We start from the raw sequence: 113,025 nt of genomic DNA, 5'->3' as shown, positions 1-113,025 counted from the left end.
CAGCTTGAGGCTGTGGAAGCGGTACTCGGGCAGCACGCACCAGGCACCGAGGTTGCAGAACCGGGCCGGCCGGCCGGCCACGGTGCGCTCGGCGTAGAAGGCCAGCAGCACGCCGACCACGGCACCGTCGTCGCCGACCAGCATCATGCCGTGGTTGGGGGCGTCCACCTGCCAGGGCACGTCGACCGCGCGAACCCACGCCTGGACGGGGACTCGACCGTTAAGGTGGGTATGAAGGAACTGTCCTGCCGCCGCCACCCGCGGCCCGGTGATGGGCTCGACCCGGACCGCCATTCAGGTCGTCCGGCCGGGGGCGGGACGACGGTGCCACCCGGCGGGGCGCGGGTCGTCGGCAGAGTGGACGGACCACGGCGGGCCGCCGAACCAGCTCCGGTCTACCACCGCAGACTCCCTCGAACGTCCGACGTACGTGGCCCCCGACCGGCCGTGGCGCGATCCGGCCCGGGCGGCCGCTCCGGCGCGGGGCTGCGGCGACGATACCTCGCGTTCGCGCCGGGGATCCGTCGCTGAGCCGGATATCCGTCAGTCGTCGGCCCTAACCTGCCCGGCCGGCCGGGCGGAGGCCGACGGTCGCGGAACCGGTGCGCACCAACCGGGTCCGGTTGTCGACCGTCCCGTTCTTCCCGCCACCCCACCCGGCGTCGCCGGGACGACGCACCGATGCGCGCCGCGGCCCGAGCCGCGCGCACCTGGACTGTGAGGAGTGGACCATCATGAAGCCCAGACGCGGGTTCCACCGGCACCGGCGACTCGCCGTCGTCGGTGCGCTGGCGGCGCTGCTCGCCGCGTCCGGCGCGCTCGCGGCGAGCTCGTCGGCGGGCAGCCGCCCCACGTCGGCGCAGCCCGGCCCGGCGGTGCGGGCCGGCACCCCGGCGGCCGACGCGCAGTATCGGCGGGCCCACCGGTCGCCCCGCCCGAAGAGGTCCAGGACCCAGCCGCCCGCCGTCGGCTCACCGCGCCCGTCCACGCCCGCCCCGACGGCCACCTCGTCACCCCGCCCCACGCCGTCCGCGGGCGGCGGCCGCGGCTGCGCGTTGCCGGCCTTTCCCACCGCCGCCTGCACGGGAGTGCCGCCCGGCTGGACGCCCACGGTGCGGCACCAGGGCGACCTGGTCGTCACCCGGGCCGGCACGGTGCTCACCGACCACCTGGTCACCGGGAGCATCCTGGTCCGGGCGGAGAACGTGGTCATCCGCCGCACCCGGCTGTACGGCACGGTCGACAACTTCCTCGGCGACCGCGTCCACGGCGGGCTGCTCGTCGAGGACTCCGAGGTGGTGAACCCGCCCGGCGAGGAGTTCTCCACCGACCAGCACTACGCGTTCGGGGTGGCGAACTACACCTGCCGCCGCTGCAAGGTGGTCAACCGGATGGAGGGCTGGCGGATCGGGGCGAAGGACTACCCGGGCGCCGGGCCGGTGACCATCGAGGACTCGTACGCCCGACTCGCCGTGCCGCCGGGCATGTGCCGGTCGGTGGACCCGCACGGCGACGGCATGCAGAGCTACCACGGGCCGAGCGTCGTGCTGCGGCACAACACCATCGACCAGCGGCTGGACGACTGCCCGACCGCGCCGGTCTTCATCCCCGACCAGCGCAACGACGGCGGGACGATCCGCGACAACCTGCTCGCGGGCGGGGGCTACTCGCTGCGGGTGACCGGCGGCTGGTTCCCGGCGATCACCGGTAACAAGATCGTCCACAACTCGTACGGCTACGGTCCGGTCGACGTCGACTGCCGCAAGGTCGGCGACTGGAGCGGCAACGCCACGGTCCGGTACGACTGGGTCGCGGGCCGGGTGCTCAGCGAGGTGACCCCGCTCGACCACTGCCGCTGAACCAGCCGGGAGCGGGCGGCGGGCGTCAGCCCGCCGCCCGCGGCTGTCCGATCGTCCGCAGGTCGCGGACCACGTGCCGCAGCCGGAACCCGAGCACCCCGATGGTGGCCAGCGCGGCCACCCCGGCCACCGCCAGCACCACCAGGTCGACGGCGCCCACCCGGGCCACCAGCAGCGCCACCGCGGCGACCGCGACGGCGCCGACCAGTGGCGGTGCCAACCGCGCCGCGACCGGCAGCGACGGGATCCCCGACCGGCGCAGCGCGAGAAGGTAGAGCGGCAGGATCACCAGCAGGGCGACCGCGAACTGGACCGCCGCGGCGGCCTGGAGCCCGCCGAGGACGCCGGCCGCGTACAGCGCGGGCAGCAGCACCACGAACCAGGCCACCTGGACGGTCAGCACCACCCGGGTGTCGGCGAGGACCACGAAGTAGTCGTAGCAGAGTTCGAAGAGGATGCGCAGCGCCGCCAGCGGCCCCAACCAGAGCAGCACCCCCGCCGCCGGTTGCCAGGCGTCGCCGTACAGGAAGCGGATCAGGGCGTCGGCCGCGGCGGCGAGCAGCAGGCAGGCCGGCAGGGTGACCGAGCCGAGCAGGCCGGCCGCGGAGAGGAACGACCGGCGCAGCGCCGGCGGGTCGTCCTGGAGCCGGGCCAGCGCGGCCGGCACCACCGCCCGCACCGGCTGGGAGAAGACGGTGACCGGCCAGCTGGCGAGCTGGAGCGCCAGCACGTAGTAGCCGAGCGCGGTCGGACCGAGGGTGGCGCCGACCACGACCCGGTCCAGGTTGGTGGTGGCGAACACGACAATGCTGGAGCCGGCGAGCGGCAGGCCGAACCGGAGCAGGGCGCGGGCCTTCGCCGGGTCGAAGCCGAACCGCAGCCCCTGCGGGGCGAAGACGAGGAAGAGCGCCGCCCCGGCGAGCGAGCCGGCGAGTTGCCCGAAGGCAAGGCTCATCGCCCCGTTGCCGGCGAGCGCGAGGCCGATCGACGCCAGCGCGCTGGTCCAGTTGGTCACCAGGTCGGCCACCGTCTTGCGGTCCTGGCGGAAGGCGCGTTGCAGCAGCGCCACCGGCGTCGCCACCAGGCCGCTGACGACGACGCTGAGCCCCAGCACCCGGATGACAGCGGTGGAGCCGGGGTCGCCGAGGGTACGGGCGAGCAGGGGCGCGCCGAGGTAGAGCCCGGCGTAGACGAGCGTGCTGGTGAGCACCGAGAGGGTGGCCACCGTCGGCGCGATCTCCCGGGGTTCGCCGGGCCAGCGCACGATCGCCAGGCTGACCCCCAGCTCGTTGAAGCTGAGCACCGCCAGCAGCACCACCAGGGCCACCGCGAAGGTGCCGAACGCGTCCGGGCCGAGGATCCGGGCCAGCGCGACGCCGATGGCCAGGGTGCTGAGCCGGTTGACGACGGTGCTCGCCAGGCTCCAGCCCAGCGCCCGGGACGCCTTGGCGAACAGGTCGGGGCGCTCGGCCGCCGGCGGGGGGCGCTCCTCGACGCTCACCCGAGCATCCGGCGGATCCGCTGGCGGGCGGCGGCGGGCACCAGGTCGGCGGCGCCCTTGTGCGCGGCCACCCGCAGCCCCTCGCGCAGCCGCGCCGCCGCGCCGGGCCGGTCGCGCAGGGCGCCGGCGTAGACCTCGTGCAGGGTCTGGGTGGCCGCCTTCAGGCTGAACCGGCCCAGCACGAGCTGCCGCCCCCAGTCGCCGCGCTCGACGCGCAGCCGCCGGTCGTCGACCAGCTCGCCGAGCTGCGCCGCCAACGGCGCCGGGTCCAGGTCGCCGTCGCCGAGGCCGTAGAAGCCCCAGCGGAAGAAGTAGTCGATCGTCTCCGGCGCGCAGGTGCGGGAGAAGCCGCGGATGCCGAGCACCACGAGGGGCCGGCCGAAGGCCATCGCCCGCAACGCCGAACCGCCCATCCCGAGGGCGATGTCCGCGGCCGCGTACGCCGGCCGGGGGTCGTCCATCGGGCCGGTCAGCACCACCGCGGGCCGGCCGAGCGCCGCGTTCGCCCGCTCCGCCTCGGCCGCCACGTCGGCGTACGAGGGGCCGCCGCCGGTCACCACCAGCCGGAGGCGGTCGTCGGCGAGCAGCCGCACCGCCCGGATCGCCCGCAGCACGCCCTCGGCTTTCATGTCGGGTTCGAGCCGGGAGACCACGCCGAGCACGATCTCGTCCGGGCCGATGCCGTGGCGCTGCCGGAACGGGTGGCCGTCGACCACCGCCGGATCGTCGACGTCGGTGTTGACCGGCGGCTCGATCAGCGCCGGTGGCGGCCGGAACGCGCCCGCCTCCGCCACCAGTTGCGCGGTGCCGACCACCAGGCCGCCGTAGCGGGGCATCCAGCGCGGCACCCGCATGCCGTACACAGTGGTGACCACCGGCGTGCCGAGCCGCAGGTGCGGGCCGTAGAAGGCGTCGAGGGCCACCGAGTACTCGTACGCGTGCACCAGGTCGGCGCGGAACTCGCGGACCGCCCGGGTCAGCGCGCGGGACAACCCCGGCCGGACCGGCATCGCCCGCCCCAGCCGCTCGGCCCGGTGCCGTACGGCGATCACCGGCAGTCCCGCCCGCCGGGCGAGGTCCGCCACCGGCCCGGGTTCGTCCCGGTAGTTGCCGACGATCGCCACCTGGTGGCCCTGGTTGCGGACGCTGACCGCGAGATCCAGGGCGTTGAGCTGACTGCCCCCGAGCTCCAGATGGTGCAGGCCGACGAGCAGTCGCACCTCTCCCCCACTTCGCGCGTTGCGGCGAGTACCGCCGGCCGGTCGGGTCGGCGGTACGCGCGGGGCGGCGCGGGGACCGCGTGGCCCCGCGCCGCCGACCGTCAGTACGGAGCGAACACCAGGTCGACCCAGTAGTTCGTGGACGACGACGAGGACGGATGCCCGTCCCCGGGACCGTAACGGTAGGTCGCGCCCGAGGCCGGCACGGTCAGCTGCCCGACAGTGCGCGCGCCGGCCAGGCCGCCACCGGTGACCGCGTACCGGCCGACGGTGGTGTGGTAGGAGATCGTGTACTCCTGACCCGCGCTGACCGGCACGACCTCCGGGAAGTACGCGGTCTGCCACCCCGAGGCGGTCTCGTCGGCGAAGGTCACCGTGCTCAGCCGGCTGCCCCCGGCGGACCAGAGCGAGCCGGTGTGGGCGCCGGTGTTGCCCGGTCCCTTGTAGAACCGGACGCCGTAGACCTGCCCGTCCACGGCCGGGACGAACCGCATCCCCACCTCGACGGCGGCGTTGTCGTCCCAGCTCGCGGTCTGCGGGACGTCGGTCGGGGCGAAGATCCCGTACGCCCCGGGCGGCGGCGCGCCGGGCTGCCCCACCGGCGGGACCTCCTCGTCGGTCAGGAAGAGCGGATCCACCCAGTAGTTCGTCGACTCGTAGGACTGGTTCGGGAAGCCGCTCCCGCCGTAGCGGTAGAGGCCGTTGTTGCCGCCCGGCGCCACCAGGGGCCCGACCGTCTTCGTGGTGGCGAAGTAGCCGTTGTCACCCGGGTAGAAGCCGTTGGGCGCGAAGTAGGAGGCGACGTAGGTCGTCCCGGCCACCACGTCGAGCGGGCTGGCGAAGTACGCGGTCCGCCAGCCCACCGTGGTCGCGCTCGGCACGGTGGCGGTCCGCAGCGGGGTGCCCGCGGCCGACCAGAGCGTCACCGGGTGGGTTCCGGTGTTGCCCGGCCCCTGGTAGAAGCGGACGCCGACCACCCGGCCGTCCACCCGCGGCCGGAAGGACACGCCCAGCTCGACCGCGTTGGCGTCGTTGTGCGCCGACGTCGCCGGCACCGCGTCGGGCGGGAAGAGGGTGTGCAGGTCGCTGTCGAGCGCGGTGAAGAACGACCAGGTGGCGCTCCCCGACCGGCCCTGCGCGTCGGCGGCGGTGACGGTGGCGGTGTAGCTGGTCGCCGGGTCCAGCGGCGCCGACGGGGTGAAGGTCACCTTCTTCAGGGCCGCGTCGTAGCCGGTCGTCCCGGCGACCGGGGTGCCGCCCCGGGCCAGGGTGAACGAGACGGTCGCGGGGTCGAGCGCGGTGGAGAAGACGGCCGAGGGCGCGGCGTCGACCGGTACGTCGCCGGAGCCGTCGGTCGGGGTGGTGGCGGTGACCGCCGGCGGCAGGTCGGCGCTGACCGCGAAGGTGACGTCCACGTAGTAGTTGGCCGACCCGAACGTCTCGTTCGGGAAGCCGCCCGAGCCGCCGTAGCGGAACAGGCCGTTGCCGGCGCCGGGGGCCGAGCGCGGCGCGGTGAGCGGACCGCTGGTCCAGTCGCCGGTGAAGACCCAGTCGTCGCCGGCGTAGTTGCCGCTCGGCGCGAAGTACGACGCCACGTAGCCGACCCCGACGGTCACCGGTACGGGGGAGCCGAAGGTGAGGCTCTGCCAGCCGGTGGCCGTCTCGTCGGCGAACGTGCCGCTGGCCATCAGCTGGCCGGAGTCGGTCCACAGCCGACCGAGGTGGGTGCCGGTGTTGCCGGGGCCCTTGTAGAAGCGGACGCCGGTGACGTACCCGTCGGTCCGCGGGGTGAACCGCACCCCCAGCTCCACCGCGCCGCCGTCGGCCACCGCCGGGCGCTTCGGCACCCGCTGGCCGAAGAGCGTGTTCGGGCCGGTGAGCGCGAACTCCCGGGTGGCGGGGGCGCCGATGTTGGCGCTGTCGTCGACGGCCCGGACCCGTACCACCTGGCTGCTCAGGCCCGCGGCGTGGAAGGTGTACGACCAGGCGGCGGTGCCGGTGGCCGGGTGCCAGCTGGCGCCGTCGTCCGTGGAGACCTCCACCCCGGCGACCCGTCCACCGACGTCGCCGGCGGTGCCGGTGAGCGTCACCGGGCTGCCCCGGGCCACCGTGGCTCCCGCGGCGGGCGCGGAGATCGTCACGGTCGGCGCGGTGCCGTCGGTCGACGCGGTGGTGGGCACCAGGCCGGTCATCAGGGTGGCCGGCTGGACGCCCATGTCGGCGAAGAGGTTGACCACGGCCTGCTGCATCCGGCTGTCGGTCGGGGTGGCCTGCCCGTCGTGCGTCTCGTCCAGGCCCCAGCTGTACTGGATGGTGCCGGCCCCGAAGACCAGGGCGCCGCTGGCGGCCCGGTACAGGGTGAGGTGGTGGGTGGTGGTGCCCGGGGCGACCTTGTTGCCGAAGTCCTGCAACACCTGCGGCACCTCGCCGGTGGTGGTGGAGAGCCGGATCAGGCCCGGCGGCCGGAAACCGTTGTCCCGGTCCTCGTCGGACTCGTAGCCCACGGTGTGCGGGGCGAGGGTGGCCGACGTGCCGGCCGGCAGCGCGGTGAGGTTGGTGTGCCGCCAGAGGCGGTACCGGCCCTCCTCCGCCCGCACCGACAGCGCCAGGTCACCGTCGTTGACCATGAACATGGTGCCCATCAGCTCGTTCTCCGGGCGGCCGCCGTTCGCCGGTGGGCTGAACCGGGGGTCCCGCCAGGTGCCGGTCCACTCGCTGGACGGGTCGATCTTCGCGTTGGCCCAGGTCTCCTTGTAGGTGACCAGGGTGCGGTGGGCGGTGTCGCTGCCGTCCTTGCTCGGTTCCCAGCGGGTCTTCCAGTAGACCGAGTTGCCGCTGAAGAAGGCGAGGTGGGTGCCGGCGTCCCGGGCCGCCTCGACGTTGTGCCGCTGGGTGCCCGACCAGTACTCGTCGTGCCCGACGGAGAGGAAGATCTTGTGGTTGCGGATCAGCTGGCCGCGCCGGTCGCTGTCCACGTTCGTGGTGTAGCTGACGTCGTACCCGTTTCGCTCCAGGAAGCGGATCATCGGGTACTCGGCGCCGAAGAGGAAGTCCCGCCGCTCCACGCTGTTGCGGGTGGCGAAGGGGCGGTTGTAACTGACCTTGTACGCGCGCCCGACCGGGCCGCCGCCGGAGTAGAAGTCGGCGCCGCCGTACTTGTTGTAGGCGTGCCAGGTCGCGTCGGAGGTCTGGAAGAAGACGTCGGAGGTGCTGCTGTCCTGCCGGACCACGAAGGTGATGTGGCTGTCCCCGCCGGTGTCGTTACGCCGCAACCGGGCGATGTAGACGCCGGAGACCGCGCTCGACGGCACGGTCCAGGAGGCCGAGACCGCCCAGTTGCCGCAGTCGAAGAGGGCGGTGGTGGCGTCGGTGACGCAGTCGGGCTGGCTCTGCGGCAGCGGCACCGAGGGGTTGACGCCGGTGATCCGGCGGGCCCCGTTGCCGCCGTACCAACCGAGCCGGTAGATGTCGATGGTGTACGCGGTAGCGTTGGTCTTGATCTTGAAGTCGACCCGTTGGCCGGCGTTGACGCTGATGTCCGTCGCGAAGCCCTGGATCGACGGGTCCCCGCTGCCGTCGATGTCCCAGACCGAGGCGGGGGTGCCCGCCTTGCTGTTCTCGCAGACGATCGGGTTGACCACCGGGTCGCACGGATCGGCCTGCGCCGGGCCGGGGGCCGCGAAGGCGCCCGCCACCACGGCCAGCACGACCGCGACCGCACCCGACCGGCGGGTCACCCGTCGTCGCGGTCCGACCACTGTGGACCAGATGGACGCGACGTCGCGGCCGGCACGCCGCTCCTGCTCTCCGTTCACGACGCTGCTCCCTCGGACGTATCCCCACACCGACCGGTGCTCAGCGCCGTCGGCTGCTACCGCCGGTACGCTCGGCCGGCCGCCCGAGGGCCGGCGACCGTTGTCGGCCCGGCTCGCGCGCGCTCAGTCGAGGCACGAGCCTAGCGCCGGGCGGCTCGCCGACACCCCTGCGACATCGGGCAGTTCTCGGCTACGACCGGTCAGGCTTTTCCACCGGCGGCGCGGCTCGAACGGTCATGCGCCCAGGCGACCCGGCCGGTTCGCGCCGCCCGACGGGCACCCCGCTCGGCCAGGAGGGTGATCACGACATAGCAGACGGCGGCCGGCGACAGCCGCGGGGCGCGCAGCACCACATCGGTCAGCCAGGAACTCCTGCGCGAACGGCGGACCCCGGGCAGGCTGTCGCGCAGCGCGGCGTTGCCGGCGCGGACCCGGACGAGCCGACGGATCAGGTCGCCGGTCCGCATCGGCGCCGCCACCCGTACCGTCGCCGCGGTCACCACCCGGCGCTCCCCCTCGGCGAAGAGCGAGTCCAGGAACAGGTCGTCGGCGACCTGGTCGGGAAACCGGCCGAACCGCTCCCGCCCCGGCCGGGACAGCGCGATCACCCCCCGGCCGTACAGGCCGCCGACGACGGCGGGCAGTCGGGAGTGGATGGCGTAGTAGGCGCGTACCGCCGGCGAACGCCCGGCCAGCTCCATCCGGCGGGCCGGCACGGCGGCCAGCGCACCCGTACGCGCCAGCTCACCGACCAGCAGGTCGATGCCGCCGTCGGCGAGCAGCACGTCGGCGTCGAGGTAGACGCGCGGAAAGCCGGTCGCGGCGGCGTCGCCGGCGTTGAGGGCGGCGGCCTTGCCCGGCTCGGCGAGCTCGACGACGGTGACGCCGTGCCGGCGGGCCACCCGAGCCGTGTCGTCGGTGCAGCCGTTCGGCACCACGACCACCTGGGCCGGATCCGCCACGGCGGCGTTGCGCAGCACGCTGGCGAGGCAGCGGTCGAGCACCCCTGCCTCGTTGTGCGCGGCGATGACGATGCTGGTCAATCGAATCCCCGGACGGTCGAGGTGCGGACGATGCGGGCCGGGTGGGTGAGTCGCCACACCGCCCCGCTGAGGCCCACGAAGAGGGCCAGGCTGATGGCGAAGGTCGTGTAGTAGAGCGAGTCGAAGGTCCCGCCGACCACCACGGCGACCACCTGGGCGGAGACGAGAGCCACGCAGAGGTGGCGGTCCTCCTCGCGGGTGGCCCGGCGGAACGCGATCACGGCGAGCACGATGCTGACCACGTGCACCGCGAGCAGCGCGGCCACGCCGACCACCCCGCCGGTCACCAGGGTGTAGAGCCACTGGTTGTCCAGGATGGTGTCGCGCACCGGGTCGGCGAGCAGGGTCCGTGGCCCCCGGCCAAGCCAGGGTCGCTGGTCGAAGAAGTGCCCCACCAGTTCGTAGTCGTTCGTCCGGCCCTCGATGCTCGGGTCGACCCCGACGTTGAGGAACATCGCCTTGAGCGTGCCCAGCACGCCCGGCTTGAGGAACATGATGGCCATCACCGCGCCGGCGCCGAGGAACATGAACGTGTAGCGCAGCCGCCAGGACCAGACGGGCACCATGACCAGCAGGGCGAGCGCGAGCGCCACGATGCCGGTGCGGGAGATCGACATCGGGTTCGCCACGGCCGCGAGCATCGCGCACACCGCGGCCAGCCATCGGTGCCACCGCTTCGGCGCGAACCGGGCCACGTGGATGGCGAACGGCACCATCATCGCCATGACCGCGCTGTACTCGATGTAGTGGACGGTGGTCCCGGCCACCCGGAACTGGCCCTCGTCGCCGCGCTGGCCGAAGCCGGCCAGGCCGCCCTTGACCTCCAGGCCGGGGACCACCAGGTGCGCCGAGACGTCGTACTTGAAGACCGCCTGGGCGATGCCCACGATCGCCATGAAGCCGGCGCACCACACGGCCACCCGCAGCACCCGGTTGAGCCGGTCGAAGTTGCGGATCCCGTCGGCCGCGATCAGCGCGACGCCGAGGAACTCGAACAGTTGCAGCATCGCGAAGTCCTGCGCGTTCGCCTCCTGGGTGGGCAGGCCGCGCAGCAGCCCGGCGAGGTACGACAGGAGGTTGGCGACGAGGTAGACGCAGAGCACCCACCGGATCGGCTGCGGCCCCAGCAGCAGCAGCCTCGGGTTGAGCCGGGCCAGGCACCACCACGCGAAGAGCAGCAACGCCACCAGCAGCGCCGGGCGGCCGGCGTAGGTCAGGTTGGGCACGATGAGCGTGCCCGGCAGCACGTAGAGCAGGACGACGGTGACGCCGAGCAGGATCGAGACGTCCAACCGCGACCGGTGCCGCCGGATGCCGTACGTGCCGTCGGCCAGCAGCGACGGCTCGAGATCGACGGGGTGGTACGCGGTCGCGGTAGCGGTCACGGCCGCTCGGTCCTGCCTCCACGCGGCCAGGTGTTGGAGTGGGAGACCGGGAGCACGACGGTGGCGTCGGCCGATGCCGAGGCCGGGCGGCGCGGGTCGGCGTCGCCGCGCAGCGGCCGCTCGGGGCCGGGGTGGTCGCGCCGGGGCGGCTGCCCGGCCCGGTCACCGCTCGCCGTGCCGGGCTGGTGCGGCGGCACGCGCGGCGCGGCCGCCCCCACCGCGGAGCCGGGCCCCACCCGGGCCGCTGCCCCGACCACCTGGTTGAGCTGACCGTCGAAGGACGCCGACGCCGCGGCGGACGCGGGGTTCGCCGCGGCGGCGGGCCGCCCGGCGCCTTCCCCGACGGCCGCCGGCGGCTCGGTTCCGCCGCCCGCCCGGCGGCGGGCCCGCCGCCGCAGCAGGGCGTCGACGGCGATCGTCACCCCGGCGGTGAGCAGCAGCCCGGCCCCGAGCGCCACCACCATCACCCGCATCAGCTTCGAGTTCTGCACCTCGACCTCGGTGCCGTCGTCGAGCGCCAGGGTCGTGATCAGGTCGCTCTCGGCCACCTGGAGCGAGGCCTGCCGCTCCGCGACCGCCTCCTTGATCAACGTGAGCATCCGCTGGGCGGTGGCCGTCGCCTGCGCCGGTGAACTCCCCACCGCCTCGATCTCGAACAGCGGCACCCGGTCGACCGCGACGGTGACGTTGTCGGAGAGGCCGTCCGCCACCATCTGCTTCAGGACCGACTGTCGGGTCACGTCGATCACCGCGGCGTTGCCCAGCGCCGCGTAGCCCAGGTCGAACCAGGGGTTCTTGATCGGCTTCTGGCGGCCGTCCGGGCCGGTGACGACCGGCGGCGGGATCAGCTGGATGTGCGCCTTCGCGCTGTAGTCCGGCTGCACCGTCTGGCTCGCCACGCCGACCAGGACGAGGGCGGTGAGCAGCAGCGGCAGGGAGATGCGCCAGCGCCGGAAGAGCAGCTTGGTCATGTCCCAGAGGTCCACTGCATCCCCTTGCCGAGGTTCGGGTGAGAAAGGAGCGCGCCGCGGGTGGCGCGCGGCGAGGCCGGACGCGGGCCGACGCGACGGGCCCAGGTCAGTGTCACCGCGCCGGCGACGCCTTGGCAAGAAAGACAACCACAACCGGGCGACAGTTCGATCCGGGGCGAGGGCTGACATTGCCGACTTACTGAGCGCTCAGTCGTCAGGTTGACAGCTGGCTCAGTACCAACGGGGGATGTTCCGGGTTCCCGATTCCACGATCGTGACGGGGCGACCACCGGTCCCCGTAACCGCACCGGCTTGCGGCCACTGTGGACCGTTGCTGCGGCGCCGGCCGCTGGTCGCCGGAGGGAGCGTCCATGGCAGCGGAACAGGCGCGGGCGGGCCGGCAGGCGGGGGCCACGAACACCAGGCGGGAACGACGACCACACGTGGCCATCGCGGTGGTCAACCTGCCGGTGGAGAAGGACCGGCGAGTCATCCGGGAATGCCTCGCCCTGGAGGGCGCCGGCTACCGGGTCACCGTCATCTGCCCCCGGGGCGGGCAGCGGCTGCGTCACCTGCCGGGCAGCCGGGACACCGCGATCCGGTCCTTCCGGCAGCCGTTCGCCGGCGACGGGGTGCTCTCCTTCGCCGCGGAGTTCGCCTGGGCCTTCCTCTGGGTGGCCTGGCACCTCGCCGTGCTGGTCGTCCGGCACCGGGTGGTCGCCGCCCAGGTCTGCAACCCGCCGGACGTGTTCTGGCCACTGGCGCTGGCGATGCGGGCGACCGGCCGGGGCTGGATCTTCGACCACCACGACCTCAGCCCGGAGCTGTACGCCTGCAAGACCGGCGCGCCACGACCCGTCGTCACCCGCCTGCTCACCTGGTTCGAGCGGCTCTCCATGCGGTTCGCCAGCCAGGTGGTCGCCACCAACGAGTCGTACCGGCAGATCGCGCTCACCCGGGGCGGGTGCCCGCCCGGGCGGGTGACGGTCGTCCGCAACGGGCCGGCCGCCGGCGAGATCGCCGCCCCCACCGGCACCGACCCCGCCACCCGGCGGATCGTCTACGTCGGAGTCATCAACGAGCAGGACCACGTGGACCGGGCCGTCCTGGCGGCCGAGCGGCTCGCCGCCCGGCGCGGCCGCGACGGCTGGGAGATGGTCATCGCCGGCGACGGCGAGTGCCTGCCGGAGCTGCGGTCGATGGTCGACGAGCGGGGGCTCGGCGACCTGGTCCGGTTCACCGGCTGGCTCCAGGCTCCGGAGGTCGACGCCCTGCTGCGCGACGCCACGCTGGGCATCCAGCCGGACATCTTCAGCGACATGACGAACCTGTCCACCATGGCCAAGACGGTGGAGTACATGGCCCGGGGCCTGCCGGTGGTCGCGGTCGACCTGCTGGAGACCCGCCGCACCGCCGGCGACGCCGGGCGCTACGTCGCCACCGGCAGCGGCGACGAGTTCGCCGAGGCGCTCGACGAACTGCTCGACGACCCGAGCCGGCTGGCGCGGATGCGGGCGATCGCCCGGGAGCGGTTCACCTCGGTGCTGGCCTGGGAACACCAGGCCGCCGCCTACCTCGACGTCTGGCGCCGGGTGGTGCCGCTGCCGCTGGCCACGGCGGCCACCCAGCCGGCCGACCGGGCGGTGCCGGTCGCCTCGCCGCGCCACTCGTCGTGATCGGCGCGGCGAAGCGGGCCGGGCGGGACCGGCTCCGGCGGCTCGGCCGGGCGCGCGAACTGCGCCGGCGCACTCCCCCGCCGCTGCGGTACGACGCGAGCCACCGCGGACCGGGGCTCGTCTACTACCTCAGCCCCGACGACAACAAGCCCAGCGGCGGCATCCGCAACCTCTACCGGCACGTGGACCTGCTCAACGAGTCGGGGGTGCCGGCCGCCGTGCTGCACTCCGCGCCGGGCTTCCGGGCCGACTGGTTCGCCAACCGGACCCGGGTCGCCGCCGCCGGGGAGGTGACGCTCGGCCCGGACGATCTCCTGGTGGTGCCCGAGTACTTCGGTCCGGGGCTGCGCCGGTTGCCGGCGCCCGCCCGCAAGCTGGTCTTCAACCAGAACGCGTACCACACCTTCGCCGAGGTGCCGTTCGAGGGCACCGCGGCGGGCGCCCCGTACCGGACCTGTCCGGGCGTCGAGGCGCTGCTCACCGTCTCCCGGGACAACGTCGCGCTGCTCCGCCACGCCTTCGCCGACCTCGACGTGCACCTGACCCGGGTGGTGGTCGACGAGCGGGTGTTCCACCCGCCGGCCCGCCCGGCCGGGCGGCGGATCGGCCACATGCCCCGCCGCCGCGCCGCCGAGCAGGAGCAGCTGCTGCACATCCTGCGCGCCCGCGGCGTCCTGGCCGGGTGGGAGCTCGTGCCGATCGACGGGCTGACCGAGGCGCGGACCGCCGAGGCGCTGCGCGGTTGCGCGGTCTTCCTCAGCTTCAGCGAGCGCGAGGGCTTCGGCCTCCCGCCGGCCGAGGCGATGGCGAGCGGCGCCTACGTCGTCGGCTTCACCGGCCTCGGTGGGCGGGACTTCTTCGACCCCCGGTACTGCGCGCCGGTCGCCGAGGGTGACCTGCTGGGCTACGCCGTCGCCGTCGAGCGGGCGCTGCGGCGCTACGAGGCGGAGCCGGCGGCCCTCGTCGCCGCCGGACGGGCGGCCGCCGAGCGGATCCACTCGGAGTACCACCCGGACGGGCTGCGCGCCGATCTCGCCGCCGTCTACCGGACCTACCGCCGCTCCGCGGTGCCCGCCTGAGCCCGCCGAACCGCACGAGGAGCGCACCGCACGTGGCCACCGCCCCGGCAACCGGATCCGGCGACGTCGTCGCCGTCGTCGTCGTCACCCACCACAGCGCCGCCGTCGTACCGGGCCTGCTGGACTCCCTCGGCCCCGGCCTCGCCGGCGTGCGCTGGCACCTGACGGTGGCCGACAACGCCTCGTCGGACGGCACCGTGGACACCGTCCGGCGGCTGATGCCCGCGGCGCGGATCGTGCAGACCGGCCGCAACGCCGGCTACGCGGCCGGCATCAACGCGGCGGTGACGGCGGCGGACCCGTTCACCGCGGTCCTCGTGCTCAACCCGGACGTCCGGCTCGCGCCGGGCTGCGGCCGGATCCTGCTCGACCTGCTGCACCGGGGCGACGACGGCATCGTGGTGCCGCTGGTGACCATGGCCGACGGCCAGCCCGAGCACACCCTGCGCCGCGAGCCCACCGTGCTGCGCGCGCTCGGTGACGCGGTCCTCGGCGCTGAACGGGCCGGCCGCTTCCGGCTGCTCGGCGAGGTGGTCACCGACCCCGCCAGCTACCGGCGGGAGTCGTCGTCGGACTGGGCCGTCGGCTCCGCCATGCTCGTCGGCGGCCGCTGCTGGGCGGCGTGCGCGCCGTGGGACGAATCCTTCTTCCTCTACTCCGAGGAGACGGACTTCGCCCTGCGGGCCCGCGACGCCGGCTTCACCACCCGGCTGGCCCCCGCCGCCCGGGCCACCCACATCGGCGGTGACTCGCGGGCGGCGCCGTGGCTGTGGCGGTTGCTGACGCTGAACAAGGTGCGCCTCTACCGGCGCCGGCACGGGCCGGCGGCCACCGCCGCGTACTGGGCGGCGATCCTGGTGCGGGAGCTCAGCCGGGCCGCGCTGGGCAGCCCGACCAGCCGGGCGGCGGCGGCCGCCCTGCTGCGCCCGGCGTCGCTGCGGGAGGTGCCCGGCCCGCCCGGCGACGAGCGGCGGGTCACGGCCGACACGCCGGCCTGAGGCACCGTCCGGAGGACGGGTCCGCGACGGCCGCCCGGCGGGCGCGTTCTCGGGCGCCGTCCGGCGCGCCCCCTACCGCCAGCGCTTGACCAGCCCGACCGTGCTGGCGCGGGCCCGGCCGAGCAGCCCCTGCCCGAAGACGATGTCGCGCAGGCTCTGGGGGGTGTCCTCGGCCCGGACGCTGTAGCGCGGTTGCAGCCACGCGCCGGCCCGGGCCGGACGCCGGTCGCTGGTGAACACCCGGGTGTAGCCGGCCGCCCTCAACCGGGACAGCACGGCCCGGTCGTACCGGCCGAGGGGGCAGGCGGCCTGGTCGACCGGATCGCCGGTGACCTCGGCGATCCGGTCCCGGGCGGTGTACAACTCCTCGGTCGCCTGCCGCGGGGTGAGACCGCGCCAGGGGCGGTGCCACATGCCGTGGCTACCCACCGGCATGCCGTGCCGCCGCAGTTCCCGGACGCCGTCGGCGTCCACGCTGCCCGGGGCGCCCAGCCGCCCGGCGATGGGGAAGAAAGTGGCGCTCGCCTGCCGTTCGAGCAGCGCCGGCAGCCCCACCTCCAGGTCGGAGGCGTTGCCGTCGTCGAAGCTGAGCCGGGCCGCCGGCCACGAGACGACCTCGTCGAGGATCGCGTGGAACCGGTCGACGGTGACCCAGTAGCGGTCCTCCCCCGGCTCCAGCTCCCGGCGCGGCGTTCCGATCCCGTGGAACAGAATGTTGATCACGCGCTGGTCGGTCATGGCTCTCCTGGGCCGGGCGGACGGGGATCGGGAAGTCATTCAACCGGTGTCGGCGGCCGGGGGCAGTCGGCCGACCGTCCGCATTCGCGCCGCCGCCGGTCGTGCTCAGTACGCGCCGGAGCTGCGCAGGACGGCGCTCAGCGTGCGGACCAGGATGGCCAGGTCCATGGTCAACGACCAGTTCTCCACGTAGGACAGGTCCAGCCGGATGGACTCCTCCCACGACAGGTCGGACCGGCCGGACACCTGCCACAGCCCGGTCAGGCCGGGCTTGACCACCAGGCGCCGGCGCATGTCCGGCGGGTAGTTGGCCACCTCCCGGGGCAGCGGCGGCCGCGGCCCGACCAGCGACATGTCCCCACGGAGCACGTTGACGAGCTGCGGCAGCTCGTCCAGCGACAGCCGGCGCAGCCAGCGCCCCACCGGGGTCACCCGCGGGTCGTCCCGCATCTTGAACAGCTCCCCGTCGGTGTCGTTGCGGTGCAGCAGGTCCGCCAGCCGCTCCTCGGCGTCCAGGTACATGGTCCGGAACTTGTAGATGACGAACAGCCGGCCGTTGCGGCCGACCCGCTCCTGGCGGAAGATCGCCGGACCACCGGCGCCCGGGCTCAGCCGGATCAGCAGCGCGATCGCGAGCAGCAGCGGGGCGGCGGACACCAGCAGCAGCAGCGCCGAGACGCGGTCGGTGACCGCCTTGACGAACCGCGGGCCGCCCTTGAGCCGGGGGTGCTCGACGTGCAGCATCGGCAGCCCGTCGACCGGACGGATGGTGGTGCGGTCCCCGGTCACGTCGACCAGACTGCTGGCCACGATGAGGGCGACCTCGTCGCGTTCCAGTTGCCAGCCGAGCCGGCGCAGCGCGGCCCCGGCCATCTCGGGGCAGGACAGCACCACGACGGTGTCCGCTCCGGTCCGCGTGACGGCGCTCGCCACGTCCGCGAACGTGCCGAGCACCGGCGGCAGCGGGCCGGCGACCGGCCGTGGCGGATCGGTCGCTCCGTACGGCAGGCAGGCGCCGACCACCCCCAGGCCGTGGTACCGCTCGCGGCGCAGCCTCCCGGCCAGCTCGGCGACCGCGACCTCGTGCCCGACCAGGATGACCTGGTGCAGCCGTTCACCGTGTGCCCACGAGCGGTGCAGGCGCTGCCGGACGAGGTACCGCATCGCGACGCCGGCCACGGTGGTCAACGGCATCGCCACCACCACGTAGCCGCGGGCGAGCCGGAAATCGAACGCGAGCGAAACGACGGCCAGCGCGGCAATCAGTGCCAGACCGGACCGGAACACCCGCGCGTACTCGTCATTCCCGACGAATAGATAACGCGTTTCGTACGCTCGGTTGAGGGTCAGGACGAGCATCCAGGCGAATGGCAGCGTAATGGTGAGCCACAGATGGCCGCGGTTGCCCGGCTCGGCCGTTTCCTGGCCGAACCGGAGGAGCATGGCCGCCCCCGCCGAAACCAGTCCCACCGCCAGGTCGACCAGGCACAGGGTGGCGACGTAACGGGACTGCCAGCCGCCGCGGCGCGGCCGGGCCGGACCGGCCGACGTCGGCACCCGGTGGCCCGCAACCGCGGCGGCGTCGACGGCCGGGGCAACCTCCACCGAGTTCACGCAGCCTCCATCGCTCGTCGACCAGCCGTCCGCCGGGCAGCTCTCGTCGGCTGTTGAATAGCAGCGGTACGCGCAATGAAGCGCAGCCAGAAATGGTCGGTCCAGGAAGCGCGGGTGGGTGACCGGCCAATCCGAGGATGGGTGATCCGGCCACCCTTCGCCAGGACAGTTTCGCGTTTCCCGGCACAAAGTCCAGTTACCGACAACCGAAACCGTGCGGATCGTCGTGCGGGGCACCGACCCGGCTGGCGGCAATGGTCCGTCCAGGTGTCGGGGATCACCCGTCGGGGCGCGGCCCCGCCACACTTTCGGGCGGCCGGAAGAGGATGCCGGCACCGGCCGACGGACGTCGGGGCGGGTGCGCTCCGGTGACCCCCGGTCGGCCGGCTGCCGACCTGCGCCGGGACCAACGGCCCGGTGGACGGGACCACCGGCACTGACCTCGGCGCCGCGGGTCCCGGCAGACTGGAGCCGAACGAAGGAGGACGGCATGACCATCGAATCCGGTGCCCCCGTCGTGGTGGGTGTGGACGGTTCCGCCGCCGCCCTGGACGCGGTGCGGGTGGCCGCGCGGGAGGCGGAGTACCGGCAGCGACCGCTGCGGATCGTGCACGCGTTCATCTGGCCGCTGATGAACACCCCGCTGGGACCGGTGGCGGGTGGACCGGCCGACGGCGGGCTGCGCAACCAGGCGGAGCGCTACGTCGCCGAGGCGATGGCCGAGGCCGCCAAGGTCGCCCCGGAGGTACGGGTCACCGGGGCCGTGGTCGACGGCTCGGCCACCCCGGTGCTGCTGGACGAGTCCCGCGACGCCGCCCTGGTGGTGCTCGGCCACCGTGGGCTCGGCGGTTTCGCCGGCCTGCTGATCGGGTCGGTCACCGTGCAGGTCTCCGCCCGAGCGCAGAGCCCGGTGCTGGTGGTCCGGGGCGAGCCCCGGGCCGACGGCCCGGTGGTGGTGGGCGTGGACGGTTCAGACGTTTCCACCGAGGCGGTCGGGTTCGCGTTCGAGGAGGCGTCCCGGCGCGGTGTGCCGCTGGTCGCGGTGCACGCCTGGCTCTACCCGACGCCGGTCGGGCCGGGCGAGATCCTGCCCCTGGTCTACGACGTCGAGGCGTTCGGCGACGAGGAGGAGCGCGTCCTCGCCGAGTCGTTGGCCGGCTGGTCCGAGCGTTACCCGGACGTGCCGGTGCGGCGCCGGCTGGTCCGGGGTTCCCCGGCCCGGGCGCTGGTCGAGGAGTCGAAGACCGCGCAGCTGGTGGTCGTCGGGGCGTACGGCCGGGGCGCCCTGACCGGGCTGCTGCTCGGCTCGGTCAGCCACGCGGTGCTGCACCACGCGCACTCGCCGGTGGCGATCGTGCGGCGCCGGCGTACCGCCGACGGTTCCTGACCCCCGCGCGCCGCGCCGGCCGGTCCCTCCGGCCGGCGCGGTGGCGCGCCCGGGTGGGTCCGGGGAAACCCCGGTGGGCCGCGGGCCGCGCCCGGACAATGACCTGATCGACGACCTGGAGGGCAGATGAACCGACCCGTCGTGGTGGGAGTGGACGGATCCCCGGCGAGCCGGGTGGCGGCGGAGCACGCCGCACACGCGGCGGTGGGCCGGGGCCGGCCGCTGCACCTGGTGCACGGCTACCTGCACCCGCTCGGGTACGGCGTGCCGCTCAACCCGTACGACCTGGGCATCCCGGCGCCGACCGAGGCGGCGCAGAAGATGCTGGCGCAGGCCGCCGCCGACCTGGCCGAGCGCTGGCCGGGGCTGACCGTGGAGATACGCCAGGTCGCCGGCGGGCCCGGGGCCACGCTGGTCGAGGAGTCCAAGCGGGCGGACCTGGTGGTGGTGGGCAGCCGCGGGCACGGGGGTTTCGCCGGACTGCTGCTCGGCTCGGTCGGCGGCCAGGTCGCCGCGCACGCGCACTGCCCGGTGCTGGTCGTCCGGCCGGCGGAGCAGCCGGTGCGGACGACCGGGCCGGTGCTGGTCGGGGTGGACGGTTCGGAGTCAGCGGAGCTGGCCGTCGGCTACGCCGCCGACGAGGCGGCGCGCCGGCGGACCGGGCTGGTGCTGGCGCACGTGGCCCCGGCGGAGGGGGACGCGCAGGGCGAGCCGGCTGGTCTGCTGGCCACCGCCGCCGCGTCGGCGCGCGGCAGCCACCCGGGGGTGGCGGTCGAGGAGCGCGTGCTGCCGGCGGCCGGGCCCGGGCCGGCGCTGGTCGACGCGAGCCGGGAGGCCGCCCTGGTGGTGGTCGGCTCGCGGGGTCGCGGCGGGTTCACCGGGATGCTGCTCGGGTCGGTCAGCCAGGCCCTGGTGCAGCACGCGCACTGCCCGGTGCTGGTCGCCCACCCCTACGGCCACGCCCGCTGACCGGCGGTCCCGGCCGGTGCGCCCCTGACCCGGCGGCGGGCCACGCCGTCCGGGACGGCGTGGCCCGCGGGGTCGGTGGGCGCCGGTCAGCCGTCGGCGCCGCGGAGCAGGTCCTCGAAGCTGGTGGTGAGGGCGAACGGGTCGGCCGGGCCGGTGGACGCCGGCCGCCGGTGGATCTGTTCGGCCAGTTCGCCGGCGGCCCGGTCGATCCGGCGCCGCAGCGCCCCGTCGGCGGTGCCGCCGGACCAGTCCTCCGGCGCGGCGAAGACCGCCGTCGGCACCACCACGGCGTGCAGGTAGGCGAACAGCGGTCGTAGCGCGTGCTCCAGGGCGAGCGAGTGCCGGGCCGTGCCGCCGGTCGCGGCCACCAGCACCGGCCGGTCGCCCAGGGCCTCGGCGTCGACCAGGTCGAAGAACGACTTGAACAGCCCGTTGTACGACGCGTTGAAGATCGGCGTGACGGCGATGATCCCGTCGGCGCCGGTGACCGTGTCCAGCGCCGCCCGCAGCGACTCCGACGGGAAGCCGGTGAGCAGGTGGTTCACCACGTCGTGGGCGTGCTCGCGGAGCTCGATCGGGTGCACCTCGACCACCTCGCCCCGGGTGACCAGCCCGTCGCGGGTGGCCGCGGCGAGCTGGTCGGCGAGGAGCCGGGTGGACGACGGCTGGCTGAGGCCGGCCGAGACGACGGCGAGGGTGCGGCTCATCGGGCGGCCCCGGGCGCCTTGCCCGTCACGTCGTCGACGGCGTGCACGGTGCCGTCCTTGGCGCCGCCGGCCGCGGCGACCAGCGCGGCGTGCGTCGGCGCCTCGGGCACGTGCGCCGGGCGCAGCGAGTCGAACTCCTTGCGCAGCACCGGGACCACCTCCTCACCGAGGATGTCGAGCTGCTCCAGCACGGTCTTCAGCGGCAGGCCGGCGTGGTCGACCAGGAAGAGCTGCCGCTGGTAGTCCCCGACGTAGTCGCGGAAGCCCAGGGTCCGGTCGATGACCTGCTGCGGGCTGCCCACGGTGAGCGGGGTCTGCGCGGTGAACTCCTCCAGCGACGGGCCGTGCCCGTAGACCGGCGCGTTGTCGAAGTACGGCCGGAACTCGCGGACCGCGTCCTGGGAGTTGCGGCGCATGAACACCTGCCCGCCGAGCCCGACGATGGCCTGGTCGGCGGAGCCGTGGCCGTAGTGCTCGAAGCGCTGCCGGTAGAGCCCGACCATCCGCTGGGTGTGCTCCTTGGGCCAGAAGATGTGGTTGGCGAAGAACCCGTCCCCGTAGTACGCGGCCTGCTCGGCGATCTCCGGGCTGCGGATCGAGCCGTGCCAGACGAACGGCGGCACCCCGTCGAGCGGGCGCGGCGTGGCGGTGAACGACTGCAGCGGGGTGCGGAAGCGGCCCTTCCAGTCCACCACGTCCTCGCGCCAGAGCCGGCGCAGCAGGTCGTAGTTCTCGATCGCCAGCGGGATGCCGTTGCGGATGTCCTGCCCGAACCACGGGTAGACCGGGCCGGTGTTGCCCCGGCCCATCATCAGGTCCACCCGGCCGTCGGCCAGGTGCTGGAGCATCGCGTAGTCCTCGGCGATCTTCACCGGGTCGTTGGTGGTGATCAGGGTGGTGGCGGTGGAGAGCAGCAGGCGGGACGTCCGGGCCGCGATGTAGCCCAACATGGTGGTGGGCGACGAGGGCACGAACGGCGGGTTGTGGTGCTCGCCGGTGGCGAAGACGTCGAGCCCGACCTCCTCGGCCTTGAGCGCGATGGTCACCATCGCCTTGATCCGCTCATGCTCGGTCGGCTCGCGACCGTTGGTCGGGTCGACCGTGACGTCGCCGACGGTGAAGACTCCGAACTGCATGACCAGCTCCTCGCGTTGTCCGCCGGGGCCGGCGTGGCGCCCGGACGCACCCCACAACATATTTGACGAGTCAACTATTCCGCCGGCGGCACGGCCGGCGGTGGCGCCCGTCACGCCGAGCGCCGCGTGCATCCGGCGGAACGCCTCGGGGTCCGGCCCGACCCGGGACGCCGCCTGCCACTCGTCGGCGCGCGCCTGGAGCCGCTGCCGTAGCGGCTCGTCGGCCGGCACGCGGTGGCCGGCCGCCCGCCCGTCGAGGAGTTCCAGGGCCGCCCGCACGGCGGCGTCCTGGTGGACACCGGCGTCCTCGGCGACCCGGTGGGCCAGGAACCGCGTGATGGCCGGCAGCTTCGCCACGGTCGGTTCGGCGATCACCGAGCGGACGAACGGGTCGGCCAGCGCCGGGTGGTCCTCGACCCCCTCCGGCACCAGGTCCTCGGGCACCGCGGTGAGGAAGGCCCGGCGGAACTCGCCGGCCGACCGCCCCGGCCGGGCGGGCGCACCCGCGCCGAAGAGCCGGGGCGTACCTGACGGAAGATGTCAGCCTTGCCGGGCAGGATGCTCGCATGAGCGGACACGCCGAGGGCGGCTTCACCCTGGACAGCTGGGACGAGGAACCGTACGACGAGGCCGGGGGAACCACGCTCGCCGCGGCCCGGATCACCAAGTCGTTCACCGGCGACCTGGTCGGCACGAGCGTGACCCGGATCCTGATGTGCCGCCCGCCGGTCGAGTCCTCCGCCGCGTACGTGGGGTTCGAACGGTTCACCGGCACCCTGGCCGGGCGCCGGGGCAGCTTCGTGCTGCACCACACCGCCGGCAGCGACACCGAGACCGGGGCGGGGCTGTCCTGGACGGTGGTGCCCGACTCGGCCACCGAGGAGCTGCGCGGGTTGCGCGGCGGCGGGCAGATCGTGGTCGGGCCGGACGGCGGGCACACCTACCGGCTGGACTACCGGTTCGGCTGACCCCGGCGGCGCCGCCCCGGCGACCAGCGCCGGGGCGCGCCCGGCGGGGTCAGCCGCCGGCGACCGAGGGCAGCACCTGCACCTCGGCGGTCTCGGGCACCGGCGCGTCCAGCCCGCCGAGGTGCCGGCAGTCCTCCCCGTCGACGTAGACGTTGACGTAGCGGCGCAGCTCGCCCCGCTCGTCGCGGATCCGCCGGGCCAGCCGCGGCCAGGAGCCGGCCAGGTCGTCGAGGACGGCCCGCAGGGTGCCCGAGGCCGCGACGGTCAGCCGGCTCTCGCCCCCGGCCTCGCCACGCAGCGGGCCGGGGACCAGCACGGTCACCACGTCACACCGCCGCGGCCCGGACGCAGAGCACGTCGGGCAGGTGCGCGACCACCCGGGACCAGGAGTCGCCCTCGTCGCGGCTGGCGTAGACCTCCCCGGAGCGGGTGCCGAAGTAGACGCCGCCCGGGGTGGCGTCGTCGGCGCACATCGCGTCGCGCAGCACCGCCGGATAGAACGGGCCCTCCGGCAACCCGGCGCTCGCCGGCTGCCAACTGGCGCCCGCGTCGGACGAGCGGAAGACCCGGCACCGCCGGTCGACCGGGAAGCGCTCGCTGTCGGCGGTGAGCGGGAAGGTGAAGACCGAGTCGGGGCGGCCGGGCAGGCTGACGATCGGGAAGCCGAAGTCGCTGGGCAGGCCGTCGGCGATCGACGACCAGGTGCGCCCGTCGTCGTCGGAGCGGTAGACGCCGTGGTGGTTCTGCGCGTAGAGCCGCTCGGGGCTGCCGGCGTCGCGGGCGACCTTGTGCACGCACTGGCCGAACTCGGGCCACTCGTCGGGCAGGAAGTAGGCCCGGATGCCGGTGTTGCCCGGCGCCCAGTTGGCGCCACCGTCGGTCGAGCGGTAGACGCCGCCGGTCGACATCGCCACCAGCAGCCGGTCGGCGTCGGCGGGGTGCGGCAGCACGGTGTGCACCGCCTGGCCGCCGAAGCCCGCGCCCCACTGCTCCCGGTGCGGGTGGTCCCAGAGCGCGCGGACCAGTTGGTAGGTGATCCCACCGTCGTCGGAGCGGAACAGCGCGGACGGCTCGGTGCCGGCCCAGACCACGTCGGGCTGGTCGGCGCCGGCCGGGACGAGCTGCCAGACCCGCCCCAGGGTGGCGCCGGTGTCGGCCGGGAAGGCCACCGGGGCCTCCTCCGGCTCGTGCCAGGAGGCGCCGAGGTCGTCGCTGGTGGCGACGCTCGGGCCGAAGTGCGAGCTGGTGGTGCCGGCCAGCAGCCGGGGCGTGGCCCGCCGGGTGTCGATGGCGACCGCGTAGACCCCGGTCATCGGGAAGTGCGGGCCGCTCACCTCCCAGCTGCGCCGCCCATCCGTGCTGGTGGCGAGGAAGAGCCCCTTCGCCGTTCCGATCGCGAGCAGTGTGGCCATCGCCCCTGTCCTCCGTCTCCTCGGCGAGCGCGTGCGGCGTGATTATGACCACACCCACCGACAGAATCGCCAGAGCGCGCCGGCGACGAGGGCCCCGCGGGTCAGCGGCGGGTGCGCGGCACGTGCCGGCGGTAGGCGCTCACCGTCGGGTCACCGGCGATCCAGAACCGCCAGGGCAGGTCGTGCGCGCCGGTGACGCCGACCCGGGGCCCGGCGGCCACCGCGTCGGCCGGCACCGGGGCGTCGGCCGGGCGCAGCCGGACCGGCCCGTCGCCGAGCAGGTGGGAGCCGTAGGCCGAGCGGTCGATGCCGAGCGCCGCGCAGAGCCGGGCCGGCCCGCGGGCCAGGTCGACGTCGCGGCGTACCGCGGGGCGCCGGGCTCGGGCCACGTCCAGCCCGTCGACCACCTCCCCGGCGCGCAGCAGCACCGCCGCCGCCTCTCCGGCCGGCCCGGTCACCACGTTCATGCACCAGTGCATGCCGTAGGTGAAGTAGACGTAGGCGTGCCCGGCCGGGCCGAACATGACCGCGTTGCGCGGCGTACGCCCCCGGTGGGCGTGCGAGGCGGGATCGCCGGCGGTGCCCGCGTACGCCTCGACCTCGGTGATCCGGACGGTGACCCCGCCAGCGGTCAGCCGGCAGCCGAGCAGCCCGCGGGCGGCCGGCAGCACCGGACCGGCGAGCAGGTCGGCGAGGTCGGCGAGCCCGGCCGGCTCGGCCCGGTCGGCCGGCTCGGCGAGGTCCGCCGGCCGTCGGTCGGAGTGCGCCACCACGGGTCCGACCCTATCCGGCCGTCCCGCCGGCCGCCGGGGACCGCTGCCCGGCCCTCGCCCGCCCCGGCGCTGCCCACCCCACCACGACTTAAATAGTATGTTGAAAACGGGGCGTTGATGTGATGAGGTCGGGACATGACGGAGGACCTCTTCACCGCGCCCGACGCGGGCCGGGCCCGCGCCGAGCGCACCTACGCCGCCCTGCACCGGATCGCCGAGCGGCACGCCGACACCGACGCCCGCCGCCGCCGGCACACCAACCCGTACCTGCCCGACCCGTACGAGGCGATCGCGCTGGTGACCTCGCTGGCGGCCGGCGGCGCCGAGCCGGAGCCCGGCGAGGAGCCGGTCGACGACGGCGACCTCACCGCCGCGCTCACCCTGATCCCCCACCTGCGCGCCGAGGTCGACGCGCTGGAGGCCGGCCTGCTGACCCTGGCCCGCGGGCGCGGCCTGACCTGGCAGGCGATCGCCTACGGCCTCGGCCTGGGCAGCGCCCAGGCGGCGAAGCAGCGCTTCGAACGCCTCGCCGCCCGCACCGCCACCGGCGACTGACCCGATCGTCCGCAGTGCAGCCGGCCGGCGGCGCACCGAGCCCGGCTGGGCGACATACCGGCGCGGCGGCGCGTCCGGCGGGTGCGCTGGCGGTTCGGGGAGACTGGGGCAGACTGTGCCGGGAATCGGTCGGCGGGAGGGGCGATGGAGCGGGCGGAGATGCTGGCGTACTGCCTGGCGAAGCCGGGCGCCTGGCTGGACCAGCCGTGGGAGGGCGACGAGGTGGTGAAGGTGGGCAGCCGGATCTTCGCGTTCCTCGGTTCGCCGGCCAACCCGCCGACGATCGGGGTCAAGTGCGGCCCGAGCCGCGAGGTCGCCGACGAGTGGCTGCACCGGCACCCCGACGACGCCCGGGTGATGCCCTACATCGGCCGGTCCGGCTGGAACACGCTGCGGCTGGACGGCCGGATCGACGACGAGGAGCTGATCGAGGCGGTCGACGCCTCGTACGACGCGGTGGTGGCGAAGCTGCCGAAGCGGGAGCGGCCGACGGCCTGACCGGGCCGGCACCGCGCGGCGCGGGTCGCGAAACCGCTGCCCCGGCGCGCACCGGGGCAGCGGTTCCCTGACGTCGACTCAGCGCGGGACGACGCGCTCGGCGGCCCACTCCCGCCAGCCGGCCAGCCGGTCCGCGGCGGCGGCCAGCTGGTCGGCCACCGGCCCGGGGCCGGTGGAGCCGGGCGTGATCCGGGCCGCGAGCGCGGAGCGGACCGACAGCACGTCCCGCACCGACGGGTCGAGGTGCTCGCTCACCGCTGCCAGGTCGGCGTCGGAGACCTCGTCGAGCGCGCAGTCCCGGGCCACGCAGAGCGCCACCAGCCGGCCGGTGATCTCGTGCGCGTCGCGGAACGGCACGCCCCTGCGCACCAGCCAGTCGGCCACCTCGGTGGCCAACGAGAAGCCCACCGGGGCGGCGGCCACGAGCCGGTCCGCCCGGACCGTCATGGTGGAGATCATCCCGGCGAGCGCGGGCAGCAGCAGTTCGAGGGTGTCGACCGCGTCGAAGGCGGGCTCCTTGTCCTCCTGCATGTCCCGGTCGTAGCTCATCGGCAGGCCCTTGAGCATGGTGAGCACGCTCATCAGCCCGCCGACCAGCCGACCGGACTTGCCCCGGGCCAGCTCGGCGATGTCCGCGTTCTTCTTCTGCGGCATGATCGACGAGCCGGTGGCGAAGGCGTCGTCCAGCTCCACCCAGCCGAACTCCTGCGAGGTCCAGAGCACCACCTCCTCGCCGAGGCGGGACAGGTGCACCCCGATCATCGCGGTGACGAAGAGGAACTCGGCGACGAAGTCCCGGTCGGCCACCGCGTCCATCGAGTTGGCGAACGAGGTGCGGAAACCCAGCTCCTTGGCGACCGCGACCGGGTCCAGCGGCAGGCCGGAGCCGGCCAGCGCGCCCGCACCGAGCGGACTGACCGCCGTCCGGTGGTCCCAGTCGCGCAGCCGTTCCAGGTCGCGCAGCAACGGCTGCACGTGGGCGAGCAGCCAGTGCCCGAAGGTGACCGGCTGGGCGTGCTGGAGGTGGGTCATCCCCGGGGCGGCGGTGTCCACGTGCCGCTCGGCCTGCTCGACCAGCGCCTCGGCCAGCTCGACCAGCCGGGCGGCCACGCCACGGGCGTGGTCGCGCAGGTAGAGCCGCAGGTCGGTGGCGACCTGGTCGTTGCGGGACCGGCCGGCGCGCAGCTTGCCGCCGAGGCTGCCGAGCCGCTCCAGCAGGCCACGCTCCAGCGCGGTGTGCACGTCCTCGTCGTCGACGGTGGGACGGAACTCCCCGGAGGCGCAGGCCGCCTCCAGGTCGTCCAGAGCCGCCAGGATCCGGCCCAGTTCCTCGGGGTCGAGCAGGCCGGCGCCGGCCAGGACCCGGGCGTGCGCCCGGGAGCCGGCGATGTCGTACGGCGCCAGCCGCCAGTCGAACTGCACGCTCACCGACAGCCGGGCCAGGGCCTCGGCGGGGCCGCCGGCGAACCGGCCGCCCCAGAGGCTGGTGCGGTTGGTGGCGGCGCTGTTCTCGGTCAGGCTCTTGTCGTCCACCCCACCCATTGTGGCAGCGCTCACCGTTGGCTCCCGACCGCGGGGCTCACTCGCCGCGCTCCTTCACTCCTCGCGCTCGCACCCACGATCAGGCGCCACCCAGCCGGGCGTCCCGCGCGGCGGCCATCTTGCTCGGCAGGCCCCACAGCTGCACGAAGCCCTTGGCCAGGGACTGGTCGAAGGTGTCGCCGGTGTCGTAGGTGGCCAGGCCGAAGTCGTAGAGGCTGGCCTCGGAGCGGCGGCCGGTCACGGTGGCCCGGCCGCCGTGCAGGGTGAGCCGCACCTCGCCGGAGACGTGCTGCTGGGCGTCGTCGATGAACGCGTCCAGCGACCGCTTCAGCGGCGAGAACCACAGGCCGTCGTAGACCAGCTCGCCCCAGCGCTGGTCCACGCTGCGCTTGAACCGGGCCAGGTCGCGCTCGACGGTGACCGCCTCCAGCTCCTGGTGGGCGGTGATCAGCGCGATGGCGCCCGGCGCCTCGTACACCTCGCGGCTCTTGATGCCGACCAGCCGGTCCTCGACCATGTCGAGCCGGCCGACCCCCTGGGCGCCGGCGCGCCGGTTCAGCTCCAGGATCGCCTGGTACGGGGTGACCGTCTCGCCGTCCACGGCGACCGGCACGCCGGCGTCGAAGGTGATCACGACCTCGTCCGGGTCGCGCTCCTGCGCCGGGTCGGAGGTGTACGAGTAGAGGTCCTCGATCGGGCCGTTCCAGATGTCCTCCAGGAAGCCGGTCTCCACCGCGCGACCCCACAGGTTCTGGTCGATCGAGTACGGCGACTTCGCCGACACGTCGATCGGCAGGCCCTTCTCCTCGGCGAAGGCGATCGCCTTGTCCCGGGTCCAGGCGAAGTCCCGGGCCGGCGCGATGATCTTGAGGTCGGGCGCGAGCGCGCCCAGACCGACCTCGAAGCGGACCTGGTCGTTGCCCTTGCCGGTGCAGCCGTGCGACACGATCGTGCCGCCGTACTTCTTGGCGGCGGTGACCAGGTGCTTGACGATCAGCGGCCGGGACAGCGCGGAGACCAGCGGGTAGCGGTCCATGTAGAGGGCGTTGGCCCGGATCGCCGGCAGGCAGTACTCGGCGGCGAACTCGTCACGCGCGTCGACCACCTCGGACTCCGCCGCGCCGCAGTCGAGCGCCCGCTGCCGGATGACGTCGAGGTCCTCGCCGCCCTGCCCGACGTCGACCGCCACCGCGATCACCTCGGCGCCGGTCTGCTCGGCCAGGTACGGGATGGCGACGGAGGTGTCCAGCCCTCCGGAGTACGCCAGGACGACCCGCTCGGTCATGGTGTGGTGCTCCCTTCAACGTTCTCTTCCCGGCGGGCCCAGCCGGCGAGCTTCTCGCCGAGCGCGGCCCCGCCGACGGCCTCGCGGGCCACGACGAGGATGGTGTCGTCGCCGGCGATGGTGCCGACGACCTCGGGCAGGCCCGCTCGGTCCAACGCGCTGGCCAGGTAGTGCGCCGCGCCCGGCGGGGTGCGCAGCACGGCGATGTTGCCGCTGTAGTCGACCCCGTTGAGCAGCTCGCGCAGCAGCCGCACCAGCCGGGCCGGTGCGGCCTCGGCATCGCGCAGCGGCCGCTGGCCGTCCTCGGGGATCAGGTAGACGGCCCGCCCGTCGCCGCCGCGGACGGTGACCGCCCCCAGTTCCTTCAGGTCCCGGGAGAGGGTGGCCTGGGTGACCTGGATGCCGTCGCCGGCGAGCAGGTCGGCCAGTTCGGTCTGCGAGTGGATCGCCTTGTCGCGGATCAGCTCGACGATGCGGGCGTGCCGGGCGGCGCGGGTCAGCGGGGCGGTCATCGGTTCTCCCTGGTCGCGGTGACGCCCGGCGCCGCCGCGTCCGAAGCCGCGGCCGCGGCCTCGAGGAGGAACGTGAGCAGCGCCTTCTGGGCGTGCAGCCGATTCTCCGCCTGGTCGAAGACGGCGCTGCGCGGGCCGTCGAGCACCTCGTCGGTGATCTCCTCGCCCCGGTGCGCGGGCAGGCAGTGCAGCACGATCACGTCCGGCGCGGCCTGGCCGAGCAGCTCGGCGTTGACCTGGTACGGCCGGAACGGGGTGATCCGGTCCAGCCCGTCGTCCTCCTGGCCCATCGAGGTCCAGGTGTCGGTGGCGACCACGTCGACGCCCTTGACCGCCTCGATCGGATCGGTCAGCACGTTCACCGAACCTCCGGTGCCGGCGGCGATCTCGGCGGCCCGGGCCACCACCGCGGGGTCGGGGGCGAAGCCGGCCGGGCCGGCCACCCGTACGTGCATCCCGGCGGTCGCCCCGGCCAGCAGGTACGAGTGGGCCATGTTGTTGGCCCCGTCGCCGAGGTACGCCAGGGTGCGCCCGGCGGTGCCGCCGCACCGCTCCCGGACGGTGAGCAGGTCGGCCAGGAGCTGGCAGGGGTGGAAGCCGTCGGTGAGCGCGTTGACCACCGGCACGCTCGCCCCCGCGGCCACCTCGGCGATCCGGTCGTCGCCGTGGGTACGCAGCACGATCGCCGCGACGTAGCGGGACAGCACCCGCCCGGCGTCGGCCAGCGTCTCGCCCCGGCCGAAGTGGGTCACCTGGGTGTCCACCACGAGCGGGTGGCCGCCCAGCTCGGCGATGCCGGCGTCGAAGGAGATCCGGGTACGCAGGCTCTGCTTGTCGAAGAGCACCGCCACCGACCGCGGCCCGGCCAGCGGCCGGTAGGCGAACCGGTCCGCCTTCATCCGCGCGGCCAGCTCCAGCACCGCCGACTGCTCGGCCGGGCTCAGGTCGTCGTCGCGCAGGAAGTGCCGAGGGCTCATGGGGTGGTCTCCGGGGCGGGGGTGGCAGAGGTGGCAGGGGTCGCAGGGGTGGGCACCGCGGTCGGGACGCCCACCGTCGGGGCACCCGCGCTGGCGGCGGCGGGCGCGGTGGCGTCCAGCGCGGCGGGCAGCGCGGCCAGGAACGCGTCGGCCTGGGCGGCGGTGAGGATCAGCGGCGGGGCGAGCCGGACCACGCCGGGCTGCACCGGGTTGACCAGGAAGCCGGTCTCCCGCAGCGCCTCGGCCAGCACCGCCGCGACCGGGGCGGTGAGCACCACGCCGAGCAGCAGGCCGGCGCCGCGCACCCCGTCCACCAGCGGGTGGCCGAGCCCCTCGATGCCGCGGCGCAGCCGCTCGCCGATCCGCTTGACGTGGTCGAGCAGCCCCTCGCCGGCGATGGTGCGCACCACCGCGAGCGCGGCCGCGCAGCTGACCGGGTTGCCGCCGAAGGTGGTGCCGTGCGAACCGGGGCGGAGCAGCTCGGCGGCCCGCCCGAAGGCCAGGCAGGCGCCCAGCGGCAGCCCGCCGCCGAGCCCCTTGGCCAGGGTGACCACGTCGGGCTCGACCCCCTCGGCCTGGTGGGCGAACCAGTGCCCGGTACGCCCGATGCCGGTCTGCACCTCGTCGAGGACCAGCAGCGCGCCGTGCCGGGCGGTGATCCGCCGGGCGGCGGCCAGGTAGCCGGTCGGGGGGACGACCACGCCGTTCTCGCCCTGGATCGGCTCCAGGATGACCATCGCGGTGGCGTCGGTGACCGCCGCCTCCAGCGCGGCGACGTCGCCGTAGTCGACGTGGCTGACCTCGCCGGGCAGCGGCCGGAACGGGTCGGCCTTGGCCGGCTGGCCGGTGAGCGCCAGCGCGCCCATGGTCCGGCCGTGGAAGCCCCCCGTCGTGGCCACCACGTGGGTGCGGCCGGTGAGCCGGGAGAGCTTGAACGCCGCCTCGTTGGCCTCCGCGCCGGAGTTGGCGAAGAAGACCCGGCCGGGCCGGCCGGCCAGCGCCAGCAGCAGCTCCGCCAGCGCCACCGGCGGCTCGGCGACGTAGAGGTTGGAGACGTGCCCGAGCGTCGCCACCTGCCTGGACACGGCGGCCACCACGGCCGGGTGGGCGTGGCCGAGGGCGTTCACCGCGATCCCGCCGACCAGGTCGACGTACTCCCGGCCGGCGTCGTCGGTCACGACCGCGCCGGCGCCGGCGACCAGGGCCAGCGGCGGGGTGGCGTAGTTGTCCATCATGGACTGCGACCAGCGCTCGACGAGCGTGCTCATGACCGGACCGGACCTTCCTTGTTCGCGACGGCGGGGCCTGGCCGCTCCGCTCGCGCACTCGGCGCGCTCACGACCATCGTGCCGAACCCTTCCGAGGTGAAGACCTCGAGCAGGGTGGAGTGGGCGACCCGGCCGTCGACGACGTGCGCGGCCGGCACCCCCTGGCGCACCGCGCGCAGGCAGGCCTCCATCTTGGGGACCATGCCCGACTCCAGGCGCGGCAGCAGCTTCGCCAGGTCGTCGGTGGTGATCTCGGAGACCAGGCTGTCGGTGTCCGGCCAGTCGGCGTAGAGGCCCGGCACGTCGGTGAGGACGACCAGCTTGCGCGCGGCCAGGGCGACCGCGAGCGCGGCGGCCGCGGTGTCGGCGTTGAGGTTGTGCAGCACCCCGTCGGCGTCCGGGGCGACGGTGGAGATCACCGGGATCCGGCCGGCCGCGATCAGGTCGGTGACCGCCGAGACGTCGACCGACTCCACGTCGCCGACCTGCCCGACGTCCACCGGCTCCCCGTCGACGTACGCGGGCCGGCGCACCGCGGTGAACAGCCCGGCGTCCTCGCCGGAGAGGCCGACCGCGAACGGGCCGTGCGCGTTGATCAGCCCGACCAGTTCCCGGCCGACCTGGCCGACCAGCACCATCCGGACCACGTCCATCGCCTCCGGGGTGGTGACCCGCAGGCCGCCGCGGAACTCGCTGTCGATGCCGAGCCGGCCGAGCATGGCGGAGATCTGCGGCCCGCCGCCGTGCACCACGACCGGCTTCAGCCCGGCGTAGCGGAGGAAGACCATGTCCGCGGCGAAGGCACGCTGCAGCTCCGGGTCGACCATGGCGTTGCCGCCGTACTTGATCACGACGGTGGAGCCGGAGAAGCGGGCCAGCCAGGGCAGCGCCTCGATCAGCGTGGCGGCCTTGGCCTGGGCGCGGGTGAGGTCGGTGGTGAGGCTCATGTCGAGTAGGCCGAGTTCTCGTGCACGTACGCGTGGGAGAGGTCGTTGGTCCAGATGGTGGCCGCGGCGTCGCCGGCGTGCAGGTCGATCCGGATGGTGACGTCCCGCCCGGTGAGGTCGACCTTCGACCGGTCCTCGGCGGCGGCGCCGGAGCGGCACACCCAGACCTCGTTGACCGCGACGTCCACGCCGTCCGGCTCGAACGCGGCGGCGGTGGTGCCGACGGCGGCGAGGATCCGGCCCCAGTTCGGGTCGTTGCCGAACAACGCGGTCTTGACCAGGTTGTTGCGGGCCACCGCCCGGCCGACCTCGACCGCGTCGTCCTCGCTGGCCGCGCCGACCACGTCGACGGCGATCTGCTTGGTGGCGCCCTCGGCGTCGGCGACGAGTTGCTGGGCCAGGTCGTGGGCGGCCGCGGTGACCGCCGCGGTCAGCTCGGCGACGCTGGGCGTGATGCCGCTGGCGCCGCTGGCCAGCAGCAGCACGGTGTCGTTGGTGGACATGCAGCCGTCGGAGTCGACCCGGTCGAAGGTGACCCGGCACGCCTCGCGCAGCGCGGCGTCGAGCACCTCCGGCCCGGCCACCGCGTCGGTGGTCAGCACGCAGAGCATGGTGGCCAGCCCGGGGGCCAGCATGCCGGCGCCCTTGGCCATCCCGCCGACGGTCCAGCCGCTGCCCCGCGCCACCGCCGTCTTCGGCCGGGTGTCGGTGGTCATGATCGCCTCGGCGGCCGGTGCGCCGCCGTCGCGGGACAGCCCGCGCACCGCCTTGTTCACCCCGGCGAGCAGCGCGGCCATGGGCAGCCGCTCGCCGATCAGGCCGGTGGAGCAGACCGCTACCTCCCCGGCGCCCAGCATCAGCCGGGCGTTGGCGGCGCTGAGCGCGGCGGCGGTGTGTTCGGCGGTGGCGTGGGTGTCCTGGAAACCGGCGTGGCCGGTGCAGGCGTTGGCGCCGCCGGAGTTGAGCACCACGGCGCGGACCACCCCGCCGCGGACGACCTGCTGGCTCCAGAGCACCGGCGCGGCCTTCACCCGGTTGGCGGTGAACACCCCGGCCACGCCGGCGTCCGGGCCGTCGTTGACCACCAGCGCCACGTCGCTGGCGCCGCTGGCCTTCAGCCCGGCCGCGACGCCGGCGGCCCGGAACCCCCGGGGAACGGTGACGGTCACGGCGCCATCCCTTCGTTCGCGACTGCGGGGCTCCGCTGCGCTGCACTCCTCGCGCTCACGGCGCCATCCCTTCGTTCGCGACTGCGGTGCTCCGCTGCGCTGCACTCCTCGCGCTCACGGCGCTACCCCCCAGACGGACAGGCCGGTGGTCTCCGGCAGGCCGAGCATCAGGTTGGCGCACTGCACGGCCTGGCCGGCGGCGCCCTTGCCGAGGTTGTCCAGCGCGCTGACCACGACCATCCGGCGGGAGTCGACGTCGACGGTGGCCTGCAGGTGGCAGGAGTTGGAGCCGAGCGTGGCCGCGGTGTGCGGCCACCGCCCCTCCGGCAGCACGTGCACGAACGGCGCGTCCGCGTACGCCTCGGCGAGCACCGCCTGCGGGTCGACGCCGCGGGCCGGCACGGCGGTGACGGTGGCCAGGATGCCGCGCGGCATCGGCGCGAGGACCGGGGTGAAGGAGAGGCTGGTGGCGCCGGTGGCCTGCTTGATCTCCGGGACGTGCTGGTGGGTGCCGACCCGGTAGGGCGACAGGTCGCCCATCACCTCGCTGCCGAGCAGGTGCGGCTTGGCCGCCTTGCCGGCGCCCGAGGTGCCGGAGGCGGCCACCACCACCACGTCGGCCGGCTCGGCGGCGCCGGCGGCGATCAGCGGGGCCAGCGCCAGCGTGATCGCGGCGGCGTAGCAGCCGGTGTTGGCCACCCGGGTCGCGCCGGCGATGGCCGCCCGCTGCCCGGGCAGCTCCGGCAGGCCGTAGGTCCAGCGGCCGGCGTGGGTGCCGCCGTAGTACTGCGCCCAGTCGTACGGGTCGGCGAGCCGGTGGTCGGCGCCGAGGTCGACCACGCGCACCTCCTCCGGTAGCCGGCTGGCCAGCGCCGCCGACTCGCCGTGCGGCAGGGCCAGGAAGACCAGGTCGGCGTCGGCGAGCGTGGCCGGGTCGGTCTCGGCGAGCACCAGGTCGAGCCCGGCCAGCTGCGGGTGGACCGCGTCGACCCGGTGCCCGGCCTGGCTGTGCGCGGTGGCGGCGACCAGCTCGAACTCCGGGTGCCCGGCCACCAGGCGGAGCAGCTCGCCGCCGGCGTAGCCACTGGCCCCGGCGACCGCGACTCGGATACCCATACTCACCTCCGCATGACTATGCAGCGACGCTATCAACGATGATCGCCCGCTGCAAGTTCATGCGGCCCATTGCATGAGAATGGGACGTGACGCGGGTCACAATCGGGCACTTGGGTGACATCCGGTCGGGCCCCCTCAGGGACGCCCGGCATGCCGTGCCGTGTCGGGTGGGTCGGGACGCCGGGCCGGGCCGGGCGGCGGTAGCGTTGCGCCACATTCGTCGCCGGTGGGCGGTCAGCCGTCGGCGGAACGCTCGGGATCGTACGGAGGATGGCGCATGTCCAACGGCGAAGAGCCGCACCCGGGGCGCGACGACGCGGCCGGGCGGCCGGGGTTCGAGACCGCGCTGCGTGGCTACGACAAGCGGCAGGTGGACCGCCACCTGGAGCAGGTCGACGGCCGGCTGGCGGCGCTGACCGCCGAGCGGGACCGGGCCAGCGCCCAGGTCCAGGAGCTGACCGGGCAGCTGCACCGGCTGCACGCCGAGCTGACCGAGTTGCGCCAGCGCCCGGCCCAGCCGGAACGCGCCGCGTTCAGCGACCTCGGGCCGATGGTCGAACAGATCCTCGGGCTGGCCGAGAAGCAGGCCGAGGCGATCACCGGCGCGGCCGAGCAGCGCGCCGGGGAGCTGCGGGCCGAGGCCGAGTCGGTGCTGGCCGCGGCCCGGGAGCGGGTCGCCGAGGCCATGCGCACCCTCGAGGAGGAGACCGCGGCCCACCGCGCCGAGCAGGAGCAGGCGTACGCGGAACGGCAGGCGGCCGCCGAGGCGGAGCTGGCCGAGATCCGCGCCGCCGCCGAGCAGGCCCGGGCCGAGGGCGAGGCCGCCCACCAGCGGGCGATGCAGGAGGCGCAGCGGCTCAGCGAGCAGAGCGCGCAGCAGGTCGAGCAGGCCCGCAACGCCGCCGCGGCGCTGACCAAGGCCGCCCGTACCCAGATCCAGCAGGAGGTCCAGGCGGCCCGGGCCCGCGGCCAGCAGGAGCTGACCCAGTGGCGGGCGGGCGTCGAGCGGGAGCTGACCGAGCGGCGCGCCGCGGTCGAGCAGGAGCTGGCCGACCAGCGCGCGGCGGTCGAGGAGGAGCTGGCGTCGCTGGTCACCGAGACCCAGCGGTACACCACCGAGCTGCGCGAGCACGCCGACGAGCAGGACGCCGCGCACGCCGAGCAGCTCGCCGCCGTCCAGCAGGAGATCGCCGAGCGACGGCAGGCGCTGGCTCAGGTACGCGGGGAGCTGGAGACCGCGCAGCAGCAGCTCGCCCGGGCCCGGCAGGACTGCGCCGGCGCGGAGCGGGAGCTGGTGCAGTCGCAGCGGCGGCTCAGCGAGGTGCAGCGGGAGCTGACCGACGAAACGGCCCGGCTGGACGCGGCCCGGCAGGCGGCCGAGGCCGCCGAACAGCACGCCCGGGAGGTACGCGCCCGGGTGCGCCGCGAGGCGAAGCGGGTGGCCGACCTGGCCGCGGCGGCGGTGATGGCGGCGGCCACGGGCGGTACCGAGACCGCGGAGTACCCCCTGGTGGCGGCCCGCCCCGGCGACGGCGCCGGCGAGCCGGCCGCGCCGGAGAACGGCCGGGCGGCGGCTGCGGATGCGGACCGGGCCGCCCCGGCGAACGACGGGCCGGCTGGTCCGGCCACCGTGGCGGCCGGACCGGCGACCAGCGGCGACGCCGAGCCGGCCGGCGTGGAGACGGGCACCGCCCCGGACGCCGGGCGGACGGGCCGGCACCCGGACGCCGATGCCGTGGCGGCCGACGAGCCCGCGGCGGCGGGCCGGACCGACGCCGGGGGGTGGGCGGCGGGCCACGACCGGCAGCCCGCCGGCGACGGCGGCCGGGCCGACGACGACGGGCGCTCGCCGGTGGAGTGGTTCCCCCGGCCCGCGCGCCCGGCGGCGGTCGACGGTGCCGAGGGCCGCCCGGCCGACGGCGAGGCGGTGGTCACCGCCTGAGCGCCTGTCGGCCGGTGGCGTCCCTGCTCGACCGGGTGTGGCGGCCGGACGCCGGTCGGGGTGTCCACTGCGATGCGGGCTGGCGGGTAGCCGACCATGCCGTCGCCGCTGGCCTTTCGGCCGATGTGCGCGGCCGAGATCGGCGCCACGACGCCACACATCGACTGGCATAATTACCTCGGCGGTGGTGTGGGGCCGACGACGGCCCGCGGGGGCACACAGCGGAGGTCGCATGGGGCTGTCGTTCCAGATCCTCGGCCCGGTCCGGGTGCTCCGCGACGGCCGCCCGCTGCGGTTGCCGGCCGGCCGGCCGACCGCGCTGCTGGTCACCCTGCTGCTGCACGCGGGCGTGGCGGTCCCGGTGGAACGGCTGCGCCAGGAGCTGTGGGGCGGGCAGGCGCCCGCCTCGGCGGTGGCGAACCTGCGCAGCCACGCGAGCCAGCTGCGGCACCTGCTCACCGGCCCCGGCGAGCCGGTGCGGCTGCACGCCGAGGGCGGCGGTTACCGGCTCCGGGTGGCGCCGGGTGAGCTGGACGCCACCGAGTTCGAGCGGCTGGTCACCGAGGGCCAGGCGGCCCGCGCCCGGGGCGAGCCGGCGGTCGCGGCCAACCTGTTCGAGCGGGCGCTGGCGCTCTGGTCGGAGACCGAGCCGCCACCGGCGTACGGGGCGGTGACGGCGGCCGCGTTCGACCGGCTGCGCGAACGCCGGGCCGGCGCCCGGGAGGCGTACGCCGCGTGCCGGCTGGAGCTGGGCGACCCGGGCAGCCCCGCGCTGCTGGCCCTGCTCCGCGCGCACCTGAGCGAGAACCCGCTGCGGGAGCCGGCCTGGGCGCTGCTGATGACCGCCCAGTGCCGGGCCGGCGACCAGGCCGCCGCGGTGCAGACGTACCGCAGCGCGTGCCGGGCGCTCGCCGGGGAGCTGGGCGTCTCCCCCGGCCCCGAGCTTTCCGAGCTGTACCGCTCGGTGCGCCGGCACGACCCCCGGTTGCTGCCGGCCGGCAACCGCGCCCGCCCGCGGGCCCGCGGCCGGTCCACCGGATCCGCCACCGCGCCGGTGCCGCACGAGCTGCCCTGCGCCGCCGCGCCCTTCGTCGGACGGCACGCCGAACTGGCCCGCCTCGGCGCCGCGCTGGCCGGCGCCGGCGAGCGCCCCGTCGCGGTGTCGGTCTACGGCATGGCGGGCACCGGCAAGTCCGCGCTCGCGCTGCGGGCCGCGGCCGAGGCGCTGGACGCCTTCCCCGACGGCCAGCTCCACCTCGACCTCGGCGGCTCGGTCGCGGACACCCCGCTGCCGCCGATCCAGGTGGCCAACCGGGTGCTCCGGTCGCTCTGCCCCACCTCCCGGCCGGACCCGGCCAGCCTCGCCGAGGCCCGGGCCCGGATCCGGTCCCTGCTGTTCAACCGGCGGGTGCTGCTGGTGCTCGACAACGCCGCCGACGCCGCCCAGGTCGACGGCCTGCTGCCGGTACGCGGCGGGTGCGCGCTGCTGGTGACCAGCCGCGCCCCGCTGCTCGACGGGGCGGACCGGCCGCTGCGGCTCGATCCGCTCCCCCCGCCGGAGGGGCTCGCCCTGCTCCGGGCGGCCGCCGGCGCCCGCCGGGTGGACGAGGAGCCGGAGGCCGCCGGCGCGGTGGTGGCGCTCTGCGAGGGGTTACCGCTGGCACTGCGTACCGCCGCCCGCCGGCTCGCCGAGGGACCGCACTGGTCGCTGGGGCGGCTGGCCCGGCTGCTGCGCGACGAGCGCTACCGGCTCGCGGAGACCGGGCTGCGGCCCCGGCTGACCGCCAGCTACCGCCGGCTCGGATCCGCGGCCCCGGTGTTCCGCCGGCTCGGCCGGGCCCGGCCCGGGCCGGTCACCGCCGAACTGGCCGCCGCGCTGACCGGCCAGCCGCCCGAGGACGCCGCGCGGGCCCTGGACCGGCTGGTGGCCGCGCAGCTCGCCGAGCCGGCCGGGCCCGGCCGGTTCCGCATCGGCGACCTGGTCCGGCTCTACGCCGCCGAACTCGCCGCGGCCGAGCAACCGGATCCCGACGCCGCCCGGCCCGACCCGGGCGACGGGCGGCCCGGACCCGCCGTGCCCGGGCAGCGCCGCACCACCGGCCCGGGCGGCTGAGGTCGCGACGCCGGGTGCGGCCCCGGAACGGGGGGGTGTTCCGCGTGGTCCGCGCCGGGCGAGCGGGCGGCCTGGTCAGGCCGGGGCCGGGCGCTGCTCGCGGTAGCCGCGCGCCTGGAGGGTGAACAGCCGGGCGTAGCCGCCACCGGCGGCGAGCAGCTCGTCGTGGCCGCCGCACTCGGCGATCCGGCCGTCGGCCAGCACCACGATGCGATCGGCGTCGCGCACCGCGTTCAACCGGTGCGAGATGAGCAGGCTGGTCCGCCCGGCGCGCAGCCGGCGCAGCCGGACGTGCAGGTCGTGCTCGGCCTCCGCGTCCAGCCCGGAGCTGGGCTCGTCGAGCACGAGCAGGTCCCGGTCGGCCCGGAGGAAGCCGCGGGCCAGCGCGATCCGCTGCCACTGCCCGCCGGAGAGGACCACCCCCGCCCCCGGGTCGTCCCGGTCCGGCCCGTCGAAGAAGATCCGGGTGAGCAGGGTGTCGTAGCCGCGGGGCAGGGCGGTGAGGGCGTCGTCGATGCCGGCGTGCCGGGCGGCGGCCCGCAGCCGGGCCGGGTCGTCGCGGGCGGCCAGGTCGCCGACCGCGATGTTCTCCCCGGCACTGAGGTCGTACGGCATGAAGTCCTGGAACACCGCGCCCAGCCGCTCCCGCAGCGCCGCCGGGTCGAACTCGCGCAGGTCCACCCCGTCCCAGCTGATCGTGCCGCGCTCCGGGTCGTAGAACCGGCAGAGCAGCTTCACCAGGGTGCTCTTGCCGGCCCCGTTGAGCCCGACCAGCGCGGTGGTCGAGCCGGCGGGCAGGAACAGGTCCACCCCGCGCAGCACCCACGGATGCTCCGGCGAGTAGCGGAACCACACGTCGCGCAGCTCGATCCCCCGCCGCAGCGGCGGCACCGGGCGCGGCGCGGCCCGCACCGGCAGGTCCGGCTCGGCGTGCGTCACCTCGTCGTAGTGGTCGAAGAGCAGCAGCGCCTGGTGGATCGCGCCGAGCTGCCCGACCAGGTTGCCCAGCGCGCCCTGCACGCCGGGCACGGCGGCGAGGTAGACCGCGACGTCGCCGGGGGTCAGCCCGCCGGCGGCGGCGCGGGTGACGACGTAGACCACGCCCACCCCGGCCACCCCGGCGCCGAGCAGGCCGAGCAGCGCCTGGGCGCGCAGCTCGCGGCGGTCCAGCCGCTGCTCCACCCGGTGCATGCCGTGCAGCTCGTCGAGCATCCGGTCGCCGAAGAACCGGCCCAGGCCGAACAGCCGCACCTCCTTGGCGGCGGGCAGGCCCACCAGCAGCTGGGCGAAGAACAGGTCGCGCCGCTGGAAGTGCTCCAGGTGCAGCACCATCGCCGCGCGGGCCCGGTTGAGCCGCAGCTGCATCCATAGCGTGGGCAGCGCCGCCACCAGCACCAGCAGCCCGACCACCGGGCTCAGCACCAGCAGTGCGCCGAGGAAGCCGCCGGCCAGGATCACGCTCTGCACCCCGGCCAGCGCGTTGCCGGTCAACTGGGTGGGGCCGAGGTGCCCGGTCTGCTGGGCGGCCTGCAACCGATCCTGGAACTCCGGGTCCTCCAGCCGGGCCAGCCCACCGAGCCCCTGCACGGCCGCGTACAGGCGGCGGCGGACCAGCCGGGTGACCGCCCGGGACCGCTCGTTCTCGACGTACCGGCGCAGGTGCGGCAGCACCACCGAGGTGGCGGCCAGCGCGGCCAGCCCCACCCCGAGCACGGCCAGCGGCACGGCCGGCCCGCCGCCGGTGGTCAACCGGTCCAGCACCAGCTTGGTCAACCCGGCGACGAGCACCGGCGCCAGGCCGCCGACCACCGCGAGCAGCAGCTCCGCGCAGGTGCCCCCGGGCGCCGCCCGCCAGGTCAGGCCGGCGGCCTGCCGGGCGTGCCGGACGGCGCGCCGGGGCGACAGCCGGGGCCCGGTCACCGCGCCACCGGCAGGTCCAACCGGGCGATGCCGAACGAGTTGGCGGCCACCACGCCGCGCTCGTCGAGCAGGCCGAACGCCGGGTAGCCCTTGACCCCGAAGGCGAGCGGCAGCGGGGCGTTGCCCGGCTCGATGAAGACGGTCGCCACGTCGGCGAAGCGGGCCGCGTACGGCTCGGTCTCCGGGCCCTTGCCGACCACCACCACCCAGACGTGCTCCGCCCCGCCGGGCATCTCGCGGGCCCGGTCCAGCAGGTCCGGGATCTGCGCCTCGCACAGGTCGCAGGCGGGCGAGAGGAACGCCACCAGGGTCATCGGCGGCAGGTCGTCCCGGGTGTGGGTACGCCCGCGCAGGTCGGTGGCGACGAACTCGCCGGGGATCGAGCCGGCCTCCAGCATGGACTCCGGCAGGGTGGACTGCTTGTCGCCGAGCAGCTCGGTGTGCTCGCGCAGCCGGCGGATAACGCCGAGCATCAGCACCAGGTTCAGCAGGCCGAGGACGATGGCGACGACGACGGCGACGGACAGGTACCACATGGCGCACTCCTAGGTCGACGGACGGCGGACTCGGGACGGCTCATCCCCGGCGGCGACCGGCGGCGGGCGCGGCCGGCGACCGGCGGGTCGGGGTGGGGGCGAACAGCGCGGCGAGGTCGTCGAAGCGGATCACCAGGGCGGCGAGCGGCACCGCCGCGGCCAGACCGAGCAGCAGCCCGGCCGGGCGCAGCGGCTCCGGCGGCGCCAGCGCGAACACCGCCCCGCCGAAACCGGCGACCGCCAGCAGCACCGCGTTGCGCAGCACGTGCCGGCCGCCGAGCGGTGCCCCACCGGCGCCGAAGCAGCGGCACGCCGGCCGGCGACCCCGGCGGACGGCCGCCACGATCGCCGCGCTGAGCACGCCGAGCAGGCCGGTCGCCACGGCGTAGCCGGCCGGCACCGTGGCCGGCACGGCGAGCAGCCCGACGACCGCCGCCTCGGCCGCCACGGCGAGGTACGCGGCCGCCGCCACCCCCGCCTTGGGCAGCAGCCCGAACTGGTCGACGGAGCGGGCGAACTCGGCGAACGCCGCCCGGCCGCGTACCTTGCCGACGACCGCCGCCAGGAACACCAGGGCCAGCGTCAGCCGGCCGGCGACCTCGACGTACCGCATCGGCGCCTCCCTGCGCTCGGATCGGGGCAGGCACACGGTAGGAGCCGGGGATACACCCGGGATACATCGGCGACGGCCGCTCGGCCGGCTCCCGGGGCGCACGATGTATCCCGCTGTAACCGACCGCCGTACGGTCCGTCACATCCGACGTGGCGAGGGAGGTGATCAGATGTTTCGTCGGCTGGAAAACCTGGGCGAGCGCATGCTCGGCCTGTTCGTGCCGAAGGTGACCGCGGCCGCCGGCTGTCCGCCGGACCCGTGGTGCGCGGTGTGCGCGACGTGCTACTTCAAGCGGTGCAGCCAGAACCTTGCCTGCAAGACGTCCTGCGGCTCGTGCGGCTACTACTGCTCGGCCGGCGCCACCACGATGACCTCGCTGTGCTGACCGGGGTCGGGCGCGCCGCGGGACCGGACCCCGGTCACGCGGCGCGCCGCTGCCGCGGCAGCCGCGGCCGCACCACCACGCCGAGCAGGTCGGCCGCCGGGATGTAACCGCACTCGCGCGAGTCGTAGCTGTACGGCGGATTGTCGCCGAGCACCACCAGGCGCCCGGGCGGCACCACCGGGTCGGCGCCCCCGCGCAGCAGCGGCACCCGGTCGACCGGCACCGGGTCGCCGGGCACCGCGTACGCCCGCTTGATCAGCAGGCCCGGGCCGGCGTCGCCGGGCCGGCCGGGATGACCGGCGGTCATCGCCGCCGGGGCCGCCACCACGACCACGTCACCGGCGCGGACCCGCTCCACCGGCACCCGCCGGGCCAGCACCCGGTCGCCGGCCCGCAGCGTGGGCTCCATGCTGCGCCCCACCACCGACACCAGCAGCAGGTGCCGGCGCGCCCACCACAGCCCGGCGGCGGCCGACGCGAGCGCGCCGGCCACCGCGAGCCAGCCCAACAGCGGCACCGGCTCAGGCGCCGCGCAGGACGGCGCCGAACCGCTCCGCGGCGCGGGCGACCGCCGCGTCCCGGGCGGCCACCGCCTCCTCCACGGTCAACGTCCGGTCCGGGGCGCGGAAGGTGAGCTTGTACGCCAGCGACTTGCGGCCCGCGCCGAGCTGCTCCGAGGCGTACACGTCGAACAACCGCACCCCCTCCAGCAGCTCGCCGGCGCCCTCGACCAGAGCCCGTTGCACCTGCGCGGCGGGCACCGACTCGTCGACCACCAGCGCCACGTCGATCAGTGCCGGCGGGAAGCCGGACACGGTCGGCGCGGGCGCCACCGGGGCCGGCGGCAGGGCGTCCAGGTCCAGCTCCATGGCGCTGGTCCGCCGGGGCAGCTCCAGCGCCGCCACCACCGCCGGGTGCAGCTCACCGGCGTGCCCGACGACCTCGCCGTCGACCAGCAGCTCGGCGCAGCGACCGGGGTGCCACGGGGCGTACTCGGCGGCCCGGACCTCGATCCGGTGCTCCGGGATGTCGGCGGCGGCGAGCACGTCCCGGCCGGCCTGGATCGCGTCCGCCCAGCCGGCGGCCCGCCCGGCGCCCCACCAGCCGGCCGGCTCCACGTCACCGGTGAGCACCACCGCGACGTGCCGGGGCTGGTGCGGCAGCACCGCGTCGGCGGCGGCGAACTCGGCCTCGGTGGGCCGGTGCTCCACCCCCATCGCGGGCGGCCGGCCGGCGCCCGGACGCGGCTGGAAGACCGCGCCGATCTCGTAGAGCGCCAGGTCACGCAGGCCCCGGCCGAGGTTGCGCTTGACGATGCCGAGCAGCGGCCCGAGCAGCGTGGTGCGCAGCAGCGGCTCCTCCTCCGACAGCGGATTGGCCAGCCGCACCGCGCGCCGCCGCGGGTCGTCCGCGGGCAGGCCGAGCAGGTCGGGCAGCTCGGGGGCGACGAACGGGTGGGCGAGCACCTCGACGTACCCCCGCTCGGCCAGCGACCGGGAGACCGCCCGGCGGCGCCGCTGCTGCCAGGTCAGCCCACGGCCGGCGGGCGCCATCGGCAGCACCGACGGCACCCGGTCGTACCCGTCGAGCCGGACCACCTCCTCGACCAGGTCGGCCGGGTGCAGCAGGTCCGGCCGCCAGCTCGGCGGGGTGACGGTCAGCGCCGCCCCGTCGCCGGCCGGTACGCCCACCTCGCCCGGATCCTCGGCCAGCCGGTCGGTGCCCCGCATGACCGTGCAGCCGACCTGCTCCAGCAGGGCGACCACCCGCGCCGGCGGGTACGTCACGCCGACCCGCCGGCTGGGCAGGTCGACCGGCAGCACCACCGGGGCGGGCGGCCGGACGTGGTCGATGTCCAGGATCTCCGCGCCGGCGGTCCCGCCACCGTGCTCGGTGAGCAGCCGGACCGCCCGCTCCAGGGCGACCAGCGGCAGCGCCGGGTCGACGCCCCGCTCCCAGCGCTTCGCGGCCTCGCTGAACAGCTTGTGCCGGCGGGCGGTACGGCCGACCATCACCGGGTCCCAGTGGGCGGCCTCGAAGAGCACGTTGGTGGTGCTGGCCACCACCTCGCTGGTCTCGCCGCCCATCACCGCGGCGAGCGAGATCGGACCGGTGTCGTCGCAGATCACCATGTCCTCGGCGGCGAGCACCCGGCTGACCCCGTCCAGCGTGGTCAGCTTCTCGCCCGGCTCGGCGCGGCGCACCACCAGCGGACCGGTGATCCGGTCGGCGTCGAAGGCGTGCATCGGCTGGCCGAGTTCGAGCATCACGTAGTTGGTGATGTCGACCGCCAGCGAGATGGCCCGCACGCCGGCCTGGGTGAGCCGGCGCTGCATCCACTCCGGGCTCTGCGCGGTCGGGTCGACGCCGCGCACCATCCGGGCGGCGAACCGGTCGCAGCCGACCGTGTCGCGCACCTGGACCGGGTACGCCGGCGCCTCGGTGCCGCCGGGCGCGGGCGCCAGGCCCGGGTCGCGGAACGGCACGCCGAGCGCGTGCGACAGCTCCCGGGCCAGGCCGCGCACGCTCAGCGCGTACCCCCGGTCCGGGGTGATCTCCACCTCGACCACGACGTCGTCGAGCCCCACCACGGGCCGCGCGTCGTCACCCGGCTTGGCCGGGCTGTCCGGCGGCAGCACCAGGATGCCGGAGTGGTCGTCGCCGAGCCCCAGCTCGCGGGCCGAGCAGATCATGCCGTTGGAGTTGCGGCCGTAGGTCTTGCGGGCGCCGATGGCGAAGCCGCCGGGCAGCACGCCGCCGGGGAGGATCACCACGACCCGGTCGCCGGGGGCGAAGTTGGTCGCCCCGCAGACGATCTCCTGCGGCTCGCCGGTGCCGTTGGCGTTCCCGACGTCGACCCGGCAGAACCGGATCGGCTTCTTGAAGCCGGTCAGCTCCTCGATCTCGCGGACCTCACCGACCACCAGCGGGCCGGTGACGCTCGCCCGCAGGTCCACCACGGACTCGACCTCGATGCCGAGGTCGACCAGGGCCTGCTCCAGATCGCCGGTGGGCAGGTCGGCGGGGAGGTCGACGTACTCCCGCAGCCAACTGACAGAAACTCGCATGACTCAGACCACCGTCTCCGTAACTCGTACCCGCATCGCCCTACGCCTCGACCCCGTACGCGCGGGTGAACCGCGCGTCGCCCTCGGCCAGGTCCCGCATGTCGCTGACCCCGTGCCGGACCATCACCGTCCGGTCGATGCCCATGCCGAACGCGAATCCGGAGTAGACCTCCGGGTCGATGCCGCAGGCGCGCAGCACCCGCGGGTTGACCATGCCGCAGCCGCCCCACTCGACCCACTGCGGCCCGTCCCGGTGCTCCGGGAACCAGACGTCGAACTCGGCGGACGGCTCGGTGAACGGGAAGTAGTGCGGGCGCCAGCGGGTCTTCGCGCCCTCGCCGAACATGGCCCGGGCGAAGTGGTCCAGCGTGCCGCGCAGGTGCGCCATCGTGATGCCCTTGTCCACCACCAGGCCCTCGACCTGGTGGAAGACCGGCGCGTGGGTGGCGTCGAGTTCGTCCGTGCGGTAGACCCGGCCGGGCACCACCACGTAGATCGGCGGCTGGCGGGTCAGCATGGTGCGCGCCTGCACCGGCGAGGTGTGGGTGCGCAGCACCAGACCGGAGCCCGCCTGATCGCCGGCCGCCGGGGCGGATCCGCCGGCCGGTGCGATGTGGAAGGTGTCCATCAGGCCGCGGGCCGGGTGGTCGGCCGGGATGTTGAGGGCGTCGAAGTTGGTCCACTCCAGCTCGATCTCGGGCCCCTCGGCCACCTCGTAGCCCATCCCGATGAACAGGTCGCTGATCTGCTCCATCAGCGTGCTGATCGGGTGCCGGGCGCCGCGGGGACGCCGGTCGTAGGGCAGCGTCACGTCGACGCGCTCCTCCACCAGCACCCGCTCGGCCTGCTCCCGTTCCAGGATCTCCTGGCGGGCGGCGTACGCGGTCTCGATGGCGCGGCGGGCCTCGTTGACCCGCTTGCCGGCGTCGGCCTTCGCGGCCGGCGGCAACGCGCCGATCTCCCGGCGGGCCAGGGACACCGGGGCCCGGTCGCCGAGGTGCGCCGGGCGCAGCGCGGTCAGCGCGTCGGGGTCACCGGCCGCGGCGAACGTCTTCTCGGCGGCGGCCACGGCCTCGGCCAGGGCGGCCGGGTCGAGCAGGGCGACCTGCTTCGGGTCGTACGGATCGTTGCGGTAGCTCATGGCGTACGGGCACTCCCTCACGGCGGCGCCAGCCCTCACGGGCCGGCGAAGCGAGTCTACGGACGCGCGGCTGTGCCGCAGCCCGCCGGTGGGAGTTGCGCGGAGAGCAGGTCAGGCCCGCCGCCCGCCGACACCGGCGGGCTGGCTAAACGAACGCCGTGGCGCGTTCATGGGCGGACGCTCTCCCCTGCGATCTGTGCCTCGGACGGCCGGGTCACGGCCGCCGCTGTGCTCTCGCTGAAGCGTACAGGCAGACGGCCGCTGCCGCAGCCAGGTTCAGGCTCTCCGCGCGCCCGTGCAGCGGCACCCGCACCCGGGCGTCGGCGGCGGCGGTGAGCGCCTCGGGCAGCCCGTGCGCCTCCGAGCCGAAGAGCCACGCGGTGGGTGCGGCCAGCCGGCCGGCGTCGGCGAGGTCGTCCAGGTCGTCCGCGCCGTAGCCGGTGGTGGCGAGGACGGTGAGCCCGGCGGCGCGCAGCGCCGCGACCACGGCCGGCGGGTCGGCCGCGCGGACCACGTCGACGTGGAAGAGGCTGCCGGCGGAGGCCCGCACGCACTTGCCGTTGTACGGGTCGACGGCGTCGCCGGCGAAGACCACCGCGCTCGCCCCGGCGGCGTCGGCGGTGCGTAGCACGGTGCCGGCGTTGCCCGGGTCGCGGATCTCGGCGAGCACGGCGACCAGCCGGGGCGCCGCGGCCAGCGCCCGGTCCAGCGGCACGTCGAGGTGCCGGCAGACCGCCACCAGCCCTTGCGGGGCGACGGTCTCGGCGAGCCCGGTGAGCGCGTCCTCGGTCACCGGGGAGACCGGCACACCACCGCCGGTGGCCAGGGCGACCAGGTCGGCGTGCCGGTCCAGCGCGGCCGGGGTGCCGAACAGCTCGGCGACCACCCCGGGCCGGGCCAGGGCCTCGCGGACCGCCTGCGGCCCCTCGGCCAGGAACCGGCCGGTGGCCTCGCGGTCCCGGCGGCGCTGCAACCGGCGGGCGGCCACCACCCGGGGCGTACGCGGGGTGAAGAGCATGGTGTCCTCAGGCATGGACGAGGCGCCCCCGTCTCGTGGACCGGGGCGCCTCGCTCAGCTGCCGGTGGATCAGGCGGCCTGGGCCGCCGCGCCGCCGGTGCCCTCGGCTGCGACCGCGGCCCGGGCGACCTCGACGATCCCCGCGAACGCGGCGGCGTCGTTGACCGCCAGGTCGGCGAGGATCTTGCGGTCGACCTCGACGCCGGCCAGCTTCAGACCCTGGATCAGGCGGTTGTAGGTCATCCCGTTGGCCCGGGCGCCCGCGTTGATCCGCTGGATCCACAGCTGCCGGAAGTCGCCCTTGCGGTCGCGACGGTCCCGGTAGGCGTACTGCATCGAGTGCAGCACCTGCTCCTTGGCCTTGCGGTACAGCCGGGAGCGCTGGCCGCGGTAGCCGCTCGCGGTCTCCAGCAGGGTACGGCGCTTCTTCTGGGCGTTCACAGCCCGCTTGACGCGTGCCATCTCAACTCCTTCTTACGTCAGGTGGCGCGCGTCAGCGGCCGAGCAGCTTCTTGATGCGCTTCACGTCGGCCTTGGCCAGCTCGACGGTGCCGGTCAGCCGGCGGGTCCGGGTGGAGGGCTTCTTCTCCAGGTTGTGCCGGAGGCCGGCCTGCTGGGCAACGACCTTGCCCTTGCCGGTCAGCCGGACCCGCTTGCCCATCCCCGTGTGGCTCTTCATCTTCGGCATGTGGAACGTCTTCTCCCCTGTTACTCGCCGGTGGTCCCGGCGGGCCCGGCCTCGGCCGGCGGCGCCGCCTCGGGGGCGCCGGATTCCCGCTCGCCCCGCGGAAGCGCGCTACCGCGGGCCGCCGTCGCGGCGGCCTTGGTGGCGCGGTGCGGTGCCAGCACCATGATCATGTTTCGGCCGTCCTGCTTCGGCGCGGCCTCGACGTACCCCAGCTCCGAGATCTCCGACTCGAGCCGGCGCAGGAGCCGGTAGCCCAGCTCCGGGCGGCTCTGTTCGCGACCGCGGAACATGATCGTCACCTTGACCTTGTCGCCGGCCTTGAGGAACCGCACCACGTGACCCTTCTTGGTCTCGTAGTCGTGCGGGTCGATCTTCGGCCGGAGCTTCATCTCCTTGATGACGGTCTGCTGCTGGTTACGCCGCGCTTCGCGCGCCTTCAGTGCGCTCTCGTACTTGAACTTGCCGAAGTCCATGAGCTTGCACACCGGCGGGCGCGCCATCGGCGCAACCTCGACCAGGTCCAGGTCGACGTCCGCGGCCAGCTGAAGGGCGCGCTCCAGCGGGACGATGCCCACCTGCTCACCCTCAGGGCCGACCAGTCGGACCTCACGTGCCCGGATCTGCTCGTTCACGCGTGGTTCGACGCTGATGGGGCCTCCTCGAGTCGAGAATCTGCTGCTGCCGACCCCGCGGCTCCCGGGTGGGAACCGACCCGGAAAGCAGAAGGCCCCGGCGCATGCCAGGGCCCGCTCGACCGGTCGGCACGATCACATGATCGCGCATCCGGCACCGGGAAATGCCCGGAACCGGGGACCGGACCCGGCCACCGTCGCGGCGACTCGGGTGGGAGCAGGCGCTCCACTTTCATGGCCGCCGCGCACGCGCGGGACAGCCTGGTCGACTCGACAACACTACACCCTGGGCCGACCCACCCCCAAACCGGGACGCCCCACCCCTCCCCCCGCGCCCCGCTCCGCCGTCCGGGGAGGCGGGCCGCCCGTTCGGAGAACGAGGCGTCATCCGGGACGGAACAGCCACTCTTTCAGCGAACGAGCGTGGATCTTGGCGCGAGGTCCGGGACGTCGGGGCGGGGTCAGCGGCCGGCGGCGCGCTCGGCGAGGCGGGTCTGGTGGGCCTGGTGCAGGCGGCGCAGGGCGCGCACCCCGTCGACCGCCAGTTCCTTGTCCGCGGCCTGCAGGGCGACCATCGGGACCAGGTCGTCGTCGTGCAGCTCCAGGCTGGCCCAGGGGGCGCCCCGGTCGAACCGGACCCCCCGGACGACCTCCCACGGCAGGTCGTACGAGCCGAGGACGTTGCGTACCCGCACCCCGCGCGCGTCGGCCTCCACCCGGGGCCGGGTGAAGAGCAGGAAGCCGAGCGCACCGAACACGCCGAGACCGATCATGGCGATCTGGTCGCCGCGCTGGAACGTGCCGTAGCCGTCGCCGGTCGGGCCGCTCAGCGAGGTGGCCACCAGACTGAAGACGATCAGCAGCAGGGCCGCCGAGGTCCAGCAGACCAGCCGGATGCGGCGGGGCCGGAGACGGATCAGCTCGGTGTCGCTCACCCCACCAGTCTGCCACCCGCCCCGGGCGGGTGCTCCGCCGCCACACGCGGCGCGGGTCGCCGGCCGCGACCGCCCCGGCCAGGGGCGGATGCCGGCGGGCGGCTCGCCGGCGCCGGCCGCCCCACCCGACCCGGATCGCCGAACCCGGGCCAGGTCGCGGCCACCGGACCCGCCGTGGCCGGTCAGCCCGGGCGGCCGTCGGGCCGGGCCGGGCGGCGGGGCGCGCGGCCGGCGACCACGACCGCGAGCAGGGTGAGCACCGCGCCGGCCAGCACCGCGGGCCGGGCGCCGGGACCACCCGGCAGCAGGACGTCCAGCAGCAGCGCCCCGCCGAGCTGGCCGGCCACCAGGGCCAGCCCGGTGCGCAGCACCCCGGCCGCGCGCACCCCGATCACCAGGCCGGCGACGATGGCCACCCCGAGCAGCCCGCCCGTGTAGAGGTACCAGGCGGCGGGCCAGCCGGGATCCGGCCCGGCGAGGGCGCCGGCGAGGGCGGCGACCAGCAGCACCGCCGGGGTGGCGACCGCGAAGTTGACGGCCACCCCGGCGGCGGCCGAGCTGGCGGCGGAGATCCGGCCGTTGAGCGCGGTCTGGAGCGCCACGGCGACGCCCCCGGCGACGGCGAGCAGGACGAGGCCGACGGCCAGCTCCCCGACCGGCTGGCCGAACTGGGCCAGCGCCACCGCCGCCACCCCGAGCAGCCCGCCGGCGATCCGGGGGCCGGTGAGCGCGAGCCGGCCGACCGGGGCCAGCCCGGCCCGGTCCACCGCCAACCCGCCGAGGCTGCCCCCGGCGACCTGCGCGATGGTGAACACCGCGACCCCGAGCGCCGGCACCAGGTACGCGCCGAGCACCACGATCGCCGCCCCGCCGAGCCCGCCCAGGTACGACCACCAGGGCAGCCGCTGGCGCCACAGCGCGGCCAACCCGGTCCGCATCGTGGGCAGGACGGCCAGCCCGAGGATCACCAGCAGGGTGCCGCCGAGGTTGTTGACCACCGCGGCCAGCGTCGCGTGCCCGACCCGGGTGCCCAACTCCCCGTTGGCCGCTCCCTGCGCCGCCGAGGCGACGCCGGCCAGGGTGACCAGGGCGAGCGCCAGCCAGGGCGGCATCGGTCGCCGCGCCGCCCCCGGGCGCGCCGCACCGCGTTGCGGCGGAACGGCCCCGCCCGCGGGCGCCCCGACACCGACCGGCGCCGACGGATCGCCGGCCGTCGGCGTCCCGGCGGGGTCGGCGGGACCGTGCCCGGGCGGCGGCGCCGGCCGGGTCACAGCCGGCAGGCGTGGATGTTGGTGACCAGGATGGCGCGGGCACCGAGTTCGTACAGCTCGTCCATGATCCGGTGCACGTCGTCGCGGAGCACCATCGCCTGCACCGCGACCCAGCCCTCCCGGTGCAGCGGGGAGACGGTCGGCGACTCGATGCCCGGGGTCAGCGAGCTGGCCCGGTCGAGCAGCCCGGCCGGCACGTCGTACGCCAGCATCACGTAGCGGCGGGCGACCAGCACCCCGTGCAGCCGGCGCAGCAGCTGCTCGGCCTGCGGGTGCCCGGTGGCGTCGGCGCGGCGGACCAGCACCGCCGAGGAGCGCAGCAGCGGCTCGCCGAAGACCACCAGCCCGGCCTGCCGCAGCGTGGCGCCGGTCTCCACCACGTCGGCCACCACGTCGGCGACGCCGAGCCGGACGGCGTTCTCCACCGCGCCGTCCAGGCGGATCACGTCGGCCTTGACGCCCAGGTCGGCGAGGTGCCGCTCGACCAGGCCCGGGTACGCGGTGGCGATCCGGTGCCCGCCCAGCTCCTGCACCGAGTCGATGTCGTCGGGGCGGGCGGCGAACCGGAAGGTGGCCCGGCCGAAGGCCAGGTCGACCACCTCCTCGGCCGGCGCCCCGGAGTCGATCAGCAGGTCCCGGCCGGTGATGCCGAGGTCGAGGTCACCGGAGCCCACATAGGTGGCGATGTCCTTCGGGCGCAGGTAGAAGAATTCGAGGTCGTTGGCCTCGTCCCGGCAGACCAGGTCCTTCGGGTCGGTGCGCTGGCGGTAGCCCGCCTCGCGCAGCATCTGGGCGGCCGGCTCGGCCAGGGTGCCCTTGTTGGGTACGGCGACACGCAGCATGACGGAGTGCTCCTAGCAGTCGATTCGGATCAACGACGGGGCGCACTCACAGATGTCGGTAGACGTCCTTGAGCTCGAGACCGGTGGCGAGCATCAGCACCTGGGTCTGGTAGAGCAGCTGGGAGATCTCCTCGGCGGCCCGTTCCCGGCCCTCGTGCTCGGCGGCCATCCACGACTCGGCCGCCTCCTCGACGACCTTCTTGCCGATGAAGTGCACGCCCCGCTCGAGCGCGGCGACCGTGCCCGAGCCGGGAGTGCCGGCGGCGGCCTTGGCCTGCAGCTCGGCGAACAACTCCTCGAACGTCTTCACGCCGCGATTCTTCCAGTCGCCCCACCAGGGCACGTGCGCCGGGTCAGCTTCCGCTCACCCACCGGGACCGGCCAGGAAGGCCCGTACGGTGGCGGCGAACGCCGCCGGCCGGGACGCAGGCACGGCGTGCCCCGCGTCGATGGTGACCAGCTGCCCGGCGGGCAGCCGCGCCGCCATCCGGGCGAGCTGATCCTGCGGCAGGTGGCTGGTCGGGCCGCCGGCGACCACCAGGGTCGGCGCGGTGATCCGGGCGAGCCGGTCCCATCCGGCGGGGTCGGGCGCGTTGAGCTCGGCGACCACCGCCTCCCGGGCGGCCCAGTCGTAATCCGGTGGAGGGTCCGGCCGGGCGGGCAGCCGCAGCCCGAGCGGCACCGGCGGCGGGGGTTCGGCCAGCACCAGGGCGGCCACCCGGGTCGGGTGGGCCCGGGCGACCATGGCGGCCACCACCGCTCCCGAGGAGTGCCCGACCAGGACCGGTCGCGCCAGGCCGAGCGCGTCGCAGAGCGCCAGCACGTCGTCGCGGTACAGCGCCAGGCCGTACCGCCCCGGGCGGTCGCTCGCGCCGAATCCGCGCGGGTCCGGGGCGTACAGCCGGAAGGTGTCGGACAGCCGGGCCGCCACCGGCGCCCAGCTGGCGCCGTCGCCGGCGCCACCGGGCAGCAGTACGACCGGCCGCCCGTCGGGCGGGCCCCAGGTCCGGTACGCCATCCGCAGCCCGGGCAGGGCGGCGAACTCAAGGGTCACCCGGGTCAGCCGCCGAAGCCGACCCGGTGCCCGTTGCCGGCGGCCAGGCCGCGGATGGCCAGCGCCGCGTCGAGCGCGGCGACGGTCGCCGCCCAGCCCTTGTCCTCGGCCGAGCCGGGCAGCCCGGCCCGGTCCCGGGCCTGCTCGATGGTGTCCACGGTGAGCACCCCGTGCGCGACCGGCTTCCCCTCGTCCAGCGCCACCCGGGTCAGCCCGTCGGTGACCGAGCGGCAGACGTAGTCGAAGTGGGCCGTGGCGCCGCGCACCACGACGCCGAGCGCGACCACCACGTCGCACCGGCGCGCGAGCGCCTGGGCCACCACCGGCAGCTCCACCGAGCCGGCCACCCGGGCCACCACCGGCCGTGCCCCGCACGCCTCGGCGGCGGCCACCGCCCGGTCGAGCATGTGGTCGGTCAGCTCGCCGTGCCAGCGGGCGGCGACCACGCCGACCGTCATCCCGGCCGCGTCCACCACGCCGACCCCGGGCTCGCCGAATCCCGCCATCGCTACGCTCCGATCTCGTCGCCCGAGGCCAGCCGGCTCGCCGGCGCCTCGGTCACCTCGTCCAACTCGTCGAGCAGGTGCCCCATCCGGTCCCGCTTGGTCCGCAGGTAGCGCACGTTCTCCGGGTGCGGCCGGATGGGCAGCCCCTCGCGTCCGGTGATGGTCAGCCCGTAGCCCTCCAGCCCGGCGCGCTTGGCCGGGTTGTTGGTGAGCAGCCGCATCGACCGCACGCCGAGGTCGTAGAGGATCTGCGCGCCGGTGCCGTAGTCGCGGGCGTCGGCCGGCAGGCCGAGGTCCAGGTTGGCGTCGACGGTGTCCCGGCCCAGGTCCTGCAACTGGTACGCCTGCAGCTTGTGCAGCAGGCCGATGCCCCGCCCCTCGTGCCCGCGCACGTAGAGCACCACGCCCCGGCCCTCCGCGGCCACCCGGGCCAGCGCGGCGTTCAACTGCGGCCCGCAGTCGCAGCGCAGCGAGCCGAACACGTCACCGGTGAGGCACTCGGAGTGCACCCGCACCAGCACGTCCTGGCCGTCGCCGAGGTCGCCGTAGACCATCGCGATGTGCTCGGCCGGATCGTGCTCGCTGCGGTAGCCGAGCGCCCGGAACACCCCGTGCTCGGTGGGCATCCGGGCCTCGGCGACCAGCTCCACCTGCTTCTCGGTGCGCCGCCGGTAGGCGATCAGGTCGGCGATGGTGATCAGGGTCAGCGAGTGCTCGGCACAGAACTTCTCCAGGTCCGGCACCCGCATCATGGTGCCGTCGTCGTTGACCAGCTCGCAGAGCACGCCGGCCGGGCGCAGGCCGGCCAGCCGGGTCAGGTCGACCGCGGCCTCGGTGTGCCCGGGCCGGCGCAGCACGCCGCCCTCTCGGGCGCGCAGCGGCACCACGTGCCCGGGGCGGGCCAGGTCGGTCGGGCCGGTGCCGGGGTCGGCGAGCAGCCGGATGGTGTGCGCCCGGTCGGCCGCCGAGATGCCGGTGCTCACCCCCTCCCGGGCGTCCACCGTCACGGTGTACGCGGTGCCGCGCCGGTCCTGGTTGGTGTGGTGCATCGGCGGCAGGTCCAGCCGGTCGCACTCGCTCTCGGTCAGCGGCACGCAGATGTAGCCGGAGGTGTACCTGACCATGAACGCGACCAGCTCGGTGCTGGCCAGTTCGGCGGCGAAGATCAGGTCGCCCTCGTTCTCCCGGTCGGCGTCGTCGACCACGACGACCGGCCGGCCGGCGGCGATGTCCGCCACCGCCTGCTCGATGCTGGCGAAGGTGGTGGTCATGCGACGGCCTCCGAGTAGGTCGACGGGAGCGGGGCGGTGACCGGCCGGAGCGCCCGCGAGGTACGCCACCAGCTCACCAGGCCCCAGGCGCAGAAGGCGCCGTAGACGAGGTACATGGCGGCCGAGGGGTAGAAGCCGCCGCGCAGCAGCAGCGGCACGCCGACCGCGTCGACGGCGATCCAGATCAGCCAGAAGTCCACCCAGCCGCGGGCCATCCCGTAGGTGGCGAGCAGGCTGCCGGTGAGGATCCAGGCGTCCGGCAGCGGCCCCCAGGAGCCGAGCGCGGCGAGCACCGGGTAGGCCGCGGCGGTGCCGAGCGCGGCGGCGGCCAGCAGCCCGACCCGCTCCCGGGCGGTGGCCCAGCGGGGGGCGACGGCGGCGCGGTCCGGCGCGGCGCCCAGCCGGCGGGTCCGCGACCAGCGCCACCAGCCGTAGAGGCTGACCGCGAAGAAGAAGACCTGCCGGCCGGCCTGCCCGTACAGGTCGTGCGCCTGCGGGGTGGCGAACACCCCACCGAGGAAGACGGTGAACAGCAGCGCGTTGCCGATCATGCCGACCGGCCAGGCCCAGACCAGCCGGCGCAGGCCGAGCAGCGCGGAGGCGAGCCCGAAGCCGTTGCCGACGAACTCCCGGACCAGCACCGGCGACCCGGCGATGCTCACCTGGGCGTCCAGCAGCCAGTGCAGCGCGCCCATCAGGCGACCTCGCCCGCCGCGCCGCCGGCCGGCAGGCCGGCACCGGGCAGCCGGTCGCCGAGCAGCCGCTCGACGTACTTGGCCAGCACGTCCACCTCCAGGTTGACCGGCTCGCCGACGCCCCGGGCGCCGAGCGTGGTCAGCTTCAGCGTGGTCGGGATGAGCCCGACGGCGAACCAGTCCGGGCCGGCGTCGGCGACGGTCAGCGAGACCCCGTCGACGGTGATCGAGCCCTTCTCCACGACGTACCGGGCGAGCGTGGGGGGCAGCGTGAAGCGGACCGTCTCCCACTGCGGCGCCGGCTCCCGGGAGAGCACCTCGCCGACCCCGTCGACGTGGCCCTGCACCAGGTGCCCGCCGAGCCGGCTGCCGAGCGCGGCGGCCCGCTCCAGGTTGACCGGGTCGCCGGGACGCAGCGCGCCGAGCGCGGAACGGCGCAGCGTCTCGCCCATCACGTCGGCGGTGAAGATCCCGTCGGAGACGTCGACCACTGTCAGGCAGACGCCGTTGACCGCGATGGAGTCGCCGTGGCGGGCGTCGGAGGTGACCAGCGGGCCGCGGACCGCGACCAGCGCGGAGTCGCCGGCCGTCGCGGTCACCCGGACGACCTCACCCAACTCCTCGACGATGCCGGTGAACATGTCAGCCCTCCCTCTTCCGGGGCAGCGCGGTGATCCGCAGATCGGGACCGATCTGGGTAACGTCGGTGAGTTCCAGGTCGATGGCCTCGGCGATGGTCGTCACACCCGCGTCGACCAGCGCGGCCGGGCCGGCGCCGAGCAGCCGGGGCGCGAGGTAGCCGACGACCTTGTCGACCAGGCCGGCGGCGAGGAAGGCGCCGGCCAGTCGGGGGCCGCCCTCCAGCAGCACCGCGCGGACCCCGCGGCCGTGCAGGGCGGCGAGCAGCGCGGGCAGGTCGACCCCGCCGTCCGGGCCGGCGCCGACCTCGTCGGTGGTGGCGATCCAGGTCGGCGCGGCGCCGTCGCGGACCCGGGCGCCGGCCGGGGTACGCCCGGCGCTGTCCACCACCACCCGCAGCGGCTGGCGGATGGCCAGCGTGCCGTCGCGCAGGTTGCGGGCGGTGAGCCGGGGGTCGTCGGCGAGCACGGTGCCCACCCCGACCAGCACCGCGTCGACGGTGCCGCGCAGCGCGTGCACGTCCATCCGGGCCGCCTCGGAGGTGATCCACATGCTGGTGCCGTCGGCCGCGGCGGACCGGCCGTCCAGGGTCGCCGCGTACTTCCAGATCACGTACGGCCAGCCGCGGCGCATCGAGGTGAGCCAGGCGATGTTGCCGGCCTCCGCCTCGGCGGCCCGTACGCCCAGGTCGACCTGGACGCCGGCGGCGCGCAGGGTGGCGGCGCCGCCGGAGGCCACCGGGTTCGGGTCGGGGACCGCGATCACCACCCGGGCCACGCCGGCCTGGACCAGCGCGGTGCTGCAGGGGCCGGTGCGACCGGTGTGGTCGCAGGGTTCCAGGGTGACCACCGCGGTGCCGCCGCGGGCCCGCTCCCCCGCCTGGGCGAGCGCGACGATCTCGGCGTGCGGCCCGCCGGCGTACGCGTGGAAGCCCTCCCCGACGACCCGGCCGTCGGCGTCGAGCAGCACGCAGCCGACCACCGGGTTGGGACTGGTCGTGCCGAGCCCGCGCGCGGCGAGTTCGATCGCGCGACGCATCGCCTCGTCGACGGAGACGCCCGTCATCGCCCTGCCCCTGCCCTCTCACTCGCCGGTCCGCGCGCGGGCGGTCGGGAGGCATCGGCCGGTTGGCCGCAGGCAGGCGGCGGCGGAGATCCGGGTACGGCACAGCCGACCCGGCAGGCGGGCACGGCACGCCGACATCGGCGGCCGGGCACGGCCCATCCGTCCCGCGCGCTGTCTCCCATCCGGACTGTCTGGGAGCGGGCGTGCCCGCACCCAACCGTCGGCCCCGGATTCTCACCAGGTCCACCGGGCGGCAGAGCCGTCCGGGTCGCGGGCTTACCACGGAAGGCCGTGGATCACCGCCGGTTCGGAATTACACCGAGTCCCGCCAGCGCGTGGTGGGTACCTCCGCAGTCTTACACGCTGGGCGGGGCGTGTCGCCACCGAGGCGAGCTACTTCACATGACGGTGGGGGTCGCTGACCCCGCGCCGCCGGTCGACCGCCACGTACGAGCCCGGTTGGCTCTTCGCCACCGACTTCATCTCCGAGGCGACGGCGATCGCCTCCAGCGGGTTGGTGAAGCGCTTGCCGGCGTCCGAGACGGAGACGCCGATGGAGAGGGTCACCAGGGCGGCCCGCCGGATGTTGCCGCGGCGGTCCTTCAGCTCGACGTAGCCGCGGGCGGCGTCGTCCGGGTCGTAGAGCGCGTCGGCGGCCCGCTCGAAGTCGGTGGAGACCTTCGAGGTCAGCGGCAGGACCTGCTCCGGGGTGCAGACGATGACGAAGTCGTCGCCGCCGACGTGGCCGAGGAAGGCCGGTGGCAGGCCGACCGAGACCACCGCCCGGTGCAGGCAGCGGGCCAGCGCCGAGATGAAGTCGTCGCCGCGGACGAAGCCGTACCGGTCGTTGACGCTCTTGAACCGGTCGATGTCGATGTAGCCGACGGCGTAGTCGGCCCCGCTGCGGACCCGGTCGGCGATCTCCCGGCGGATCCGGCTGTTGCCGGGCAGCCCGGTCAGCGGCGAGACCTCCCGGAACTCCTTGTTGCGGCGCAGCGTGGAGCTGACCCGGGCGACCAGCTCGGCGGTGTCGAAGGGCTTGACCAGGTAGTCGTCGGCGCCGGCGCTGAGCCCGTTGACCTTGTCCGAGGTCATCCCCTTGGCGGTCAGCATGATCACCGGCAGGGCCGAGGTCATCGGGTCGGCGCGCAGCCGGCGGGTCAGCTCCAGCCCGTCGACGCGGGGCATCATCAGGTCCACCACCGCCAGGTCGGGCCGCTGCCGCTCGATCACCTCGAGCGCCTCCTGACCGTCGCTGGCGTGCAGCACCTCGAAGCCGTGCAGGCGGAGGTTGAACTCGACGAAACGCGCGATGTCCTCGTCGTCGTCGACGACGAGGATGACGTCCGGTCGCTCCTCCGCCGGGTCCACGTCAGGCCTCGGGGGCGGCGCGTTCCGCGAGGGCCCGCAGCCGGCGTACCGCCTCGGCGGGGTCGGCCGCGCCGTAGACGGCGGTGCCGGCGACGAAGGCGTCGGCGCCGGCGGCGGCGGCCTGCTCGATGGTGTCGGCGGCGATCCCGCCGTCCACCTCGATGCGCAGCTCCAGGTGGCCGGCGGCCACGTGCCGGCGCGCGGCCCGGACCTTGTCCAGCAGCTGCGGGATGAACCGCTGGCCGCCGAAGCCGGCCTTGATCGTCATGACCAGCAGGGTGTCGAAGCTCGGCAGCAGCTCCAGGTACGGCTCGATCGGGGTGTCCCGGTCGATGGCCAGCCCGGCCTTGGCGCCGGCCGCGCGCAGGTCCTTGGCCAGCGCCACCGGGTCGTCGCACGCCTCGGCGTGGAAGGTGACGTTGTACGCCCCGGCGTCGGCGTAGCCCGGGGCCCACCGCCGCGGATCCTCGATCATCAGGTGCACGTCGAACGGCAGCTCGGTGGCGGCCCGCAGGCTCTGCACCACGGGCAGGCCGATGGTCAGGTTCGGCACAAAGTGGTTGTCCATCACGTCGACGTGCAACCAGTCCGCGGCGTTCTCGACGGCGCGGACCTCTTCGGCGAGGCGGGCGAAATCGGCGGCCAGGATGCTCGGCGCGACGATCGGCGGCGGTACGGTCACGGGGCCAGTGTACGAACGCGGTGATCGGCCGCCCGCAGCGCGGCACCATGCGGGACACCCCGTGACCCGGCGGTGACCAATGGTGCAGAATTGGCCACCCTGGTCCGGGAAACCGGACGAAGAGTCACCTGCGACTGGCCGAACGACGGAAACGCGGCAAGACTCCATCAGGGACGGTGACGCGAGCCGCCCGTCCCCCGGCATCGCGCCGGTGGACGGTGGCCGTCAGCTCCGGGGAAGGGCGGACGATGCGACGGTGGCTGCTGGCGCTGACGATGGCCGGCACGGCGGTGGCGCTGCTGGCCGGTTGTGTCCGGCCGGGCGGGTCGGACGGCGACCTCACCGACGACTGGCCGGCGCTGCGGCCGCCGCAGATGTTCGTCCCGGCCAGTGGCGCCTGCCTGCCCCGGATCACCGCTGTCGTGCAGGCCAGCACCTACGAGACGGTGGACTGCTCGCGAAACCACCTGGCCGAGGCGATCCACGTCGGCACCTTCACCGGGTCGGCCGCGCAGGGTGACCGGCCGGAGCCCGGCTCGCCGGCGCTGGGCACCGCCCGCCGGGAGTGCGACGAACGGGTGCGCGAGGCGCTCGGCGGCGACTGGCACGCCGCCCGGCTGACGCTGAACATCGCGCTGCCCTCCGCTCCCGCCTGGCGTGGCGGCGCCCGCTGGTTCCGCTGCGACCTCAGCGAGACCGACAGCATCGACAACACCCGACCGGTCAACCGCACCGGGAGCCTGCGCGGCGCGATGATCGGCGACTCCCCGCTGGTGCACCGCTGCTTCGACCCCAAGCTGATCGGCGAGAACCTCAACTACATGGCGCCGGTGCTCTGCACCGAGCCGCACCGGGCCGAGTTCGTCGGGGTCTACGTGGAGCGGGACATGACCTGGGCGGAGTTCACCCGGGCCGCGCCGCAGGCGCACCGGCGCTGCATGGCGCTGATCGCCGCCTTCGCCGACGTGCCCAACAACAGCGACCTGCCGTACCGCGCGGGCTCGATCTTCTACCCGCCGTCACAGCGCGAGTGGGAGGAGGGCGACCGGGGCGTGCGCTGCTTCCTGTGGAGCGACGACCGGAAGCTGACCCGGTCGATGCGGGGCGTCGGGCCGAAGGGCCTGCCGGCGATCTGAGCGGTCCCCGCCGCCGCACCGCGAGCCGTCCACGCCGCCGCGCCCCGATCGTCCACACCGCCGCACCGCCGGCACTCCGCGCCGCCCGTGGAAGGGAACGCCCGCGACCGGGCCGCGTGCCGTATGCTGCCGCACCGTGGCGCACCGGCCGGTCGGCGATCCGGTGGCGGACCACGATCGGGGGAGGTCGGCGATGCGACGGTGGTGGACGGCGGTCGCGCTGGGCGCGGTGACGGCCCTGGCGCTGACCGGGTGCGGCGCACCGGCCGGAGTGGACGGCAACCTCACCGACGACTGGCCGGCCCCGGTCGCGCCGCAGGCGTTCGTCCCGGCCGCCGACGTCTGCCACGCCGGCTTCCAGGAGGTCGGCTACCTCAGCGGGTACAACCCGGTGGACTGCGGCGTGTCGCACCGGGTGGAAACGCTGCACGTGGGCACCCTCTCCGGCCCGGACGCCGACCGCGGCACGCCGCCGAAGGCCGGCTCGGCGGGCATGCGCTCCGCGCACGCGGCGTGCGGCAAGGCGGTGAACGAGGCGGTCGGCGGCGACTGGCGTTCGGGCCGGCTCGGCCTCACCGTGGTGTTCCCGTCCCCGGCCGCGTGGACCGGCGGGGCGCGCTGGTTCCGCTGCGACGTCAGCGAGATCCGGAGCCTCGACGACACCTCCGCCGACGCGCGCACCGGCAGCCTGCGCGGGGCGCTGCGCGGCGACTCCCCGCTGGCCTACCGCTGCTTCTCGCCCAAGCTGGAGAAGGGCCACGTCGCGGAGATGCGGCCGGTGTCCTGCACCAGCAAGCACCGCGCCGAGTTCGTCGGCGTCTGGCACGCCCCCGAGACCAGCTACGCCGAGTTCCGGCGCACCAGCAAGCGGGTGCACCGGGCCTGCCGCACCCTGATCGCCAAGTACGCGAAGGTGCCCGACGACGGCAACCTGCAGTACCGGGTCGGCACGATCTTCTACCACCCGTTCGAGGAGGACTGGCAGGACGGCAACCGCGGCGTCCAGTGCTTCCTCTGGGTCAGCGACCGGACCCTCACCCGGTCGGTGAAGGGCGCCGGCAGCAAGGGCCTGCCGATCACCTGACCGGCGCGGCCGGGTGGGCCGGCCCGCGACCCACCCGGCGCGGGGTTCAGCTCCGGCGCAGCACGGCGAGGAACATCGCGTCGGTGCCGTGGCGGTGCGGCCAGAGCTGCACCGTCGGCCCGTCGCCGAGCCCGGGCATCCCCGCCGGCAGCAGTGGACGGGCATCGACGAAGTCGACCGGCACCCCGGCCCGACGCGCCGACTCGGTGACCGTCACGTGCGTCTCCACCGTGTGCGGCGAACACGTCACGTACGCGACCAGGCCGCCGGGGCGCACCGCGCGCAGCGCCGCGGCGAGCAGCTCGCGCTGCAACCGGGTCAGCGGCGGCAGGTCGGACGGCTGCCGCCGCCAGCGCGACTCCGGCCGGCGGCGCAGCGCGCCCAGCCCGGTGCACGGCGCGTCGACCAGCACCCGGTCGAAGTGGTCCACCGGCAGCTTCGGGTGGTCGCCGACCGCGCGCCCGTCGGTGTTGAGCACGGTCACCGGCAGGTCGCGGGTGGCCTGGGACACCAGCCGGGCCCGGTGCTCGGCCACCTCGACCGCGGTGAGCCGCCCGCCGCGCTCCGCGACCAGCGCGCCGAGCAGCCCGGACTTGCCGCCCGGCCCGGCGCACAGGTCGAGCCAGCGCCCGTCCGGACCGTCCAGCGGGGCCGTCGCCAGCGCGTTGGCCACCAGCTGGGAGCCCTCGTCCTGCACGTGCGCCCGCCCCTGCGCCAGCGCCGGCAGGTCACCGGGCGCGCCACCGGAGAGGTAGACGGCGTACGGCGAGAAGGCACCCGGTGCGCCGCCGACCTCGTCGGCCAGCTCCACCGGATCGGCCAGCCCCGGCCGCGCGCACAGGTGCACCGGCGGGCGCTCGTTGTCCTCGATCAGCAGCCGGGTGGTCTCGCCCAGGTCGCCGCCGAGCGCCTCGGCGAAGGCCCGCACGATCCACTGCGGGTGGCTGTACGCCAGCGCGAGGTGCCCGATCGGGTCGCTCTCCATCGGCGGGGCGAGCTGCCGTACCCAGGCGTCGGCGTCCCTGCCCGCCACCTCGCGCAGCACCGCGTTGGCGAACCCGGTGGCCCCCGGGCCGACCGCGCGGACCAGGTCGACCGTCGAGGAGACCGCCGCGTGCGCGGGCACCCGGGTGTGCAGCAGCTGGTACGCGCCGAGCCGCAGCGCGTCGCGGACCGGCGGGTCGATCCGCTGCACGTCGCGCCCGGCGGCGGCGGTCAGGATCGCGTCCAGGGTGCCGAGGTGGCGCAGCGTGCCGTAGGTCAGCTCGGTGGCGAAGGCGGCGTCCCGGCCGGTCAGCCCCGCGTCGCGCAGGATGGTCGGCAGCACCAGGTTGGCGTACGCGTCGTCCCGGTGCACCGCCGCGACGGCCTCGTACGCCGCGTACCGCGGCAGGTCGACAGCGGGCCGCGGCGCCCGGCCGCCGTAGCGCCCGCCGCCCCGTGCCGGTCGCTCGGTACGCCGGCCGGCCGGGGGCCGGCCCCCGCGCTCGCCGCCCCGACCCGCGCCGGGCCGCTCCTCGCGTCGGCCGGTCGGGTCCACCGCCGGTCGCTCGGCCGGCCCCGTCACGCGAGCACCTCGCCGGCGGCGACCCGGGCGCCCCGCGCCCAGTCGCTCGCCGGCATGGCCCGCTTGCCGGCCGCGCGCACCTCGCCGAGCGCCACCGGCACGGTGGCCGTGCCGGCGAGCACCCGGGACTTCTCCACCAGCAGCTCGCCCGGCTTCAGCTCGGGCCCGTTGGCCACCGGGCTGACCGGGCCGAGCTTGACCCGCTCGCCCCGGAAGGTGGTCCACGGGCCGGGCGCCGGGGTGCAGGCGCGGATCCGCCGGTCCACCGCGAACGCCGGCTCCGACCAGCGCACCCGGGCGTCCTCCACGGTGAGCTTCGGCGCCAGCGACACCCCGTCGGCGGGCTGCGGCTCGGCCCGGGCGGTGCCGTCGGCGATGGCGTCGAGCACCGCCACCAGCAGGCCCGCGCCGGAGTGGGCGAGCCGCTCCAGCAGGTCGCCGGAGGTGTCCGTGGGACGGATCTCGTCGGTCAGCGTGCCGTAGACGGGGCCGGTGTCCAGCCCCTCCTCCAGCTGGAAGACGCTGGCTCCGGTGATCTCGTCGCCGTGCAGCACGGCGTGCTGCACCGGCGCCGCGCCACGCCAGGCGGGCAGCAACGAGAAGTGCAGGTTGACCCAGCCGTGCCGGGGGATCTCCAGCGCGGCCGGCGGCACCAGCGCGCCGTAGGCGACCACGGGCACGCAGTCCGGGGCCAGCTCACGCAGCCGGTCCAGGAACTCCGGCTCGCGCGGGCGGGCCGGGGTGAGCACCGGCACCCCGTGCTCGTCGGCCCACGCGCCGACCGGGGACCGGACCAGGCCGCGGCCCCGCCCGGCGGGCGCGTCCGGCCGGGTGACCACGGCCACCAGCTCGTGCCGGGAGGCGGCCACCGCGGCCAGGGCCGGGACCGCGACGGCCGGCGTGCCGGCGAAGATCACCCGCACCGGCCGCTCACCGACCCAGGCCGAAGGGGCTGCTGCCGGCGGCGTGCGGGCTGAGCTTGACCGTCGGCGGGGCGGCCGGGTCGTACCACTCGGCCTGGCGGATCGCCTTCATCGCCTCCTTGCGCCCGGCCGGGTCGAGCCGGTCGACGAAGAGCACGCCGTCGAGGTGGTCGGTCTCGTGCTGCACGCACCGGGCCATCAGGCCGGTGCCGACGATCTGCAACGGGTCGCCGTAGCCGTTGAAGCCCTTGGCGATCACGTTCTGCCGCCGCTTGGTGTCGAAGTAGAGCCCGGGGATGGACAGGCAGCCCTCCGGGCCGTCCTGCTCCTCCTCGTCGGGGAACTCGAGCACCGGGTTGACCAGGTGGCCGAGCACGTCGTCGACGTCGAAGGTGAACACCCGCAGCCCCACGCCGAGCTGCGGCGCGGCGAGACCGGCGCCGTTCTGCTCGCGCATGGTGTCGGTCAGGTCGGCGATGAGCTTGCGCAGCTCGGCGTCGAAGTCGACCACCGGATCGGCCGGCGTGCGCAGCACCGGATCGCCGAACAGACGGATGGGCTGGACGGTCACGCGGGGTGGCTCCTTCACGGGTGGGACGACCTGTGCCGTACCAGTCTACGGAGTGCCGGGACGGCTCCCGGCCGGCGTACCGCGATCGGTGCCGGGGGCGACCGCCGCGACGCGCACCGGCAGCGTGTCGTAGCCGCGCAGGGTCAGCCGGGTGCGGTGCCGCGGCTCGCCGGCCAGGGCCAGGCCGGGCAGCCGGCGCAGCAGCAGCGGGAAGGCGACCCGGGCCTCCAGCCGGGCCAGTCCGGCGCCGAGGCAGTAGTGCGGGCCGGCCCCGAACGACAGCGGCTGCTGCTGCGCCCGCCCGGGGTCGAAGCGGGTCGGCTCCGGGTACCGCCGCGGGTCCCGGTTGGCCGCGCCGAGCAGCAGCAGCGCCCAGCTGCCGGCCGGCAGTTCGACGCCGCCGACGGTCGCCGGGGCGGTGCCCAGCCGGCTGGTCAGCTGCACCGGCGAGTCGTGGCGCAGCATCTCCTCGACGTAGTCGGGGGCGAGGTCGGGACGGGCCCGCAGCGCGTCGGCGTGGCGCGGGTGACGCAGCAGCACCACCAGGCCGTTGCCGAGCAGGTTGGTGGTGGTCTCGAAGCCGGCGACCAGCAGCACCACCAGGTTGGCCAGCAGCTCGTCGCCGGAGAGCCGGGCACCGTCGGCGTCGTGCGCCTGCACCAGCGCGGTGGTCAGGTCGTCGGCCGGGGCCCGGCGGCGGGCCGCGACCAGCTCGGTGAAGTAGGCGCTGAGCTCGCGGGCGCCCTGGTCGGCGACGGCCAGCTCGGCCGGGGTGATCTCCGGCTCCAGCACCCCGGTCAGGTCCGCCGCCCAGCGCCGGAACAGCGGCCGGTCGGCGGCGGGCACGCCGAGCAGCGCGCAGATCACCCCGACCGGCAGCGGGTAGGCGAACTCGGTCATGAAGTCGACGGGTGCGCCGTCGCCGCCCCGCTCGCACATCGCGTCGACCAGGTCCTCGGCCTGCCCGGCGACCACCTCGCGCAGCGCGGCGACCCGCCGCGGGGTGAACGCGCCGGAGGCGAGCCGGCGCATCCGGCTGTGGTCCGGCGGGTTGGTCCGCAGCATCGACCGGGAGATCGAGGTCACCGCGGGGCTCTCCCGCCAGCCGGGCCAGAGCTGGTCGCGCAGCTCGTCGTCGAGCACCCCGAACCGCGGGTCGCGGAGGATCTCGTCGGCCTCGGCGTAGCCGGTCACCACGTAGTAGGCCGGGGCCGCCTCGACCACCGGCCCGTACGCGCGCAGCCGCTCGTACGTCGGGTAGGGGTCGACGCGCCCCCGCGGTGACATCAGCAGCGTCAGCGCCTCGGCGGCGTCCATGGTCGCCCTCCCCCGATCGACGGACCTCATCATCCCTCCGATCCGCCCGGCGGGCCATCCGCGGGCGCCGGCCGGAGCAGCTCCACCCGGTGCACCAACCGCGGGTCGGCCAGTGCCACCCCGACCAGGCCGGCGCCCGCCCGCACCACCCCGGCCGGGAGCACGGCCAGCCCGTGCCCGGCGGCCACCACCGCCAGCAGCCCCGCGACGTCCGTGCCGGGGTAGCGCACGTCGGCGCGGAACCCGTCGGCGCCGGCGACCGCGCGCAGTTGGGCCAGCGGGGCCGCGACCTCCGGCGCGTCGACCCAGCGGGCCAGGGCCAGGTCGGCGAGGGCGAGGCGGTGGCGGGCGGCCAGCGGATGGTCGCGGGGCAGCGCCACCACCACCGGCTCCACGCCGTGCACCTCGACCCGGGTCGGCCCGAGGTCGGCGCCGGGCAGCGGATCGTTGGGCGCGGCGAAGCCGTCGCGCAGTCCGAGGTCGAGCTCGTCAGTCGCGACCCGGCGCGGCAGGTCGGCGCGGGTGGTGACGTGCAGGGTCAGCGCGCCGCGCCGGCCGGTGGCCAACCGCGCCGCCGCGGCCACCACCAGCGGGGTGGCGCCGACGCGCAGCGGCCCCGGCCGCGGGGCGGCCAGCCGGGCCAGGTCGGCCCGCGCCGCGGCGAGCCGGAGCAGGATCGGCTCGGCGTACGCGAGCAGCCGGGTCCCGGCGACGGTCGGCGTCACCGGCCGGCGGTCCAGCAGGCGTACGCCGAGATCGGCCTCCAGAGCGGCGACGTGCTGGCTCACCGCCGACTGGGTGTAGCCGAGTTCCACGGCGGCCGCCGAGAACGACCGGAGGCGGGCGACGACGGTGAAGGTGCGCAGCAGGTGCGGGTCCACGGCGGATAAGTGTTCCTGATCCGGCCAGTACGGATCATCGTTGGACGTGATCGGCCGGGCTGGCCACGATGGTCGGCATGACCTTCGCCGTTGCCCGGCTCGCCCTCGTCGGCGACCGCTCCCCCGCCGTCCGCTCGCACACCCGGGTGCCCGCCCTGCTGACCGCCCTGCGGGACCGGCACGGCACCGACCTGGAGGCGTACTGGATCCCCACCGAGGAGGCGGCGGCCAGCCGGCTCGCCGACTTCGACGGGATCTGGCTGCTGCCGGGCAGTCCCTACCGCAGCGAGGCCGGGGCGCTGCACGCCGTGCGCTGCGCCCGCACCGGGGGCATCCCGCTGCTGGCGACCTGCGGCGGGTTCCAGCACACCCTGCTGGAGTACGCCCGAGCGGTCTGCGGCCTGACCGACGTCGCGCACGGCGAGACCGCGCCGGACGCCCCGGACCTGCTCATCGAGCCGCTCGCCTGCGCGCTGCACGGCCACGAGGGGCCGGTGGTGTTCGCCGCCGGTTCGCTGGCGCAGCGGAGCACCGGCGCCGACCGCAGCACCGAGCGCTACCAGTGCGGCTACGGGCTGAACCCGCGCTACCTGGCGACCCTGGTCGAGCACGGCCTCCGGTTCACCGGGCACGACCCGCAGGGGCAGGTACGGGTCGCCGAACTGCCCGGGCATCCGTTCTTCCTGGCCACGCTCTTCCAGCCGGAGCTGGCCGGCGACGGCGACGAGCCGCACCCGATGGTGCGGGCCTTCGCGGCGGCGGTGGCGGCCCGGCGGTCACCGGCGGGCACCCCGGCCTGAGCCGGCCCCCGTCCGGCCGAACCGATCGGCCGGGTCGCCGCCCGCCCGGCCGTCGTCGCCGCCCGCCCGGCCGGCCGGCCGGCGGCGGATGACGGCGGTTGGCTCAGGCGCCCGCGCCCGGCTCTCCGGCCAGCACCGCGTCGCCGGCGTGCCGGGCGTGCACCGGCAGCGGCAGCTCGATCTTGTGGGCGGCCTCCCAGTCGTAGACCACGCCGGGCCGGACCTGGGCGGTGAAGTAGTCCACCGCGCTCATCCCGCCGACCACCGGCTCGTCCACCTCGGCGACCAACTGCGCGGGCACCAGGCGGAAGCCGTTCTGCAGGGCGGCGCTGAGCCGGCGGTGGCCGTCGACCACGAAGAAGTACTCGCCGGTGTAGCCGATCTTCAGCGGCTCCAGCGCCTCGTCCCCGGCGGAGGCGACCTCGCCGACGAACTCGGAGTCCCAGAGCCCGCGCAGGGTGGCGATGTCCTCGGTCGGGTAGACCCGGGCCGGATCGAGCAGCAGCAGCGGCGGGGCGTCGCGCAGCACCTCCGCGCCGAGCCGGCCCTCGTACGCGTCGATGATGTGCTCGACCACCTCGGCGGCGGACGCCCGGGTGGTGTCGCAGATCAGGTCGTAGTTGCGCAGCCGGGCCTTGTCCACCCCGTAGCGGACCAGGAACCGGCCCCGCTCGCTCTCGCTGCGCTCCTTCAGCTTGGCGCGGGCCTCGTCCAGCGAGGTGTAGCTCTCGGCCGGGCCGGACGGCCGGGCCAGCACCCGGCGGGCCGCCTCGGTCGGCTCGGTGATCATGTGCACCTTGAGCGCGTCGGTGAAGAAGTGCCACGCCAACCGGGAGTCCATGACCAGCCGCTCGCCCGAGGCGGCGATGTCGCGCTGGAGCTGGTCGACGTAGCCGTCGACCGCCTGGTCGAGTTCGGCGTGCAGGTTGAGCTGCAACGCGGTCATCTGCCGCTGCTGCGCCATCTCGCGGTAGAGGTCGCCGACGCTGACCCGGCGCAGCCCGAGCCGCTTGGCGATCTCCACCGACACCGTGCTCTTGCCGCTGCCGAGGTCACCGTTGAAGACGATCGACTGACGAACGGTCACGACTGGTCCACCCCTGATCACCGGCTGTTGGACATCCCGACACCGCGCCGACCGACGCGTTCGGCGCCACCGTCGCGCCACCTGCGGCAGCTCCAGCTCGGCGCGCCTGACGCCGCGCCGCGACCTGGAGCCGTCGTACGCCCGGGCATGACGGGCGATGCTATCACCTCATGGCCAGGGGTTTCCCGGACACCGGGTGCGATCCGGGGTCGGTGGCGGGGCGGATCCGCGCTCCCCGGCCACCGGTGGCCACCCGCCGGGTCGCTCAGAAGAGGGCCAGCGGGTCGACCTGGAGCCGGACCGGATCGGTGGCCTTGCGCGCGGTGCGGACCCCGGCGGCGGAGTGCAGCGCCTCGGCCAGCGCGGCGGCCCGGGCCCGGGGCACCCGGACCAGCATCCGCTCCCGCTCCCCGTCCGCCGGCACCGGCCCGAGCAGCTCGGCCTCGGCGGGCAGCCGGGCCTCGGCCAGCAGGTCCGCCACCGCGGCCGGCTGGCCGGTCACGCTGGCCATCCGCACCGCCGGCGGGAAGCCCAGCTCGCGCCGCTCGGCCAGTTCGCGTTCGGCGAACCAGGCGGCGTCCCAGCGCAGCAGCGCCTGCACCGGGGCGAGCGCGCCGTCGGCGACCACCACCACCCGGCCGCCGGCCGGTCCCGGCCGGGCCAGCGCGGCGGCGGCCAGCCAGCGGCGCAGCGCCTCCTCCCCGGCCCGCAGGTCGGCCCGGGTGAGCAGGGCCCAGGAGTCGAGCAGCAGCACCGCGCCGTAGCCGCCGTCGGCGACCGGTTCGGCGCCCGGGGTGGCGATCACCAGGCCGGCGCCGCCGGGCACGGCGGCGAGCACCTCCTCCCGGCCGGAGGTGCGCACCGGCACGCCCGGGAACGCCCGCCCCAGCTCCTCGGCGGTGCGCCGGGCGCCGGTGACCGAGGCGCGCAGCCGCCGGCCACCGCACTGCGGGCAGGCGTACGCGGCGGCGACCCGGCCGCACCAGCGGCAGGCGGGGGTGCCGGCGGCGGACGGCAGGGCGAGCGGGCCGGCGCAGTGCGGGCACCGCGCCGGGGTCCGGCAGTCGGCGCAGGCCACCGCCGGCAGGTAGCCGCGGCGCGGCACCTGGACCAGCACCGGCCGGTCGGCGCGCAGCGCGTCCCGGGCGGTGGTCCAGGCCAGGCTGGGCAGCCGGGCGCTGGCGGCCTGCGGGTCACGCGCCAACTGAGGATCGTCGCCGGTCGGCGCTATCGCCGGCATCCGCGCGCGCACGGTGGCCCGGTCGGCCACCACCTCCCGGGCCCAGCCCGTCTCCACCAGCAGTTGCCCCTCGGCCGTGCGGGTGTACCCACCGACCAGGGCGGCCGCCTCACCCAGTTGGGCCCGGGTGAGCAGCACCTCCCGGGCGTGCGGGTAGGGCGCCCGCGGCTCGGCGTGCAGGTCGTCCCCGTCGTCCCAGATGGCGACCAGGCCGAGCCGGTCCACCGGGGCGAACATCGCCGCCCGCGTGCCGATCACCACCGGCACGTCGCCGCGCCGGGCGGAGAGGAACGCCCGGTAGCGCCGGGCGGGGCCGAGGGCGGCGGAGAGGCAGACGTGCCGGCCGGGGCCGAGCCTGGCGGTCAGCGCGGCGTCGAGGCGGTCCAGGTCGCGGTTGTCGGCGACCACCACCAGCGCACCCCGGCCGCCGGCCACGGTCGCGGCGACCGCCTCGGCGTAGCGGGCGGGCCAGTCCTCGCCCGGCAGCGCCGACCAGACCGCCCGCGGCGCCCGGCCCTCGGCCAGCGCCCGGAGCAGGGCCGGCCCGGCCGGGTAGTCCCGCCAGCCGTGCGGGTCGGGCATCGTCACCGGGCCGGCGAGCTCCGCACCGGCAGCCGCACCGGGAGGCCGCGACGCGGCACCCTGACCGGGCGACGCCGCCGTGGCGTCCGTACCGGCAGGCCGCGGCGCGGCGTCCTGACCGGGCGCCTCCGTGGTGGCGTCCGCGTCGGCGGGGTCTGGCGTGGCAGCCGGGCTGCCGGGCACCGGCGGCGTGTCCGGGTCGTCGCCGCCCGCCCCGGCGGTCTCGCCCTCGGCGGCGCGGGCGCGGACGTCCTTCTCCACCCGGGCGTGCCGGGGCGGCACGGCCAGCCGGAGCACGTCGGCGAGGCTGCCGGCGTACCGGTCGGCGACCGCGCGGGCCAGCCGGGCCACCTCGGGCGCCAGCACCGGCTCCGGGGAGACCACCTTCTCCAGGTACGCCAGCCGCCCGGTGTGCCCGGAGTCGTCGCCCCGGGACAGCAGCCAGCCGTCCACCAACTGCCCGGCGAAGCGGACCTTCACCCGCACCCCGGGGGTGGCGTCGGCGTCCAGTTCGGCCGGCACCAGGTAGTCGAAGGGCCGGTCCAGGTGGGCCAGGGGCACGTCCACGCAGACGCGAGCGACCGGCGACCCGTCCGCGGGCCGCCGGTCGCTACGCCTGGTGCCGGTCAGGCTCCCGCGGCCGACTTGAGGTCGGCGGCCCGGTCGGTGCTCTCCCAGGTCAGGTCGGGCAGCTCCCGGCCGAAGTGGCCGTACGCCGCGGTCTGCCGGTAGATCGGGCGGAGCAGGTTGAGGTCCCGGATGATGGCGGCCGGGCGCAGGTCGAACACCTCGGTCACCGCCTTCTCGATCGAGGTGACCGGCACCGTCTCGGTGCCGAACGTCTCGATGAAGAGGCTGACCGGGTGGGCCTTGCCGATCGCGTACGCGACCTGCGCCTCGCAGCGCTCGGCCAGGCCGGCGGCCACCACGTTCTTGGCCACCCAGCGCATCGCGTACGCGGCCGAGCGGTCCACCTTCGACGGGTCCTTGCCGGAGAAGGCGCCACCGCCGTGCCGGGCGTAGCCGCCGTAGGTGTCCACGATGATCTTGCGGCCGGTCAGGCCGGCGTCACCCATCGGGCCACCGATCTCGAACCGGCCGGTCGGGTTGACCAGCAGCCGGTAACCCTCGGTGTCCAGCCCGAGGCTCTCCAGCTCGGGGGCGATGACGTGCTCGCGCACGTCCGGGGTGAGCAGCGACTCCAGCGAGATGTCCGCGGCGTGCTGGCTGGACACGACCACCGTGTTGAGCCGCACCGGGCGCAGCCCGTCGTACTCGATGGTGACCTGGGTCTTGCCGTCCGGACGCAGGTACGGGATGGTGCCGTCCTTGCGTACGGCGGCGAGGCGGCGGGCCAGCCGGTGCGCGAGCGCGATCGGCAGCGGCATCAGTTCCGGCGTCTCCGAGCAGGCGAAGCCGAACATCATGCCCTGGTCACCGGCGCCCTGCGCGTCCAGGGCGCTCTCCGAGGCGCCGGTGCGCAGCTCGAAGGCGTTGTCGACGCCCTGGGCGATGTCCGGGGACTGGTTGCCGATGGAGACGCTCACGCCGCACGAGGCCCCGTCGAAGCCCTTCTTCGACGAGTCGTAGCCGATCCCGAGGATGGTCTCCCGGACGATGGTCGGGATGTCGGCGTACGCCTTGGTGGTGACCTCGCCGGCCACGTGCACCTGGCCGGTGGTGATGAGGGTCTCCACCGCGACCCGGCTGTGCGGGTCCTGGCTGAGCAGCGCGTCCAGGATCCCGTCGCTGATCTGGTCGGCGATCTTGTCCGGGTGGCCTTCCGTGACCGATTCGGACGTGAAGAGGCGGCGTGTCACGGCACTCCTAAGCTATGGAAAAGTCGTTCCGCGGCAGTGTAGTCACCACCGTCCGCGCAGCGCGCGCTGGTCAGTGTTCGGTACCACCCGTCAGGAAGGACCGGCCAGCCGGGTCACCACGAGGTCCCAGACGCCGTCGGCCAGATCCTCCTTCGACTGCTCGGGCATCCGGCTGACCGAGCCGTCCGCGCCGATGACGGTCGCCGCGTTGGTCTCGGCGCCGAAGACCTTGTCCGGCCCGACCTCGTTGATCACGATGAGGTCGGCTCGCTTGCGGGCGAGCTTGGCCCGGCCGTTGGCCTCGGCGTCGCCGGTCTCGGCGGCGAACACCACCAGCACCTGCTCCGGCCGACGGCGCCGGCCCAGCTCGGCCGCAATGTCCGGGTTGGTGACCAGCTCGATGGTTGGCGCGCTGCCGTCGTCCGACTTCTTGATTTTGCCAGTCGCGTAGGTCGCCGGCCGGAAATCGGCCGGAGCGGCCGCCATCACCACCGCGTCGGCCGCCTCGGCGGCGGCGAGGGTGGCCTGGCGCAGCTCCTCGGTGGTGCCGACCCGGACCAGGTCCACACCGGCCGGGTCCGGCAGCGCGACGTTGGCCGAGACCAGGGTGACCCGGGCGCCCCGGGCCACGGCGGTGCGGGCGAACGCGTAGCCCTGCTTGCCGGAGGACCGGTTGCCCAGGAAGCGGACCGGGTCCAGCGGTTCCCGGGTGCCGCCGGCGGTGACCACCACCCGGCGGCCGGCCAGGTCGGCCGGGGCGGCGGCGCCCCGGGCCAGGGCCCGGCGGGCGACCGCGAAGATCTCCGCCGGATCCGGCAGCCGGCCCTTGCCGGTGTCGGCGCCGGTGAGCCGGCCGACGGCGGGCTCGATCACCCGCACGCCGCGGGCGCGCAGCGTGGCCACGTTGGCGACGGTGGCCGGGTGCTCCCACATCTCGGTGTGCATGGCGGGCGCCAGCACCACCGGGCAGCGGGCGGTGAGCAGGGTGTTGGTGAGCAGGTCGTCGGCGAGGCCGTGGGCGGCCTTGGCGAGCAGGTCGGCGGTGGCCGGCGCGACCACCACCAGGTCGGCCTGCTGGCCGAGGCGCACGTGCGGCACCTCGTGCACGTCCGACCAGACCTCGTCGGCGACCGGCTGGCCGGAGAGCGCCGCCCAGGTCGGCGCCCCGACGAAGCGGAGCGCCGACGCGGTCGGCACGACCCGGACCCGGTGGCCGGACTCGGTGAACAGCCGCAGCAGCTCGCACGCCTTGTAGGCGGCGATGCCGCCACCGACCCCGAGGACGATCCGGGGGGACATCGGCGCGGGGCGGGTTACGGCTGGTCGGTCGGCTCGGCGGTGAGCAGGCCCGCGTTGATCTCGCGCATGGCGATGGAGAGCGGCTTCTCCTGCGGGGTGGTCTCGACCAGCGGGCCGACGTACTCCAGCAGGCCCTCACCGAGCTGGCTGTAGTAGGCGTTGACCTGACGGGCGCGCTTGGCGGCGAAGATGACCAGCGCGTACTTCGACGTGGTCTTCTCGAGGAGCTCGTCGATCGGCGGGTTGGTGATGCCCTCGGGGTTGGTGGCGATGGATCCCACGAATGAACCTCTGCGTCTGGAGAACCGCTCGGAGCGGCTACGTCGCCCGACCGCCCAGCGGCGACCGGGCCGGAGCCGGTAACGAAGAACCGAGCAAGCCTACCAGCTCGGTGACCGTGCGCTCGGTCAGGTCGTGCACCACGACGGCGTCGGTCTCCGCCAGGGTGGCCGGCGCCGGGTCGAATCCGGGCGGGACGAGCAGGACCAGGCGGGCGTCGGGGAGCACCGCCCGGACGCCGATCGCGCCGGGCAGGTCCAGCGGGAGCAGCACCGGCTGCCCGGCGGCCAGCCGGGCCCGCACCTGCGCCGCGGGCGTGCCGCGCGCGTACGGGCCGATCCGGCTCCACTCCAGCAGCTCGCCGGCGGCGGCCATCCGGTCGAACTCGACCGGGTCGCAGAAGAGCCGGTCGGTGCCGGGCCGCTCGCCCGCCCGGGGTGGGCGGGTGGTGGCCGGCACCGGGCTCCACACGGCGGGAGAACGCGCCCGGACCAACTCGACGACACTCTCCCGGCCGGTGCCCGAAGGTCCGGCCAGGACAGTGAGCCGAGCCGCCGGGCGCGCCTCGCCTTCCGTGCTCACTGCTTGTTTCTACACGCCGCCAGACTCAGTTGGCGGAGAACTCTCCAAGCAGTGCCTTGCGCTGCTGCTCGCCGAGGCCACGCAGGCGACGGCTGTCGGCGATCTTGAGCTTCTCCATGATCTGGGTGGCCCGGATCTTGCCGATACCCGGCATCGCCTGCAGGACGGCGGACACCTTGAGCTTGCCGACGACGTCGTCGGACTCGGCCCGCTCGAGGACGGCTCCGAGGGTGGTCTTGCCCTGCTTGAGCTGCTCCTTCAGCTCAGCGCGGGCCTTGCGGATCTCCGCAGCCTTCTCGAGCGCGGCTGCGCGCTGCTCTGGGGTCAGTGACGGGAGCGGCACCAGTTCTCCTCAGGTCCCTATCGCGACGGGCGGGACGCACCGCCGCATCTGTGAAACGTGGTGTCGCTGTGAACCAAGGGGTCCGTGGTTCCCAGCGCGGGGAAAACTAGCGGTCAACGGAGCTTTCGGCAACGTGGGCGCGCCATGATCACGACAAAGTGATCGACCCGTCAGTCAGTCAACCGGCAGCCAGGGCGGCCCGGCAGCCGGCCAGCGCCCGGTCCGCGGCGGCCCGCAGGGCGGCCACGTCGGGGCCCGCGCCGAGCACCTCCCGGGAGTACGAGGGCAGCACCGCGGGCAGGCTGGAGCCGAAGACCACCCGCAGGTCGGCCGGGGTGGCGCCCTGCGCACCGAGGCCCGGCGCGAGCAGCGGACCGTTCACCGCGGACAGGTCGTGGCCGGTGTCGCCGATGGTCGCCCCGACCACCAGACCGAAGCTGCCGAGCGGCTCCGCACCCGCGTTGAGCTGGGAAATCTCGTCGATCACGGTCTGCGCCACGGTCCGCCCGTCGGCCGCCCGGGCCCGCTGCACGGCGGCCCCCTCGGGGTTGGAGGTGAGCGCGAGGACGAAGACTCCACCGCCCTGCGCGGCGGCCAGCTCGAACATCGGAGCGAGCGAACCGACGCCGAGATACGGGCTGGCGGTGACCGCGTCGACATACAGGGGGCTGGATGGGTCGAGGTACGCGGCGGCGTACGCGGCGACCGTCGAGCCGATGTCGCCGCGCTTGACGTCAAGCAGAACGAGCGAACCGGAAGCCCGTAACTGTCGGATAGTTGACTCAAGAATTTCGACCCCGCGCGAGCCGAACCGCTCGAAGAAGGCCGACTGGGGCTTGATCACCGCAACCCGGTCACCGAGCGCTTCCACGACGGTCCGGGCGAACCGGTCGAGCCCCGTCACGTCGTCGGGCAGCCCCCAGCGGGCCAGCAGCCCCGGGTGCGGGTCGATGCCCACGCAGAGCGGGCCCCGTTCGGTCACGGCCCGGTGCAGGCGGGCGCCGAAACTCTCCACCTCTCGTCCTCTCCTCGCTCCTCGCGCGGGCCGCGTCGGCCGCCCGCGTACCCGGCCGGGTCTCCCGGACCGGGCGGTCAGCCGGCCGCCACCGCCGCCGCCACCCCGGCCGCGATCCGGGCCAGGTCGGTGTCGTCGGTGACGTACGGCGGCATGGTGTAGACCAGGTCGCGGAACGGGCGCAGCCAGACCCCCCGCCCCGCCGCGGCCGCCGTGGCGGCCGGCAGGTCGACCTCGTGGTCCAGCTGGACCACGCCGATCCCGCCCAGCACCCGCACGTCGAGCACCCCCGGCGCGCCGCGCAACGGCTCCAGGCCGGCCCGCAGGCCCGCCTGGAGCCTCGCCACCTGCCCCGCCCAGTCCCCGGCCCGCAGCAGCCCGATGGAGGCGTTGGCGACCGCACAGGCGAGCGGGTTGGCCATGAACGTCGGACCGTGCGCCAGCACGCCGGCGGCGGAGATGCCGCGGGCGATCTCCGGGGTGCACAGCGCGGCGGCCAGGGTGAGGTAGCCGCCGGTGAGCGCCTTGCCCACGCACATCACGTCCGGCGCCACCCCGGCGTGCTCGGCGGCGAACATGGTGCCGGTCCGGCCGAAGCCGGTGGCGATCTCGTCGAAGACCAGCAGCACCCCGTGCGCGCGGGTCACCTCCCGCAGCACCCGCAGGTAGTGCGGGTGGTGGAAGCGCATCCCGCCGGCGCCCTGGACCACCGGCTCGACGATCACCGCGGCCAGTTCGTGGGCGTGCCGCTCGACCGCGTCGACCAGCGCCGCCTCGTAGGCCGGGTCGGGCGGGGTGTCGAACCCGCCGGGCGGCACCGGGGCGAAGACCTGCCGGGGCAGCACGTCGCCCCAGAGGTGGTGCATGCCGCCCTCGGGGTCACAGACGCTCATCGGGTGGAACGTGTCGCCGTGGTAGCCGCCCCGCCAGGTGCCCAGCCGGCGGCGCTCCGGGCGGCCGGTGGCCCGCTGGTACTGCAGGCACATCTTCACCGCCACCTCGACGCTCACCGAGCCCGAGTCGCAGAGGAAGACGTGTTCCAGCCCGTCCGGGGCCAGCTCGACCAGGGTCCGCGCCAGCCGCACCGCCGGGGCGTGGGTGAGCCCGCCGAACATCACGTGGCTCATCCGGCCGAGCTGGTCGGTCACCGCCGCGTCCAGCACCGGGTGCCGGTAACCGTGGATCGCCGCCCACCACGACGACATCCCGTCGACCAGTTCCCGCCCGTCGGCCAGCCGCAGCCGCACCCCCTCCGCGCCCTCGACCACGTAGGGCGCGCTCGCCGGCGGGAGCGCCGCGTACGGATGCCACACGTGCGCCCGGTCCGCGGCCAGAACCTCCTCAGGCGTCACCCACGCACTCCTTCCTCGTCGCTCGCCGCGAATCGCGCGGTTGTGGCCCGTGTTTCGTCCGGTAGACGGCACCCGCCGGGGCGGAAGGTGCACGATCGCCGGGGCGGCGTCACGGGGTCGGGGACAGGGCGGCGGCGGAGGCGCGGGTGCGGGCGGCGGCGCGGACCAGCGCCGGGCCGCGGTAGATGAAGCCGGTGTAGAGCTGGACCAGGGCGGCGCCGGCGTCGAACATCCGGGCCGCGCCGTCGGGGTCGACGATGCCGCCGACGCCGATGATCGGCAGCCGCCCGCCGGTCTCCCGGTGCACGAAGGCGACCACCCGCCGGGCCCGGTCGGCCAGCGGCCGGCCGGAGAGCCCGCCGGTCTCCGCGCCGCGCGCCCGGTCCGCCGGGGCCAGCCCGTCCCGGGCCAGGGTGGTGTTGGTGGCGATCACCCCGGCCGCGCCCCGGGCCAGGCAGACCTCCAGCAGCTCGGCGATGGCCGGCTCCGTCAGGTCCGGGGCGATCTTCACCAGCACCGGCTTCTCCCCCACCAGCGCGGCGAGCAGCGCGTCCAGGTGCGCCCGGTCCTGCAACGCCCGCAGCCCGGGGGTGTTCGGCGAGGAGACGTTGACCGCGAAGTAGTCGCCGTGCCCGCGCAGCGCCCGGTAGGACGCCTGGTAGTCCGCCACCGCCTCGTCCAGCGGGGTCACCTTGGACTTGCCCAGCGAGATGCCCAGCGGCACGCCCAGCGGGCGGGGCAGCGCCGCCAGCCGGGCCGCGAGGGCCTCGGCGCCGGCGTTGTTGAAGCCCATCCGGTTGACCACCGCCTCGCTGTCGCGCAGCCGGAACAGCCGGGGCCGGGGATTGCCCGGCTGCGGGTGCGCGGTGACCGTGCCGACCTCCACGAAACCGAAGCCCAGCGCCGGCCAGGCGGGCAGCGCGACGCCGTTCTTGTCCATCCCGGCGGCCAGCCCGACGGGGTTGGGGAACTCGACGCCGAACACGGTGCGCGGCGCCCGGACGGCGTACCGGGCGCGCAGCGCGGCCAGCGCCGCCGGCCGGCGGGAGAGTCCCGCCAGCCGGCGCAGCGTCCACTCGTGCGCCGCCTCGGCGTCCCCGTCCCCGATCCGGAACAGCGCCGGCCGCACCGCCCGCTCGAAGATCACTGCTCGGCCCGCAGCGCGGCGTGCAGTTCCTGGAGCGGGCGGACCTGCATGTCGCCGCGGATCCGGGCCTCGATGCCCATCACGGCGGCGGCCGCGCCGGGCACGGTGGTGATGCACGGGATGTCGGCGGTGACCGCGGCGCTGCGGATCTCGTAGCCGTCCGACCGGGCGCTGGCGCCCGAGCCCTGCGGCGTGTTGATCACCAGCGCCACGTCGCCGCCGAGGATCAGCGACACCGCGTCCTCGCCCGCGCCGGCCTCGTAGTGCTTGCGGATCTGCTCGCAGGCGATGCCGTGCCGGCGCAGCACCTCGGCGGTGCCGGTGGTGGCGACGATCTCGAAGCCGAGGTCGGCCAGGCGCTTCACCGGGAAGATCATGCCGCGCTTGTCCCGGTTGGCCACCGAGACGAAGATCTTCCCGCCGGTCGGCAGCGAGCCGTACGCGGCGGACTGGCTCTTGGCGAAGGCGTGCCCGAAGGCGGTGTCGATGCCCATCACCTCACCGGTCGACTTCATCTCCGGGCCGAGCAGCGAGTCCACCCCCTTGCCGGTGGGGGTGCGGAACCGCTTGAACGGCAGCACCGCCTCCTTCACCGCGATCGGGGCGTCCGGCGGCATCGAGCCGCCGTCCCCGGTGGCCGGGAGCAGCCCCTCGGCGCGCAGCTCGGCGATGGTGGCGCCGAGCGCGATCCGGGCGGCCGCCTTCGCCAGCGGCACCGCCGTGGCCTTCGAGACGAACGGCACCGTCCGGGACGCCCGCGGGTTCGCCTCCAGCACGTAGAGCACGTCGTCCTTGAGCGCGTACTGGACGTTGAGCAGGCCGCGTACGCCGATCCCCCGGGCGATCGCCTCGGTGTACCGGCGGACCTCGGCCAGGTGCGAGCCGGCCAGGGTGATCGGCGGCAGCGCGCAGGACGAGTCGCCGGAGTGGATGCCGGCCTCCTCGATGTGCTCCATCACCCCGCCGAGGTAGACCTCGCCGTCGGCGTCGCAGAGCGCGTCCACGTCGATCTCGATGGCGTCGTCGAGGAAGCGGTCCACCAGCACCGGGTGGTCCGGCGAGATCGCGGTGGCCCGGCCGATGTAGTCGCGCAGGGTGGCGTCGTCGTAGACGATCTCCATGCCCCGGCCGCCCAGCACGTACGACGGGCGCACCAGCACCGGATAGCCGATCTCGTCGGCGATCGCCTTCGCCTCGTCGTACGAGGTGGCCATGCCGTGCGCCGGCGCGCGCAGCCCGGCCCGGGCCAGCACCGCGCCGAACGCGCCCCGCTCCTCGGCCAGGTGGATCGACTCCGGGGAGGTGCCGACCACCGGCACCCCGGCGTTCTTCAGCCGCTGGGCCAACCCGAGCGGGGTCTGCCCGCCGAGCTGCACGATCACCCCGATCACGCCCGGACCGCCGGCCGCCTTGCCGGAGGCGTCCTCGGCGTGCCAGACCTCCAGCACGTCCTCGAAGGTGAGCGGCTCGAAGTAGAGCCGGTCGGCGGTGTCGTAGTCGGTGGAGACGGTCTCCGGGTTGCAGTTGACCATCACTGTCTCGAAGCCGACCCCGCCGGACCCGGCCGCGCCGGCGACCGGCGCGGTGCGCAGCGCCATCACCGCGTGCACGCAGGAGTAGTCGAACTCGATGCCCTGCCCGATCCGGTTCGGCCCGGAGCCGAGGATCATCACCTTGGGCCGGGCCGAGCCGACCACCTCGGTCTCCGAGTCGTACGAGGAGTAGTGGTAGGGCGTGGTGGCGGCGAACTCGGCCGCGCAGGTGTCCACCGTCTTGTAGACCGGCCGGATGTCGAGCCGGTGCCGCAGCGTGCGGACCCCGTCCTCGGCCGCCAGCTCCGGACGCAGCGCCGCCAGCTGCCGGTCGGACAGCCCGGCCCGCTTCGCCCGGCGCAGCAGGTCGGCGTCGAGCACCGGCGCGGCGACGATCTCGGCGCGCAGCTCGACCAGGGCGGCGATCTGGTCCAGGAACCACGGGTCGATGCCGCCGGAGGCGGTGGCGACCTCGGCGATCGACGCGCCCAGCCGCAGCGCCCGCTCCACCGTGTAGAGCCGGCCGTCGTGCGGCGTCCGCAGCGCGGCGAGGGTGTTCTCCTTGGTCGCCCCGGCCGGGTCGGGCCGGGTCCAGAACCCGGCCGCCGCGGTCTCCATCGAGCGCATCGCCTTGTTCAGCGCCTCGGTGAAGTTGCGGCCCAGGCTCATCGCCTCGCCGACCGACTTCATGGTGGTGGTCAGCTCCGGGTCGGCGCCGGGGAACTTCTCGAACGCGAACCGCGGGATCTTCACCACCACGTAGTCCAGCGCCGGCTCGAACGCCGCCGGGGTCTTCAGGGTGATGTCGTTGGGGATCTCGTCCAGGGTGTAGCCGATGGCCAGCTTCGCGGCGATCTTCGCGATCGGGAAGCCGGTCGCCTTGGAGGCCAGCGCCGAGGAGCGGGAGACCCGCGGGTTCATCTCGATCACCACGATCCGCCCGTCGGCCGGGTTGATCGCGAACTGGATGTTGCAGCCGCCGGTGTCCACCCCGACCTCGCGCAGCACCGCGATGCCCAGGTCGCGCAGGCGCTGGTACTCCCGGTCGGTGAGGGTCATCGCCGGGGCGACGGTGACGCTGTCGCCGGTGTGCACGCCCATCGGGTCTAGGTTCTCGATCGAGCAGACCACCACCACGTTGTCGTGGCGGTCGCGCATGAGTTCGAGCTCGTACTCCTTCCAGCCGAGCACGCTCTCCTCGATCAGCACCTCGTGCACCGGGCTCGCGGCGAGGCCGTCACCGGCGATCCGGGCCAGCTCCTCCGGGGTGTGCGCCATGCCGGAGCCGAGGCCGCCCATGGTGAACGACGGCCGGATCACCACCGGCAGGCCCAGCTCGGCGACGGTGGCCTCGACCTCCGCCATCGAGTGGCAGACCCGGGACCGGGGCACCAGCCCGGCCGGGTCGTCGAGGCCCAGCCGGACGCCGGCCTTGGCCACGATGTCCTTGAACAGCTGCCGGTCCTCGCCGCGGTTGATCGCGTCGATGTTCGCGCCGATCAGCTCGACGCCGTACTTCTCCAGCACGCCGGACTCGTGCAGGGCGACCGCGGTGTTCAGCGCGGTCTGCCCGCCCAGGGTGGGCAGGATCGCGTCCGGCCGCTCCTTGGCGATGACCAGCTCGACGAACTCCGGGGTGATCGGCTCGACGTACGTGGCGTCGGCGAACTCCGGGTCGGTCATGATCGTCGCCGGGTTGGAGTTGACCAGGCTGACCCGGATGCCCTCGCGGCGCAGCACCCGGCAGGCCTGGGTGCCGGAGTAGTCGAACTCGCAGGCCTGCCCGATCACGATCGGCCCGGAGCCGATCACCAGGACGTGCTTGAGGTCGGTCCGCTTAGGCATCGGTGCGCCCCTCGATGAGCTCGGCGAAGCGGTCGAACAGGTAGTCCGCGTCGTGCGGACCGGCCGCCGCCTCCGGGTGGTACTGGACGGTGAAGGCGGGCACGTCCTTCGCCCGCAGCCCCTCGACCACGTTGTCATTGAGGCAGACGTGACTGACCTGGACGCCGCCGAACTCGGTCTCGATCACCTGGTCGGGTACGACCAAGCCGGGCCGTCGGCCCGGCTCCGGCACCTCGGCCGCACCGAGCTCCTGTTCGCGGCCCGGCCAGGCGACCGCGAAGCCGTGGTTGTGGCTGGTCACCTCGACCTTGCCGGTGGCCCGGTCGAGCACCGGCTGGTTGATCCCGCGGTGGCCGTAGCCGAGCTTGTAGGTGCCGAAGCCCAGCGCCCGGCCGAGGATCTGGCTGCCGAAGCAGATGCCGAACAGCGGCACCCGCCGGCGCAGCACCTCCCGGGCCAGCGCGACCGGGCCGTCAGCGGTGGCCGGGTCGCCGGGGCCGGGCGAGAAGAAGACCGCGTCGGCGCCGGTGGCCAGCAGGTCGTCGATGGTGGAGCCGGCGGGCAGCACGTGCGTGGTGACCCCGCGCGCGGCCAGCCGGCGCGGCACGTTGCGCTTGATCCCCAGGTCCAGTGCGGCCACCGTGTAGCGGTGCTCCCCCTCGGCCGCGACCACGTACGGCTTGGCGGTGGTCACCTCGGCGGAGAGGTCGGCGCCGACCATCTGCGAGGACTGCCGGACCCGGGCCAGCAGCGCCCGGGGGTCGGTCTCCACGCTGGAGACGCCGACCCGCATCGCGCCGCGCTCGCGCAGGTGCCGGGTCAGCGCCCGGGTGTCCACCCCGCTGATGCCGACCACGCCCTCGGTGGCGAGCCGGTCCTCCAGCCCGCCGGTGGCCCGCCAGTTCGAGCCGATCCGGGCCGGGTCGCGGACCACGTAGCCGGCCACCCAGATCCGGTCGGACTCGTCGTCCTCGCCGTTGACCCCGGTGTTGCCGATGTGCGGGGCGGTCTGCACCACCACCTGCCGGTGGTAGGACGGGTCGGTCAGGGTCTCCTGGTAGCCGGTCATGCCGGTGTTGAAGACCGCCTCGCCGAAGGTCTCCCCGACGCTGCCGTACGCCTCGCCGTGGAAGGTCCGCCCGTCCTCGAGGACGAGGATCGCCGATCGCCGCTTCACGCCGCGCCTCCCTCGCTCCGGACCGCGGGGCTCCGCTCCGCTGCACTCCTCGTTCGGATCACTTGACAGCCTTTCCGTCCAGGACCGTCGGCTCGCCGCGCAGGAAGGTCGCCACGATGCGACCCGGCAGCGTCATGCGGGCGTACGGGGTGTTGCGACTGCGGCTGGCCAGCTCGGCCGGCTCGATCACCCGGCGGGCGGCCGGGTCGACCAGGGTCAGGTTGGCCGGCACGCCGGGCGCCGGGTCGAGGCCGTGCCCCTCCAGGCCGGCGATCCGGGCCGGGGTGCGCGACATCCGCTCGGCGATCAGGTCCCACTCGGGGCCGAGCACGTCGAGCGCGATGGACAGCGCCGTCTCCAGACCGAGCATGCCCGGCCGGGCGTACGCCCACTCGCACTCCTTGTCCTCCACCGCGTGCGGGGCGTGGTCGGTGGCGATGATGTCGATCACGCCGTCGGCCAGCGCGGCGCGCAGCGCGGCGACGTCGGCGCCGGTGCGCAGCGGCGGGTTGACCTTGTAGACCGGGTCGTAGGTCTCGGCGCGCTCGTCGGTGAGCAGCAGGTGGTGCGGGGTCACCTCGGCGGTGACCCGGACCCCGCGGGCCTTGGCGTGCCGCAGCACCTCGACGCTGCCGGCGGTGGAGACGTGGCAGACGTGCAGCCGGCTGCCGACGTGCTCGGCCAGCAGCACGTCCCGGGCGATGATCGCCTCCTCGGCGACCGCCGGCCAGCCGGTCAGCCCGAGCCGGGTGGAGACCTCCCCCTCGTGCATCTGCGCGCCCTCGGTGAGCCGTGGCTCCTCGGCGTGCTGGGCGATGATCCCGTCGAACGCCTTGACGTACTCCAGCGCCCGGCGCATCAGCTTCGGGTCGGCCACGCAGTGCCCGTCGTCGGAGAAGATCCGCACCCGGGCCGCCGAGTCGGCCATCGCGCCGAGTTCGGCCAGCCGCTCGCCGGCCAGCCCGACGGTGACCGCGCCGATCGGCTGCACGTCGACCAGCCCGGCCTCCCGGCCGAGCCGCCAGACCTGCTCGACCACGCCGGCGGTGTCGGCGACCGGTGAGGTGTTGGCCATCGCGCAGACCGCCGTGTAGCCGCCCAGGGCGGCGGCCCGGGAGCCGGACTCCACGGTCTCGGCGTCCTCCCGGCCCGGCTCGCGCAGGTGGGTGTGCAGGTCGACCAGGCCGGGCAGGGCCACCAGGCCGGTCGCGTCGAGCACGGTGGCGCCGTCGGCGGCCAGGTCGGCGCCGACCTCGGCCACGACGCCGTCGCGGATCAGCAGGTCGGTCGGCGCGGCCCCCACCACGCTGACCCCCTTGACCAGGTACGCGGTCATGAGTTGTTCCCCCCGAGCAGCAGATAGAGGACGGCCATCCGGACGGAGACCCCGTTGGCGACCTGTTCGACGATGGTGGAGCGGGGCGAGTCGGCCACCTCGGGCGTGATCTCCATGCCCCGGTTCATCGGGCCGGGGTGCATGACGATCGCGTGCTCGGGCAGCCGGCGCATCCGCGGGCCGTCCAGCCCGTAGCGGCGGGCGTACTCGCGGGCGGACGGGAAGTAGGAGTCGTTCATCCGCTCCCGCTGCACCCGCAGCATCATCACCACGTCCGAGGTGGGCAGCACCGTGTCCAGGTCGTAGCAGACCCCGGTGCCGGGCGCGAGCGCCTGCGCGATGTCGACCGGGATCAGCGTCGGCGGCCCGACCAGGGTCACCTTGGCGCCGAGGGTGGACAGCAGCAGCACGTTGGAGCGGGCCACCCGGCTGTGCAGCACGTCCCCGACCACCGCGACCGACAGGCCGGCCAGCCGGCCCAGCCGGGCCCGCATGGTGTACGCGTCCAGCAGCGCCTGGGTGGGGTGCTCGTGGGTGCCGTCGCCGGCGTTGACCACCGAGCCGTCGACCCAGTTGGCGAGCCGGTGCGCGGCGCCGGAGGCGGGGTGGCGCACCACCACCGCGTCGGCGCCCATCGCCTGCAGGGTCAGCGCGGTGTCCTTCAGGCTCTCGCCCTTGGCCACGCTGGACCCCTTGGCGGAGAAGTTGATCACGTCGGCGCTGAGCCGCTTCGCCGCCGCCTCGAAGGAGATCCGGGTCCGGGTGGAGTCCTCGTAGAAGAGGTTGACCACTGTCCGGCCGCGCAGCGCGGGGAGCTTCTTGACCTCGCGGCCGGCCACGGTGGCCATCTCGGCGGCGGTGTCCAGGATCTGGGTGGCGGTGGCGGCGTCCAGGTCGCCGCCGGAGAGCAGGTGCCTGATCACGCGGGGGTCCCCCCGTACAGCTTGACCTCGTCGGCGCCGTCGGTCTCGGCGAGGGTGACCTTGACGCTCTCGGCGAGCGAGGTCGGGATGTTCTTGCCCACGTAGTCGGCGCGGATCGGCAGTTCCCGGTGGCCGCGGTCGACCAGGACGGCGAGCTGCACCGAGGCCGGGCGGCCCACGTCGTTGAGCGCGTCCAGGGCGGCCCGCACGGTACGCCCGGAGAAGAGCACGTCGTCGACGAGGACGACCCGCTTGCCGTCGATCCCGCCGGCCGGCAGCTGGGTGGGGCCGACCGCGCGGGTGGCGTGCCGGCGCAGGTCGTCGCGGTAGAGAGTGATGTCCAGCACGCCGACCGGGACGGTCACGTCCTCGAAGGTGCTGATCCGGGCGGCGAGCCGCTTCGCCAGCGGGGCGCCCCGGGTGGGGATGCCGAGCAGGACGGTGTCGGCGGCGCCCTGGGTCTTCTCCAGGATCTGGTGGGCGATCCGGTCGACCACCCGCTGGACGTCGGCGCTGGTGAGGATCACCTTCACCGAGGGTTGTCGGGCGGTCGGTGACTGGGCAGCCGGTGGGTAGGCCACGGCGGACCTCCTTCCCCGCCTCACGGGACGGGTCGTTAAAGGACGTCGGATCCTCCCGCCGGACCGTACCCGGCCCGGCGCGGGGCTTCAGCCACGTTACCAGTGGTCACGGGCCGGACCGCCGCCGGCCACTGAGCACCTGGTCAGCCCGGCGAAATGGGGATAACTCCCCCGGCGTACCCAACGGGAAGGTCACGACCACTTGACCAGGTGTCGCAATCCCCGTACCGTCACGCTCCGTAGCGATAGCTGGGAGAACCCCGAGCAGCACTGGGAGTGTCCGAATGCCCTCTGAATACGCCAAGTCGCTGGGCGCCCGCCTGCGCTCCATCCGCCAGCAGCAGGGCCTGTCCCTGCAGGGTGTGGAGGAGAAGTCGAACGGGCGGTGGAAGGCGGTGGTGGTCGGCTCGTACGAGCGCGGCGACCGGGCCGTCACGGTGTCCCGGCTGGCCGAGCTGGCCGACTTCTACCGAGTTCCCGTCTCGGAGCTGCTGCCCGACGGCAGCGGGGTGCGGCACGAGCCGACCAGCAAGATCGTCCTCGACCTGGAGCGGCTCTACGACGAGGCCTCGGAGGACCTGGCCTACGTCGCCCGGTACGCCCGTGCCATCCAGCAGCAGCGCGGTGACTACAACGGCCGGGTGCTCTCCATCCGCGCCGACGACCTGCGCGCGCTGGCGATCGTCTACGACGCCTCGCCGTCCGGCCTGATCGAGCGGCTGACCGAGCACGGCGTGCTGGTCGCCGACCCGCGGGCGTTCTTCGCCTCCTGAGAGCTGTCGCACCGAAAGGGCCCGTGCCGGACGGCACGGGCCCTTTCGTGTCCGGTGTCGCTTTCGCGCGTCGCGCCGCGGGGGCGGTCAGCGGGTGGCGTACTCGGCGATCCGGCCGAGCAGGCCGTTGAGGAAGCGCGGGGAGTCGTCGGTCGACATCTGCCGGGCCAGCTCCACCGCCTCGCTGATCGCCACCGGGTCGTCGATCTCGTCGACGTAGAGCAGCTCGTAGACGGCGATCCGGGCCAGGTTGCGGTCGACCGCCGGCATCCGGTCCAGCGTCCAGCCCTCGGCGTAGCTCGCGATCAGCTCGTCGATCCGGTCGAGGTGGTCGGCGACGCCCTCGACCAGGCCCACCGCGTAGCCCAGGTGCTCGGGGCGGGGCTTCTCGATCCGCTCGAGGTAGCCGGCGAGCACCTCCACCGGCGGCCGGTCGCGCAGATCGGCCTCGTAGAGCACGTCCAACGCCCGCTTGCGCGCCTTGCGGCGCGCCGGCATCTGCTGCTTGGGACCCTCGGCCATCAGGCGCGGCCGAGGTAACGGCCGTCGCGGGTGTCGACCTTGATCTTCTCGCCGGTGGTGATGAAGAGCGGCACCTGCACGGTCGCGCCGGTCTCGACGGTGGCCGGCTTGTTGCCGCCGGTCGAGCGGTCGCCCTGCAGGCCCGGCTCGGTGTAGGTGACCTCGAGCACCACGCTGGTGGGCAGTTCGACGTAGAGCGGGACGCCCTCGTGGGTGGCCACCGTCGCCTCGGCCTCGGGCAGCAGGTAGTTGGCCGCCTCGCCGACGGTGCCGCCGGGGACGGTGATCTGGTCGAAGGTCTCCAGATCCATGAAGACGTAGTCCTCGCCGTCGGCGTAGAGGTACTGCATGGTGCGCTTGTCGACGGTCGCGGTCTCGACCTTGGTGCCCGCGTTGAAGGTCTTGTCGACGACCTTGCCGGAGAGCACGTTCTTCAGCGTGGTACGCACGAACGCACCACCCTTACCGGGCTTGACGTGCTGGAACTCGACGACGGACCAGAGCTCCCCGTCGAGGTTGAGTACCAGGCCGTTCTTCAGGTCGTTGGTGGTGGCCATTTCCTGCCTTGATCATCAATTGGCGGACAGACCTGCAAAGTCTACTAGCTGCGGTGACCCCCGTCGCCCGCTGCCGCCCACCCGCCAGCCCGCCGCACGGCGACCGTCGCACGGCCACGCTCACCGGGCCAGCACGGTGACCGACCCGGCCGGGCCCGCCGCTCGTCAGCCGAGGCGGGAGGCCAGGTGGTGCAGGGCCAGCCGGTAGCCGTCGACGCCCAGGCCGCAGATCACCCCGGTGGCCACCGCGGAGACCACCGAGTGGTGCCGGAACTCCTCCCGGGCGTGGATGTTGGAGATGTGCACCTCGACCAGCGGCCCGCGCAGCATCGAGCAGGCGTCCCGGACCGCGTACGAGTAGTGCGACCAGGCGGCCGGGTTGAGCACCACGGCGGCCCCCTCGGCGGCGGCCGCGTGCAGCCAGCCGAGCAGCTCGTGCTCGGCGTCGGTCTGCCGCACCGTCACGTCCAGGCCCAGGTCCCGGCCGGTCGCCTCGCAGAGCGCCACCAGGTCGGCGTAGGTGGTGGCGCCGTAGACCTCCGGCTCGCGGGTGCCGAGCCGGCCCAGGTTGGGCCCGTTGAGCACGTACACCCTCACCGGGCCACCTCGCGGTAGGCGGCGTGCAGCAGCTCGTCGTCGGGGCCCTCCAGGATCGCCGGTCGGGCCAGCCCGTCGAGCACCACGAAGCGCAGCCGGTCGCCCCGGGCCTTCTTGTCCACCCGCATGGTGGCCAGCAGCTCCGGCCAGGCGTCCGCCCGGTAGCCGGTGGGCAGGCCGAGCGCCGCCACGGCGGTGCGGTGCCGCCGCGCGGTGGCCTCGTCGAGCCGGCCGGCGAGCCGGGCCAGCTCGCCGGCGTAGACCAGGCCGACGGCGACCGCGTGCCCGTGCCGCCAGCGGTAACCCTCCACCTTCTCGATGGCGTGCGCCAGGGTGTGGCCGTAGTTGAGCACCTCGCGCACTCCGGACTCGCGCAGGTCGCCGGAGACCACGCCGGCCTTGACCCGGATCGCCCGCTCGATCAGCTCGCGGGCCACCGGGCCGGTCGGGTCGACGGCGGCCGCCGGATCCCGCTCCACCAGTTCCAGGATCACCGGGTCGGCGATGAAGCCGCACTTGACCACCTCGGCCATCCCGGCGGCCAGTTCGGCCGGCGGCAGGCTGTCCAGGGTGGACAGGTCGCAGACCACCCCGGCCGGTGGGTGGAAGGCGCCGACCAGGTTCTTGCCGGCCGCGGTGTTGATCCCGGTCTTGCCGCCCACCGCGGCGTCGACCATGCCCAGCAGCGAGGTGGCCACCGGCACCCAGCGCACCCCCCGCAGCCAGCAGGCCGCGACGAACCCGGCCAGGTCGGTGACCGCGCCGCCGCCGATCCCGACCACCCCGTCGTCCCGGGTGAACCCGGCCTCGCCCAGCCGGTCCCAGCAGGCGGCGGCCACCTCGATCTGCTTGGCCGCCTCGGCGTCCGGCACCTCGATCGGCAGCGGCCGCACGCCGGCGGCGCGCAGCCGCTCCCCGAGCGCGTCGGCCAGCGCCTTGACCGGGGCCGTGTGCAGCAGCGCCACCCGGGTCGCCCCGGGCAGCAGCCGCGACGGCGGGTCGAGCAGGTCGCGTCCCACCAGTACGTCGTACGGGCGCTCGCCGCCGACCGGGATCCGGGTCACCTCGTCCATCGCCGGCAGCCTAGTCGAGCGAGCCGGCCGCCGGGCCGGGCTGTCCACCAGGTGACCGCCGAGCCGTCCGCGCGTTTAGTCCGGTTCGCGCCGGGCAACGAGTGCCCAACCGAACCCCGCGGAGGTGCCCGATGGCGAGAACCACCCTGGACGGCGGAGACATCCGGCTGCCCGCCACCGTCCTCGGGGTCGGGCTGGGCGGCTTCGTCGACGGCATCCTGCTGCACCAGGTACTCCAGTGGCACCACCTGCTCAGCAGCACCGACACGGACAACGTCGGCATCCGGCCGTATCCGGTGGACACCGTCGCGGGACTGGAGATGAACACCCTGTGGGACGGCATCTTCCACGTGGTGACCTGGGTGGCCGTGCTCACCGGCCTCGCCATGCTGTACTCGCGGGTCACCCGGTCCCGGGGCCGGCTGTGGCGCTCGCCGGTGCTGTGGGGCTGGGCGCTGGTCGGTTGGGGCCTGTTCAACCTGGTCGAGGGGATCGTCGACCACCACCTGCTCGGCATCCACCACGTCCGCGCCGGCCCGCACCAGACCTGGTGGGACCTGGGCTTCCTGGCCCTCGGCGTGGTGCTGATCGCGGTCGGCTGGCTGGTGCAGCGGCGGGGCACCGTGGTGGACCTCTGCGCCGACGACCGGCGATGACCCCCGAGCACGCCGGACCCGGGCTCGCCATCGGGCCGCTGCTGCTCGTACCGCCGGTGCTCTTCTGGGTCTACCTGGCGGCGGCCCTGCGCCAGCGGGCCGCCGACCGCGCCGGGTGGAGCCACTGGCGGACGGCGAGCTTCGGCGCGGGCGCGGCGGCGGCCGCCGTCGCGCTGGCGCTGCCCGGGCACGGCCTCGCCGCGCACATGTGGCAGCACCTCCTGCTGGGCATGCTCGCGCCGCTCGGCCTGGCGCTGGGCGCGCCGGCCACCCTGGCGCTGCGGGTCGTCGACCGGCGCGCCGGACGCGCGGTGGTCCGCCTGTTGCGCCGCCCGGCGGTGGGCGTGCTCACCCATCCGGTGACCGGCCTGCTGCTGACCGTGGGCGGGCTCTACGTGCTCTATCTGACCCCGCTGTACCGGGCCACGCTGACCCACCCGGTCCTGCACCACCTGGTGCTGCTGCACTTCCTGCTCAGCGGCTACCTCTTCACCTGGGCGATCGCCGGCCCGGACCCGGGTCCGCACCGCGCGCGGGTGCCGGTCCGGCTGGTCGTGCTCGGCGTCGCGGTGGCCGGGCACGCCACCCTCGCCCAGCTCCTCTACGCCGGCCTGCTGGTGGAGGTCACCGCCCCGGCGGCCGAGCTGCGCGCCGCCGCGACGGTCATGTACTACGGCGGTGACCTGGCCGAGCTGCTGCTCGCCCTGGCGCTGCTGGTCACCTGGCGGCCGGAGCCCCGGCACGCCCGGGCTCCCCTGCCGGCCTCAGCCGGCTGACCGGCCCGCCCAGTCGGCCAGCCGGCGGGCGTGCTCGGTCACCGCGTCGCGCAGCGCGTCCGGGCGCAGCACGGTGAACGGCCAGCCCAGCCCGGCGAGCAGGTGGGCCATCCCGTCCAGCCGCTCCGCCCGGGTACGCAGCAGCACCCCGTCGGCGGTGGGCGTCAGCTCGCCCACGCTGGGCGGGATCCGGCGCCGGGCGGTGTCCGGGTCGGTCTCCAGCAGCACCTCGACGTCGTGCGCGTACGGCACCCCGGCCAGCGAGCGGGTCACCTGGGCCACCGGGTCGAACCCGGCCGGCACCTCGAAGGTCTCCGCCTCCGCCACCACCTCGCCGATCCGGTCCAGCCGGAAGGTGCGCACCTCGGCCCGGAGGTGGTCGTGGCCGGTGACGTACCAGCGGCCGGCGTGGAAGACCAGCCCGTACGGGTCCAGCCGGCGGCGGGACGCGGCGCCGGCGTAGGAGCGGTAGTCCAGCCGCACCCGGCGCCGCTGCCGGGCCGCCGCGGCCAGGGCGAGCAGCGTCCCGGTGGCCGGGCGGACCGCCGGGTCGGCGCGGCGCAGGGTGAAGCCGAGGTGCTCCTGGACGGCCGCGAGCCGGTCGGCGAGCGTCGGCGGCAGCACCCGGCGGATCTTGGCGAGCGCGGTGGCGGTGGCCGGTTCCTCGGTGCCCAGCCCGAGCCGTTCGGCGGCGACCAGGCCGAGCAGCACGGCCACCGCCTCGTCGTCGGTGAGCATCAGCGGCGGGAGCTTGTAGCCGGGGCGCAGCCGGTAGCCGCCGTACCGGCCCCGGTCGGCGGTCACCGGGATGCCGAGGTCGGCCAGCGTGGTGGCGTAGCGGCGCACGGTCCGCTCGTCGACGCCGAGACGGGCGGCCAGCTCGGCGCCGGTCAGCCGGTGGTGGCTCTGCAGCAGCTCCAGCAGCCCGAGCACCCGACCGGCGGGATGTGACACGGGACACTCCTAAAAACCGGGCGGAAGTCGTCCGGATTCGATCGTACGCTATCCGGGAGTCACGAGAGAGGAAGATCGAGATGGCGACGTTCGTGCTGGTGCCGGGGTTCTGGTTGGGTGGTTGGGCGTGGCGGGAGGTGGCCGCCACGCTGCGCGGCCAGGGCCACGAGGTCTACCCGGTCACGCTGACCGGGGTGGCCGAACGGGCCCACCTGGCCGGGCCGGAGGTGGGCCTGGAGACGCACACCACCGACATCGTCCGGCTGATCGAGGTGGAGGACCTGCGCGACGTGCTGCTGGTCGGGCACTCCGGCGGCGGCCTGCCGGTGACCCAGGCCGCGGACCGGATCCCGGACCGGATCGCCCGGGTGGTCTACGTGGAGAGCGGGCCGATGCCCGACGGGATGTCCCAGTTCGACAGCAACCCGCCGGAGGAGCAGGAGCGGCTGCGCGCGCAGATCGGCGACGGGCACCTGCTGCCGCCGCCGGCCTGGGACCCGGCGGCGGACCCGGAGAACCTGGCCGGCCTGGACGACGCGGCGCTCGCGCTGCTGCGGGCCCGGGCCACCCCGCACCCGCTGCGGGCCGCCACCGAGCCGGTGCGGCGCACCGGCGGGCGGGCGGTGCCGACCGCGCTGGTCGCCAGCACGTTCCCGCTGCCGATGGTGGAGGAGATGATCGCGCAGGGACACCCGTTCTTCGCCGGGCTGGCCGGTGGCCAGCTGCACGCCCTGCCCACCGGCCACTGGCCGATGCTCAGCGAGCCGAAGGGCCTCGCCACGGTGCTCGACACCATCGCCCACAGCTGACCCGCGCGGTCGCCGGCCCGCCCGTCGGGCCGGCGACCGCCGGTCAGCGCTTGAGCAACGCGACGATCTCGGCGGCGATCTCCTCCGGGCTCCGCCCGTCGGTGACCACCGTCGCGGTCGCCGCCTCCGCGTAGAGCGGGCGGCGCTGCTCCATCAGGTGCTTGAGGGTGGCCCGCGGGTTGAGCGCCAGCAACGGGCGGCCCGCGCCGAGCCCGACCCGCTTCACCGCGTCCGGCAGCTCGACCGAGAGGTGCACCACCGGGTGCCCGATCAGCGCGGCCCGGTTCTCCTCGGCGAGGACCGCGCCGCCGCCGAGGGCGAGCACGCCGGAGCAGGAAGCCAGCGCCGCCGCCACCGCCGCCCGTTCGAGGGTACGGAAGTGCGCCTCCCCCTCGTCGACGAAGATCTCCGGGATCGGCTTGCCGGCGAGCTGCTCGATGTCGGCGTCGGTGTCCCGGAACTCCACCCCGAGGGCGTCGGCGAGCGCCCGGCCGACAGTGGTCTTGCCGGACCCCGGCGCCCCGACCAGCACGCACACCGGCCGCGTCGTCCCCGTCACCGGGTCACGCTCCGGCCGCTCACCGGATCACCAGGGAATCGAGGTAGCCGGCCAGGTTGCGGCGCATCTCGGCGACCGAGTCGCCGCCGAACTTCTCCACCGCCGCCTCGGCCAGCACCAGGGCCACCATCGCCTCGGCGACCACCGCGGCGGCGGGCACCGCGCAGACGTCCGAGCGCTGGTTGATCGCGGTGGCCGGCTCGCCGGTGGTCACGTCCACGGTGGCCAGCGCCCGGTTCAGCGACGAGATCGGCTTCATCGCCGCCTTCACCCGCAGCGGCTCGCCGGTGGTGATGCCGCCCTCCAGCCCGCCCGCCCGGTCGGTGACCCGCCGCACGCCGGTGGCGGTGGGGATGATCTCGTCGTGTGCCTCCGAGCCGCGGGAGCGGGCCTGCTGCCAGCCGTCGCCGATCTCGACCCCCTTGATGGCCTGGATGGACATCAGCGCGGCGGCCAGCCGGGCGTCCAGCTTGCGGTCCCACTGCACGTGGCTGCCCAGCCCCGGCGGCACCCCGTACGCCAGCACCTCGACCACGCCGCCGAGCGTGTCGGCGGCCTTCTTCGCGGCGTCGACCTCGGCCACCATCCGGGCGCTGGCCTCCGGGTCGAGGCAGCGCAGCGGGTCGGCGTCGATCCGGGCGGCGTCCTCGGGGCGGGGCCGCAGCCCCGGCTTCACCGCGACCGGGCCCAGCTCGACCACGTGCGAGACGATCTCGACGCCGAGCGCCTGCCGCACCAGCGCCTTCGCCACGGTGCCGACGGCGACCCGGGCGGCGGTCTCCCGGGCGCTGGCCCGCTCCAGGATCGGCCGGGCGTCGGTGTGGCCGTACTTCTGCATGCCGGCCAGGTCGGCGTGGCCGGGGCGGGGCCGGGTCAGCGGGGCGTTGCGGGCCTGCCCGGCGAGTTCCGCCGGGTCGACCGGGTCGGCGGCCATCACCGTCTGCCACTTGGGCCACTCGGAGTTGCCGACCCGGATGGCCACCGGGCTGCCCAGGGTGGCGCCGTGCCGGAGCCCGCCGATGATCTCGACCTCGTCCTGCTCGAACGACATCCGGGCGCCCCGGCCGTAGCCGAGCCGGCGCCGGGCCAGCTCGCCGGCGATCTCGCCGGTGGTCACCTCGACCCCGGCGGGCACCCCCTCGAGCAGCGCGACGAGGGCGGGACCGTGCGACTCACCTGCAGTCAACCAGCGCAACACAGCGCTCAGTCTGTCACGGCCGGTGGTCGCCGCGACGGCGCGCCCGCCGCGTCCCGCCCAGCGGACGGCGCCCCGCCGGGCACCACGTCGCACGACGAACCCGTACGATCATGGCGGCGCGCCGGGAAGTCTGGTCGGCAGGTCCCTCATCGACCCTTCCTCGGGAGTCACCGGTGCTGCTCTTCGCGTTCGCGGCCGTCCTGCTGCTCGCCGTGCTGCTCTCCAGCCTGGCGCACCGCACCATCCTCTCCACCGCCGTGCTGTTCCTGGTCGCCGGCTTCGTGCTGGGCCCGGAGACCACCGGGGTGCTGGACATCACGCCCGACACCCCGATCGTGTCGACCCTCGCCGAGCTGGCGCTGTTCACGGTGCTCTTCACCGACGGCATGCGGGTCGGCTGGGCCGACCTGCGGTCGGCCTGGCGGCTGCCCGGCCGGGCGCTGGGCTGGGGGCTGCCGCTGACCCTGCTGATCACCGCGCTGCTGGCCCACTACGTGGCGGGGCTGGACTGGCCGGAGGCGCTACTGGTGGGGGCGATCCTCGCTCCCACCGACCCGGTGTTCGCGGCCGCGCTGGTCGGCAACGAGCGGGTGCCCGGCCGACTGCGGCACCTGCTCAACGTCGAGTCCGGGGTCAACGACGGGCTGGCGCTGCCGTTCGTCATCCTCTTCCTGGCCGTGGCCGCCGGCTCCGGCGACCTGCACCTCGACGAGCTGGGCATGGAACTGCTGCTCGGCGTGGTGATCGGGGTGGCGGTGCCGTGGCTGGCGCTGCGGCTGGAGCGGTTGCGGTTCTTCTCCGCCTCCACCCAGTACGAGCCGCTGAACGGGGTGGCGATCGGCCTGCTGGTGCTGGCGCTCGGCCAGGTCACCCACGCCAACCTGTTCCTCGCCGCGTTCGCCGCCGGCGTCACGGTGGCCACCTTCGGCCAGCGGCAGCGGGAAAGCTTCGAGCACTTCGGCGAGCTGGTCGCGGAGCTGTTCAAGCTGGTCGCGCTGCTGGTCTTCGGCGCGCTGATCTCGTTCGAGTTCCTCGGCGAGATCGCCTGGACCGGCTGGATCTTCGCGGTGCTCGCCATCGTGGCGGCCCGGCCGCTCGCCCTGGCCGTGTCGTTCCTGGGCTCGCACCTGACCCGCACCGAGCAGTTCGCCGCGATGTGGTTCGGCCCGAAGGGCTTCGCCTCGGTGGTCTACGGCCTGCTGGTGCTGGAGGCCGGCATCCCGGCCGGGGACGAGGTCTTCCACCTGGTGGCGCTGACCATCGTGCTGTCGATCCTGGCGCACTCCTCGACCGACCTGGTGATCGCCCGGATCTTCGACCCGGCCACCACGCCCGCCTGGTACGAGCGGCTGCGCCAGGCGTCGACGCAGCGCCGGGACCGGCAGCGCTGACCACGGCGGCGGCCCGCGCGGCGAACCGGCCGGCCTAGGCCCGGACCGCGATCAGCGACTTGGTCAGCCCGGCCAGCCGTTCGTTGCGGATGGCCGCCTCGGGGAACAGGTAGCGCAGCTCGGCCCGGCCGATCAGTTCCGTGGTGAGCACCTGCCGCATCGCCGCCTGGTAGGACTTGCCCGGCGTGTAGGCCAGCGGCCACTTCCGGGCCACCAGCACCCGCGCCGAGACCGGCAGGAACTGCATGCCGGGCGCCACCCAGTGCGGCTCGATCGGGAAGTACCGGTACGGGGTCTGCACCCAGTACGCCGGCGCCAGCCCGCGGATCGCCTCGGCCATCCGGCGGCGGCGCTCGTGCCCGCCCACGTGCTCCAGCACGCTGTTGCTGAAGACCAGGTCGTAGCGGCGGTTCAGGATGCGCTCGGGCAGCTCGCAGGCGTCCGCGTGGTCCGCCTCCGCCCAGTCCGGCAGCGCGGCCGGCAGCGGTTCCAGGTTGACCACGTGCACGCGGGCCGGGCGGACCGGCACCCGCGCCCAGCTCTCCACCCGCCCGCCCAGGTCCAGGACGGTCATCTCGGCGAGGTTCGGGAAGGTGTCCGACAGCCACGCGGCGCGGCGCGCCCGTCGCTTCGCGCCGAGCGAGGTCGGCGAGTCGACCAGCCGGAACCTGAGCGAGTGCAGTGCCATCCGGGGTCCTCTTTCTCCTGGGTCGGGTGGGCTCGACGAACGGCCCCGGGCAGGGAGGGCTCAGATGCCCCGGCCGCGTCTGTGCAGGGTGCGCAGCACCGCGTCGGCCCGTACCACCCGCCCGGCCACGGCCAGGGCGAGGTAGGCGCGCGGCTCGCGCGGGTTGCGCCGCAGCGTCCGGCGGGCCCAGTGCACCGCCGCCCGGCGGTCCCCGGCGGCGGCCCGGGCGAAGGCGATCTGCCCGGCGACCCGCGCCTCGCCGGCCGGCTGGGCGCCGAACTCGGGATAGCGGGCCAGCAGCCACTGCAACGCCTCGGCGATGGTGTCCCAGCGCTGCGCGAAGTAGGACCGCCGGTGCCAGCGCACCAGCACGTACGGGGTGGGCACGTTGACCAGCGGGGCGCTGCGGGCGGCCCGGAGCAGGAACTCGTAGTCCTCCGCGTAGCTGCCCGGGATCTCCTCGTCGACCAGCCCGAACCCGTCGCGCAGCGCGGCGGCCCGGATCAGGAACGTCGAGGGGTGCAGCTCGGTCATCCGGTCGCGGAGCAGGTCGGTCAGGGTGACCGAGTCGCGGGGCAGCGACCGGTCGAGGGTCCGCCCGTCGTAGCTGACCCGGATGCCGCAGCAGGCGAACTGCGCGCCCGGCACCGCGGCCAGCGCCCCGACCTGGGCCCGCAGCTTGCCGGGCAGCCACTCGTCGTCGTCGTCGCAGAACGCGATCAGCTCCCCGGCGGCGGCCAGCGTGCCGGTGTTGCGGGCGCCGGCCAGCCCCGGGGTGCGCCGGTTGCGCAGCACCCGGACCGGGCGGCCGGGACGGCCCAGGTCGGCCAGCGTGGCGTCCGGCTCGGACCGGTCGTGGACCACCACCACCTCGACCGGGCCGGGATGGTCCTGGTCGAGCGCCGCCCGGACGGCGGCACGCAGTAGCTCCGGCCGGTCCCGGGTGGGCACCACCACGCTCACGCTCGGCGGCCCGGTCATCGCCGTGCTCCGTCGCGCCCCGGCGGGGTCCACCGCCACCACGCCCGGTGCCGCCGCCGCGCGGACGCGGCCACCAGCTCATCCACGATCCGCCCCACCCGCCGCACCGCGGCCCGCTGCGCGTCGGCCGCGGCGGCGTCGGTCGAGACGGTGAACCGGTCCGGATCGGCCAGCCCGCTGCCGAGCGCGCCGCGCAGCTCCTCCCGGGACTCGCAGAGCGCCACCATGCCGGCGGCGCCGAGCCGCCGGCAGAACAGCTGCTGGTGGTCGTCGACGTGCTCGCCGTGGGCCGGGTCGCGGGGCACCACGATCGGCAGGTGGCCGTGCCGGCGGGCCTCCAGGATGGTCGCCGGGCCGCCGTGGCAGACCACCAGGTCGGACCCGGCCATCGCGGCCTGCAACGCGTCGTGGCAGAGGAAGGGCACCGCGTCGGGCAGCCGCGGGGCGCGGGTGTGTCCGTGCTGGACGGTGAGGTCGACCCGGTCGGCGACCTCCGCGTGCCACTCGCACAACCAGTCGACCAGCCGGTCGAACGGGTGCCGGTCGGTGCCGACGGCGACCAGCAGGTGGATCCGGGCGACCTCGGCCGGGTCGCGGGGTCGGGGCACCTGCTTCGCCGGCTCGATCCGGTCCACCGGCCGTGCCGGCCGCTGCTCCGGCCGGCCCGGGGCCAACCGGTGCGCCGGCGCGGCGTCGGCGGCCCCGCTCACAGCAGCGTCCCCACGACCGTCGCCTCCGGGTACTGCCGGCGCTGCTCCTCCCACTGCACGAGCATCGCGGACAGGAACGGCCGGCAGAGCCGGGCGGTGAGCGTCGGGGTGTCGATCCGGTCGTACACCTCGATGTAGACCGTCGGGATGCGCCGCAGCCAGGCCAGCACGACGAACGGGACGGCCACGCCGGCGCCGGTGGTCACCACCGCGGCGACCCGCCGCCGGCGCAGCACCCGCCGGGCCAGCACCGCGTTGCGCAGCAGGTTGGGCAGGTTGCGGGTGGTCGGGTGGTGCGCCGGCACCACTTCCTCACCGGCGAGCAGGGACACCGCCTCGGGCGTGTCGAAGGTGACCCAGCAGCGGCGCCACTGCTCGTACCAGGGGCGCAGGGCCAGCAGCTGGGCCAGGTGCCCGCCGCTGGACCCGACCAGCAGCAGGACCGGCGGGTCCGCGGCGTCCTCGATGTTCTGCTCCACGCGAGTCCCCAGAAGTTCGCTTGGATCCACGGTCGGCGCGACGCCGACGCGATGACACTCCCCCGGCCGGTTCCGGCGACCGGCGAACGCTGCATCTCCATTGCAGGTGGAGGAGGTCCGCCGCCCGACCGTCACCCCCAGCGATGGTAACGGCCTGCGGCCCTCCCGTCACTGTCCGCCATTGGTCTGACCTGCGGTCATGGCGGATTCGTACGATCAACCGCCATGTCGTTCCGCGACGACGTCCAGCAGGGCGGGATGGAGGGTGCGGTTCCAACCCGCGCCGGCGTCGGCCAGCCGCCAGCTCCGCAGCCACATCTCCACCAGGTAGGCGTCGGCCACCAGCCGGCGGGCGGCCGGGTCGAGCCCGAGGGCGGCGCCGTGCCGGGCCAGCCACGCGTCGACGGCCCGCGCGGCCGCCGCGACCGGCTCGCCGCGCAGCACCACGGCCCGCTGGAACGCGTCGTGCGCCAGGTCGAAGCCGAGCGGCACGTCCGGTCCGCTGTGCTCCCAGTCCCAGGCGACCAGCCGGCCGTGGTGCCGGCCCAGGTTCCACGGCACCCAGTCGCCGTGCCAGTGGCCGAACTCGACAGGGGTGTCGCCGTGCCGGTGGGCCAGCGCGGCGACCGCGGCGACCGCCCGGGCACCGGCGGGATCGGCCGCGGCGGCGCGCCGGGCCGTGCCGGCCAGCCGGGCCAGGAACGCCGAGCCGGCGAGCGGTCGGGGTGGCGCCGGCGGGCGGCCCCGGCGGGCCACCGCGAGCAGCGCCGGGATGGCCGGCGGGGCGCCGACCGGCAGCCCCCGCACCGCCGGCGGCAGCGGCTCCACCAGCGCGACCGCCTGCCCGGCCCACGACGTCTCGGTCAGCAGCCGGGGCGCCACCGGGTGCCCGGGCACGCCGGCCAGCGCGGGCAGGCCGCGCAGCGCGGCCGCCTCGGCGGTGACCAGCGCCCGGGTGGCGCCGTTCCAGCCGATCTTGGCGTAGCCCCGGGGTCGCCCGTCGGCGGCGAAGAGCTGCAGGGTCGGCTTGTGGTTCGGGTCCGGTGGGCGGACCCCGCAGGCCGCGTACCCGGGCCCGCCGTCCAGGGCGGCGGCGAGCCGCTGCGCCAGCAGCACGTCGGCCGGGACCAGCCCGGCGGGCAGGGACACGATCAGAGTGGGAAACGGCGCCCGGTCCAGCACGCCGACCCGGGCCAGCCCGCCGAGTACCGCCCGCGCCGCGCGCACCGCGGGCGGACGCAGCGCGTTGTACGCCAGCAGCGCGGCGGCGGTGACCCGGGGCGCGCCGAGGGGCAGCAGGAACCGGGCCCGGCGTACCGACGGGACGACCGCGTACCGGGCGACGGCGCGGTGCCCGGGTGGTGGCGGGCGGTCCACGGCCAACCCGATCCGCTCGTCGCCGAAGACCGCGCGGGTGACCCAGCCGAGCCCGTCCGCCCGGGAGCGGGGATCGGCTCCGGTGCCGCCCGGCGCGGTCACGCCGCCCGCTCCGGCCAGTCGAGGTCCAGCCCGAGCCGCTGCCGCAGCGCCGCGTTGTGCGGGCGGTAGTACTCGGTCAGCTCCGCCCGCAGCGCCGGATCCAGCGGCGCCGAGCGGCGGTCGTTGTAGACCTTGAAGTCGGGCAGGTCGTACCGGGGCAGGCCGAGGAAGTCCAGGGTGCGGTGGTAGGTCGCCCGGGCGTCGGCGTAGAGCTGCTCGCTGGGCAGGACCAGGATCCGCGACCGGTCGAAGCGGTGCAGCCACGGCTCCAGGTGTTCCAGGTACCGGCCCCGGGCCCGGTAGCTGTACCAGTCGTACGCGCGGCTGACGTACTCCGGCTCGGCGATCAGCCGCTCCCGCTCCCCCGCCGTACGCTCCGCCTCGGCGGCCAGCGCGGCGGCGAAGTCCAGCGGCTCGACGCCCTGCGCGCGGCGCTCCTTCCAGTGCGAGTACGCCCGCTCCACCGGGTCCCGGAGCAGCACGATCAGCCGCACCTCGGGCATCAGCGCGGCGACCCGCCCCGCGGCGAGCGGGTGGAACATGTACAGCGGGGCCGCCTCGCCGACCCGGACCGGCCCGCCGTGCCGGCGCGCCAGCGCCTCGCGCTGCCGCACCGTCGGGAAGTGCGACCGGTACCAGGCCTCCCCGCGTCCCCAGTTCTCCTCGAAGTAGTGCGCGCTCTTGGTGTTCCACGCCGGGAAGAGCCGGGGCACCAGCGGATGCTGGAGCAGGTAGTTCCAGAGCGAGGTGGTGCCGCCCCGCTTGGTGCCGATGATGAGGAAGTCCGGCAACGGCCGCCGGTCGCTGGTGCGCACCCCGTAGTCGACGAGGCTCTCCCGTACCCGGTTGGTCACCTGGGTCGGCACGATCTGCTTCACCCGGTCCCGGATGGACGACACGACGACCGTCACCTGCCCTTCGTGGAGGCCGGGGCGGGTCGGCTGGCCCGGGCCGGCCCCTCCCGCCCACGGATCTGCGTGATGGTCACCCGGATGCCGCGCCGCACCCGGGGAAACGTCGACGAGCCGAGAGCGCCGGCCGCGAGCAGCCCGGCCGCCACCACCAGCCCCGGGATGCCCCGCCCGGCGGCCAGCACCCCGGCGGCCGAGGCGGCGCCCACCCCGGCGGCGGTGACCGCGCCGGCCCGCAGCAGCGCCGCGTCCAGCAGTGGCTCGCCGACCACCGCCCGGGCGCAGCCGTACGCGGTGAGGTTCTCGGTGGCGATGCCGGCCGCCCAGGCCAGCGCGGCGCCGGTGGCACCGTGGCCGGGGATCAGCCACAGCCCGAGCGAGACGGTCACCAGCAGCCCGGCCAGCGTGGCGAGCAGGTGCAGCCCGCTGCGTCCACCCATCAGCAGCAGGCTCTGCACGTTGCCGACCCCGGTGTTCACCAGCATCGCCAGGGCGAGCACGGTCATCGCCGCCGCGCCGGCCCGGAACTCCGCGCCGAACAGGTCGAGGAACGCCACCCCGAAGACCGCCAGCAGCAGGTACACCGGCCAGGACAGCACCAGCCCCCAGGTGGTCAGCTGCCGGTGCACGGCGGCCGCGGCGGCCCGCTCCCCCCGGCCGAGCAGCCGGGACAGCTGCGGGGACACCGCCACCCGCAACCCCTGCATGGCCAACTGTCCGGCCAGGACGTACCGGCCGACCGCGCCGAACACGCCGGCGTCGGCCGGTCCGGCCAGCACCGAGGTGAGCAGCACCCCCACCCACATGCTGCCGGCGTCGATCGCGGCCGAGGCGGCCCGGGGCAGCGCGAACCGCCAGAACAGCCGCCAGTCACCCGGCTCGGGCCGCAGCCGCGTGCCGCGCCCCAGCCCGAGCGGGCCGGCGACCAGGGCCAGGCAGACCAGCAGGGCCGCCGCGGCCGGGAGCAGCCAGCCGGTCATGCCGGCGAGCAGCCCGGCGCCGGTCAGCGCCGCCGCGCCGACCAGCGCCGGGCGGGCCACCGGGAGCAGGAGGAACTGCACCCCGACGTACGCCCGGACGGGGCGTACGCAGCGCAGCGTGGCGAGCAGCAGCATGGTCGCCGCCACCACCGGCACGGCGGCGAAGGTGACCGCGAGCAGTGGCCCGGCGGCGGTGTCCGGGCCCAGCAGGCGAGGTGCGAGCGGGCCCGCCGCGAGCACCCCGGCCACCGCCACGGCGGTCGCCACCAGCAGCGGCGGGACCAGGGCCACCGGGAGCAGCCGGGCCGCGTCGCCCCCGGCCCCGGCGCGCCGCCGGGGCAGCGCCCACATCAGCCCGGTCTCCGCGCCGAGGGTGCAGATCGCCGCCGCGACGGTGACCACCCCGATCGCGGCGAAGAACGCCCCGGAACCCGCGGTGCCGTAGCCGCGGGTGATCACCACGGCCAGGACGAAGCCGAACAGCCCGCTGGTGGCCGCGCCGACCAGCCCGGCCGCCCCGCTGCGGGCGCTGCGCCGGGTCTCCGCCGTACGGTCGGCGCCGGCTGGCGGGGGCGGGACGGGACGGGTGGTGGCGGTCATGCCGGCACCGCCTCCGCGGAGCCCGGCCCCGCCCGCCGCTCGGCGCCGGCCCGCCGTTCCCGCTCGGTGAGCGCCAGGGCGAACGAGATGGCGAAGAAGGCGACCGCGAGGTTCTGGTTGGCCATGCCGTAGAACGGGATCTGCACCAGGCAGACCACCGGCACGACGGCCAGCCACTGGCCGGCCGCCGAGGTGGCCCGGGCACAGTTCACCGCGGCGGCCACGAACCAGGCCAGGAAGCAGAGCAGCGCCGGGACGCCGTGGCTGAACAGCACCAGCCACAGTTGACCCTGGCTGCCCACCGGCGCGGCGGCGGTGACCGTGTCGGCGGTGACCGGTGCGCCGTAGCCGAGCCACGGCGAGTCCTGGATCCGCCGGAGCACCTCGGCGTAGAGCGAGAGCCGGTCGGCGTTCGTGTCGCTGGCCTCGACCCGCTCGTCGATCAGGTCGGCGATCGGGATGACCAGGGCGGCGAGCGCGCCGATCACCACCACCCCGGCCAGCGAGGCGGCCACCCGCACGTTGCCGCGCAGGCTGGCCCGGACGCCGAGCACCGCCAACCCCACGCCGAGGCTGAGGAACATCGCCCGGTTGAGGGTGAGGAACGCCGGCGCCAGCGACACCGGCAGCGAGCCGAGCAGCACCCAGCGCAGCACGCCCCGGCGGCGCAGCATGGTGAAGGCCACCACGCAGGGCAGCGTCATCGCGAACGCGCTGCCGTAGTTGTTGGTGTACGCGAAGGGCGCGGCCGGCCGGTAGATCGGGTCGAGCGACCGGGCGCTGTACTCGGCGGTGGTCAGGTGGACCATGTCCTGGATGAACGGGTGGCCGGCGATCCCCGCGGGCAGCAGCACCTCGGTCGGCGTGGTCAGCGCGAACCGCGGCGCGAGCACGCTCAGCCAGCCCAGCAGCACCAGCCCGAGCCAGAACGCGCAGAGCGGGACCAGCACGGCCGCCTGGTCGGGGCGCTCCCGCGCCACGGCGTACACGTAGCCGCCGACCACCAGCGCGGTGAGGTAGAAGGCCAGCCGCAGGCCGAAGGTGAGCAGCGCGGAGCCCGACGGCAACTGGGTGGCGCTCACCACGACGAGGCCGAGAAAGAGCAGCCAGAGCCCGGTGGCCGGCGGCAGCGGGATCCGGCCCCGGGTCAGCAGCAGCGCGAACAGCAGCGCGCCGAACAGCGGCCAGCCCAGGTAGAAGCCGCCGGCCAGCCACCAGAGCGGCACCAGGCCGAACATCGCCGCCAGCGGCCAGAGCGGCAGCCGGGGCGGCGGCGGGTCCGGCGGCGGCGCCGGTGCCGTACCCGGGCCGTCGCCGGCCGGTTCGGTGGTCGCCGGGGCCCGGGTGAGCGGCACGGTCAGCCCCGACCGCTGCGGGTCAGCACGAACCCCAGCGGGGTGACCCCGGCGGCGCGCAGCCGTTCGGCGAGCCGGCGCAGGTCGCCCTGGCGGGTGCGGTCCCGCTCGACCACCACCACGGCGGTGCCCTGCCGGGCCACCGCGACCCCCCGCTCGTCGGACTCCGCGGGTGGCGCGTTGTACAGCACCAGCCCGTGGCCGGCGCACTGCCGCCAGGTGCCGAACCGCACGCTGCCGGCGCCCACCGGCACCGCGTCGGCACCCGGCGTCCGGCCGTTGCCGGTGTCGGCGGTGTCCGCCGTCAGGGGCAGGGTCAGCGTGGCGTCGGACTCGGTGGACGGCCGCGCGCCGACCGGGTGCGGGGACGGCCGCCGGGCCGGGGCCGGCCGGGCCGGGCCGCCGCCGGTCGCCGAGCCGCCCGGGCGGGGTCGGGGCACCGCCGGGCGGGCCGGGTCGACGCCGATCGGCAGCCGCGCCCGGTCGGCCAGCACGGCGCCGCGCAACCGCTCGGCGCGGCCGTGGTCGTCGGCCACGAAGACCTCCCGGCCGCCGGCGGCCAGCGCCACCGCCAGGCCGGCGGTGAGCGCCGTGGCGTCCTCCCGGGGGGCCAGCAGCGCGACCCGGGTGGGCTGGCGCACCCGCTCGGCGACGGCCATCGCCACATACCGCACGTCGGCGTCGACCGCCCGCCCCCGGGAGCGCGGGTGGCGGCGCCGCACGGTGCCGAGCAGCGGCAGCCCGGTGGCGTCCCGCGCCTCGGCCACCGACCGGATCCGGCGGTCCGCCGACTCCCGGACGTAGGCCAGCACCACCCCGGCCAGCAGGCCGCCGAGCAGCCCGGCGAGCAGGTGCAGGGGCCGGTGCCCGGTCGCGGAGACCAGCGTCCGGTCGGCGGTCCGGGTGACCCAGCCGGGGTTGACGTCCACCGCGGCGATCTCGGTACGCGCCGCGTTGAGCTGGGTGAGCTGGTTGTTGATGCCGGCGAGTTCGGCCACCGCCGCGTCGACCGCGCCGTCCCGGGCGGCGCCGATCCGCTTCTGCAGGGCGCTCTGCTGCGCGGCGACCCGGGCGATGCTGTCGTCGTAGGAGCGCAGCATCTCCGCGCGCTGCTTCTCGTACATCGTGCGGCGCACGTCGAGGTAGGCGCGGGCGGCCAGGTTGGCGCTCTCCACCGCCTGCCGGGCGTCCGACGCCCGGTAGACGAAGCGCAGGATCTGCCCGCCGGTGGGCACCTCCACCTCCAGCGCGTCACGCACCTCGCGCGGGTCCCGGCCACCGGCGTCGGCGAGCCGCTGCACCACCTCGGTGCCGGTGGCGATGCCGCTCTCCACGTTCATGTTGACCGCCCGGTCGGCGGCGGCCCCGCTGGGCGTGAAGGCGTCGGTGACCACCGGCCGGACCGCCACCACCGCGTTGGCGGTCACCGCCGCCGGGACCAGGAGCAGGTAGCCCGCGGTGGCCAGCAGGCCGACCGCGGCCGCCACCGCCACCAGCCGGAACCGGTGCAGCGGCACGCGGAGCAGGTCGGTCAGGGTGACCGTGCGGCCGGGTGGGAACCCGCCCGCGCCGTCGCCGGGCCAGGAGCCGCCAGGAGCGTCAGCCATCGAACTTCTTCACCATCTGTTGGGGGTTGCCGACCACCACCACCCGTGGCGGCACGTCCGTGCGGACCACCGTCGCCGCGCCCACCACGCTGTCCCGGCCGATCCGTACACCCTTGAGCACCAGGGCGTGGGCGCCGATCCAGACGTTCTCCTCGACCACGATCGGGGCGCGGGTGGCCGGGGTGGGCGGGTCGTGTCGCAGGTCCGGGGACAGGTTGTGGAAATCGCTGTCCAGCAGTTCGCAGTTCGACAGCAGGCACCGGTCGCCGATGGTGACCGCACTCCAGGCGCCGATCCAGGTCGCGTTGAGCAGGCAGTCGGCGCCGACCCGGACCTCGCCCGGGCCGGCGAACCGGACCAGCTTGTTCAGCCGGGTGCGGTCACCGATGCTGACCCGCACCCCGCGGCGCAGCCGGATCCGGCCGCGGATCTCCACGCCCCGCCCCAGGGTCAGCCCGGGATAGCGCAGCCGGTACCAACCGCGCTTGACAGCGAAGACCGTCCGCACCAGGAGGCCCCGGCGGATGCCGCCCGCGCCGACCACCAGCCCCTCCTCACCTCGCGGGGACCGATCACAGTGGATCCACCGGCCCGACGCGCACCATACCGACTTTCCGTTACGAACCGTAGCCGCTCACTGTACGGAGAAGAACATCGACGGGGTCGACCAGCTCAGCCCGGGCGCCGGCGGGGCGATCACGGTGGCCGCCGCGCCGTCGACCGCCGGGGCGGCGGACGGGTCGAAGGGCACGGCGCGCAGCGTCCCGTCGGTGGCGCCGTAGACGATCCGCCCGCCCACCCAGGCCATCCCCCGCACCCCCGACCAGGTCACTCCAATGGTGGGCAGGCTGAACTCGGTGGCGCCCAGGTAGTTGCCGTCGATCTCGAAGTACCGGTAGTAGAGCGCGTTCGCCCCGGCCCGGGTGTAGTAGAGCCGGCCGTCGAGGAAGAACGCGCCGGTCATCGCCGCCGGGTTGAACCAGTCGTTGTAGCCGGACGCCTCCCACGGCACGCCGATGGCGCCGCCGGTGAACATGGAGATGTCGATGCGGCTGCCGGTGGGCGTGCCGGCCACCGCGTGCGACCAGTAGATCCGGTCGGCCACCCGCCAGGTCGCGCCGGCGGCGGTGTAGTTCGGCTGGCTCACCGTGGCCGGGGCGCCCACCGAGGTGCCGTCGAACGGCACCCGGGCCAGCACGCCGCTGCCGGTGCCGAGGTAGAGGTTGCCGGTGGTCGCCGTCGGCGGGTTCCTCGGGGTGACGGCGCGCCCACCGGCGAGCGGGAACATGCCCAGCCGGCCGTGGTACTCCTCGCCCATCCCGTCCGAGTTCTGCCCGAAGTAGAGCCCGTCGCTGCCCCGCCAGAGCACCGGCACCGCCGAACCCCAGGCGCTGGTGCCGGGCGGCGGGGACGCGCCGGCGCTGCGCCTCGGGTTCCAGTTGACCGGCAGGCCGGTGGCCGGGCTGACCGCGGCGATGCCGAGCCGGTCGATCGCGCCGTCGCCGGCCCGGTCGCTGGCGTTCGGGTTGTTCAGCCAGCGGAAGTGCCCGCCCAGGTAGATCACCCCGTCGGCCACCTCCACCGAGGTGATGGTGTCGTTGCCGGTGAAGTCGACCCAGGTGGCCAGCTGCCCCCCGCCGCGGGCGGCGGTCTCGAAGCGGACCAGCGCGTCGCAGTACGCCGCCGGCCAGCCGGCGCCGCCGTTCGTGCCGACCACGAACCAGCTGCCGTCCGCGCCGAAGCGGATGTCCTGCACGTAGTGCACGAAGGTGGCCGGCGCCGCGCACGGTGGCGCGAACTTCTCGGTGCTCCAGTCCCGCACGGTGGGCGTGCCGGCGAGGTCCACCAGGGCGAGCTGGTTGCGCGGCAGGCCGTCGACCAGGGTGAAGTTGCCGCCGACGGCGAGGGTGCGACCATCCGGGGTGACGTCGATGGTCCACACGTACGACCCGGTGCCGTGCCGGCCGACGGTGGCGTCGACGGTGAAGGTCGGGTCGATCGCGCCGGTGGTGGCGTCGAGCCGGCCGAGCCCGGCGTGCGCGGTGCCGTTGAGCCAGTTGAACGCGCCGGCGACGTAGAGCCAGTTGCCGCGCAGCACGAGGTCGCGCACCGTGCCGCCGTCGGAGCGCCCCTCCCAACCGCCGACGATCGCCCCGGTGCTCGGGTTGAGCGCCACCAGGTTGCGCCGGCTCACCCCGTTGACGGTCGTGAAGGTGCCGCCGACGATCAGCGTGCCACCCGGCCCGGCGACCAGCGCGTTGACAGCACCGTCCAGCACCGGCAGGAAGCTGGTCGAGATCGCCCCGGTGGCCCGGTCGTACGCGAACAGGTAGCGCTGGGTGGTCCACGCCGCGCCGGCGGTCCGCCGGATCTGGGTGAAGCTGCCGCCGACGTAGACCATGGTGCCGACCTGGGCGAACGCGCGGGTCTCGCCGTCGCGGGCGTGCGGGGTCAGGTCGGCGGGGTTGGTCGCGACCAGGGTCGCCGGCGCGGGCGCCGGCACCACGGCGGCGGCCGCCGGGGCCGGCACGACCAGCGCGGCGGCGACGACCGCCAGCGCGACCATCCCGGCCCGGGCGCGGCAGCCGACGGAACGCCGGGAGAGCGGGAGTGTGGGCACGCGGCGCCTCCAAGGTGGACGACAACCCACGTAGCGTGACCCGACGGGCACGGTGGGCGATATCCGCCGATTGGCCGGCCATCGTGTCGCCAAGGTGACGCAGCGCGAGCGCCTGCGGATGTCGGAAGGACCTCGCGCCACCTTACGTCATCGCGGCGCCACGCAGGGTCAGCGACCGCCGCCGGTGGGCTGCCGCAGGTAGGGGTCCTGCCCGGCCCGGATGAACCCGGCCAGCGCCGCGGCGTCGTGGTTCATCGTCATGTCGCACCGGCTCGACCGGGTGGTCATCCCCGCCGAGTTGAAGTAGATCGCCGCCTTGATCTTCGGGTGCGCCTTCAGCGCCGCCGGGAACTCCTCGAACCAGCGCCGCTTGGCCGTCGGGTCGGCCGCGTCGAAGTTGGTGCCGAACTCGGCGAGCATCCGCGGCTTGCCGGCGCCGACGCCGTGCTCGTCCAGCCAGCGGTAGAAGCCGCCGACCGTGGTGGCCGGGCTCTTCCACACGGTGCTGCCGTTGCAGACGTGGAAGTTGTACGGGTCGTAGGCCACCCAGTCGACGTAGCGGTCACCCGGGTAGAGGCCGGCGTAGCGGTGGTGGTGGCCGGACCAGCCCATCATCGTCCACACCCACACCGCGTTGTGCGCACCGGCCGCGGCGAACCGGTCGTGCACGTGTCGCCAGGCCCGGACGAAGTCCGCGTCGCTGCCCTTGGCCGGCTCGTCCTCCGGCTCGTGGTCGAAGCCGAGGAAGACCGGCACGCCGGCGGCCCGGATCCGGCCGGCGACCGCGTCGATCGTCGCGTCGTACCGGCCACTGTAGACGTCCTGCCAGGTCAGCACGGTGCCGGCGGAGAAGATCCGGGACTCCCAGGCGAAGAAGAGCAGCCGGCCCTCGCGCATCTGCTGCCGCTCGTACGCGTCGGGGAAGGCGCCGTTGCTGCCGGTGTCGGAGAAGTCGTGGTAGCGGTGCACGATGTCGAACCTCCGACCGACCTGCGCCTCCACCTCGGCGACCGCCCGGCCGTGGTCCCAGCCGGTGGCGGCGCTGGCCGGCGTGTACATCCCCCACCAGGCACCGCAGGACGGGACCAGTTTCTCCGACACCTGACCGCAGCGGCCGGCCGGCGTGCTCGGCGTCGGGTTCGGCGTGCTCCGGGTCGGGCTCGGGCTCACGCTCGGCCGCCCGGCGGCGGTCGTCGGCCCGGCGGACGGGGTGGCCGGGGCGGTCATGGTCGGGCTGGGCCGGGTGCCGACGTCGTAGCTGAGCAGCAGGCGGGGGCGCAGGTCGGGATCGCGGTGCTCGCTCGACGCCCAGTAGACCCGGGTCTCCAGGCCGGTCTGCGCCAGCGCCACCGTCCAGGTCCCGTTGCCGCGCACCAGCCCCGAGACGTCCCACTCGTTGAACCCCCGGGCCACCCCGGCGACGCTGTCCAGGCTGGCGCCCGCCGGCGCCGGGGCCGGGCGGGCCGCCCGGGCGTCGATGGCGGACGCGTGCACGGTGACCGTGGCGGCGAACCGCTGCCAGGCGTACACCCGCAGGGTGGCGCGGACGTTGACCGCGTTCGCCGGCAGGTCGCCGACGGTGAACGCGAGGACGGCCTCCCGGGCACCCCGGGGGTTGCCGTCGCAGCGGGCCGGGCAGGTGGCCAGGGTGCTCTTCGCGCCGTTGTCGCCGTCCTGCGGCACCGCCGTGGCGGTGGTGTCCGCGCCCGCCGGGACGGCGAGGTCGTCGGCGGCCAGCAACGGCACGGTGGTGGCCAGCAGGCCGGCCACCACGAAGACGCCGAGGACGCTCAGCACCAGCGCCTTGCGGCGGGGGCCATCGAGCCGGGGGCGGCGGTGCAGTCCGGGCCGAGCCAACGCGACTCCCTGTGTCCGAAGTGGTTACGCACAGCAGCGTATCGACGGTCACGGTACGTCGTGGCGAGGACAGTCGGACCAAAGCGCGACTTAACCGACAGCTAAGCCGCCGGCACGGAATGCTCTCGCCAGGGCGGGTCAGCGGGCCGCGGCGAGCGCGGCGGCCATCGCGTCGCGGGGCGCCGGGACGCCGGTGAACTGCTCGAACTGGCCGATCGCCTGGGCCAGCAGCAGGTCGAGCCCGGAGACGATCCGGCAGCCGGCCGCGCCCGCCGCGGCGGCCAGCGGCGTCGGCCACGGGTCGTAGAGCGCGTCGAAGAGCACCGTGCCGGCCCGCCAGCCGACCGACCCGGCCAGCGGGTCGGCGACTCCCCTGGGCACGGTCGAGACCACCACGTCGGCCCGGCAGCGGTCGGCGGCGTCGGCCCAGGGGGCGCCGGTCAGCGGGACGCCGAGCGCGCGGGCCACCGGGCGTAACTCCTCGACCGCCGCCGCCCGGCGGGCCACCACTGTCACCTCGCGGGCATCGAGACGGGCCGCCGCGGCGAGCGCCGCCCGGGCGGTGCCACCCGCGCCGATCACCGTCACCGTCGCGCCGGGGCGCACCCCGGCGTCGGTGAGCACCTCCACCATGCCGCCCACGTCGGTGTTGTCCGCGTACCACGAGCCGTCCGGCCGGCGTACCAGCGTGTTGGCGGCGCCGACGGCGGCGGCGACCGGCGAGGCGGCGGCGGCCACCGCGAGCGCCGCCTCCTTGCCCGGCATGGTCACCGACAGCCCGGCCCACTCCGGGCCCAGGCCGGCGACCAGGTCCGGCAGCTCGGCGGCGGCGCACTCGATCCGGTCGTACGACCACCCGGTCAACCCGGCCGCCGCGTAGCCGGCGTTGTGGATCACCGGGGAGAGCGAGTGCGCGATCGGCTTGCCGAGCACCGCCGCCCGCCATCGGACCGTCATCAGATGACCCCGGCCTCCCGGGCCTTGGCCATGTTGCGCTCGTGCTCCGGGTAGGTCTCGGCGAAGGCGGAGTGCCCTTCCTTGTCGATCGCCACGAAGAAGAGCCACTTGCCCGCCGGCGGGTCCATCGCGCCTTCCAGGGCCTGCTTGCCCGGGTTGTTGATCGGCGTCGGCACCAGGCCCCGCAGCTTGCGGTTGTAGGGGTTCTTCGGGTTGTCCAGGTCGGCGGCGGTCATGTCCTTGGACGCCTTGGTCTCCTGTCCGGTCAGCTCCAGGTAGTAGTTGACCGTGACGTCCATCTCCAGGCAGTTGCACGGGAACTCGCCGAACACCCGGTTGTAGGCGACCCGGGCCACCTTGCCCAGATCGTCCTTGTTGCCCGCCTCCGCCTGGGCCAGCGACGCGACGATCAGCGCCTCGTACGGGCTGATCCCGCCGCGTTCCTTCTGCACCCGGTCGGCGAACTGCATCTGCCCGGTGACGGTGAGGAAGTTCTCCACCATCAGCTTGAGGATGCTCTCGGCGGTCGCCTTCGGCGGGATCTCGTAGGTGTCCGGGAAGAGGAAGCCCTCGATCGACGGCTTGACCTTCTTGCCGTCGGTGCGCTTGAACCACCAGTCCGGCACGCCGAGGGCGATCGGGTCCTTCGCCGCCGTCTCGAACTCCTTCACCGGGATCTTGGTCTTCTCGGAGAGCAGCTTGTAGACGTTCTTGGCGGTGCGGCCCTCCGGGATGGTGAGCCCGTTGACGACCCGGTTCTTCAGGTCGAGCATCGCGGCGACCGCGCTCTCCCCGCTCATCTGCTTGCGCAGCTTGTACAGGCCCGGCTGGATGTTCTTGCTGCGGGAGTTGTCCGCCGCCGCCTCGATGAACGCCTTGGGGCTCTTCACCACGCCGGCGGCGTGCAGCGCGTCGGCCATGTCGGCGATCAGCGCGCCCTGCTTGATCTCGACCATCACCTCGCCGGTGCCGGTGCCGTCGTAGTCGGGCGTGACGAAGTAGTTCTGGATCCGGTCGAAGCCGTAGAAGGCGCCACCGCCGATGCCTCCGAGCAGGACCAGGGCGAGCAGCAGGGCCAGGACGGTCTTGCCCCGGCCGCCCGAGCGTCGGTTCCGCTTCTTGACGAAGCCGCGCCGGTGCCGGCCCTTCTCCCCCCGCTCCTGGTCGTCGAACCCGAGGTCCAGATCGTCAATCATTACGTCCGCCTCCGCTGCGCATCCAGCCAGCTCTGCAGAATCTCCACCGCGGCGGCCTGGTCGACCACCGCCCGTTGCCGTTTCCCCCGGACGCCACGCTCGGCAAGCCTACGAGACGCCACGACCGTCGACATCCTCTCGTCGGTGAGCGCTACCGGAACAGGCGCTATTACATCGGCCAAGCGGTCAGCGTACGCCTTCGCGTGGACGGCGGCCGGACCGTGCTTGCCGGCGAGGTTGACCGGAAGGCCGACCACCACCTCCACCGCCTCGTGCTCGCTGACCAGCGCGGCGAGTTCGGCGATGTCGCTCGGCACCGCGTCCGGCGCCGCGGTGAGGTCGCGGGCGAGGGTGACCAGCGGGGTGGCCAGCACGCCGTGCGGGTCGGAGCGGGCCACCCCGACCCGGACCTGCCCGACGTCCACGCCGAGCCGGACCCCGCGCGACAGCTCCGTCACCGGTGGTCACCCACCCCGGAACACGAACCAGGGCGGACCGGGCCGGTCCGCCCTGGTCGGGCTGTGTCGCCCATCACGCCTCGGCGATCGCCTTCTCGACCGTGAGCAGCAGGTTCGCCGCCTCCGCCGCCGGCAGGCCACCGCCCTGGGCGAGGTCGGGGCTGCCCCCGCCGCGCCCGGACAGGGCCGCCTTGACCAGGTCGGCGGCGCCGATCCCCCGGCTCCGGGCGGCCTGGTTGACCGCCACCACCAGGGACGCCTTGCCGCCCGCGCGGGCGGCGACGGCGACCACCGCCGGCCGCGCCGGGTCGATCTTGCCGCGGATCTCCTGGGCCAGGGTCCGCACGTCGTTGCCG

General features: G+C 75.1%; 107 protein-coding genes and 1 riboswitch (2 of these 108 running past the window's edge). Of the genes, 20 read left to right on the top strand and 87 right to left on the bottom strand.

Features of this window, described 5'->3' with window-relative positions; genetic code table 11:
* Positions 1-168, bottom strand: partial view of a hypothetical protein gene (locus tag Q3W71_RS21750; protein ID WP_302921222.1) — the beginning only. It extends 567 nt beyond the left edge of the window; only the first 168 of its 735 coding nucleotides appear in the window; its start codon is at positions 166-168; the stop codon falls past the left edge of the window.
* Between the two features lie 566 nt (positions 169-734).
* Between Q3W71_RS21750 and Q3W71_RS21745 the strand changes: the two genes are divergently transcribed.
* Entirely contained in the window at positions 735-1,859 is a 1,125-nt protein-coding gene (locus Q3W71_RS21745) for a hypothetical protein (protein ID WP_302921221.1), read from the top strand.
* Positions 1,860-1,884: 25 nt separating this feature from the next.
* On the opposite strand, the gene Q3W71_RS21740 is transcribed toward Q3W71_RS21745, so the two are convergent.
* The 6 genes from Q3W71_RS21740 to Q3W71_RS21715 all read right to left on the bottom strand — a co-directional run bounded on the left by Q3W71_RS21740 (position 1,885) and on the right by Q3W71_RS21715 (position 11,809).
* Positions 1,885-3,360: an oligosaccharide flippase family protein gene (locus Q3W71_RS21740; RefSeq protein ID WP_302921220.1), complete on the bottom strand. Its 1,476-nt coding sequence runs from the start codon at positions 3,358-3,360 to the stop codon at positions 1,885-1,887.
* A complete protein-coding gene (locus tag Q3W71_RS21735; protein WP_302921218.1) occupies positions 3,357-4,580 on the bottom strand; it encodes a glycosyltransferase family 4 protein in 1,224 nt (407 codons plus the stop codon). Before Q3W71_RS21735 ends, Q3W71_RS21740 begins: the two co-directional genes overlap by 4 nt.
* A gap of 101 nt (positions 4,581-4,681) precedes the next feature.
* The gene (locus Q3W71_RS21730) at positions 4,682-8,395 is read right to left on the bottom strand and encodes a DUF4082 domain-containing protein (RefSeq protein ID WP_302921217.1); all 3,714 of its coding nucleotides are present in this window, start codon (positions 8,393-8,395) and stop codon (positions 4,682-4,684) included.
* Between the two features lie 200 nt (positions 8,396-8,595).
* Positions 8,596-9,438 (bottom strand): glycosyltransferase family 2 protein, encoded by an 843-nt coding sequence (locus Q3W71_RS21725; RefSeq protein ID WP_302921216.1) that lies wholly within the window; start codon positions 9,436-9,438, stop codon positions 8,596-8,598.
* A complete protein-coding gene (locus Q3W71_RS21720) occupies positions 9,435-10,823 on the bottom strand; it encodes an O-antigen ligase (protein WP_302921215.1) in 1,389 nt (462 codons plus the stop codon). Before Q3W71_RS21720 ends, Q3W71_RS21725 begins: the two co-directional genes overlap by 4 nt.
* Complete coding sequence (locus Q3W71_RS21715) at positions 10,820-11,809, bottom strand: hypothetical protein (protein ID WP_302921213.1); 990 nt, start codon at positions 11,807-11,809, stop codon at positions 10,820-10,822. The genes Q3W71_RS21720 and Q3W71_RS21715 overlap by 4 nt, the downstream gene beginning before the upstream one ends.
* 356 nt (positions 11,810-12,165) lie before the next feature.
* On the opposite strand from Q3W71_RS21715, the gene Q3W71_RS21710 reads away from it, so the two are divergent.
* Genes Q3W71_RS21710 through Q3W71_RS21700 form a run of 3 tightly spaced genes read left to right on the top strand, consistent with a single transcriptional unit; the run spans position 12,166 to position 15,547 of the window.
* Complete coding sequence (locus Q3W71_RS21710; protein ID WP_302921212.1) at positions 12,166-13,470, top strand: glycosyltransferase family 4 protein; 1,305 nt, start codon at positions 12,166-12,168, stop codon at positions 13,468-13,470.
* On the top strand, positions 13,467-14,549 hold the full coding sequence (locus Q3W71_RS21705) for a hypothetical protein (protein ID WP_302921210.1): 1,083 nt from the start codon (positions 13,467-13,469) through the stop codon (positions 14,547-14,549). The genes Q3W71_RS21710 and Q3W71_RS21705 overlap by 4 nt, the downstream gene beginning before the upstream one ends.
* Before the next feature lie 32 nt (positions 14,550-14,581).
* Positions 14,582-15,547 carry a glycosyltransferase gene (locus tag Q3W71_RS21700; protein WP_302921208.1) on the top strand — a complete coding sequence of 322 codons (966 nt, stop codon included), beginning with the start codon at positions 14,582-14,584 and terminating at the stop codon, positions 15,545-15,547.
* A gap of 72 nt (positions 15,548-15,619) precedes the next feature.
* On the opposite strand, the gene Q3W71_RS21695 is transcribed toward Q3W71_RS21700, so the two are convergent.
* Together Q3W71_RS21695 and Q3W71_RS21690 are read right to left on the bottom strand one after the other, a co-directional pair.
* Positions 15,620-16,285: a polysaccharide deacetylase family protein gene (locus Q3W71_RS21695; protein WP_302921207.1), complete on the bottom strand. Its 666-nt coding sequence runs from the start codon at positions 16,283-16,285 to the stop codon at positions 15,620-15,622.
* Positions 16,286-16,390: 105 nt separating this feature from the next.
* Entirely contained in the window at positions 16,391-17,899 is a 1,509-nt protein-coding gene (locus tag Q3W71_RS21690; protein ID WP_368050980.1) for a sugar transferase, read from the bottom strand.
* Between the two features lie 490 nt (positions 17,900-18,389).
* Between Q3W71_RS21690 and Q3W71_RS21685 the strand changes: the two genes are divergently transcribed.
* Together Q3W71_RS21685 and Q3W71_RS21680 are read left to right on the top strand one after the other, a co-directional pair.
* Complete coding sequence (locus Q3W71_RS21685) at positions 18,390-19,286, top strand: universal stress protein (protein WP_302921206.1); 897 nt, start codon at positions 18,390-18,392, stop codon at positions 19,284-19,286.
* Positions 19,287-19,412: 126 nt separating this feature from the next.
* Positions 19,413-20,255 (top strand): universal stress protein, encoded by an 843-nt coding sequence (locus tag Q3W71_RS21680; RefSeq protein WP_302921205.1) that lies wholly within the window; start codon positions 19,413-19,415, stop codon positions 20,253-20,255.
* An 86-nt stretch (positions 20,256-20,341) separates the two neighbouring features.
* Here Q3W71_RS21680 and Q3W71_RS21675 read toward each other — a convergent pair whose 3' ends face one another.
* Positions 20,342-20,962, bottom strand: a complete 621-nt coding sequence (locus Q3W71_RS21675) for an FMN reductase (RefSeq protein WP_302921204.1) — start codon at positions 20,960-20,962, stop codon at positions 20,342-20,344.
* Positions 20,959-22,098: an LLM class flavin-dependent oxidoreductase gene (locus tag Q3W71_RS21670; RefSeq protein WP_302921465.1), complete on the bottom strand. Its 1,140-nt coding sequence runs from the start codon at positions 22,096-22,098 to the stop codon at positions 20,959-20,961. Before Q3W71_RS21670 ends, Q3W71_RS21675 begins: the two co-directional genes overlap by 4 nt.
* A gap of 566 nt (positions 22,099-22,664) precedes the next feature.
* Here Q3W71_RS21670 and Q3W71_RS21665 point away from each other — a divergent pair.
* Complete coding sequence (locus tag Q3W71_RS21665; RefSeq protein WP_302921203.1) at positions 22,665-23,066, top strand: DUF3224 domain-containing protein; 402 nt, start codon at positions 22,665-22,667, stop codon at positions 23,064-23,066.
* 49 nt (positions 23,067-23,115) lie between these two features.
* Here Q3W71_RS21665 and Q3W71_RS21660 read toward each other — a convergent pair whose 3' ends face one another.
* The 3 genes from Q3W71_RS21660 to Q3W71_RS21650 form a co-directional block, all read right to left on the bottom strand.
* Entirely contained in the window at positions 23,116-23,388 is a 273-nt protein-coding gene (locus Q3W71_RS21660; protein WP_302921202.1) for a ubiquitin-like small modifier protein 1, read from the bottom strand.
* 4 nt (positions 23,389-23,392) lie between these two features.
* Positions 23,393-24,478: a sialidase family protein gene (locus tag Q3W71_RS21655; RefSeq protein WP_302921201.1), complete on the bottom strand. Its 1,086-nt coding sequence runs from the start codon at positions 24,476-24,478 to the stop codon at positions 23,393-23,395.
* Between the two features lie 101 nt (positions 24,479-24,579).
* Positions 24,580-25,164 carry a DNA-3-methyladenine glycosylase gene (locus Q3W71_RS21650; protein WP_302921464.1) on the bottom strand — a complete coding sequence of 195 codons (585 nt, stop codon included), beginning with the start codon at positions 25,162-25,164 and terminating at the stop codon, positions 24,580-24,582.
* A 222-nt stretch (positions 25,165-25,386) separates the two neighbouring features.
* On the opposite strand from Q3W71_RS21650, the gene Q3W71_RS21645 reads away from it, so the two are divergent.
* Positions 25,387-25,806 carry a DNA-binding protein gene (locus Q3W71_RS21645; protein ID WP_302921200.1) on the top strand — a complete coding sequence of 140 codons (420 nt, stop codon included), beginning with the start codon at positions 25,387-25,389 and terminating at the stop codon, positions 25,804-25,806.
* 144 nt (positions 25,807-25,950) lie between these two features.
* Positions 25,951-26,304 (top strand): MmcQ/YjbR family DNA-binding protein, encoded by a 354-nt coding sequence (locus Q3W71_RS21640; RefSeq protein WP_088994752.1) that lies wholly within the window; start codon positions 25,951-25,953, stop codon positions 26,302-26,304.
* A gap of 78 nt (positions 26,305-26,382) precedes the next feature.
* Here Q3W71_RS21640 and argH read toward each other — a convergent pair whose 3' ends face one another.
* From argH to argC, 8 genes are all read right to left on the bottom strand, one after another.
* Positions 26,383-27,846: an argininosuccinate lyase gene (gene argH / locus Q3W71_RS21635; protein WP_302921463.1), complete on the bottom strand. Its 1,464-nt coding sequence runs from the start codon at positions 27,844-27,846 to the stop codon at positions 26,383-26,385.
* A 79-nt stretch (positions 27,847-27,925) separates the two neighbouring features.
* Positions 27,926-29,131, bottom strand: a complete 1,206-nt coding sequence (locus tag Q3W71_RS21630; protein ID WP_302921199.1) for an argininosuccinate synthase — start codon at positions 29,129-29,131, stop codon at positions 27,926-27,928.
* Complete coding sequence (locus tag Q3W71_RS21625) at positions 29,128-29,643, bottom strand: arginine repressor (RefSeq protein WP_302921198.1); 516 nt, start codon at positions 29,641-29,643, stop codon at positions 29,128-29,130. Before Q3W71_RS21625 ends, Q3W71_RS21630 begins: the two co-directional genes overlap by 4 nt.
* Positions 29,640-30,620, bottom strand: coding sequence for an ornithine carbamoyltransferase (argF, locus tag Q3W71_RS21620; protein WP_302921197.1), 981 nt, complete (start codon positions 30,618-30,620; stop codon positions 29,640-29,642). The genes Q3W71_RS21625 and argF overlap by 4 nt, the downstream gene beginning before the upstream one ends.
* A complete protein-coding gene (locus Q3W71_RS21615) occupies positions 30,617-31,888 on the bottom strand; it encodes an acetylornithine transaminase (protein WP_302921196.1) in 1,272 nt (423 codons plus the stop codon). The genes argF and Q3W71_RS21615 overlap by 4 nt, the downstream gene beginning before the upstream one ends.
* Positions 31,885-32,835 carry an acetylglutamate kinase gene (argB, locus tag Q3W71_RS21610; protein ID WP_302921195.1) on the bottom strand — a complete coding sequence of 317 codons (951 nt, stop codon included), beginning with the start codon at positions 32,833-32,835 and terminating at the stop codon, positions 31,885-31,887. Before argB ends, Q3W71_RS21615 begins: the two co-directional genes overlap by 4 nt.
* A complete protein-coding gene (gene argJ, locus Q3W71_RS21605) occupies positions 32,832-34,004 on the bottom strand; it encodes a bifunctional glutamate N-acetyltransferase/amino-acid acetyltransferase ArgJ (protein WP_302921194.1) in 1,173 nt (390 codons plus the stop codon). The genes argB and argJ overlap by 4 nt, the downstream gene beginning before the upstream one ends.
* A gap of 114 nt (positions 34,005-34,118) precedes the next feature.
* Complete coding sequence (gene argC / locus Q3W71_RS21600; protein WP_302921193.1) at positions 34,119-35,120, bottom strand: N-acetyl-gamma-glutamyl-phosphate reductase; 1,002 nt, start codon at positions 35,118-35,120, stop codon at positions 34,119-34,121.
* Between the two features lie 277 nt (positions 35,121-35,397).
* Between argC and Q3W71_RS21595 the strand changes: the two genes are divergently transcribed.
* On the top strand, positions 35,398-37,062 hold the full coding sequence (locus Q3W71_RS21595) for a DivIVA domain-containing protein (protein ID WP_302921192.1): 1,665 nt from the start codon (positions 35,398-35,400) through the stop codon (positions 37,060-37,062).
* Positions 37,063-37,294: 232 nt separating this feature from the next.
* The gene (locus Q3W71_RS21590) at positions 37,295-39,175 is read left to right on the top strand and encodes an AfsR/SARP family transcriptional regulator (protein WP_302921191.1); all 1,881 of its coding nucleotides are present in this window, start codon (positions 37,295-37,297) and stop codon (positions 39,173-39,175) included.
* Between the two features lie 75 nt (positions 39,176-39,250).
* On the opposite strand, the gene Q3W71_RS21585 is transcribed toward Q3W71_RS21590, so the two are convergent.
* The 3 genes from Q3W71_RS21585 to Q3W71_RS21575 are packed head-to-tail and all read right to left on the bottom strand — an operon-like array spanning position 39,251 to position 42,244.
* Complete coding sequence (locus Q3W71_RS21585; protein ID WP_302921190.1) at positions 39,251-41,095, bottom strand: ABC transporter ATP-binding protein; 1,845 nt, start codon at positions 41,093-41,095, stop codon at positions 39,251-39,253.
* A complete protein-coding gene (locus Q3W71_RS21580; RefSeq protein ID WP_302921189.1) occupies positions 41,092-41,631 on the bottom strand; it encodes a hypothetical protein in 540 nt (179 codons plus the stop codon). Before Q3W71_RS21580 ends, Q3W71_RS21585 begins: the two co-directional genes overlap by 4 nt.
* A gap of 40 nt (positions 41,632-41,671) precedes the next feature.
* On the bottom strand, positions 41,672-42,244 hold the full coding sequence (locus tag Q3W71_RS21575; protein WP_302921188.1) for a MauE/DoxX family redox-associated membrane protein: 573 nt from the start codon (positions 42,242-42,244) through the stop codon (positions 41,672-41,674).
* Between the two features lie 169 nt (positions 42,245-42,413).
* Between Q3W71_RS21575 and Q3W71_RS21570 the strand changes: the two genes are divergently transcribed.
* The gene (locus Q3W71_RS21570; RefSeq protein ID WP_302921187.1) at positions 42,414-42,629 is read left to right on the top strand and encodes a hypothetical protein; all 216 of its coding nucleotides are present in this window, start codon (positions 42,414-42,416) and stop codon (positions 42,627-42,629) included.
* Between the two features lie 34 nt (positions 42,630-42,663).
* Here the strand turns inward: Q3W71_RS21570 and Q3W71_RS21565 are convergent, their stop codons facing one another.
* From Q3W71_RS21565 to rpe, 19 genes are all read right to left on the bottom strand, one after another.
* A complete protein-coding gene (locus tag Q3W71_RS21565) occupies positions 42,664-43,146 on the bottom strand; it encodes a S26 family signal peptidase (RefSeq protein ID WP_302921186.1) in 483 nt (160 codons plus the stop codon).
* 4 nt (positions 43,147-43,150) lie between these two features.
* Positions 43,151-45,697 carry a phenylalanine--tRNA ligase subunit beta gene (gene pheT / locus Q3W71_RS21560; RefSeq protein WP_302921185.1) on the bottom strand — a complete coding sequence of 849 codons (2,547 nt, stop codon included), beginning with the start codon at positions 45,695-45,697 and terminating at the stop codon, positions 43,151-43,153.
* Positions 45,698-45,737: 40 nt separating this feature from the next.
* Entirely contained in the window at positions 45,738-46,838 is a 1,101-nt protein-coding gene (gene pheS / locus Q3W71_RS21555) for a phenylalanine--tRNA ligase subunit alpha (RefSeq protein WP_302921184.1), read from the bottom strand.
* 214 nt (positions 46,839-47,052) lie between these two features.
* Positions 47,053-47,871, bottom strand: coding sequence for an RNA methyltransferase (locus Q3W71_RS21550; RefSeq protein ID WP_302921183.1), 819 nt, complete (start codon positions 47,869-47,871; stop codon positions 47,053-47,055).
* 54 nt (positions 47,872-47,925) lie between these two features.
* Positions 47,926-48,318, bottom strand: coding sequence for a 50S ribosomal protein L20 (rplT, locus tag Q3W71_RS21545; RefSeq protein ID WP_088994772.1), 393 nt, complete (start codon positions 48,316-48,318; stop codon positions 47,926-47,928).
* Between the two features lie 31 nt (positions 48,319-48,349).
* Entirely contained in the window at positions 48,350-48,544 is a 195-nt protein-coding gene (gene rpmI / locus Q3W71_RS21540; RefSeq protein WP_088994773.1) for a 50S ribosomal protein L35, read from the bottom strand.
* Between the two features lie 20 nt (positions 48,545-48,564).
* Positions 48,565-49,176, bottom strand: coding sequence for a translation initiation factor IF-3 (infC, locus tag Q3W71_RS21535; RefSeq protein WP_088994774.1), 612 nt, complete (start codon positions 49,174-49,176; stop codon positions 48,565-48,567).
* A gap of 461 nt (positions 49,177-49,637) precedes the next feature.
* A complete protein-coding gene (locus Q3W71_RS21530; protein ID WP_302921182.1) occupies positions 49,638-50,111 on the bottom strand; it encodes a PH domain-containing protein in 474 nt (157 codons plus the stop codon).
* Positions 50,112-50,293: 182 nt separating this feature from the next.
* A complete protein-coding gene (locus Q3W71_RS21525) occupies positions 50,294-51,223 on the bottom strand; it encodes a DMT family transporter (protein ID WP_302921181.1) in 930 nt (309 codons plus the stop codon).
* A 155-nt stretch (positions 51,224-51,378) separates the two neighbouring features.
* Positions 51,379-52,224, bottom strand: coding sequence for an ATP phosphoribosyltransferase (hisG, locus tag Q3W71_RS21520; protein WP_302921180.1), 846 nt, complete (start codon positions 52,222-52,224; stop codon positions 51,379-51,381).
* A gap of 46 nt (positions 52,225-52,270) precedes the next feature.
* Positions 52,271-52,534 (bottom strand): phosphoribosyl-ATP diphosphatase, encoded by a 264-nt coding sequence (locus tag Q3W71_RS21515; RefSeq protein WP_120331238.1) that lies wholly within the window; start codon positions 52,532-52,534, stop codon positions 52,271-52,273.
* A gap of 54 nt (positions 52,535-52,588) precedes the next feature.
* Positions 52,589-53,278: an alpha/beta fold hydrolase gene (locus Q3W71_RS21510; RefSeq protein ID WP_302921179.1), complete on the bottom strand. Its 690-nt coding sequence runs from the start codon at positions 53,276-53,278 to the stop codon at positions 52,589-52,591.
* Between the two features lie 5 nt (positions 53,279-53,283).
* Positions 53,284-53,784 carry a 6,7-dimethyl-8-ribityllumazine synthase gene (ribH, locus tag Q3W71_RS21505; protein ID WP_302921178.1) on the bottom strand — a complete coding sequence of 167 codons (501 nt, stop codon included), beginning with the start codon at positions 53,782-53,784 and terminating at the stop codon, positions 53,284-53,286.
* A 2-nt stretch (positions 53,785-53,786) separates the two neighbouring features.
* Positions 53,787-55,055 (bottom strand): bifunctional 3,4-dihydroxy-2-butanone-4-phosphate synthase/GTP cyclohydrolase II, encoded by a 1,269-nt coding sequence (locus Q3W71_RS21500; RefSeq protein WP_302921177.1) that lies wholly within the window; start codon positions 55,053-55,055, stop codon positions 53,787-53,789.
* A complete protein-coding gene (gene pnuC, locus Q3W71_RS21495; RefSeq protein WP_302921175.1) occupies positions 55,052-55,750 on the bottom strand; it encodes a nicotinamide riboside transporter PnuC in 699 nt (232 codons plus the stop codon). The genes Q3W71_RS21500 and pnuC overlap by 4 nt, the downstream gene beginning before the upstream one ends.
* On the bottom strand, positions 55,750-56,391 hold the full coding sequence (locus Q3W71_RS21490; RefSeq protein WP_302921174.1) for a riboflavin synthase: 642 nt from the start codon (positions 56,389-56,391) through the stop codon (positions 55,750-55,752). Before Q3W71_RS21490 ends, pnuC begins: the two co-directional genes overlap by 1 nt.
* 1 nt (position 56,392) lies before the next feature.
* The gene (gene ribD / locus Q3W71_RS21485) at positions 56,393-57,454 is read right to left on the bottom strand and encodes a bifunctional diaminohydroxyphosphoribosylaminopyrimidine deaminase/5-amino-6-(5-phosphoribosylamino)uracil reductase RibD (RefSeq protein WP_302921173.1); all 1,062 of its coding nucleotides are present in this window, start codon (positions 57,452-57,454) and stop codon (positions 56,393-56,395) included.
* A 166-nt stretch (positions 57,455-57,620) separates the two neighbouring features.
* Positions 57,621-57,791, bottom strand: a riboswitch (FMN riboswitch).
* A gap of 56 nt (positions 57,792-57,847) precedes the next feature.
* Positions 57,848-58,825 carry a response regulator gene (locus Q3W71_RS21480; protein ID WP_302921172.1) on the bottom strand — a complete coding sequence of 326 codons (978 nt, stop codon included), beginning with the start codon at positions 58,823-58,825 and terminating at the stop codon, positions 57,848-57,850.
* Position 58,826: 1 nt separating this feature from the next.
* Positions 58,827-59,507, bottom strand: coding sequence for a ribulose-phosphate 3-epimerase (gene rpe, locus Q3W71_RS21475; RefSeq protein WP_302921171.1), 681 nt, complete (start codon positions 59,505-59,507; stop codon positions 58,827-58,829).
* A gap of 248 nt (positions 59,508-59,755) precedes the next feature.
* Between rpe and Q3W71_RS21470 the strand changes: the two genes are divergently transcribed.
* On the top strand, positions 59,756-60,643 hold the full coding sequence (locus Q3W71_RS21470; protein ID WP_302921170.1) for a septum formation family protein: 888 nt from the start codon (positions 59,756-59,758) through the stop codon (positions 60,641-60,643).
* Between the two features lie 193 nt (positions 60,644-60,836).
* Positions 60,837-61,727: a septum formation family protein gene (locus tag Q3W71_RS21465; protein ID WP_302921169.1), complete on the top strand. Its 891-nt coding sequence runs from the start codon at positions 60,837-60,839 to the stop codon at positions 61,725-61,727.
* A gap of 46 nt (positions 61,728-61,773) precedes the next feature.
* Here Q3W71_RS21465 and Q3W71_RS21460 read toward each other — a convergent pair whose 3' ends face one another.
* From Q3W71_RS21460 to Q3W71_RS21440, 5 genes are read right to left on the bottom strand one after another with little or no spacing between them, the layout of a single operon-like run.
* Entirely contained in the window at positions 61,774-63,294 is a 1,521-nt protein-coding gene (locus Q3W71_RS21460; protein WP_302921168.1) for an RsmB/NOP family class I SAM-dependent RNA methyltransferase, read from the bottom strand.
* The gene (fmt, locus tag Q3W71_RS21455; protein ID WP_302921167.1) at positions 63,291-64,217 is read right to left on the bottom strand and encodes a methionyl-tRNA formyltransferase; all 927 of its coding nucleotides are present in this window, start codon (positions 64,215-64,217) and stop codon (positions 63,291-63,293) included. Before fmt ends, Q3W71_RS21460 begins: the two co-directional genes overlap by 4 nt.
* 7 nt (positions 64,218-64,224) lie before the next feature.
* On the bottom strand, positions 64,225-64,788 hold the full coding sequence (gene def, locus Q3W71_RS21450; protein WP_109900787.1) for a peptide deformylase: 564 nt from the start codon (positions 64,786-64,788) through the stop codon (positions 64,225-64,227).
* Positions 64,789-64,833: 45 nt separating this feature from the next.
* Positions 64,834-66,105 carry a cytochrome P450 gene (locus Q3W71_RS21445; protein ID WP_302921166.1) on the bottom strand — a complete coding sequence of 424 codons (1,272 nt, stop codon included), beginning with the start codon at positions 66,103-66,105 and terminating at the stop codon, positions 64,834-64,836.
* A gap of 29 nt (positions 66,106-66,134) precedes the next feature.
* Positions 66,135-66,986 carry a LysR family transcriptional regulator gene (locus Q3W71_RS21440; protein ID WP_302921165.1) on the bottom strand — a complete coding sequence of 284 codons (852 nt, stop codon included), beginning with the start codon at positions 66,984-66,986 and terminating at the stop codon, positions 66,135-66,137.
* Between the two features lie 77 nt (positions 66,987-67,063).
* Between Q3W71_RS21440 and Q3W71_RS21435 the strand changes: the two genes are divergently transcribed.
* Positions 67,064-67,786: a hypothetical protein gene (locus Q3W71_RS21435; RefSeq protein WP_302921164.1), complete on the top strand. Its 723-nt coding sequence runs from the start codon at positions 67,064-67,066 to the stop codon at positions 67,784-67,786.
* A gap of 103 nt (positions 67,787-67,889) precedes the next feature.
* Here Q3W71_RS21435 and Q3W71_RS21430 read toward each other — a convergent pair whose 3' ends face one another.
* From Q3W71_RS21430 to pyrR, 15 genes are all read right to left on the bottom strand, one after another.
* On the bottom strand, positions 67,890-68,873 hold the full coding sequence (locus tag Q3W71_RS21430; RefSeq protein ID WP_302921163.1) for an AAA family ATPase: 984 nt from the start codon (positions 68,871-68,873) through the stop codon (positions 67,890-67,892).
* Positions 68,874-69,138: 265 nt separating this feature from the next.
* Complete coding sequence (locus Q3W71_RS21425) at positions 69,139-71,262, bottom strand: primosomal protein N' (RefSeq protein WP_302921162.1); 2,124 nt, start codon at positions 71,260-71,262, stop codon at positions 69,139-69,141.
* A 59-nt stretch (positions 71,263-71,321) separates the two neighbouring features.
* A complete protein-coding gene (gene metK / locus Q3W71_RS21420) occupies positions 71,322-72,515 on the bottom strand; it encodes a methionine adenosyltransferase (protein WP_088994794.1) in 1,194 nt (397 codons plus the stop codon).
* 90 nt (positions 72,516-72,605) lie between these two features.
* Positions 72,606-73,814 (bottom strand): bifunctional phosphopantothenoylcysteine decarboxylase/phosphopantothenate--cysteine ligase CoaBC, encoded by a 1,209-nt coding sequence (gene coaBC / locus Q3W71_RS21415; protein ID WP_302921159.1) that lies wholly within the window; start codon positions 73,812-73,814, stop codon positions 72,606-72,608.
* Positions 73,815-73,828: 14 nt separating this feature from the next.
* Positions 73,829-74,095, bottom strand: a complete 267-nt coding sequence (rpoZ, locus tag Q3W71_RS21410; protein WP_013285517.1) for a DNA-directed RNA polymerase subunit omega — start codon at positions 74,093-74,095, stop codon at positions 73,829-73,831.
* 37 nt (positions 74,096-74,132) lie between these two features.
* Entirely contained in the window at positions 74,133-74,675 is a 543-nt protein-coding gene (locus Q3W71_RS21405) for a guanylate kinase (RefSeq protein WP_302921158.1), read from the bottom strand.
* Between the two features lie 25 nt (positions 74,676-74,700).
* Complete coding sequence (gene mihF, locus Q3W71_RS21400; protein WP_088994797.1) at positions 74,701-75,018, bottom strand: integration host factor, actinobacterial type; 318 nt, start codon at positions 75,016-75,018, stop codon at positions 74,701-74,703.
* Between the two features lie 178 nt (positions 75,019-75,196).
* A complete protein-coding gene (pyrF, locus tag Q3W71_RS21395; RefSeq protein ID WP_302921157.1) occupies positions 75,197-76,033 on the bottom strand; it encodes an orotidine-5'-phosphate decarboxylase in 837 nt (278 codons plus the stop codon).
* A gap of 77 nt (positions 76,034-76,110) precedes the next feature.
* Positions 76,111-77,385, bottom strand: coding sequence for an adenosylmethionine--8-amino-7-oxononanoate transaminase (locus tag Q3W71_RS21390; RefSeq protein ID WP_302921156.1), 1,275 nt, complete (start codon positions 77,383-77,385; stop codon positions 76,111-76,113).
* Positions 77,386-77,494: 109 nt separating this feature from the next.
* Entirely contained in the window at positions 77,495-78,532 is a 1,038-nt protein-coding gene (locus Q3W71_RS21385; protein WP_302921155.1) for a quinone-dependent dihydroorotate dehydrogenase, read from the bottom strand.
* On the bottom strand, positions 78,529-81,909 hold the full coding sequence (carB, locus tag Q3W71_RS21380) for a carbamoyl-phosphate synthase large subunit (RefSeq protein WP_302921154.1): 3,381 nt from the start codon (positions 81,907-81,909) through the stop codon (positions 78,529-78,531). The genes Q3W71_RS21385 and carB overlap by 4 nt, the downstream gene beginning before the upstream one ends.
* Positions 81,902-83,086, bottom strand: coding sequence for a glutamine-hydrolyzing carbamoyl-phosphate synthase small subunit (gene carA, locus Q3W71_RS21375; RefSeq protein ID WP_302921153.1), 1,185 nt, complete (start codon positions 83,084-83,086; stop codon positions 81,902-81,904). Before carA ends, carB begins: the two co-directional genes overlap by 8 nt.
* Before the next feature lie 58 nt (positions 83,087-83,144).
* Positions 83,145-84,422, bottom strand: a complete 1,278-nt coding sequence (locus tag Q3W71_RS21370) for a dihydroorotase (RefSeq protein ID WP_302921152.1) — start codon at positions 84,420-84,422, stop codon at positions 83,145-83,147.
* The gene (locus Q3W71_RS21365; RefSeq protein ID WP_088994804.1) at positions 84,419-85,345 is read right to left on the bottom strand and encodes an aspartate carbamoyltransferase catalytic subunit; all 927 of its coding nucleotides are present in this window, start codon (positions 85,343-85,345) and stop codon (positions 84,419-84,421) included. The genes Q3W71_RS21370 and Q3W71_RS21365 overlap by 4 nt, the downstream gene beginning before the upstream one ends.
* Entirely contained in the window at positions 85,342-85,926 is a 585-nt protein-coding gene (gene pyrR / locus Q3W71_RS21360; RefSeq protein ID WP_088994805.1) for a bifunctional pyr operon transcriptional regulator/uracil phosphoribosyltransferase PyrR, read from the bottom strand. The genes Q3W71_RS21365 and pyrR overlap by 4 nt, the downstream gene beginning before the upstream one ends.
* A 284-nt stretch (positions 85,927-86,210) precedes the next feature.
* On the opposite strand from pyrR, the gene Q3W71_RS21355 reads away from it, so the two are divergent.
* Positions 86,211-86,699 carry a transcriptional regulator gene (locus tag Q3W71_RS21355; RefSeq protein WP_013285505.1) on the top strand — a complete coding sequence of 163 codons (489 nt, stop codon included), beginning with the start codon at positions 86,211-86,213 and terminating at the stop codon, positions 86,697-86,699.
* Positions 86,700-86,786: 87 nt separating this feature from the next.
* On the opposite strand, the gene nusB is transcribed toward Q3W71_RS21355, so the two are convergent.
* From nusB to aroB, 4 genes are all read right to left on the bottom strand, one after another.
* Complete coding sequence (gene nusB / locus Q3W71_RS21350) at positions 86,787-87,197, bottom strand: transcription antitermination factor NusB (RefSeq protein WP_302921462.1); 411 nt, start codon at positions 87,195-87,197, stop codon at positions 86,787-86,789.
* A 23-nt stretch (positions 87,198-87,220) separates the two neighbouring features.
* Positions 87,221-87,778 carry an elongation factor P gene (gene efp, locus Q3W71_RS21345; RefSeq protein WP_132388869.1) on the bottom strand — a complete coding sequence of 186 codons (558 nt, stop codon included), beginning with the start codon at positions 87,776-87,778 and terminating at the stop codon, positions 87,221-87,223.
* A gap of 165 nt (positions 87,779-87,943) precedes the next feature.
* Positions 87,944-88,375 (bottom strand): type II 3-dehydroquinate dehydratase, encoded by a 432-nt coding sequence (aroQ, locus tag Q3W71_RS21340; protein ID WP_302921151.1) that lies wholly within the window; start codon positions 88,373-88,375, stop codon positions 87,944-87,946.
* Positions 88,372-89,448: a 3-dehydroquinate synthase gene (gene aroB / locus Q3W71_RS21335; RefSeq protein WP_302921150.1), complete on the bottom strand. Its 1,077-nt coding sequence runs from the start codon at positions 89,446-89,448 to the stop codon at positions 88,372-88,374. The genes aroQ and aroB overlap by 4 nt, the downstream gene beginning before the upstream one ends.
* A gap of 131 nt (positions 89,449-89,579) precedes the next feature.
* Between aroB and Q3W71_RS21330 the strand changes: the two genes are divergently transcribed.
* Together Q3W71_RS21330 and Q3W71_RS21325 are read left to right on the top strand one after the other, a co-directional pair.
* Positions 89,580-90,104, top strand: coding sequence for a DUF2243 domain-containing protein (locus Q3W71_RS21330; RefSeq protein ID WP_302921149.1), 525 nt, complete (start codon positions 89,580-89,582; stop codon positions 90,102-90,104).
* Positions 90,101-90,880 (top strand): cytochrome c oxidase assembly protein, encoded by a 780-nt coding sequence (locus Q3W71_RS21325; protein WP_302921148.1) that lies wholly within the window; start codon positions 90,101-90,103, stop codon positions 90,878-90,880. The genes Q3W71_RS21330 and Q3W71_RS21325 overlap by 4 nt, the downstream gene beginning before the upstream one ends.
* Here Q3W71_RS21325 and Q3W71_RS21320 read toward each other — a convergent pair.
* A complete protein-coding gene (locus Q3W71_RS21320) occupies positions 90,869-91,834 on the bottom strand; it encodes a YafY family protein (RefSeq protein ID WP_302921147.1) in 966 nt (321 codons plus the stop codon). The two genes, Q3W71_RS21325 and Q3W71_RS21320, sit on opposite strands and share 12 nt — an antisense overlap.
* An 80-nt stretch (positions 91,835-91,914) precedes the next feature.
* On the opposite strand from Q3W71_RS21320, the gene Q3W71_RS21315 reads away from it, so the two are divergent.
* A complete protein-coding gene (locus Q3W71_RS21315; RefSeq protein ID WP_302921146.1) occupies positions 91,915-92,643 on the top strand; it encodes an alpha/beta fold hydrolase in 729 nt (242 codons plus the stop codon).
* Positions 92,644-92,686: 43 nt separating this feature from the next.
* On the opposite strand, the gene Q3W71_RS21310 is transcribed toward Q3W71_RS21315, so the two are convergent.
* Positions 92,687-93,202, bottom strand: a complete 516-nt coding sequence (locus Q3W71_RS21310; protein ID WP_302921145.1) for a shikimate kinase — start codon at positions 93,200-93,202, stop codon at positions 92,687-92,689.
* 19 nt (positions 93,203-93,221) lie between these two features.
* The gene (aroC, locus tag Q3W71_RS21305) at positions 93,222-94,400 is read right to left on the bottom strand and encodes a chorismate synthase (protein ID WP_302921144.1); all 1,179 of its coding nucleotides are present in this window, start codon (positions 94,398-94,400) and stop codon (positions 93,222-93,224) included.
* 110 nt (positions 94,401-94,510) lie between these two features.
* Here aroC and Q3W71_RS21300 point away from each other — a divergent pair, with 110 nt between their 5' ends.
* On the top strand, positions 94,511-95,791 hold the full coding sequence (locus Q3W71_RS21300) for a sodium:proton antiporter (RefSeq protein WP_302921143.1): 1,281 nt from the start codon (positions 94,511-94,513) through the stop codon (positions 95,789-95,791).
* 34 nt (positions 95,792-95,825) lie between these two features.
* Here the strand turns inward: Q3W71_RS21300 and Q3W71_RS21295 are convergent, their stop codons facing one another.
* From Q3W71_RS21295 to alaS, 16 genes are all read right to left on the bottom strand, one after another.
* Entirely contained in the window at positions 95,826-96,479 is a 654-nt protein-coding gene (locus Q3W71_RS21295; protein WP_302921142.1) for a class I SAM-dependent methyltransferase, read from the bottom strand.
* Between the two features lie 60 nt (positions 96,480-96,539).
* On the bottom strand, positions 96,540-97,460 hold the full coding sequence (locus Q3W71_RS21290) for a glycosyltransferase family 2 protein (protein WP_302921141.1): 921 nt from the start codon (positions 97,458-97,460) through the stop codon (positions 96,540-96,542).
* Positions 97,457-98,086, bottom strand: coding sequence for a glycosyltransferase (locus Q3W71_RS21285; RefSeq protein ID WP_302921461.1), 630 nt, complete (start codon positions 98,084-98,086; stop codon positions 97,457-97,459). Before Q3W71_RS21285 ends, Q3W71_RS21290 begins: the two co-directional genes overlap by 4 nt.
* An 80-nt stretch (positions 98,087-98,166) precedes the next feature.
* Positions 98,167-98,649, bottom strand: a complete 483-nt coding sequence (locus tag Q3W71_RS21280; RefSeq protein ID WP_302921140.1) for a UDP-N-acetylglucosamine--LPS N-acetylglucosamine transferase — start codon at positions 98,647-98,649, stop codon at positions 98,167-98,169.
* Positions 98,650-98,865: 216 nt separating this feature from the next.
* On the bottom strand, positions 98,866-100,128 hold the full coding sequence (locus tag Q3W71_RS21275) for a hypothetical protein (RefSeq protein WP_302921139.1): 1,263 nt from the start codon (positions 100,126-100,128) through the stop codon (positions 98,866-98,868).
* Complete coding sequence (locus tag Q3W71_RS21270; RefSeq protein ID WP_302921460.1) at positions 100,125-101,027, bottom strand: sulfotransferase; 903 nt, start codon at positions 101,025-101,027, stop codon at positions 100,125-100,127. The genes Q3W71_RS21275 and Q3W71_RS21270 overlap by 4 nt, the downstream gene beginning before the upstream one ends.
* Positions 101,028-101,035: 8 nt before the next feature.
* Positions 101,036-102,619, bottom strand: a complete 1,584-nt coding sequence (locus tag Q3W71_RS21265) for a lipopolysaccharide biosynthesis protein (RefSeq protein ID WP_302921138.1) — start codon at positions 102,617-102,619, stop codon at positions 101,036-101,038.
* Positions 102,616-103,857 (bottom strand): O-antigen ligase, encoded by a 1,242-nt coding sequence (locus tag Q3W71_RS21260; protein ID WP_302921459.1) that lies wholly within the window; start codon positions 103,855-103,857, stop codon positions 102,616-102,618. The genes Q3W71_RS21265 and Q3W71_RS21260 overlap by 4 nt, the downstream gene beginning before the upstream one ends.
* Before the next feature lie 119 nt (positions 103,858-103,976).
* The gene (locus tag Q3W71_RS21255; RefSeq protein WP_302921137.1) at positions 103,977-105,581 is read right to left on the bottom strand and encodes a lipopolysaccharide biosynthesis protein; all 1,605 of its coding nucleotides are present in this window, start codon (positions 105,579-105,581) and stop codon (positions 103,977-103,979) included.
* The gene (locus Q3W71_RS21250) at positions 105,574-106,125 is read right to left on the bottom strand and encodes a DapH/DapD/GlmU-related protein (protein ID WP_302921136.1); all 552 of its coding nucleotides are present in this window, start codon (positions 106,123-106,125) and stop codon (positions 105,574-105,576) included. Before Q3W71_RS21250 ends, Q3W71_RS21255 begins: the two co-directional genes overlap by 8 nt.
* Positions 106,126-106,215: 90 nt before the next feature.
* Complete coding sequence (locus tag Q3W71_RS21245; protein ID WP_302921458.1) at positions 106,216-108,147, bottom strand: hypothetical protein; 1,932 nt, start codon at positions 108,145-108,147, stop codon at positions 106,216-106,218.
* Positions 108,148-108,369: 222 nt separating this feature from the next.
* Positions 108,370-110,058 carry a glycoside hydrolase gene (locus tag Q3W71_RS21240; protein ID WP_302921135.1) on the bottom strand — a complete coding sequence of 563 codons (1,689 nt, stop codon included), beginning with the start codon at positions 110,056-110,058 and terminating at the stop codon, positions 108,370-108,372.
* A gap of 138 nt (positions 110,059-110,196) precedes the next feature.
* Entirely contained in the window at positions 110,197-111,015 is an 819-nt protein-coding gene (locus Q3W71_RS21235) for a shikimate dehydrogenase (RefSeq protein WP_302921134.1), read from the bottom strand.
* Entirely contained in the window at positions 111,015-112,211 is a 1,197-nt protein-coding gene (gene mltG / locus Q3W71_RS21230) for an endolytic transglycosylase MltG (RefSeq protein ID WP_302921133.1), read from the bottom strand. The genes Q3W71_RS21235 and mltG overlap by 1 nt, the downstream gene beginning before the upstream one ends.
* Positions 112,211-112,669 carry a Holliday junction resolvase RuvX gene (ruvX, locus tag Q3W71_RS21225; RefSeq protein ID WP_302921132.1) on the bottom strand — a complete coding sequence of 153 codons (459 nt, stop codon included), beginning with the start codon at positions 112,667-112,669 and terminating at the stop codon, positions 112,211-112,213. Before ruvX ends, mltG begins: the two co-directional genes overlap by 1 nt.
* Before the next feature lie 73 nt (positions 112,670-112,742).
* A protein-coding gene (gene alaS, locus Q3W71_RS21220) for an alanine--tRNA ligase (RefSeq protein ID WP_302921130.1) crosses the window boundary here: on the bottom strand, positions 112,743-113,025 show its final stretch. It continues 2,396 nt past the right edge of the window; the window shows 283 of its 2,679 coding nt (coding positions 2,397-2,679); its start codon lies off the right edge, out of view; the stop codon is at positions 112,743-112,745.

It is taken from the genome of Micromonospora sp. C28SCA-DRY-2 (assembly GCF_030519475.1).
Classification (GTDB): domain Bacteria; phylum Actinomycetota; class Actinomycetes; order Mycobacteriales; family Micromonosporaceae; genus Micromonospora.
This window is presented reverse-complemented; position numbering and strand designations above follow the sequence as displayed.

Coding starts and splice junctions, on each gene's coding strand:
- Q3W71_RS21465 (WP_302921169.1), top strand. CDS start 60,837: ATGCGACGGTGGTGGACGGCGGTCGCGCTGGGCGCGGTGACGGCCCTG.
- Q3W71_RS21645 (WP_302921200.1), top strand. CDS start 25,387: ATGACGGAGGACCTCTTCACCGCGCCCGACGCGGGCCGGGCCCGCGCC.
- Q3W71_RS21615 (WP_302921196.1), bottom strand. CDS start 31,888: ATGAGCACGCTCGTCGAGCGCTGGTCGCAGTCCATGATGGACAACTAC.
- nusB (WP_302921462.1), bottom strand. CDS start 87,197: ATGCCGGCGCGCCGCAAGGCGCGCAAGCGGGCGTTGGACGTGCTCTAC.
- Q3W71_RS21300 (WP_302921143.1), top strand. CDS start 94,511: ATGGCGGCGCGCCGGGAAGTCTGGTCGGCAGGTCCCTCATCGACCCTT.
- ribD (WP_302921173.1), bottom strand. CDS start 57,454: ATGACGGGCGTCTCCGTCGACGAGGCGATGCGTCGCGCGATCGAACTC.
- Q3W71_RS21640 (WP_088994752.1), top strand. CDS start 25,951: ATGGAGCGGGCGGAGATGCTGGCGTACTGCCTGGCGAAGCCGGGCGCC.
- Q3W71_RS21370 (WP_302921152.1), bottom strand. CDS start 84,422: ATGACCGCGTACCTGGTCAAGGGGGTCAGCGTGGTGGGGGCCGCGCCG.
- pnuC (WP_302921175.1), bottom strand. CDS start 55,750: ATGGGCGCGCTGCACTGGCTGCTGGACGCCCAGGTGAGCATCGCCGGG.
- coaBC (WP_302921159.1), bottom strand. CDS start 73,814: ATGTCCCCCCGGATCGTCCTCGGGGTCGGTGGCGGCATCGCCGCCTAC.
- Q3W71_RS21625 (WP_302921198.1), bottom strand. CDS start 29,643: ATGACCGCCCCGCTGACCCGCGCCGCCCGGCACGCCCGCATCGTCGAG.
- Q3W71_RS21435 (WP_302921164.1), top strand. CDS start 67,064: ATGACCTTCGCCGTTGCCCGGCTCGCCCTCGTCGGCGACCGCTCCCCC.
- Q3W71_RS21550 (WP_302921183.1), bottom strand. CDS start 47,871: ATGCCTGAGGACACCATGCTCTTCACCCCGCGTACGCCCCGGGTGGTG.
- Q3W71_RS21470 (WP_302921170.1), top strand. CDS start 59,756: ATGCGACGGTGGCTGCTGGCGCTGACGATGGCCGGCACGGCGGTGGCG.
- Q3W71_RS21260 (WP_302921459.1), bottom strand. CDS start 103,857: ATGTTCGGCCTGGTGCCGCTCTGGTGGCTGGCCGGCGGCTTCTACCTG.
- Q3W71_RS21315 (WP_302921146.1), top strand. CDS start 91,915: ATGGCGACGTTCGTGCTGGTGCCGGGGTTCTGGTTGGGTGGTTGGGCG.
- aroB (WP_302921150.1), bottom strand. CDS start 89,448: ATGGACGAGGTGACCCGGATCCCGGTCGGCGGCGAGCGCCCGTACGAC.
- Q3W71_RS21695 (WP_302921207.1), bottom strand. CDS start 16,285: ATGACCGACCAGCGCGTGATCAACATTCTGTTCCACGGGATCGGAACG.
- Q3W71_RS21330 (WP_302921149.1), top strand. CDS start 89,580: ATGGCGAGAACCACCCTGGACGGCGGAGACATCCGGCTGCCCGCCACC.
- Q3W71_RS21680 (WP_302921205.1), top strand. CDS start 19,413: ATGAACCGACCCGTCGTGGTGGGAGTGGACGGATCCCCGGCGAGCCGG.
- Q3W71_RS21490 (WP_302921174.1), bottom strand. CDS start 56,391: ATGTTCACCGGCATCGTCGAGGAGTTGGGTGAGGTCGTCCGGGTGACC.
- Q3W71_RS21595 (WP_302921192.1), top strand. CDS start 35,398: ATGTCCAACGGCGAAGAGCCGCACCCGGGGCGCGACGACGCGGCCGGG.
- ribH (WP_302921178.1), bottom strand. CDS start 53,784: ATGGCGGGATTCGGCGAGCCCGGGGTCGGCGTGGTGGACGCGGCCGGG.
- Q3W71_RS21325 (WP_302921148.1), top strand. CDS start 90,101: ATGACCCCCGAGCACGCCGGACCCGGGCTCGCCATCGGGCCGCTGCTG.
- Q3W71_RS21710 (WP_302921212.1), top strand. CDS start 12,166: ATGGCAGCGGAACAGGCGCGGGCGGGCCGGCAGGCGGGGGCCACGAAC.
- rpmI (WP_088994773.1), bottom strand. CDS start 48,544: ATGCCGAAGATGAAGAGCCACACGGGGATGGGCAAGCGGGTCCGGCTG.
- Q3W71_RS21245 (WP_302921458.1), bottom strand. CDS start 108,147: ATGGTCGCGCTGGCGGTCGTCGCCGCCGCGCTGGTCGTGCCGGCCCCG.
- Q3W71_RS21255 (WP_302921137.1), bottom strand. CDS start 105,581: ATGGCTGACGCTCCTGGCGGCTCCTGGCCCGGCGACGGCGCGGGCGGG.
- Q3W71_RS21590 (WP_302921191.1), top strand. CDS start 37,295: ATGGGGCTGTCGTTCCAGATCCTCGGCCCGGTCCGGGTGCTCCGCGAC.
- argC (WP_302921193.1), bottom strand. CDS start 35,120: ATGGGTATCCGAGTCGCGGTCGCCGGGGCCAGTGGCTACGCCGGCGGC.
- Q3W71_RS21525 (WP_302921181.1), bottom strand. CDS start 51,223: ATGCCGCCCTGGCTGGCGCTCGCCCTGGTCACCCTGGCCGGCGTCGCC.
- Q3W71_RS21580 (WP_302921189.1), bottom strand. CDS start 41,631: ATGTGGTACCTGTCCGTCGCCGTCGTCGTCGCCATCGTCCTCGGCCTG.
- Q3W71_RS21575 (WP_302921188.1), bottom strand. CDS start 42,244: ATGCGGTACGTCGAGGTCGCCGGCCGGCTGACGCTGGCCCTGGTGTTC.
- Q3W71_RS21355 (WP_013285505.1), top strand. CDS start 86,211: ATGCCCTCTGAATACGCCAAGTCGCTGGGCGCCCGCCTGCGCTCCATC.
- Q3W71_RS21290 (WP_302921141.1), bottom strand. CDS start 97,460: ATGACCGGGCCGCCGAGCGTGAGCGTGGTGGTGCCCACCCGGGACCGG.
- Q3W71_RS21265 (WP_302921138.1), bottom strand. CDS start 102,619: ATGACCGCCACCACCCGTCCCGTCCCGCCCCCGCCAGCCGGCGCCGAC.
- Q3W71_RS21295 (WP_302921142.1), bottom strand. CDS start 96,479: ATGGCACTGCACTCGCTCAGGTTCCGGCTGGTCGACTCGCCGACCTCG.
- Q3W71_RS21745 (WP_302921221.1), top strand. CDS start 735: ATGAAGCCCAGACGCGGGTTCCACCGGCACCGGCGACTCGCCGTCGTC.
- Q3W71_RS21675 (WP_302921204.1), bottom strand. CDS start 20,962: ATGAGCCGCACCCTCGCCGTCGTCTCGGCCGGCCTCAGCCAGCCGTCG.
- argF (WP_302921197.1), bottom strand. CDS start 30,620: ATGAGCCCTCGGCACTTCCTGCGCGACGACGACCTGAGCCCGGCCGAG.
- Q3W71_RS21500 (WP_302921177.1), bottom strand. CDS start 55,055: ATGACCACCACCTTCGCCAGCATCGAGCAGGCGGTGGCGGACATCGCC.
- efp (WP_132388869.1), bottom strand. CDS start 87,778: ATGGCCACCACCAACGACCTGAAGAACGGCCTGGTACTCAACCTCGAC.
- pheS (WP_302921184.1), bottom strand. CDS start 46,838: ATGAGCTACCGCAACGATCCGTACGACCCGAAGCAGGTCGCCCTGCTC.
- Q3W71_RS21670 (WP_302921465.1), bottom strand. CDS start 22,098: ATGCAGTTCGGAGTCTTCACCGTCGGCGACGTCACGGTCGACCCGACC.
- Q3W71_RS21570 (WP_302921187.1), top strand. CDS start 42,414: ATGTTTCGTCGGCTGGAAAACCTGGGCGAGCGCATGCTCGGCCTGTTC.
- mltG (WP_302921133.1), bottom strand. CDS start 112,211: ATGATTGACGATCTGGACCTCGGGTTCGACGACCAGGAGCGGGGGGAG.
- Q3W71_RS21630 (WP_302921199.1), bottom strand. CDS start 29,131: ATGACCGAGCGGGTCGTCCTGGCGTACTCCGGAGGGCTGGACACCTCC.
- argB (WP_302921195.1), bottom strand. CDS start 32,835: ATGAGCCTCACCACCGACCTCACCCGCGCCCAGGCCAAGGCCGCCACG.
- Q3W71_RS21655 (WP_302921201.1), bottom strand. CDS start 24,478: ATGGCCACACTGCTCGCGATCGGAACGGCGAAGGGGCTCTTCCTCGCC.
- argH (WP_302921463.1), bottom strand. CDS start 27,846: ATGGGTGGGGTGGACGACAAGAGCCTGACCGAGAACAGCGCCGCCACC.
- Q3W71_RS21665 (WP_302921203.1), top strand. CDS start 22,665: ATGAGCGGACACGCCGAGGGCGGCTTCACCCTGGACAGCTGGGACGAG.
- Q3W71_RS21445 (WP_302921166.1), bottom strand. CDS start 66,105: ATGGACGCCGCCGAGGCGCTGACGCTGCTGATGTCACCGCGGGGGCGC.
- pheT (WP_302921185.1), bottom strand. CDS start 45,697: ATGCGAGTTTCTGTCAGTTGGCTGCGGGAGTACGTCGACCTCCCCGCC.
- hisG (WP_302921180.1), bottom strand. CDS start 52,224: ATGCTGCGTGTCGCCGTACCCAACAAGGGCACCCTGGCCGAGCCGGCC.
- Q3W71_RS21685 (WP_302921206.1), top strand. CDS start 18,390: ATGACCATCGAATCCGGTGCCCCCGTCGTGGTGGGTGTGGACGGTTCC.
- carB (WP_302921154.1), bottom strand. CDS start 81,909: ATGCCTAAGCGGACCGACCTCAAGCACGTCCTGGTGATCGGCTCCGGG.
- Q3W71_RS21235 (WP_302921134.1), bottom strand. CDS start 111,015: ATGACGGTCCGATGGCGGGCGGCGGTGCTCGGCAAGCCGATCGCGCAC.
- rplT (WP_088994772.1), bottom strand. CDS start 48,318: ATGGCACGCGTCAAGCGGGCTGTGAACGCCCAGAAGAAGCGCCGTACC.